The sequence below is a fragment of the Lederbergia panacisoli genome (assembly GCF_024626525.1).
Classification (GTDB): Bacteria; Bacillota; Bacilli; order Bacillales; family Bacillaceae_C; genus Lederbergia; species Lederbergia panacisoli.
Window position 1 is genome coordinate 217,911 of sequence record NZ_JANJGU010000003.1, and the last position, 115,343, is coordinate 333,253.

Here is a 115,343-nt window from a genome sequence, read left to right on the forward strand (position 1 = left end):
CTTGAAGTCGAAAAAACAAGCAAAGAGGTCACAATGAAAGGTTCAATGTGCCCTTGAAGTCGAAAAAACAAGCAAAGAGGTCACAATGAAAGGTTCAATGTGCCCTTGAAGTCGAAAAAACAAGCAAAGAGGTCACAATGAAAGGTTCAATGTGACCTTGAAGTCGAAAAAACAAGCAAGGAGGTCACATTGAAAGGTTCAATGTGCCCTTGAAGTCGAAAAAACAAGCAAGGAGGTCACATTGAAAGTTCCAACGTGCCCTTGTAGTTGAAAAAACAAACTGGGAATTCACATTAAAAACTTATTACAACCGCTATGAACAAACATAGTTTAATGATAAATAACACGAAATTCCTGAGTCTAACTTAAAAAAATCAATTATTTTTATAGGGTGGAAAAACATAATACGAATACCTACCATGATGACGGACCGTTAAATATTTCATCAGAATTCTTCTGACTGCCTTCTTAGAAATTTGTAAATTACACCACTCCTGCACAATCTTTTGCTTCGGAAAAAGAATTCTTAAGTCCCCAACGCTTCGCATAATTGCAGATTCGAGCCCCTCAGTGTATCCGCATACCTTACATATCATTTCCTTATCACCAACATTTTTCATAAATGAGCAGTATGATTTACAAGTGACTCCTTTTTTTAGTTGCTTAAATTCAAAATATGGCAGTTTCTTATATGGATTTACTTTTACATGATCCTTCACTATTTGTTCCGCTAATTTAAAGTGGTGGTCATTCAGTTTTGATGGTATGGATTTTAGTTGATTCATAAAGCGATTGACTTGCGTTGGATGAACAATAGATTGATGGCGAGGGGCTTCGTATAAGGTAAACTCGGGGTTAATAAAGATGAGGAATTCTTTTACCGGAAAATTAATATCTAGATCCTGGAGGTAACGCCTGAATAAGGATATGCATCTCGAAACTTGAGTTAGTGGACTTTGTATTTCTTTACCCGTTGCAACCGAATACCATCTTTGCTCCTTGATAAAATAGTCACCTTCATAATTTTTTACATCGCAGAGGTAAATGTTGTTTTGAAAAAATAGCAGCGTATCAATTTGGAAAAATGTGTTGTTTTTTTCAAGGAGGATGTCGTTCACTACGAGGAAGTTACCAGGCAGATTACATAATAAAGAGTTGAAATTTTTCTCGCCTTCATTGCCTTTTTCGAGGTTTAAATAATGTAGCTTTTCTTTAGGATTCAAAATCATACGGCTATTCAAAATCCTGTATTCCTTTAATTCCAATGGTTCAACAAGATGTTTAATAATAAACATAATCCACATCCTTTATTAAAAAGTGCTTTCAATACAATAATAGGAAAGATTATCTACTTATTCAAGCGGCACAGAAAGTTCTAGGATATTTCCTTTAACTTTTATCATAGTAATCTATTAAGAGGATTTTTTATCTTGACTGAATGCTCATTCACTATATAATTGAAGGTAATAAAAGTTCGGAAAAAGCCAGAAGGGAGTGCGGACTATGGAAATATTATTTTGGATCAATTGGCTTGCGTTTTTACTTGTAACCGCTTACGCCATTTCTCTATTTGTATATGTCGTTAGAACTCGGATTACGTATATTAAACTCGGAAAAAAAGCAGAGTTTGATAATAATGTGAAGGTGCGGCTAAGCAATATTTGGACGAATGTATTTGGCCAGAAAAAACTGTTAAAAGATAAAAAGAGCGGTTTGATTCATGTAATGTTTTTTTATGGATTTATCCTTGTTCAATTTGGTGCGATTGATTTCATTTGGAAAGGTCTTGCACCAGGTTCTCACCTTCCTCTTGGTCCTCTTTACCCAGGTTTTAAATTTTTCCAAGAAATTGTCACTCTCATGATTTTAGTCGCGGTTGTTTGGGCTTTTTACAGGCGTTATATTGAAAAATTATCCCGGTTAAAACGTGGATTTTATGCCGGCATTGTTTTGCTTTTTATCGGCGGTCTTATGCTTTCAGTCTTGCTCGGAAACGGTATGTCGCTTATATGGCATGAAGAATCTCTCACATGGACAGAGCCAGTTGCAGCGAGTATTGCCGCTCTTTTCGCTTGGATGGGACCGGTAACCGCGGCTGTTGTATTTTATATTTCCTGGTGGATCCATTTACTTCTTTTACTCGCCTTTTTGGTGTATGTCCCACAATCAAAGCATGCTCATTTAATTGCGGGTCCCGCCAATGTGTATATGGAACCGCTTGATGGTGGCAAGAAACTAGCGCCGATTGATTTTGAAGACGAAACACAGGAAAGCTACGGTGTTGGGAAGATTAATGAATTTACCAATCTCCAGCTTGTCGATTTATATGCGTGTGTAGAATGTGGTCGCTGTACAAATATGTGCCCTGCTTCAGGAACGGGAAAAATGCTCTCTCCTATGCATATTATGACAAAATTGCGCGATCACCTCACAAACTATGGTGCAGCTGTCACGCAAAAACAACCGTGGGTTCCAACTTTTGCCTTTGCCGGAACGGTCGGGAACCAACTTGCAAAAGCTGCTAAAGGTCAAGGCGTGGAAGAAGCCGCTGCTGCCGTAAACTATGAACCTAGCATGATCGGCGAAATCATCACGGAAGAAGAATTATGGGCTTGTACGACATGCCGCAATTGTGAAGACCAATGCCCGGTTATGAATAAACATGTTAGTCACATTATTGATATGCGTCGTTATCTTGTTCTGACAGAAGGGAAAATGGATCCCGACGCACAGCGCGCGATGCAAAACATAGAAAGACAGGGAAATCCATGGGGGCTCAACCGGAAGGAAAAAGAAAACTGGCGTGATGTGCGCGAGGATGTATTTGTTCCGACTGTAAAAGAATTGAAAAAAGCAAAAGAGGACTTCGAATATTTATTTTGGGTCGGGTCAATGGGTGCATTTGATAATCGCAGTCAAAAAATCGCACTATCCTTTGCGAAGCTGTTAAATGAAGCAGGCGTTTCATTTGCCATTCTCGGTAATAAAGAAAAAAATTCTGGTGATACGCCGCGCCGCCTTGGAAATGAATTTTTATTCCAAGAACTTGCAACTGCTAATATTGCGGAGTTTGAGAAAAATGACGTGAAGAAAATCGTAACGATCGACCCGCACGCATATAATATTTTTAAAAATGAGTATCCCGATTTTGGATTCAAAGCGGAAGTGTATCATCATACCGAGCTTCTTGACCAATTAGTAAAAGAAGGGCGTTTGCAGCCGCGACATGCGGTCAATGAAAAAATAACCTTCCATGACTCATGCTATTTAGGACGGTATAACGAAGTGTATGATCCACCGAGAGAAATCCTGAAATCCATCCCCGGGGTGACGCTTGTGGAAATCGAGCGCAACCGTGAAAATGCGATGTGCTGCGGAGCGGGCGGAGGATTGATGTGGATGGAAGAGGATGCAGATAAGCGTGTGAATGTGGCAAGAACAGAACAAGCCCTTGCCGTTAATCCATCGATCATCAGCTCTGGATGCCCATATTGTTTGACGATGCTTTCTGATGGGACGAAAGCGAAGGAAGTAGAGGACACGATAAAAACGTATGATGTAGCAGAATTACTGGAAAAAGCAATTTTTGGAGAAGAAGCAGAACTAGTTTCATAGCACATAAGCGCTTCAATTTTATTTGAAGCGCTTATGTTAAAAATGTAAATTGAGCGAGCGTTCAGTCGAAAGGATTGTAAGCGTTTACCATTTTTTTTAAAAAGGAGAATGATCCATGCCGAAAACAGTCATTCTAGCTGGTGCACGTACCCCTTTTGGGAAACTTGGAGGAGCTCTTAGTTCATTAACTGCTTCTGAACTTGGGGGTATTGCTGTAAAAGAAGCGTTGATGAGAGCGGATATTCAGCCAGAGGAGGTACAGGAAGTTATATTAGGGACAGTTTTACAAGGTGGACAGGGACAACTGCCATCACGACAGGCTGCCCGAAACGCTGGAATCCCTTGGAATGTCAAAACAGAAACAATCAATAAAGTATGTGCCTCTGGAATGAGGGCAGTTACACTTGCCGACCAAATCATTCGTTTAGGGGACGAAGAGCTAATCGTAGCAGGCGGAATGGAATCAATGTCCAATGCCCCTTATATGTTGCAGAACGCAAGATGGGGCTACAAAATGGGCGATGCGGCATTAGTCGACTTACTTACTCATGATGGTCTCACTTGTTCGTTCGCTGGGGTCCACATGGGAACGTACGGAAATCAAACCGCAAGAGAGTTCGAGATTACGAGAGAAGAACAAGATGAATGGGCTTTTAGAAGCCATGAAAGAGCAGTAAAAGCGATGGAGTCTGGGAAGCTAGCAGAGGAAATCGTCGACATCCTAATTCCACAAAGAAAAGGCGATCCGATCGTTATAAAAGATGACGAGGCACCGCGTAAGGACACGACATTAGAAAAATTAGCAAAGCTAAAACCTGTTTTCGGTAATGATGGAACGATTACTGCAGGGAATGCCCCTGGAGTTAATGACGGTGCGGCTGCACTCGTATTAATGAGTGATGAACGTGCCCAAAAAGAAGGGAAGCAGCCACTTGCCTATATTCTTGGGACTGCGGAAATAGCGGTAGAAGCAAAGGATTTTCCGCAAACACCCGGACTTGTCATCAATGAACTTTTAAAAAGATGCGGAAAAACAATTGCGGAAATTGATCTTTTTGAAATCAATGAAGCCTTTGCAGCTGTTGCCCTTACGAGTAATAAAATCGCAGGTCTCCCCCCTGAAAAGGTGAATGTGAACGGCGGGGCGGTCGCACTTGGGCATCCAATCGGAGCAAGTGGAGCGAGAATTATTTTAACATTAGCATATGAATTGAGAAGACGCGGCGGCGGTCTCGGTATCGCATCGATTTGTTCAGGAGGGGGTCAAGGTGATGCCATCTTAATCGAAGTGCCAAAGGCGGTGGAGTCTTAATATGGATATCAAAACAGTAATGGTCGTTGGTGCGGGGCAAATGGGTTCAGGGATTGCCCATGTATGTGCAGCTGCTGGATATAACGTATTTTTGAATGACTTATCAGTAGCTCTAGTTGAAAAAGGTCTTGACGGAATTGAGAGAAATCTAAATCGGCAAGTAGCGAAAGAAAGGATGACAGAATTAGAGAAAGCTAACTCGATGGAAAGGCTAAGTCCTTCCATTGATTTAAACGATGCGGAAAACATAGATATCGTCATTGAAGCTGCAACCGAAAATATGGAAATAAAAAAGTCCATTTTCACTAAGTTGGACGAAATTGCACCGCAACACGCGATTCTTGCCTCCAATACGTCCTCACTTCCGATTACGGAAATCGCGGCAGCTACAACTCGACCGGAAAAAGTCATTGGCATGCATTTTATGAACCCAGTTCCGGTTATGAAACTAGTAGAAATTATCCGCGGACTTGCGACGGAGGATCATGTATATGAAACGGTTGAAAAAATGGCGAAAACGCTAGGCAAAGTTCCGATCGAAGTCAATGACTTTCCAGGTTTCGTTTCAAATCGTGTCCTCATGCCTATGATCAATGAGGCGATCTATACTCTTTATGAAGGTGTAGCAACAAAAGAAGCGATTGATGAAGTCATGAAGCTCGGGATGAACCATCCGATGGGACCACTTACACTTGCTGATTTTATCGGCTTAGATACTTGCCTCTATATTATGGAAACCTTGCACAAAGGCTTTGGCGACGATAAATATCGTCCGTGTCCACTTTTAAGAAAATACGTAAAGGCAGGTTGGCTTGGTAAAAAAACTGGGCGGGGTTTTTACGAATACGGCTAATTCCTTATTCAAGGAGGTCTACAATGAGATTTCAATTTACTGAAGAGCAGCTAATGATGAGGAATATGGTTCGTGATTTTGCAGAAAAAGAAATTGCTCCTTATGTGGAAAAAATGGAGACAGGTGAATTTCCACGTAAGGTTTTGAAGAAGATGGGGCCTCTTGGATTAATGGGAATCACCATACCTGAAAAATATGGCGGTTCGGAAATGGACTTTACCTCCTATATTATCGCCATTCATGAAATATCAAAGATTAGTGCAACGCTTGGAGTAATTTTATCCGTCCACACGTCAGTCGGTACAAACCCGATCGTTTACTTTGGAACAGAGGAACAAAAACAAAGATATGTAACAAAACTTGCGAGCGGAGAATATTTAGGTGCTTTTTCCCTAACAGAACCTAATGCAGGATCCGATGCCGCGAATATAAAAACGCGTGCAACCCGAGTCGATGAGTACTATAAGTTAAATGGAACAAAAGCCTTTGTTTCGAATGGCGGCGAAGCTGATACTTATATTGTGTTTGCGGTAACAGATCCTGGCGCAGGAAGTAGAGGAATATCGGCGTTTATCGTGGAAAAGAATACACCCGGATTAATAATCGGGAAAGACGAGAAAAAAATGGGTCTCCACGGTTCGAGAACGGTTCAATTAACGTTTGAGGATGCGCTCGTTCCGATTACAAACATACTTGGTAAAGAAGGAGAAGGCTTTAAAATTGCCCTTTCCAATTTAAATATTGGCCGGATTGGCATCGCTGCTCAAGCCCTCGGGATTGCAGAAGCGGCATTTGATGCAGCGGTAAAATATGCTGGCGAACGTAAACAATTCGGAAAGCCGATCCGAGAGCAGCAAGGAATCGCCTTTAAGCTCTCCAATATGGCGACAGCTGTTGAAAGTTCACGCCTACTTGTATACCAGGCAGCCGACTTGTGGGGAAGAGGTGTTCCATGTGGGAAAGAAGCTTCAATGGCCAAACTATTCGCATCAAAAACAGTAGTAGAAGTGGCAACAGAAGCCATACAAGTATTTGGCGGGTACGGCTATACAGAGGACTACTCGGTCGAACGCTATTTCCGCGATGCCAAAATCACCGAAATTTACGAAGGTACAAGCGAAATCCAGCGTATCGTCATCGCTAAACATCTACTAAAATAGCATTTGCTAATGGAAAGAGCAGAATTTCATCAATTAACTAGAAAGTTCCATCAATCCTAATCGGCATTTCACCAATAAACAAGAAAGTCACACCAATTCAGCTCGGAGTTTCACCAATAAACAAGAAAGTCTCATCAATTCAACTTAGAATCCAACCAATAAACAAGAACAGTTCACCAATTCAATTTCCAAGTTTCCAAAATGAAAGTCCTGCAATCGAGGAGGGGAAAAGATGAATTTTCGACTAAGTGAAGAGCATGAAATGATTCGGAAGATGGTTCGGGATTTTGCTGAAAACGAAGTAGCGCCGACCGCAGCGGAAAGAGATGAAGAAGAACGTTTTGATATGGATCTATTTGAAAAAATGGCGGAGCTTGGATTGACGGGGATTCCTTGGCCGGAGGAATATGGGGGAATTGGGAGTGATTATTTGGCATATTGTATCTCAGTTGAAGAGCTTTCAAGAGTCTGCGCATCTACAGGCGTGACACTTTCCGCCCACACATCCCTTGCTGGCTGGCCCTTATATAAATTTGGAACGGAAGAACAGAAACAGAAATACTTGAGGCCAATGGCAGAAGGGACAAAAATTGGAGCTTACGGTCTCACTGAGCCTGGGTCAGGATCTGACGCGGGCGGAATGAAAACAGCAGCCCGCCTTGACGGCAACCATTATATATTAAATGGATCGAAAATCTTCATCACAAATGGCGGTATTGCAGACATTTATATTGTTTTCGCCTTAACGAATCCGAATGATAAACGGAGTACGACTGCCTTTATCATTGAAAAGGATTTCGAAGGCTTCTCTGTCGGAAAAAAAGAGAAGAAGCTAGGCATTCGTTCATCTCCAACTACAGAAATTATTTTCCAAGACTGCAAGGTCCCTGTCCAAAATGTCCTCGGTGAAGTAGGGCAAGGCTTTAAAATGGCAATGATGACACTGGATGGCGGGAGAAATGGAATTGCAGCCCAAGCAGTCGGGATTGCTCAAGGTGCGTTGGATGCAGCGGTCGCCTACGCAAAAGAACGAAAGCAATTCGGAAAACCAATCGTTGAAAATCAAGGAATCGCCTTCAAGCTTGCAGATATGGCTACATCCATTGAGGCATCCCGCCTTCTCACCTATCAAGCAGCATGGCTGGAATCAGCGGGTCTTCCATATGGTAAGGAATCCGCTATGTCAAAGCTAATGGCAGGGGATACAGCAATGAAAGTAACGACAGAAGCAGTCCAAATTTTTGGTGGATACGGATATACGAAGGACTACCCAGTAGAGCGATACATGCGTGATGCAAAAATCACACAAATCTATGAAGGCACTCAAGAAATCCAGCGACTTGTGATTTCTCGGATGCTGACGAGATTGTAAACCGCATTTCTAAAAGAAAGTAGGTGAAAAGGGAAGTGGAGCAAAAACGAGAGGTCCATGCGTCGGTAAAAGATGAAAACCTTATTAAAAAACGCCGTGACCAAATGATTCATGGTGCAGTCTCCCTTTTTAAAGAAAAGGGGTTCCATCGTACAACGACGAGGGAAATTGCGAAAGCGTCCGGGTTTAGTATCGGAACTTTATATGAATATATTAGAACGAAAGAAGATGTTCTCTATCTTGTGTGCGACAGTATTTATGATGAAGTGAGTGAACGTTTAAGCAGCATCGACCTTGAAAAAGGAACGCTCGAGAGCTTAAAACTTGGCATTAGCCATTATTTTAAATTAATTGACGATATGCAGGACGAGGTGCTCGTCATGTACCAAGAGGCGAAGGCATTGTCCCATGAAGCGCTTCCCTATGTTTTGAAGAAAGAGCTGGAAATGGTAACGATGTTTGAGCGGTTAATCAATTGCTGTGTGGAAAATGGTGAGTTGGATATTGGAAAGGACCAGCAACATTTGCTCGCCCATAATATCTTCGTTCAAGGGCAAATGTGGGGCTTCCGCCGCTGGGCTTTTAAAAAAATATATTCGATCGAGGACTATATTTCACTCCAAATTGACTTACTCTTTTCAGGGGTCCAAGGCTACCAAATGAAACAGGAGGGGTAACCGTGACAACGAACGTATACAAACCGAAGAATCATATTCGATTTATAACGGCATCCAGTTTATTTGATGGCCATGACGCTTCCATCAATATTATGAGAAGAATTTTACAGGCGAGTGGAGCCGAAGTAATTCACCTTGGCCACAATCGTTCTGTACGAGAAGTCGTCAATGCGGCTATCCAGGAGGATGTTCAAGGCATCGCGATTTCATCTTATCAAGGTGGTCATGTCGAATATTTTAAATATATGCGTGATTTACTCATAGAAAAAGGTGCCCCACATATTCGAATTTACGGCGGCGGAGGCGGGGTCATCATCCCTAGAGAAATTAAAGAACTCCACGATTATGGAATCGCGAGGATTTTTTCACCGGATGATGGACGAACTCACGGACTGCAAGGCATGATCAATCTAATGCTAGAGGAATGTGACGTGGATATTCCCATCCAATCACTTGAAGATGAAATTGAAAAACTGCTCCAAGGTATTTTACAAGCGGCAGCTAAATTAATTACGATGGCAGAAAACGATCAAGCATCTCTCGCAAGCATTTTACGGAAATTAGACGTAAAAAAAGCTCCGGTCCTCGGCATTACCGGTACGGGTGGTGCAGGTAAAAGCTCGCTCACCGATGAATTGGTCCGCCGGTTTATCAATGAATTTCCCAATAAAAAGGTAGCAATATTATCCGTCGACCCGACTAAGCAAAAAACTGGTGGGGCTCTATTAGGAGATCGGATTAGGATGAATGCTATCTTTTCACCGAATGTGTATATGAGAAGTTTAGCAACGCGCGGTTCGAAAAGTGAGATTTCCGATTGTCTCGAGGATGCCATTCAAATTGTGAAAGCAGCAGGCGTTGATCTCGTTGTTGTAGAAACGAGTGGGATTGGTCAAGGGGATGCCGAAATAAGCCATATTAGTGATCTTTCCATGTATGTCATGACGAGTGAGTTCGGTGCACCTTCCCAGCTTGAGAAGATTGACATGATTGACTATGCCGATCTTATTGTCATTAATAAATTTGAACGAAAAGGCTCAGAGGATGCGAGAAATCAAGTGCGAAAGCAATACCAGCGCAGCCATATGCTCTTCAGTGAACAGCTCGACACGATGCCGGTATACGGTACAATTGCAAGTCAATTTAATGATTCTGGAACGAATGCATTATTCGCAGACCTGATCAAAATGATCAATGAAAAAGCCGGTACAGATTGGACTTTTACAGCGGCAAATACTGAAGCCCCAAAAAAAAGAGATGTCATCATTCCAATCAACCGCCAGCATTACTTACGTGAAATTGTTGAAACCGTCCGCAAGTACCATAAACAAACGGAAAATCAAGTCAAACTTGCCCGCCAGCTTTTTCAGCTTGAAGGGACAATGGCAATTGCAAAAGATAATGAGGCAGAGCCGCCTGTCGTTGCAACGCTCGAAAATTTACGCGAAAAAATAATTACTCAATTAACTCCCGTTTCAAGAAAAATAATAAATGAATGGCAGTCAACAAAGGAAAAATATGCAGCCGACCAATTTACGTCAAACATTCGAAATCGCGAAATCATAACACAATTAAAAGTTAACACATTATCTGGCCTCTCCATCCCGAAAGTAGCCCTCCCAAAGTTTGAAGATTATGGTGAAATTTTAAGATGGGCATATAAGGAAAATGTTCCCGGTTCCTTTCCATTTACAGCTGGCGTTTTTCCTTTTAAACGACAAGGTGAGGACCCGAAGCGTCAATTTGCTGGAGAAGGAACTCCTGAACGAACGAATCGACGTTTTCATTATTTATCAAAGGACGACGAAGCAAAGAGACTGAGTACAGCATTCGATTCAGTCACATTATACGGAGAAGATCCTGATTATCGCCCTGATATTTACGGAAAAATAGGGGAAAGCGGCGTCAGTATTTGCACACTGGATGATATGAAAAAATTGTATGCAGGCTTCGACCTCTGTTCTAAGACAACATCAGTTTCGATGACAATCAATGGACCGGCTCCGATTATTTTAGCGATGTTCCTCAATACTGCCATTGCCCAGCAAATTGGCATGAAAACTACAGAACTAGGAAGGGAATTAACGGAAGAAGAACATACTGAAGTAAAAATGAGAACTTTGGAGACCGTAAGAGGTACAGTTCAGGCAGATATTTTAAAAGAAGACCAAGGGCAAAACACGTGCATTTTTTCAACGGAATTCGCTTTGCGGATGATGGGGGATATTCAGCAATACTTCATCGATCATAAAATCCGAAATTATTACTCCGTTTCGATTTCTGGGTATCATATCGCTGAAGCAGGAGCCAATCCTATTTCCCAGCTAGCATTTACGCTAGCCAATGGATTCACGTATGTCGAGTACTATTTGAGCCGCGGGATGGATATCAATGATTTTGCTCCGAATCTATCGTTCTTTTTCTCAAATGGGCTTGATCCCGAGTATACCGTGATTGGCAGGGTGGCGAGAAGGATATGGGCGACGGTTATGCGGGATAAATATGGTGCTGACGAACGCAGTCAAAAGTTAAAATACCATATTCAAACATCCGGACGCTCTCTTCATGCCCAAGAAATTGATTTCAATGACATCCGCACAACATTGCAAGCATTAATGGCCCTTCAAGACAACTGCAATTCGCTCCATACAAATGCGTATGATGAGGCGATTACAACTCCGACAGAAGAATCGGTTCGCCGGGCAATGGCCATTCAGATGATTATTACGAAGGAGTATGGCTTATCGAAAAATGAAAACCCACTCCAAGGTTCATTCATTATTGAAGAGCTGACAGACCTTGTCGAGGAATCGGTTTTACAAGAATTTGAGCGAATAAACGACCGCGGCGGAGTATTAGGTGCAATGGAAACCCAGTACCAACGAGGAAAGATCCAAGAAGAATCGATGTATTATGAAATGCTGAAGCATTCAGGGAAACTGCCGATCATTGGGGTCAATACGTATGTAAATCCACATCCACCAACTGAAGAAGAAATGAATAATATTCAGCTCGCCCGTGCTGCACAGGAAGAAAAAGAAACTCAAATTCACAACTTAAAGTCTTTCCATCAAAAAAATAAAAATAAGATTGAAAATGCCCTAATAAGCTTAAAAGAAACAGCCGTAAATGGAGGAAATATCTTTTCTGAACTAATGGAAACGACAAAAGTAGCCAGCCTTGGACAAATCACAAATGCCCTTTATGAAGTCGGTGGCAAGTACCGTAGAAATATGTAAAAAAGATTTTTGGAATAAAACATATAATTATTGGCGAAAACAGTGGCATAATAGAAAACAATTTGTTTATAATGGTGAGTATGGATTTTTGATTTATGGGTGAAGGGATGTGCGTTTTTTTGAATTTAATGCAATTGTCCAAAGAAGAGAGAGAAGAACTGTCTTTTATTGAAATAGCTGAACAAATTTTTGATGAGAGAAGAGAAGCGATTTCATTTAAGGATCTTGTAGATGAAATTGCAAACTATCTAGAATTACCAGAACAAGAGAAAACTACGCGAATGCTGCAATTTTATACAGATTTGAATGTGGATGGCCGTTTTTTAACACTTGGCGAAAATCGTTGGGGGTTGCGCGAGTGGTATCCAATTGATCAGATCGATGAAGAAGTGATCGCACCTGTAAAACCGAAGAAGAAGAAAAAAGCTAAAAAGGTTTTAGATGATGAAGATCTAGAGCTTGAAGATGAAGATCTTGACTTCGACCTCGATGAAGAAGAAGATTTTGATGAGACAGATGATTTGGAAGAAGAGGATGAAGAAGAGGAAGAAAGTCTTGAAGTCCTTCGCGAAGAAGAAGAAGAAGAATTTGAAGATGATGAAATAATTGAAGATGATTATGAAATAGAAGAGGAAGAAGAGGAAATTGATTTAGAAGATGAAGATGTCGATCTAGATGAAGAAGAGGAAGAGGAAGAAGAGGAAGAAGAATAATCCCTCTTGACTTACCTTCAGTGAATATGTAGAATTTTATTTGGGCTCCTTGAAAAAGGACGAAGAATAATGATTTCACGCTCCCTTACTTATGTGTGGGGGCTTTTTTTATTTAGTCGAATTCGATACGAAAAAATAACTAAGATATCACCTACAACCGCAATTTTTACAGAACATAGAATATTATCATCAAGAGATGGACTTGAAAATAAGCCACGATTATACAACTATGTTTATGTGATCAAAGCGGATATAATGGGTCATGTATCTTTGCTTTACCAACGCTGGGGTGTTAATCGGATAAAATGAATCCCGAGTATTGCCATCATTGGCTGGGTAATCGTTTTTTACATCTTATTACAACTGTTTTTCAAGAACTTTTGAAAAAGTATATTAAAAATGCAATTAAAATGATTTGACTATCTAAGGTGAAAATGTGGCTTTGATAGCCAATATAGATGTAATGTTAGCTAGTAGGAAAATGAGTTTTCCGATAAAGATACTATTAAAGAGTTCTTTCGTGCAAAGAGGGAACTATAGCGTATCATACAAAGAATAGGGAATTTGTTATTCACATTCGAAAGCGAGCGGAAGAAAGATGAAAAAAGTTGGATTTGATTCAGAGAAATACTTGAAAGAACAATCTTCCTATATCCTTGAACGGGTACAACACTATGATAAGCTTTACTTGGAGTTCGGCGGCAAATTAATCGGCGATAAACATGCCAAGCGTGTTTTACCGGGATTTGATGAAGATGCAAAGATGAAGTTGTTGGCAACACTGAAGGAAAAAGCGGAGATTATTATCTGTGTGTATGCAAGTGACATTGAACGGAACAAAATACGCGAAGATTATGGCATTACTTATGACCAAGATGTTTTGCGCTTGATTGATGAATATCGCGGATACGGCATATCTGTTAACAGTGTCTTGATTACACGTTACCAAGAGCAGCCGAATGCTAAAGTATTCATGGCGAAGCTGGAACGGAACGGTATCAACGTTTACACTCATCGCGCTATTGAAGGTTACCCGACGAATGTGGAAGCGATCTTCGGCGAAGGAGGATTTGCAAAGAACCCCTATATTGAAACGTCAAAGCCGATCATAGTGGTAACAGGGCCAGGTCCGGCAAGCGGAAAACTTGCGACTTGTTTAAATCAAATGTACCACGAACATGAACTAGGAAATAAAATAGGCTACGCAAAGTTTGAAACTTTTCCCGTATGGAACTTACCATTGAAGCATCCGGTGAATATTGCTTATGAAGCCGCTACTGTGGATTTGAAAGACGTGAATATGATCGACAACTACCACTATGAAGCTTATGGAAAAGTGGCGGTCAATTACAATCGCGATATCGAAACGTTCCCAGTCATCAAACGGATTATTGAAAAAATCACGGGTAAAGAATCTGTTTATCAATCGCCGACCGATATGGGTGTCAATCGCCTTAAGTCGGGTATCATAGATGATCAAGTCGTACGAGAAGCTGCAAAGCAAGAAATCATTCGGCGCAGTTTCGCTGTAGAAAACGACTATAAAAAAGGATTGGCAGATGAAGATACTCTTCGTCGTATGCAAGTGATTTTGGAAGAAAGCAACTTGAAAAAAGAAGATCGGGTACCCGTATTGCCAGCACGCAACTATGCAATCACGGTGCAGGATAGGATCGGCAGCACGAATCTCCAAGCAGTGATTGCGATCGAACTGCCAAACGGCGAAATCATTACTGGTCGAACCACAAAACTAATGGATGCTTCGGCAGCGGCGATTCTGAATGGGTTGAAGTTATTGTCTAATATAGCGGATGAAATTGATCTTTTAACACCGATGATTTTGCAAACCATCCAGCATTTAAAAATCGATGATTTAAACAGTAGAGTACCAACATTAAGTGCAAACGAATTGTTGATTGCATTGGCAATCAGTGCCGTCACCAATCCTACTGCTCAGCTTGCTTATCAGCAACTCCCGAATTTAAAAGCCTCACAAGCTCATTCTACGGTCATTTTGAACAGAGAAAACGAACAGACCCTGAAAAAACTTGGCATCGATATCACCAATGACCCGGTATACCCGACAGAGAATCTGTATTATAATTAATAATTGAGGGAACAACAACTTATAACTTCCTCCAGGTTCGTGGAAGCGTCTTTGTATAAACAATAATGAGAAAAGCGGAAGCGCCTTGTTCATCGACGTACAAACTTTAGGGCCGCAGGCGAGATATAGGAAACACGGTGAGGCACTAGCAAGTGAAATTGGTATATCAAATTTCACCTAATGTTGACTTATAGCAAAAGAATAGGACAGGAAGTTGCAGTCTATAAGCGCTGGAGCTAGACATATAAAAAGGACCGGTGAAAGAAAACCGGTCCTTTACTCATTCATATTCCTCTAAAATATCCTCTATCGAAAACTTCAATGAAAAATAAATATACAGTGCTGCCATTAATGACGGAAAGCCGACTCTACTCCCATCTTCTGTTGGAAGCAATGGCTTGACTAAACACGTTTGAATAAAAACATCTGCCAAATTAGCAAGACTGTTGCCTTGAGGCTTATTGTCACCGGCAATAACGACAAACGGAATATTTTTTTCGACAAGATTTTCACTAAGCAGCAGCGCCCCTTCGTCATCTGCGAAACGGGTGACCAACAATACTCTATCTGCGTTTGTTAACTTTTCGGCTGACTCAAATGGAAAAGCGCTTTTTAAAGGTTCTGCTCCTTCAAGTGCTTCTAATACGACACCTTCCATTTCTTTGAACCCTTTTATATAAATGCTGCCCTCTCCTACAGGAGCCTGCGCCAACAACCTTGCACCATCTTCAATATTCAATTCTTCTTTATCAAATATTCGTTTGAATAAACCCGCCAACTGGGTAGTAAACATTTTCTGCACGTTAATACACTCCTCTTGAGAATTGCGAAAGCGCTGTAGTTAGACAAAGAATTGCGAAAAATCCTTGCTCCAGCACTAAGGTGAAACATTCTTAGTAAAACATATTGCCATTTTCAACATATGTCAATTTTGGTCGCATTTTTTTAGGAGGATAAAAGGATAGCCGTGGAGAAAAAGTAAGTATGGTTTATTAATTCAAGTTAAGTAAGAAATAATAATTACAAATCCATCTTAATACCCTATGCATTTTTTTAATTGTTCGTTATAATGAAACAAAGAGGGGGATCAAATGAAGGAGAAAATTTTGATTGTCGATGACCAGTTTGGGATACGCATATTATTGAATGAAATTTTACAAAAAGAAGGCTATCAAGTTTTCCAAGCAGCAAATGGTTTACAAGCTCTTGCAATTGCAAAAAAGCACACTCTTGATCTTGTATTACTCGATATGAAAATACCCGGGATGGATGGATTAGAAATTCTTCAGCAATTGAAAAAAATTAGCCCTGACATACGTGTAATTATTATGACGGCATATGGGGAACTTGAAAAGATTGAAGCTGCAAAAAAATTAGGTGCATTGGCACATTTTTCCAAACCATTCGACATTGTCGAGCTTCGTCAAACAATTAGATCATACATACCAGTGAAATTAGATACATAGATAACGAAATGCGAAAGCGAGCCTGTCCAGCGACGTACAGCTGAACATAATTTCAAATTCCTCTGATAAAAAACATTTTCATTGTTGGTAAACATTTGTTTAATTTGATATGATGAAAATGAAAAATGTCCCTGTCCTATAAGAAAAGCGGAAGCGCCTTGCTCATCGACGTACAGACCCGCAGGATGCGGGTCCGTCGACGAAGACATAAGGACGTGGCGATTTTAGTCGACGTTCTTCTTTCGGCCTTCGACTGAGATAAAGGAAACACGATGAGCCTGTAAGGCGAATCTGGCTTCCTTATCGTAGGGAGAAGGACAGGAAGTTTGCTAGTCGATAGGCGCTAAAGCTAGACATTAAACTAAGGCAGGATCAAACATGCACAACAGTGCGCAGTTTAACTCAGAGGAGGAAGAAGAATGCCTTTAGTTTCCATGACCGAAATGCTTAATAAAGCGAAAGAAGAAAAGTATGCGGTCGGTCAATTTAACTTGAATAACCTTGAGTTTACTCAAGCCATTTTACAAGCGGCAGAAGAAGAAAAGTCCCCTGTTATACTTGGTGTATCAGAAGGTGCAGCACGCTATATGGGCGGCTTCAAATTTGTCGTGAAAATGGTTGAAACCTTAATGGAAGAATACGGTACAACTGTACCTGTAGCTATCCATTTGGATCACGGTTCTAGCTATGAAGCTTGTGCAAAAGCAATTTATGCAGGCTTTACATCTGTTATGATTGACGGATCTCATTACCCACTTGAAGAAAACATCGAGTTGACAAAGAAAGTTGTCGAACTTGCACATTTCTTCGGTGTTTCTGTTGAAGCGGAACTTGGTCGAATTGGCGGTCAAGAAGATGATTTATCTGTAGATGATGCAGATGCAGCTTATGCGATTCCAGAAGAATGTGATCGACTTGTTCGTGAAACAGGTGTAGATTGCTTCGCTCCTGCTCTAGGTTCCGTTCACGGACCTTATAAAGGAGAGCCAAATCTTGGATTCGATCGTATGGAAGAAGTCATGAACTTAACTGGAGTTCCACTCGTGCTCCACGGCGGGACAGGCATTCCAACAAAAGATATCCAACGTGCAATTTCACTAGGAACTGCGAAAATCAACGTGAATACTGAAAACCAAATTTCATCTGCTGCACGTGTGCGTGAAGTATTAGAGGCTGATCCAAATATGTACGATCCACGTAAATATTTAGGACCTGCACGCGACGCCATTAAAGAAACAGTTAGAGGCAAAATGCGTGAATTTGGTTCATCAGAAAAAGCTTAAAAACTATGAGAAACCGTCCAGTAACATTGGGCGGTTTCTATACAATAAATATATATAGATACAGACTAAATAACTGCCCCCAAACATTTTCCGCACTTACAATAAAATCCAATAAAATTCGATATTATTGTTAATATTTTACTTTATTTCTACATGTTTATGTTAAATTCGTATATAATACATGTAATATAACGATTCGCCAAAATTTTTATTTGGAGTATTTACCCAATAGAGCTAGAAAGGAAGACAAAAATGGAAAAGCTAAAAATAGCAGGTGGATATCCGTTAAAAGGGACAATTAAAGTAAGTGGAGCAAAAAATAGTGCCGTTGCTCTAATCCCTGCTACGATATTAGCTGAATCACCTGTGACGATTGAAGGCCTTCCTGATATCTCAGATGTTCATACACTACAAGGACTACTCGAAGAAATAGGCGGTTATGTCACTTTTCAAAATGGAGAGATGACCGTTGATCCGAGTAAAATGATTTCCATGCCGCTTCCGAATGGAAAGGTGAAAAAACTAAGAGCCTCCTATTATTTAATGGGAGCGATGCTTGGCCGATTTAAAAAAGCGGTGATTGGTCTCCCGGGTGGATGCCATCTAGGCCCGCGTCCGATAGACCAGCATATTAAAGGCTTTGAAGCATTAGGCGCAAAGGTAACAAATGAGCAAGGAGCCATCTATCTTCGTGCAGATGAACTTCGAGGTTCGAGGATTTATTTGGACGTTGTCAGTGTTGGTGCGACTATTAATATTATGCTTGCTGCTGTCCGGGCAAAAGGACGTACAATAATCGAAAATGCAGCTAAAGAACCTGAAATTATAGATGTTGCTACCCTGTTAACGAATATGGGGGCAAAAATAAAAGGGGCTGGAACAGACGTTATTCGTATTGACGGAGTTGATAGTTTAAACGGATGCCGCCACACGATTATCCCTGATCGAATTGAAGCAGGTACATTCATGATACTTGGAGCGGCGGTTGGAGAAGGAATCTTGATCGATAACGTCATTCCTCATCATCTTGAATCGCTCACAGCAAAACTTCGTGAAATGGGCGTACCTGTAGAAACCGGTGACGATCAGATTTTTATTGGGAAAAATAAAGAGTATAAACCAATCGATATTAAAACCCTTGTTTATCCCGGATTCCCAACCGATTTACAGCAGCCTTTTACCGTACTTTTGACAAAAGCGGGAGGCTCATCCATCGTGACGGATACCATTTATTCTGCCCGTTTTAAACATATCGATGAATTGCGGAGAATGAATGCCAACATAAAAGTGGAAGGCAGTTCAGCCATCGTAAATGGCCCATCAAATTTACAAGGGGCAAAAGTAAAAGCTTCTGATCTGCGAGCGGGCGCTGCATTAGTAATTGCAGGGCTTTTGGCAGAAGGCATAACGGAAGTAACTGGTATTGAACATATCGATCGAGGATACAGTGATTTAGTTGAGAAATTGAATGGACTTGGAGCAACAATTTGGCGTGAAAAAATGACTGAGGAAGAAATGGAGCAATTAAAGAGTTCTTAATAAGAAAAGCGCAAGCGCCTGCTCATCGACGTATGGATTTCGTAGTTCCTGACGAGATAAAGGAAACACGGCGAGGAACGAGCCGATGTTGACTTATCGTAGGAAGGGACATAGAAATCCACTAGTCGATAGGCGCTGAAGCTGGACAAAGAAAAGCGCAAGCGCCTGCTCATCGACGTATGGATTTCGTAGTTCCTGACGAGATAAAGGAAACACGATGAGCCCGTGGCGAATCGATGTTGACTTATCGAAGGAAGGAACGAAGGAATCCACTAGTCGATAGGCGCTGGAGCTAGTCAGCATGTCTTTCTTTTGGAGAGTCTAAAAAAGCCAGACTCTCCTTTGCAACTATTACCAATTCGATGTAAAATAGGCATATGGATGAGGCCACAATCCTCAACCTCTTCATACTCTTCGAATGTATTACTGTAAATATTGCTTTCCTCCTAATCAATGTTTTTCAACGAGAGTTTTTTCTACCTGAAGCATATTAGATTCCTTTTTCCGGTGAATAACGATCTTGAACTTATTTTATTTATTAATTTTATTTTTTTATTCTTAATTCTTAATTTGAGGTAGACGTGTGCCAGTTTTTCCTCTATTAAGACTAAACTAAAAAAGAGTGGTGTCGAAATGGCTGAGTTAACAATTTCATTATTGGAAGATATGAAACTTAAAGAATTATATGAACTAGCCCGTGAATATAAGGTTTCATATTACAGCAAGCTAACAAAAAAAGAATTAATTTTTGCAATCCTAAAAGTCCGTGCAGAACGAGAAGGGTATTTCTTCATGGAAGGCGTTCTGGAAATCATCCAATCAGAAGGCTTCGGTTTTTTAAGGCCGATTAACTACACGGCAAGCTCTGAGGATATTTATATCTCCGCATCTCAGATTCGTCGTTTCGATTTGCGGAACGGTGATAAAGTATCCGGAAAAGTACGACCTCCGAAAGAAAATGAACGTTATTTTGGCTTATTGCACGTGGAAGCTGTCAATGGTGACGATCCGGAAACAGCAAAAGAGCGGGTGCATTTTCCGGCATTGACGCCGCTATATCCTGATCGCCAAATCAAGCTTGAAACAACTCCAACGAATCTATCAACTAGAATCATGGATTTAATTTCGCCAGTTGGATTCGGGCAGCGTGGATTAATCGTCGCACCTCCAAAAGCGGGAAAGACGATGCTGTTAAAATCAATTGCCAATTCGATTACAACAAATAATCCCGAAGCAGAATTGATTGTTTTATTAATTGACGAGCGTCCCGAGGAAGTAACGGACATCGAGCGGTCGGTTAATGCAGAAGTAGTTAGTTCCACATTTGACGAAGTTCCAGAAAATCATATAAAAGTGGCTGAGCTTGTTTTAGAACGGGCGATGCGTTTAGTGGAGCATAAGCGCGATGTCATCATTTTGATGGACAGTATTACAAGACTTGCTCGCGCATATAACTTAGTGATCCCTCCGAGTGGAAGAACATTGTCAGGTGGTATCGATCCTGCTGCGTTTCACCGTCCGAAGCGATTTTTCGGTGCAGCGAGAAATATTGAAGAAGGCGGCAGCTTAACTATTTTGGCAACAGCTCTTGTCGACACAGGTTCTCGCATGGACGATGTCATTTATGAAGAGTTTAAAGGAACAGGAAACTTGGAACTGCATCTTGATCGTTCACTTGCCGAAAGAAGAATTTTCCCCGCCATCGATATTCGCCGTTCTGGTACAAGAAAAGAAGAGTTGCTCATTCCGAAAGAGCAGCTTGAAAAACTGTGGAAACTGCGCAAAGCCATGTCAGATTCTCCAGATTTCGCAGAGAAATTTTTGCGTAAGCTGCGTCAATCGAAGACGAATGAAGAGTTCTTCAATATGTTGGCAGCAGCGGAAGCAAAAGGAAATACTAACGGTAGAAACGTTCTGTAAGTTTCAATTTTTTATGCTGGAAATATTGCAATTTATGCAAGCCCTTGTTATAATAAAAAATGTGTTTTTGAAGAAAAATATCCTAAAAGCATCACGATAGATAACTCTGTTTCAGCAAATGATTCAGGGCATAAGGAGATGAAAGTAATGAAAGCAGGAATTCATCCAGAATATAAAAAAGTAATGGTTAAATGTGCATGCGGAAATGAATTTGAGAGCGGATCTGTAAAAGAAAACGTACGCGTTGAAATTTGCTCAGAATGCCACCCATTCTACACAGGTCGTCAAAAATTCGCAACTGCAGACGGACGCGTTGACCGCTTCAATAAAAAATACGGTCTTAAGTAAGGTAGGCAGAAACACCTTGCTGCATCTTACACCAAAAAAACGGGCAAGAAATGCTTGCCTGTTTTTTTATTGCCTAAAATGGGGCAAAGCTATACGATGAGGTTTTTACTCTCGTATAAAATGTGCACACTCTCGTATAGTTTTTTTTACTCTCGTATAGAAGTTTTTTACTCCCGTATAAGTAGTGCTAACTCCCGTATAGGGTTTTTTACTCTCGTAAGTAGTCCATACTTCCGTTTAAGAGAAACTTACTCTCGTATAAAATACACCACCTATGAAATCCCAAAAATCGTTCATTCAAAAGTAAAACCTGAAAGGAGCAGTCATCTCATGGATATCATCAAACATACAGGCTGGATTGAAGTCATTTGTGGGAGCATGTTCTCTGGAAAGTCAGAGGAATTGATTCGCCGAGTCAGAAGAACTCAATTCGCAAAACAGACCATTATGGTTTTTAAACCCCAACTCGATAACCGCTATAGCATCAGTGAGGTTGTTTCGCATAATGGAACAGCAGTGAACGCTCAACCTGTGAAAAATTCAGCTGAAATATTAAAGGCTGTACATGCTGATATCGATGTTGTTGCAATCGACGAAGCACAATTTTTTGATAATGGGCTTATCGCCGTAGCACAGCAATTAGCAAATAGTGGCCATCGGGTGATCCTCGCTGGGCTTGATCAAGATTTTCGCGGTGAACCATTTGGTCCTATGCCTCAATTAATGGCGATCGCCGAACATGTAACGAAACTTCAAGCAGTTTGTGCCGTTTGCGGATCACCGGCAAGCAGGACACAGCGCTTAATCAATGGAGAACCGGCATGCTACGACGATCCGATTATTTTAGTCGGGGCAGCTGAAGCGTACGAAGCAAGATGCAGACATCATCATGAAGTACCTGCTGGTATGAATGCGATCTTGCGACAACCGATTGAAAACGGAAAATAGATCTTACATATTGTCAGTCCTTGAACTTTCTCAAGGACTATTTTTTATTTCTATAAAACTTTTTTCATACTACATAGTCTAATACCCTGGAAGGGGGATTTCGGTGATTGAAGAGAAAATTGTCTATCTGCAAAGCAACTATTTTAACGAATCTAACGAACTTTATATAGCGCTTAATAAAATTCAAGCAATAGATAAGGATGAGGCTGAATTAGTGGTAGATATTGAAAAGGAAAGAATCATTAAACAGCCGAAAAGAAACCAAATTATTTCTAAAGTAAATGTTTCAGGAAATGAATTGATTTTTACGATGCGAACAAAAGAGGAATTTTCTTATTTTATGTTTGGCACACCAAGGGATAGCGATGGTAAAGAATAAGAATCAGGTTCTTCATTTTCAAGATTTCACGATGGTGAAGAAAACAAAGTATATGAAGATGGAATCAATATAGAAAATTTACATTCTGTCAAAGGTCGAATTTCACTAGAAATATCTTATTATCCATCATGGATCGTAGGCTCTGAAAAAATAAAAGTTAAATAAGAACGTCTTTTTTACAAGAAATATTTGCTTTGCATAAAGTGAACGTTATACTATAAAATAGTGCACTTATGCAAACAGTATGAGGTGAAAAAGATGTTTGACAAATTACAAGCTGTAGAGGACCGCTATGACAGGTTGAATGAACTTTTAAGCGACCCCGATATTGTCAGCGATTCTACAAAGTTAAGGGATTATTCAAAGGAACAATCGGCGATTGCGGAAACAGTTGAAGTTTATCGTGAATATAAAAATGCTCAAACTCAATATAAAGAAGCGAAAGAAATGCTTGATGACAAGCTTGATCCAGATATGCGCGAAATGGTAAAAGAGGAAATCGGCGAACTCGAAGATCAGCTAGAAGATTTAGAATCTCGACTAAAAATTCTACTCGTACCAAAAGATCCGAATGATGATAAAAACGTCATTATGGAAATCCGCGGTGCGGCAGGTGGCGATGAGGCTGCTTTATTTGCCGGAGATTTATATCGTATGTACAGTCGTTTTGCCGAAGCGCATAATTGGAAGACAGATGTGATCGAAGCGCATTCCACTGGACTTGGCGGTTATAAAGAAATTATTTTTATAATTAATGGGAACGGTGCATACTCCAAGTTGAAGTATGAAAATGGAGCCCATCGCGTTCAACGTGTCCCTGAGACGGAATCAGGCGGCCGGATTCATACATCAACTGCAACAGTTGCTGTTCTTCCCGAGGCAGAGGAAGTAGAAGTGGATATTCATGAAAAAGATATCCGAGTGGATACTTTTGCTTCAAGTGGTCCTGGTGGACAAAGCGTAAACACGACGATGTCAGCCGTTCGGTTAACGCATATCCCGACAGGCGTTGTTGTGTCTTGCCAAGATGAAAAGTCACAGATCAAAAATAAAGAAAAAGCAATGAAGGTATTGCGCGCCCGTGTATATGATATGTTCCGGCAGGAAGCGCAAGCTGAATATGATGCCAACCGTAAGTCTGCCGTTGGAACCGGTGATCGCTCCGAACGAATTCGCACGTACAATTTCCCGCAAAATCGTGTGACGGATCATCGAATTGGATTAACAATTCAAAAGCTTGATCAAATTTTAGAAGGCAAGCTCGATGAAGTGATTGATGCTTTAGTCATTGAAGATCAATCCAAAAAACTTGAGAGCGTGGAAGAATAATGATGCACAAAAAAGTGTATGAAGCCCTCAATTGGGCTTCTTCTTTTTTAAAAGAACATGGCCGTGATGAAAATGCAGGCGAGCTTTTATTAATGTGGATATTGGGGATAAGCAGGGCTCAGCTTTTGGCAGAGTTAAGAATGGAATTGCTTGATGATGAATATAATCGATTCCTTGAGGCGCTTAAGGAGCATGTTTCGGGTCGCCCAATTCAACACATTATTGGGTATGAGGAGTTTTATGGAAGAAAGTTCATCGTGAATGAACATGTACTAATTCCACGTCCAGAAACAGAGGAATTAATTGTTGCCGTTCTCGAAAGATTGGATTCATATTTTGAGCTGTCTTCAGGGCTTAAATGTGTGGATATTGGGACAGGCAGTGGAGCGATTGCTATTACGATGAAACTAGAACGACCTAGTCTGGAAGTTTCTGCCTCGGATATTTCCGAAGAAGCTTTAAAAATCGCCCAGAAAAACGCGGATGGTCTCGGAGCGGAAATCGATTATCGGTATGGAAATTTACTTGAACCATATTTAAACGAAAAATGGGATATCGTTCTCTCAAATCCACCCTATATTCCAAACGAAGAAAAACACATTTTATCAGAAGTCGTTCGAGAGCATGAGCCACATCATGCACTATTTGGTGGCATCGATGGCCTTGATTTTTACCGCAGATTTGCCAGCGACCTGCCAAAGCTCATTAATAAAAAAGCACTCATCGCATTTGAAATTGGTGCCGGTCAAGGAGAGGCAGTTGCGGCCTTAATGAAAAAGGCCTTCCCGCAAGGCAAGACTGAGATTATTCATGATATAAATAGAAAAGACCGAATCGTCCTTACTAGAACCAGTCCCTTTAAAAAATGAATGCCGCATCGTGACCCAGAACAAGCAATATCCAGCTTTAAGGGCACGATGAGCGCTTCAATGTGCCCAATAACAGCACTATTTTTAGATTAGGGTCACGATGATGACCACAATCGGACAGTTTTGACGTTATTCCCATGATCATGGACAGTATGAGCGTTTCAATCGGACAGTTTTGACGTTATTCCCATGATCATAGGCAGTATAAGCGTTCCAATCGGACAGTTTTGACGTTATTCCCATGATCATGGACAGTATGAGCGTTTCAATCGGACAGTTTTGACGTTATTCCCATGATTATGGGCAGTATGAGCGTTTCAATCGGACAGTTTTGACGTTATTCCCATGATCATGGGCAGTATGAGCGTTCCAATCGGACAGTTTTGACGTTATTCCCATGATCATGGGCAGTATGAGCGTTTCAATCGGACAGTTTTGACGTTATTCCCATGATTATGGGCAGTATGAGCGTTTCAATCGGACAGTCCCGCCGCGTATTACAAATTCCCGGGCACCTTGAACCCCAGTAGAAACCAAAACAAATCTCCATGTTTAGAATTCTATCGTTTTGTCCATAATGCCTTTTAGAGGGGGCAGATGGATATGATGTATGAATATAGTAAACATAGATTCTATCAAAAAAATATAGCTTGGATGTATTTATTGATTCTCGTTTTTGCGACGATGGCGAGCTTGATTATTCCAAAACAGGACATGGCAAAGGCGTCGGATCCGCTTGTCATTCCGGGGGAGGCAATTCGCCTTAGAATATTGGCTAATAGTGATGGGGAAAAGGATCAGGAAGTAAAAAGAGCGATTCGTGATGCGGTGAATATGGAAATTACAACATGGGTGCAAGATTTAACATCTATTGATGACGCAAGATTCACGATTACCTCTCAACTTGATCAAGTAGAAGAGATCGCAAAACAAGAGTTGGCTGCACGCAATCTTGATTATTCCGTTAAAGTAGAATTCGGAAATGTTCAGTTTCCAACTAAATTGTATGGCCAATATCTTTATCCTGCAGGCACCTATGAAGCTATTTTAATCACTCTAGGTAAGGGAAAGGGGGCCAATTGGTGGTGTGTTCTGTTTCCACCGCTTTGCTTTCTAGACTTTTCTAATAGTTTGGCAGTGAGTCCCGGCTTCGAGGAAGATGCTTATTCAAACGTTGATCCAGGAATTAAGCCTGAAACTAATTTAAAAAATGATTCCGAAACCGATAAAGACGCTATTGTGGAAAATGTTAATAAAGAGATTGGAACGAATAATGTGGATACAACTGATGTGGATAAACCTGTGGATAATGATCCCGAACATAAAAAGAACCAATCCTTAGAACAACAACCCACATTTGTAAAAGATGAAGAAAATAAAGTTGAAGTTAAATTTTTCATAGTAGAATTATTTAATAAATTATTTTAACACTTTATATGCAGGTTATACACATAAATCACAACAGTTATCCACTGGATAATCTGAATTATCCACATTATGTGTATAACTTGTTCGCTTTTTCACTCTGAAACTCGTGAAAAATAAATAATATCAACAAAGAGGAATGAGGCAATAAAAATGAAAACAGAAAGATGGTCCGTGGATAAAGATGTGGATAAAAATAAAAGTTATCCACAGATTAAGGAAGCTGCTTCTTTTTTACATAAAAACGAAGTAGTCGCTTTTCCGACAGAAACAGTATATGGGCTAGGGGCTAACGCTAAATCGGATGAAGCTGTCGCTAAAATCTTTGCGGCAAAAGGAAGGCCGGCAGACAACCCATTGATTGTCCACATATCATCCACAAGTCAGCTTCAAGACATTGTTGCCTCTATTCCGGAAAAAGCTAGAAAATTGATGGATCATTTTTGGCCAGGTCCATTAACGATCATTTTTCAAAAAAAACAAGGAGCAGTATCAGATTTAGTGACGGCGGGACTTGATACTGTTGCACTCCGCATGCCAGATCACCCAATTGCCCTCGAACTTATTTCGACCTCAGGTCTACCATTAGCGGCACCAAGTGCAAATCGATCCGGGAAACCAAGTCCGACAGCTGCTGAACATGTAGCGAACGATTTGATGGGGAAAATTGCCGGTATATTAGACGGAGGTCCTACGGGTGTTGGTGTTGAATCGACCGTCATTGATTGCACCGGTACGACACCGATAATTCTGAGACCGGGCGGCGTTTCGAAGGAAGAGATTGAATCGATCATATATCAAGTTGAAGTGGATTCTAGCTTAAAAAACCAAGAGCAAAAGCCGAAGTCACCTGGAATGAAATATAAGCATTATGCACCTGCAGCGCCTTTGTTTTTAGCAGATGGTGAACCAGAATGGCTTCAGACCGTCATTAATGAAAAAAGAAATCAAGGTTTAAAAGTAGGCGTAATGGCATCATCTGAAACGGCTTCCGATTATGATGCTGATATGATCCTTGATTGTGGCAGCAAGGCTAACCTAAATGAAGTTGCTCACTCTCTATATCACGTTCTCCGTGCATTTGACGAGGCCCAACTTGACATCATTTTCTCGGAGACATTTCCGGAAACAGGTGTCGGTGCAGCCATTATGAATCGGCTAGACAAAGCGGCTGGCCACAATTGGATTCGTCAAAAGGCAAGGCCATAAAAAAATAGTCTAATATTATTTTTAATCGCATATGTTCCCTATAGGCAAGTCCAATGGTGGAAGGGGAAGATAGACGGTGCTTCCGGAAATCATCACATTATTGATCATGGCATTTGCAGTCGGGATGGACGCCTTCTCTGTCTCCCTCGGCATGGGAATATATGAGCTAAGATTAAAACAAATCTTTTTTATCGGAATTTCTGTAGGTATCTTTCATGTTGTCATGCCATTGATTGGCGTGTTAGCAGGACATTTATTATCAGATACCTTTGGAAAAATAACAGGTAATATCGGAGGAATCCTTCTAGTTTTACTTGGACTGCAAATGATCATATTTTGTTTCAGGAACGACCAGCAGACTTTTATATTGCCGGTTGGCGGGGGAATCATTATTTTTTCGCTCCTTTTAAGCGTGGATAGTTTTTCTGCTGGAATTAGTTTAGGGATGTTTGGAGCGAGAGCAGCGATCGCCGCTTTGTGCTTCGGATTCGTTGCCGTTTTCCTGACGTGGAGCGGATTATTATTAGGGCGTAAAGTGCAAAATTTACTCGGAATCTATGGAGAGATTCTTGGAGGTATAATTTTGATCGCATTTGGTCTTAAGCTATTGGTACAATTTCCTTACTGAACAAAGGCAAGAAAGGCGGCTTTTCTTTTTAGAGGGCTGTCTTTTTTTATTGCTGCATAGGAACAAGCCACTTGCGCTTTTCTAAAACTATGCCATAATTTTCACTATATTCCAGTAGTCCTTTATACTTAAATGTGCGGAAAAGGTGGTAGTAAACGTGAACGTTCTTTTTGTTTGTACGGGAAATACTTGTAGAAGCCCAATGGCGGAAGCAATTTTTAATAATGAATGGACCGGTAAAGGTGAAGCTAAGTCAGTTGGTATGTTTGCATCTGTTGGTGAACATGCGGCTATGAATACGATAAATGTTTTAAAAGAAAACGGAATACATCTTAGTCATCAATCTAAACAACTTACGGAAAAAGATTTGGAATGGGCTTACTTAATTCTTACAATGACAACCTCTCATAAAAATATGTTGCTAAACAATTATCCCGGTTCTGCCGATAAAATATATACATTGAAAGAATACATAAATGGTCCCGGGCGAGATTTGGATGTGATGGATCCTTACGGAGGGGATATAAATGTGTATCGATCAACTTTTATGGAATTAAAGAAATTGATAAACCGCATTTTTGAAAATGAATAACCCCGTAAAAATCTACACAATTAAAGAACTGGACAGGTGAACGAACATGGCAAAAAAACGCAAATACAAATTTGGTTTACAGAAAAAACTAGTCGTCTTTATTACTTCAGTCGCAGCGATTACATTTTCAACTAGTGCCTTCTTTCTTTATTTTATTTATCCTTTCGTAGATGAATATATGAGTGAAATGGTGTTTACGCTTTGTACATTATTGCTAGGAATTATTTGGTCTGGAATATTAACTTATTTTGGGGCGTTTTTTATTACTAAACCACTTCAAAGACTGGAACAGGCAGCGGTTAAAGTTGGAGAAGGGGATATAAGTACGGATGTAAAAATTTATGGTAAAGATGACGAGATTAATTCACTCGGAAAAGCATTTAACGGAATGCTCCATAATTTCAGAGAAATGGTATATCGAATTGAAGAAAATTTTAATAAAACAAATGAAAATGTAATTGCTATTTCTAAAAAATCAGTGAAAGCCGCTGAGGAAGCTGAAAATGCAGCTCATACTATATCGGAAATATCCGCTGGTGCGGAAAGCTCGGCCGCTGCGATTCAAGCAACAGCTGAATCTGTAGATGATATTACGCAAATTGCTCACAAAGTCCAGTCGATGGCGCAAGAATCAGAGAATATTACGAAAACAATGTTGGATGAGTTGTATAAAAGCCAACAAGTTGTTGAGTCACTTGTGAATGGAATTGAGAAATTGGCGATAGGGAATAATCAATCATTGGAAGCAGCACATAGGTTAGAAGAAAATGCAACGAAAGTAGAACAAATCATTCAGCTAGTTGGTGATATAGCAAACCAAACGAACTTGCTTGCGTTAAATGCATCAATAGAAGCGGCGAGGGCGGGCGAACATGGGAAAGGTTTTGCTGTTGTCGCGGAGGAAGTAAGAAAGCTAGCTGACGAAAGTGCAAAAGCAGTCCAAGGAATATCGGAACTTATTCAAAACATCCAAACAGAGGTTGGAAGTGTTGTGAAGCAAATTACTGCACAAGTTGCTTCTGTAAATGAAGAAGTGAAAAAAGGTACACAAACAAATTCAGCGATTACGGCGATGACAAAGACGATTCATGAAACGGCAGAAAGTGTTACAAACATATCGGACCTCGTCGACCGTCAAATGGAAAGTGTTAGTGTCACATCTGCACAGGCTCAAGAAGTAGCAGCAATTGCGGAAGAAACATCTGCTGGTGCAGAAGAAGTGGCGAAACAATCAAAAAAACAAGCAGAAGACATGGAAGAAATTGACCAGCTAGCGGATCAATTACGTGAGCAGGCCAGCAAATTAAAAGACACAATCTCCCGTTTTACTTTATAATACGGGGACAGGTTCAAAAGGGACAGGCTCAAGGAGGTTTTATTATGAAGGTTGCATTGGCATCGGATCACGGTGGCATTCATATTCGTGAAGAGATTAGACAGTTGCTTGAAGAGTTAAGGATAGAGTATGAGGATTTTGGTTGTGACTGTGCGGATTCAGTAGATTATCCAGATTATGCGGTACCTGTAGCAGAAAAAGTGGCAAAAGGTGAATTTGATCGCGGAATATTGATCTGCGGCACCGGTATCGGCATGAGCATTTCTGCGAATAAAGTAAAAGGGATTCGCTGTGCGCTCGTTCATGATGTTTTTAGCGCTAGAATGACCCGCCTACATAATGACAGCAATGTTTTAGCAATGGGAGAGCGTGTCATTGGGGCAGGATTGGCGCGTGAAATTGCCGAGATGTGGCTCAAAACGGAGTTTGAAAGCGGACGTCACCAAACACGTATTGGAAAAATAGCAGAATACGAAGGAAAATAGATTCAAAAGCGGAGGCGCCTGTCCATCGACGTACAGGCCCACAGGATGTGGGTCCGTCGACGTCGCCACAGGACGTGGCGGCTTTTAGTCGACGTTCCTTCTTTGGTCTTAGACTGAGATAAAGGAAACACGACGAGGGACGAGGCGATGTTGACTACGCAAGCGAAAAGGACAAGAAGTTTGCTAGTCGATAGGCGCTGGAGCTGGACGGAGACTCTCCCTCGGAAGTTACTACTCCCAGAGTTCTTCCAAAGTTCCTAATTTATAAACCCAAACAAAAACTAATCCGGATCGTGTCATTCACGTCCGGATTTTATTCAATATTTATTAGTAGAGGAGGATGAGGATTTTGACGTTACCTTTGGACCAATGGCGTGAAGAAATGAAGGCCATCATTCAAGAGAGCAGTAATTCATTGCAGCTAACTGCCGGGAAAATATTAGTCATCGGTTGCTCTACCTCAGAAGTTGCTGGGGAAAATATCGGCACGTCGGGAACGATGGAAGCAGCTGAAGTCATTTTTTCAGAGTTAAAAAAATATGCAGACTACCAGGGATTCAACTTGGCATTCCAATGTTGCGAACATTTAAATCGTGCGCTAGTCATTGAAAAACAAACGGCCATTGAAAAAGATCTTGAACAGGTTTCCGTCATTCCGGCTCCTAATGCAGGAGGTTCAATGGCGACATACGCCTATAATCAGTTTAAGGAACCAGTCGTAGTTGAATTCATTAAAGCAGATGCTGGAATAGACATAGGCGATACGTTTATCGGTATGCATCTAAAACATGTCGCAGTACCCATTCGTGTAAAACAGAAACAATTAGGGAATGCACATGTCACGCTTGCGACTACCCGACCAAAATTAATTGGTGGAGCAAGAGCAATATATGAACAGCAAAAGCTGAACATTCAATGCTGAATATGATAAAAATGTTCAGAAACCGCCCGTAAAAAATGAAAATTCGTTTGGCATGACCACTTTTCCGTGGTAAAATGGAAAAGAATTTATTTACGAGCATTATTTTTAACTTGATAAGGGGGAGCGAAATGAGCACAATTGCACAACAAGATCCGCAAGTGTACAAAGCGATTCAAAATGAATTAAAACGCCAGCGGACAAAAATTGAGTTGATCGCGTCTGAAAACTTTGTGAGCTCAGCAGTAATGGAAGCGCAAGGATCTGTATTGACGAATAAATATGCGGAAGGTTATCCGGGACGTCGTTACTACGGCGGTTGTGAGTATGTGGATGTTGCTGAAGATCTTGCACGTGACCGGGCGAAGGAAATATTTGGTGCGGAGCATGCCAACGTACAGCCTCATTCCGGTGCCCAGGCAAATATGGCTGTTTATTTTACGATTCTTGAACAAGGCGATACTGTTCTTGGGATGAATTTATCCCACGGTGGACATTTGACACATGGCAGCCCTGTTAATTTTAGTGGAGTTCAATACAATTTCGTAGAATATGGAGTCGATGAAAAAGATCATCGCATCGATTACGAGGATGTTCGCCAAAAGGCGCTCGAACATAAGCCGAAGCTCATTGTAGCGGGTGCAAGTGCTTATCCTCGAGTCATTGATTTTAAAAAGTTCCGTGAAATCGCCGATGAAGTTGGAGCGTATTTAATGGTGGATATGGCCCATATCGCTGGCCTAGTAGCTGTCGGTCTCCATCCGAATCCTATTCCTTATGCTGATTTCGTTACGACAACTACTCACAAAACATTGCGCGGTCCTCGTGGTGGAATGGTGCTTTGTAAAGAAGAGTTTGCGAAGAAAATCGATAAATCCGTTTTCCCTGGTCTTCAAGGCGGACCATTAATGCACGTGATTGCTGCAAAAGCAGTCGCATTTGGTGAAGCATTGAGCGAAGACTTTAAAACATATATTCAAACCGTTATCGATAATGCGAAACGTCTTGGTGAGTCATTGAAAAAAGAAGGGCTTGAGCTTGTTTCAGACGGAACAGACAATCATTTATTGCTGCTCGACCTTCGTTCAATTGGACTTACAGGAAAAGTCGCTGAAAAGGTATTGGATGACGTTGGCATCACAGTTAATAAAAACACGATCCCATACGATCCAGAAGGTCCATTTACAACAAGCGGAATCCGCATCGGTACACCGGCTGTAACGTCCAGAGGGTTTGGCTTAGAAGAAATGGATGAAATTGCATCCCTCATCGGATTCGTATTGAAAAATCATGACGACGAAGTCAAACTTGACGAAGCACGTGCACGAGTCGAAGCGTTAACTGCAAAATTCCCACTATATGAATAAAAAAATGATCGCCTTCCATGATGGAGGCGATTTTTTATTTTGCTGCTTATAAAAGTGATTCAAATCTTTCGAAGTACGATGCGAATTCCATCCTTAAAGAACTTGAATCTATTTTCACGGCAATCCTATTAAGAACTAATAGTCTTCTCGAAATAAAATATGTGTTCAAAATGTTTCAACTTTCTCTTTCTCTCAATTATCATCCTTTTAATCCTTGCTGAACATCTTTTAATTCTGTAAAATAATGTAGAAAAAGTTCATTTGCGTAAAAAATCCGCCGTTAAACGAAACGGAATTAGAAAAAGGAGCGAAATCATGGCCAAAGTATATGTATTCGACCATCCTCTTATTCAACACAAAATTACATATATACGTGACAAAAACACAGGTACAAAAGAATTCCGTGAGCTTGTAGATGAAGTTGCTACATTAATGATGTTTGAAATCACTAGAGATATGGCACTTCAGGAAGTAGAAGTAGAAACTCCAGTTGCTTTCGCAAAATCTAAAGTGTTGGCTGGGAAAAAACTAGGAATCGTTCCGATCCTTCGTGCTGGAATAGGAATGGTCGATGGAATTCTGAACTTGCTTCCTGCTGCAAAGGTAGGGCATATCGGATTATATCGTGACCCTGAAACACTAAAGCCAGTTGAATATTACGTAAAACTTCCTAGCGACGTTGAGGAACGTGATTTTATCTTAGTCGATCCGATGCTTGCAACAGGCGGTTCCGCCGTAGCGGCGATTGATTCGCTAAAAAAACGCGGCGCTAAAAGTATCAAATTCATGTGTCTCATCGCAGCTCCAGAAGGAGTAGAAGCGATGCAAAAAGCTCATCCGGATGTTGATATTTACATCGCAGGCTTGGACGAGAAACTTAACGAAAAAGGTTATATCGTTCCTGGTCTTGGTGATGCGGGCGACCGTTTATTTGGAACAAAATAAGTAAACAATTCGATGTCTTTTACAAGTTAAACCCAAAAATAAGAGACGGGATCATAGTCATTCCGTCTCTTTCAAATAGGTTCATTTCGGAAAAAGGTTGTCAAAAATAGTCGCAATTGGAAAAAATTTTTAAAATGATGATTTTGTGAACATTCTTGACATGCTTTATACGAAATTAATTGAAAACTCGTTGACTAATGTTTAGTGCTATTGTATGCTTACAAAGGGTATGACTACTATGGTTATTCCCTCTAATTATAACGATTCCAGGCATGCGTGCACACATGCTTATGGATTAAGTTAGTATTAGTTTAGATCATCGAACTTCCACGATGCTAAACCTCGAATTTTGGCGGATCCTCCAAGTTCGACATTTCTTTTCAAGGGGGATTAAAAAGAATGCCGGAACTCCAACAATTATTCTACAGACATTGCAAATACATATTATATCTTTTGTCGATTTATGTATTGGGATGGGGATTCACTGAATATAAATCAGTTTTCTTGGGGTTAATTCTTGGCACATCAGTAAGTCTTTTCAATCATTGGTACTTAGCAAGGAAAACGAATCGGCTTGGTGAAGCAGTCACATCCGGGAAAAGGGTTTATGGTATCGGAACACTTGCTAGAATGGCTATCGTTATTTTAGCCGTTTATATCGCAGGGAAGTTTCCTCAATATTTTCACCTTGTAAGCGTGATTATAGGTGTAATGACTGTATACGCAGTCGTTATAATAGATTTTTTTTATCAAAAAACAATGAAACCTAGAAATAAGTGAGGTGAACACGTTTGGGTCACGAAGCACCATTAGTAAAAATAGCAGGGCTTTGGTTTAATAAGTCCAATATGTTAATGATTACAGTTGCATGCATCATCGTCATTATTATAGCGGTCCTTTCTACTAGAAACCTAAAAGTAAAACCAACTGGCATGCAGAACTTTATGGAATGGATCATGGACTTTGTAAAAGGGATTATCAAAAGCAATATGGACTGGAAAAATGGTGGGAACTTCCATCTTCTTGGTATCACATTATTAATGTTCATTTTTGTTTCCAATATGCTAGGTTTGCCGTTCTTCTTTCTAGTTGGAGATGATCTTTGGTGGAAATCACCGACTGCCGATCCAGTCGTTACATTAACGCTTTCGGCAATGGTTATTGCTTTATCCCATTATTACGGTGTAAAAATGAAGGGTGCAAAAGAGTATGGTCGTGATTATTTTAGACCGGTAGGATTCATGTTCCCTTTTAAAATTATTGAGGAATTTGCCAACACCATCAGCTTAGGTCTTCGTTTATACGGGAATATCTACGCAGGTGAAGTTTTAATAAGCTTGCTTGCATCAATGGCAGCAACAGGAGCTATAGGATGGATTGGTGGATTTGTTCCACTTATGGTATGGCAAGGATTTAGTATTTTCGTAGGAGCACTACAAGCTTTTATTTTCACAATGTTAACAATGGTCTATATCTCACACAAAGTGAGTTCAGACCATTAATATAAACCTGTTCATAATAGGACAGACCCATATATATTTTATATAAAACAAGGAGGAATTTCTTAATGTATGCATTAGCAGCAGCAATCGCAATTGGTTTATCAGCTCTAGGAGCAGGTCTAGGTAACGGTATGATCGTTTCAAAAACAGTTGAAGGTATGGCACGTCAACCTGAAGCTCGTGGTATGCTTCAAACAACAATGTTCATCGGTGTAGGTATCGTTGAGGCGATTCCTATCATGGGTGCGGTTATTGCGTTCATGCTTCAAGGAAGAGTTTAATTCGTTTTACTCTTTTATAAAAAGTTAAAATGGCGAAGCTCTCTAGTTGGGAATCTTCGCCATTTATTTAGTCTAGAAATGTAAAATGCTGTCAAAGCTAGAATCAGTATCTTCAAACATCTATTCGGCGCGATGATTCCAGTTGCGCCTTCATTTTTGAAGGGAGTGAAGCGAACGTGCTTACCAATAGTCTCACACTTGGAGCTGCTACCGGAACATTTAACGGTGGGGATATCCTATTTACCGTTGCAGCTTTCGCGGTGTTGATGTTTATTTTGAAAAAATTAGCATGGGGCCCGTTAATGGGAATCATGATTCAACGTGAAGAGCATATAGCAAATGAAATCGAAGCAGCAGAAAAGAGCCGCAGCGAATCAAATAAATTGCTCGAAGAACAAAAAGAATTATTAAAAGAAGCCCGCTTAGAAGCACAAGCCATGATTGAAAACTCTAAGAAACATGGGGAGATTCAACGTGAAGACATCATCAAGACTGCCCGCGAGGAAGCAGAGCGCTTGAAAGAATCTGCACGTCTTGAAATCGAAACACAAAAAGAGCAAGCAGTTACGGCTTTACGTGAACAAGTTGCAACTTTATCTGTGTTAATTGCGTCTAAAGTTATTGAGAAAGAACTGAACGCGGAAGATCAACAAAAATTGATCAATGATTATATTCAAAGGGCAGGAGAATAGCGATGAGCCAAAACATTGTCGCAGAACGCTATGCTTTAGCTCTTTTCCAATTGGCTAAAGAACATAATCAAGTTCAAAAAATAGAAGAGGAACTGCGTGTTGTGAGGAAATCCGTTAGTGAAAACCCAGGCTTTATCACATTGCTCACCTCTCCAAACTTATCTCTTCATGAGAAAAAGAATATTTTACAAGGTGTTTTTTCGAATGTTTCTCCATTCGTCGCGCATACTTTACAGCTGCTTATCGACCGTCACCGTCAAAGTGACATCGTGGATGTAGCTAAAGGCTTTATCGATCTAGCCAATAAAGAAAACGGAGTGGCAGAAGCGACTGTATACTCAACACGTCCACTAACTGCAGCAGAAGCTGAAAGCATTTCCGCTTCATTTGCTCCAAAAGTTGGTAGACGTTCCTTGAACATCGAGAATATTGTAGATTCAAATCTTCTTGGTGGTTTAAAAATCCGAATTGAAAACCGCATTTACGACGGAAGCCTTCGTGGAAAACTTGACCGTCTTGAGCGTACATTGATCAGTTAACAAAAAGTTACTATCCGTAGATGTTAAAACGGAAAGACTTGATATGAGGGGTGAATTTCATGAGCATCAAAGCTGAAGAAATCAGTGCGCTGATAAAAAAGCAAATTGAAAACTATCAGTCTGATATGGAAGTAAGTGATGTTGGTACAGTTATCCAAGTTGGGGACGGAATTGCCCGCGCGTATGGACTGGACAATGTCATGTCAGGAGAACTTGTTGAATTCTCCAACGGTGTCATGGGTATGGCACAAAACCTTGAAGAAAGCAACGTTGGTATCATTATCCTTGGACCATATACTGAAATTCGTGAAGGAGACCAGGTACGCCGTACAGGACGTATTATGGAAGTTCCTGTTGGTGAAGAATTAATTGGCCGCGTCGTGAATTCACTTGGACAGCCAATTGATGGTCTTGGTCCTATTAATACATCAAAAACACGTCCAATCGAAAGTCAAGCACCTGGTGTCATGGATCGTAAATCAGTTCATGAGCCTTTACAAACAGGAATTAAAGCGATTGATGCACTTGTACCGATTGGCCGTGGTCAGCGTGAATTAATCATCGGTGACCGTCAAACAGGTAAAACGACAGTCGCTATTGATACAATTTTGAACCAAGCAGACCAAAACATGATTTGTGTATACGTCGCAATTGGTCAAAAAGAATCCACTGTCCGTGCAGCAGTTGAAACACTACGCAGATACGGTGCTCTTGACTACACAATCGTAGTAAGTGCATCTGCATCACAACCTGCACCATTATTATTCCTTGCACCATATACAGGAGTTACAATGGGTGAAGAATTCATGTACAACGGTAAACACGTACTTGTCGTTTATGATGATTTAACAAAACAAGCTGCTGCATACCGTGAGCTATCCTTGTTGCTTCGTCGTCCTCCAGGCCGTGAAGCTTATCCAGGGGATGTTTTCTACTTGCACTCCCGTTTACTGGAGCGTGCTGCGAAACTCAGTGACGCAAAAGGCGGCGGTTCCCTAACAGCACTTCCATTCGTTGAAACTCAAGCAGGAGATATCTCCGCTTACATTCCAACGAACGTTATTTCCATCACGGACGGACAAATCTTCTTGCAATCTGATTTGTTCTTCTCAGGTGTACGTCCAGCGATTAACGCCGGATTATCTGTATCCCGTGTTGGTGGATCAGCACAAATTAAAGCAATGAGAAAAGTTGCCGGTACATTGCGTCTTGACCTTGCATCATTCCGTGAACTTGAATCATTTGCTCAATTCGGTTCCGATCTTGATAAAGCGACACAAGCGAAACTTGCTCGTGGTGCGCGTACAGTTGAAGTGTTGAAGCAGGACTTGAACAAACCAATAAAAGCAGAGAAGCAAGTCATGATTTTATATGCATTGACACAAGGCTTCCTTGACGATATTGAGGTTCACGATATCCTTCGTTTTGAAGACGAGCTTTATTCTTGGCTCGACCATAACCGTGCAGAATTACTTGAAAAAATTCGTACAACAGGTGCTCTTCCAGCAGACGAAGAGATGGCCGATGCATTAAATACATTTAAAAGAACTTTCGCTAAGAGCGAGTAATTAAGAAAAGCGGAAGCGCCTGCTCATCGACGTATGGATTTCGGAATCCCTGACGAGATAAAGGAAACACGATGAGTCCAGCAGGACGAATCGATGTTGACTTATCGTAGGAAGGGAAGTAGAAATCCACTAGTCGATAGGCGCCGAAGCTAGACAAGGAAAGCGGAAGCGCCTGCTCATCGACGTATGGATTTCGGAATCCCTGACGAGATAAAGGAAACACGACGAGGAACGAGTCGATGTTGACTTATCGTAGGAAGGGAAGTAGAAATCCACTAGTCGATAGGCGCTGAAGCTAGACATGGAAAAATACAATAAACAGCAGAGCGGTCCTACCGCTTCTGCTCTACTTTGAAAAAAGGGTGGTGAGAATCAGTGGCATCCTTAAGGGAGATCCAATCTCGCATCAACTCGACGAAGAAAACAAGACAAATCACAAAAGCGATGCAAATGGTATCTGCAGCAAAACTGAGCCGTGCAGAAATGAATGCAAAAGCATTTGTTCCCTACATGGAAAAAATTCAGGAAGTTGCTGCAAGCATAGCTGTGGGCAGCAAGGATGTAAATCATCCAATGCTAGCCACCCGTCCGGTAAAACGAACTGGGTATATTGTTATTACAGCAGACCGTGGACTAAAAGGTGCATATAACAGCAGTGTATTGCGTGCCGTTTATAACAAAATTCGCGAACGTCATCAATCGGATGATGAGTACGCCATTATTGCAATAGGACGTATGGGACGCGACTTTTTCCTAAAAAGAAATATGAATGTTGTACTTGAAATCAACGGACTTCCAGATCAGCCATCTTTTATAGATATAATGGAAATCACGAGCAAAGCGGTTGGAATGTTCTCAGACGAAACGTATGATGAACTGTACATGTACTACAACCACTACGTCAGTGCCATTACTCAGGAAGTGACCGAGAAAAAAGTCTTGCCACTTACTGATATCGCACCAACAACAAAACTCATGTCCTATGAATATGAACCTTCTGCTGAAGCAATTCTCGAAGTCTTGCTTCCTCAATATGCGGAAAGTTTAATTTATGGAGCGCTCCTTGACGCCAAAGCAGCTGAGCATGCGGCAGGGATGACAGCGATGAAGAGTGCGACAGATAATGCAGGAGAACTTATTGACAGCTTAACACTCTCATTCAACCGTGCACGACAAGCGATGATTACTCAAGAAATCACGGAAATTGTAGGTGGAGTTGCAGCTTTAGAATAATTATTTTAATAAAAGTATGACCATAACCCAGCTAGGAGGGGAAATGATGAACAAAGGACAGGTTCTACAAGTAATGGGACCGGTAGTTGATGTGAAATTCGCCAACGGCCAGCTCCCTGAAATTTATAACTCGCTTAAAGTTACGTATGTAGCGCAAACAGCTTCAGAAGTTAACATCGACTTGACATTGGAAGTTGCTCTTCACCTTGGTGATGACACTGTCCGTACGATTGCGATGGCTTCTACAGATGGAGTCCAACGCGGAATGGACGTTCTTGATACAGGTGCACCAATTTCCGTTCCTGTCGGTGATGTTACACTAGGACGTGTATTTAACGTTTTAGGTGAAAATATCGACCTTGATGAAAAATTAGCAGATGATGTTCGCCGTGATTCTATTCACCGTCAAGCACCAAACTTTGAACAGCTTTCCACAGAAGTAGAAATATTAGAAACTGGTATTAAAGTTGTTGACTTGCTTGCACCATATATTAAAGGTGGTAAAATCGGCCTCTTCGGTGGTGCGGGTGTAGGTAAAACCGTTCTAATTCAAGAATTGATCAACAACATCGCTCAAGAGCACGGTGGTATTTCCGTATTCGCTGGTGTTGGTGAGCGTACACGTGAAGGTAACGACCTTTACTACGAGATGAAAGATTCAGGCGTTATTAGTAAAACAGCGATGGTATTCGGACAAATGAACGAGCCGCCAGGTGCACGTATGCGTGTTGCTCTGACTGGTCTTACAATGGCTGAATATTTCCGTGATGAACAAGGTCAAGACGTTCTTTTCTTTATCGATAACATTTTCCGCTTTACACAAGCAGGTTCTGAGGTATCAGCCCTTCTAGGACGTATGCCTTCAGCGGTTGGTTACCAGCCGACACTTGCTACTGAAATGGGTATGCTTCAAGAACGTATTACATCTACAAACGTTGGTTCCGTAACATCGATCCAAGCGATTTACGTTCCTGCGGATGACTATACGGACCCTGCTCCAGCTACAACATTTGCTCACTTGGATGCAACAACAAACCTTGAGCGTAAGCTTTCAGAAATGGGTATTTACCCTGCGGTTGACCCATTAGCCTCTACTTCGAGAGCACTTTCTCCAGAAATCGTTGGAGAAGAGCATTATGAAATTGCACGATCTGTACAGCAAACATTGCAACGTTACCGTGAGTTGCAAGATATTATTGCGATCCTTGGTATGGATGAACTTTCCGATGAAGATAAACTAGTTGTTGCACGTGCCCGTCGCGTTCAGTTCTTCTTATCGCAAAACTTCCACGTTGCAGAACAATTTACAGGCCAACAGGGTTCTTATGTTCCTGTAGCTGAAACGGTTAAAGGATTCAAAGAAATTCTTGAAGGAAAATACGACCATCTTCCAGAGGATGCGTTCCGTCTTGTTGGTCCAATTGAAGATGCAGTGAAAAAAGCTCAAGATATGGGCGTAGAAGTATAAACAGAGACCAGGAGGGTATGAAATGAAGACATTGCATGTAAGTATTGTCACTCCCGACGGTCCAGTCTTTGACTCCGAAGTAGAAATGGTGAGCACGAAAGCAGAATCGGGGGAACTAGGTGTCCTTCCGGGCCATATCCCAATGGTGGCGCCACTTCAAATTGGTGCGGTTCGCTTAAATAACGGCACAGAAACGGAATATGTTGCAGTCAGCGGTGGATTTCTAGAAGTCCGCCCAGAAAAAGTAACGATTCTTGCTCAAACCGCTGAAAGGTCAGAAGGCATCGATATTGCCCGCGCGGAAGAAGCAAAAAAACGCGCCGAGAACCGCCTGCAAGGAAGTCAAGATGACATCGATTTTAGACGAGCCGAACTGGCACTAAAAAGGGCCATGAACCGTATAGATGTTTATAAACATCATTAATAGAAAAGCGAAAGCGCCTGTTAAGCGACGTATGGATTTCGTATTCCACGACGAGATAAAGGAAACACGATGAGTCCGAAAGGACGAAACTGGCTTCCTTATCGTAGGAAGGGAAGTAGAAATCCACTAGTCGCTAGGCGCAGTAGCTGGACAAAGAAAAGCGAAAGCGCCTGTTAAGCGACGTACAAACTTCAGGTACTTCGACTGAGATAAAGGAAACACGGCGAGCCGTAAGGCGAGTCGATGTTGACTTATCGTAGGAAGAAGGGCAAGAAGTTTGCTAGTCGCTAGGCGCTGCAGCTGGACAAAGAAAAAAGCTAGACAATTAAAATCGAACACCTTCTGGTTAAAAAATCAGAAGGTGTTCATATGTATGATTCAGTCATGGGACAGAGGTGATTAAAGATGCTAGAAGATCTAGGTCAGCAGGCTTTGATCAATATAATCTCACATGTATTTTTTATAGGCATCGCGTTTTTCGCATTACAGGCATTAAACTTTGAAAAGCTCCTTAGAGCAAATAGGGTATTCCAAGCACGATTGCTTTATATATTGTTGACCATTGTAATTGGTTCAGTAGCAAGTAACTTTTTTTTAGACTATTTAAATTGGTCTAGACAACTCCAACTTCTATTTTAACTACTTAATATAAGGCACTTTTAGACAAAGGAATTTCCCCAAATTCTAATAATTACTTCAAGTAGAAACTCCAAATTTAATTTTTTTGAAAAAAACTAAGACATATGTAACGAATTTTTAATATAGAATGGGACCTTTTACCTGTTTTCATTGTGTCGACTTTTGTATATTATTTGAAGAGGTAAGGCGAAATTTGTCGACAGAAAAAAGTCTATAAACGTCTGTTGTTGACGTTATTCTTCAAGTATTACTTTCTCCGTAGTGGAAACAATGTTACTAAGGGGGAAGGATCAATGAATAGTAAAATTTTTTCCATTTTATCTCAAATTACAATAGCGTTTGGTTTCATATTTACCTTAATTGGGAATAACACCATAGCAGCACCGGTATCCACTGATATACAAAACTTGGCACAAACGATAGATAAACATCAAGGCAATATCATTGAATGGTCTTTATATGCAAGAGAATCCGTCTATCTTCCCACTGAGGAAGAAAGGTTGTCAAAAAAACATGAGCTAGAAAAACAGTTCCCTGATATGGAGTGGAAAGCTGGAACGGACTCCATTATTGGCAAGAGGGACCATGGAATATTTAGCGAAACGATACAGATTTTATCAACCGACAATAATAGACATTTGTCCTCGTACATAGTGTACGAAGCTAAGGGTGAAAATTGGGACTCAAAACATGTTAATTTCATAAACGATATAGCAGAAAAAACAGTTTTGAACCTTTTCAATGGAAATCCTATTTTATTCTCTTGTATAAAAGGCGAATTCAGTGAGGAACTGAATGAATTTGTTGATCATTCTTTGGATGGATTATTACAATCACTGCATGCATCAGAAGTTGAATCCGTTAAAGAACAGGAATTTTACTCCATGTCAGCATTTTCCTCTCTTTTTGCCCAAACCTTATCTTTTACAAACAAACAAATGAATATGCAAATTGGACTTAGGAAAAATGAAATGGGTCCGGGAACCACCGTTGTGGTCGGCACACCCATCTTAACGATTGAATATTAATATAAAGAATATATGGACGCGGAGGGGAATACTCTTGGAAAAAATCATCGTCCGCGGCGGAAAAAGGCTGAGCGGCACTGTTAAAGTTGAAGGAGCAAAAAATGCCGTATTGCCTGTGATCGCTGCATCATTATTAGCGAGTGAAGGAAAGAGCATCATACGAAATGTACCGATTCTCTCCGATGTATATACAATAGGGGAAGTGCTGCGCCATTTAAACGCCAGTGTTGATTTTGTGGATAAAACCATTATTGTAGATGCATCAGGGGATCTTAATATAGAAGCACCTTTTGAGTATGTGCGTAAAATGAGGGCTTCTGTACTCGTAATGGGCTCTTTGCTAGCTAGACAGGGCAGAGCGCGTGTTGCATTACCAGGAGGCTGTGCAATTGGATCTCGTCCCATTGATTATCATTTAAAAGGCTTCGAAGCAATGGGAGCGAAAGTAAAAGTAGAGAATGGCTTCATTGAAGCAACGGCCGATAAACTTAAGGGAGCAAAAATTTATTTAGACTTCCCAAGTGTCGGTGCAACCCAAAACATTATGATGGCAGCAGTTTTAGCAGAAGGTTCAACAGTAATTGAAAACTGTGCAAAGGAACCAGAAATCGTATGCCTCGCCAATTATTTAAATAGTATGGGTGCGATTGTTAGAGGAGCCGGAACAGGTACAATTCGTATTGAGGGAGTAGAGAAATTGTATGGCGCTGACCATACAATCATTCCAGACCGAATTGAAGCAGGCACATTTATGGTTGCAGCTGCCATTACCGGCGGCAACGTACTTGTCCAGGGGGCAATCCCTGAACATTTGTCGTCTGTTATTGCGAAGCTGGAAGAAATGAATGTAACTGTCATTGAAGAAGCAAATGGAGTTCGTGTCATCGGGCCAGATAAGTTAAAGGCTGTTGACATTAAAACGATGGTCCATCCAGGCTTTCCGACGGATATGCAATCACAAATGATGGCACTCCTCGTTTGTGCAGAAGGAACGAGCCTCATCACTGAAACTGTTTTTGAAAATCGCTATATGCATGTAGAGGAATTTCGCAGAATGAACACTGATATAAAAATTGAAGGCCGCTCTGTCATTATTAACGGACCGAGTCAACTTCAAGGTGCTGAAGTAGCCGCAACCGATTTACGCGCAGCGGCAGCATTGATTATTGCTGGCCTAAAAGCAGACGGATACACTCGCGTTACAGAACTAAAACACCTTGACCGCGGATATTTAGACTTCCACCTCAAACTCCAGTCTCTTGGAGCAGACATCGAACGCGTGAAAGATCTAACCGTGGAAACAGAAACTGTAGAAACTAATTCATAATGTTATTTATAAAAAATCCGCCTGTTTAGTGGCGGATTTTTTATTGTGGAAATAAAGAATAAGTTTTAGAAATTTAACTTTAGTAAATCGGGGGTTCGGACTAAAGACTAATTTTTACTTATGTTTCATTGTGAGTAAGTAATGGTAATGAAGTAATGGTGAAATCCTATTTTGCGGGTATCGGTTTTCGAGTTGGCATTGGTTTCGATCTGAAATTCTAGCTTTTCGTGATTACGAGCCGAATTGTCGTTGGATTCGATCTGAAATTCTTCTTTTTCAAAATTACGAATCGAAACAGTCCTAGATACTGACTAAAATTCAACTTTTTCCAAATTTTATCCCAAATCAGTTATAAAATCAGACGTAACTCAGTGATGATTTCATACCGAGAGAAGATTACCATTTAGACAGCGATAATGGACAACTATCTCGCCCTGAAAGCTAATTTGTCCAATAAGACAGCTATAATGGACAAAATCTCTTATCCCACCGAAAGTTTGTCCAATAGCCATTTAAATTGTACAATTTCTATTTAAACCTCCAAAAACCCCAGTAACTTCCTAACCCATTCTCAATCAATACCCTATAATGCAAACTACAACAATATCACACCAAACCGAGTCATAAATGCTTGTCCATTCCCATATATTTAGAATCAGGTGATGGGGTCATCGCCTTAATTTTGTATTGGGGGATTAGGCATGAAACAATTAAAACCAGCATTCGTCTTGGCAGCCATTTTACTAGCATTATCGTTCACTATTCCAGCTATCCTCGTTCTGCCTTTTACAAATGATAAGACGGAAGGGGCACTGGCTGAGCGGGAGGAGGTTCAGCCGAAGCAAAATATGAATGAGTCATCAACAGAGGTAGCTGTATTCCGATCTAATACGAAAAAAATAGAAAAGCTTCCGCTTGAGGAGTATGTCATCGGTGTAGTCGCTTCGGAAATGCCGGCGGATTTTGAAATGGAGGCTTTAAAGGCTCAAGCTCTAGCAGCGAGGACGTACATTGTAAGTCATTTAATGAATCCACCAGATAAAAACAGCATTCCAGAAGGAGCCAATATTAAAGATACGGTCGATCATCAAGTCTATAAAAATAAATCAGAGTTAAAAAAACAGTGGGGAAAAGATTATGATTGGAAATATAAAAAAGTTGCAGAAGCAGTAAAGGCTACTGCAGGACAAATTTTAACATATAATGAAAAACCAATTACGGCCTCTTTCTTCTCGACAAGCAATGGATACACAGAAAATGCTGAAGATTATTGGACAAATCAAATCCCATATTTAAAAAGTGTAGAGAGTCCTTGGGATAGTAAATCTCCTAAGTTTAATAGTCAGAAAGTCTTATCTATTTCCGATTTTGAAAATAAGTTAGGTGTTAAAATAGGAAGTGAAAAAGATATTGGAACGATAACAGGGAGAACGTCCGGAAAAAAAGTCGCCACCGTCAATATTAACGGCAAGGATTTTACCGGTAGAGAAGTGCGAGAAAAACTTGGTCTTAGATCAACGGATTTCACGTGGATACGAAAAGGAGACTCGATTATCATATCAACAAAAGGCTTTGGTCATGGGGTAGGCATGAGTCAATACGGTGCAAATGGTATGGCAAAAGAGGGAAAAAAATACGATGAAATTGTCACACACTATTATCAAGGTATCGCGATTTCCAATGCAGATCAAATAGATGATCGAAAGTTGGCATCAAAGTAACAATCATTGCTGAATCCTTATTTTACGGGGATTCAGCAATTTTTTTATATATTTTTCAATAAAAGTGTATATTATTTTGCATTTGTCGAAAAAATAAGTGGATAAAATTAATTTTCGAAGTATATTATTCTCGCTTTCTGTTCAGAATGGTGACAGAGGTGATGAAAATGAGAGAGGAAGAAAAGAATCGATCTTCTCAATGGAAAACTTTTTTCAAAAAGCGGTGGGTATTTCCAGCAGTGTACCTTGTAGCTGCAGCCTTGCTCATTTCTACGATTGTTTGGTATCAGGCAAGCAATAACCCTGTAAAAGATCCAGAGGTCGCAGAAAATGGCAAAGACATAACTGGCAAAAATAATGAGGAGCCGGTTATCGAAGTAAACCAGTCTTTTGAAAATGTCGTTATGCCAGTAAAAAATGATGATGAAGTCGTCATTAAAACGCAATTTTTCGATGCAAATGCATCAGCAGAAAAACAGGAAGAAGCACTCATTGTAGATGGTAATAAATATCGTCCAAATATGGGACTTGATATTGCCAACAAAGATGGAAAAGAGTTTGAAGTAGTAGCTGCTCTAAGCGGAAAAGTTGCTTCAGTTCGTCAAGATGCATTGCTCGGAAACGTCATTGAAGTGGAACATGAAAAAGGAGTCGTTACGATTTATCAGTCTGTCAAAGACATTAAAGTTAAAGCAGGCGATTCAGTTCAACAAGGTGACCTACTTGCCACTTCAGGTACAAGCCAATTAAATATGGCTGCAGAAAACCATGTTCATTTTGAAATCAGAAAAGACAACCAGGCACTGAACCCACAAACTTACTTTGGACAATCACTCACTGTATTATCAGAAGCAGAAGTGGATGATTCCAAAATCTCTGGACAAGTTGAATCCGGAGAGGGATCAGATAATGCGAAGAACACTGAAGATTCAGAGTCTGAAGATACTGGGTCTGATACTGAATCGGAACTGGAATAAGCAAATTTATTAAGGCGGGCTGCCTATACGGTCCGTCTTTTTTTGATGGGAAAAATAACGACATTTCTCGGGAAATAATTGCGTTAAAAATCGAAACCTCTGCTTCCCTTATGAACTTGTTATTTTACGCATATATTTGCCCTCATCACAATAAGTATATAATACAAACTGTACAAAAAAGAGAGTGTTTGAGGTGAGGAATCGTTGTAAAGAACCCACATTCAGTTATAGATATGTTTATATTCAGAAAAGAGAGATGGATTTCAAATAGAGATTTCACTAATAAGTCGCAAGCTTTGGAAGGCTGTAAACATTCACTAGCCAGCTTGAGCAGATGAAGTATATATATAAAAACTGACGAGTCTCATTTCACACTCCTCACATCCAATTCGAGGAGGGCGAGCGGTGTGCACGATTACATCAAAGAGAGAACAATCAAGATTGGAAGGTATATCGTGGAGACAAGAAAAACGGTTCGCGTAATTGCGAAGGAGTTTGGAGTATCCAAAAGTACTGTCCATAAAGATTTAACGGAGCGTTTACCGGAAATCAATCCAGATTTAGCAAATGAAGTAAAATTAATTTTGGATTATCATAAATCTATTAGACATTTACGAGGTGGAGAAGCGACAAAGCAAAAGTATAAAAAAGAAGAGATGAAGAGTGGTTTATAAAGGCAATTTTTCCAAAAGGTTGTTGATATTTGATGGAAATCCTAAATAAAATGGGAAAAGAGCTTCCATATTATGTATAAGCTTTTATAAAATCTCTTAGAAAATAGTCTTAATGAAGTAGAGGGAGCGAATTGCTTCCTTTTTATTTTGTCGATTTTTATGTCGAAAAAACCATTATTTCTTACCTATTTACAATTTGAATATGGTAAAATAAACAATTAGGGAAATAAAAAGAAAATGCTTTATTTCTGATCTTTTTTTGCTTTTTTTAAACAAAATAGCTATCATCCAATGAGAAAATCAAATACATAAAATGATAGATAAAAATGTCGAAAGTAGGGATATTGTATGTTTGCGAAAGATATTGGGATTGACTTGGGGACTGCAAATGTTTTGATTCACGTGAAAGGGCAAGGGATCGTTTTAAACGAACCATCGGTTGTAGCCATTGACCGCAATACAAATAAGGTACTCGCGGTTGGTGAGGAAGCGAGAAGAATGGTCGGAAGGACACCAGGAAACATTGTAGCGATTCGTCCTTTACGTGATGGGGTCATTGCTGACTTTGATGTGACGGAAGCAATGCTTAAACATTTCATCAACAAGCTGAATGTAAAAGGCTTTTTATCGAAGCCCCGCATTTTGATCTGCTGCCCAACTAACATCACAAGTGTCGAACAAAAAGCAATTAGAGAAGCAGCTGAAAAAAGCGGCGGAAAGAAAATTTACTTAGAAGAAGAACCAAAAGTAGCTGCCATTGGTGCCGGAATGGATATTTTCCAACCGAGTGGAAATATGGTTGTTGATATCGGCGGAGGTACAACAGATGTAGCTGTTTTATCAATGGGCGATATTGTAACATCCGCTTCCATTAAAATGGCTGGAGATAATTTTGACAACGAAATTTTGAATTACGTAAAAAGAGAGTACAAGCTCTTAATTGGAGAAAGAACATCTGAGAGCATTAAAATAAACATCGGTACGGTTTTCCCTAATGGTCGTTATGAGGAAATGGAAATTCGCGGACGTGACATGGTTTCAGGTCTTCCACGTACCATCTCTGTTAATTCCAAGGAAATTGAAGAGGCACTTCGTGAATCTGTCGATGTCATTGTTCAGGCTGCTAAAAATGTATTAGAAAAAACGCCACCTGAATTATCAGCAGATATTATTGACCGCGGTGTAATTTTAACCGGTGGAGGGGCACTTCTTCATGGTATTGACCAACTTCTTGCAGAGGAGTTGAAAGTTCCAGTTCTCATTGCTGAACATCCAATGGACGCTGTCGCAACTGGAACAGGAATCATGCTTGAAAATATGGACAAAATTTTGCGTCGTACTTTTGTGTAAGTTCTTCAAGATTAATGGACTGAGGTGATTCGATGTTACGTGGGTTTTATACAGCAGCGTCCGGCATGTATGCACAGCAACGGAAGACAGAATTGTTGACGAATAATATGGCGAATATCAATACACCTGGTTTTAAAGAAGATACTTCTGCAATCCGGGCATTTCCAGAGATGCTTCTGCAACGGATAGAGGCAGGGAATCCTACACCTAGGACAATTGGGCCGATCAACACGGGTGTATACATGCAAGAGACCTTACCACGCTTCATACAAGGGGATCTTCGGCAAACAGATATAGGGACGGATTTGGCGCTTACGGATTTAGAAGGCATACCTGTTTTTTTTACAGTGGAAGAAAATGGTCAAACTAAATATACGAGGAACGGAAGATTTACTTTGGATGCGGAAGGCTTGCTTACGACAGCAGAAGGCTTTCCAGTCCTTGATGTAAATGGCAATCAGATCCGATTGAATAGCGATCGATTTAAAGTTGCGAGCAATGGAATGATTGAAGAAGATGGAGTCGAGGTTGCCCGTCTTGGCATTGCGGCGGCTGAAAATCCTGAAGCTCTGATTAAAGAAGGCAATGGCCTTTTTCGTACTGAAAATAATGCCCTGCTTCCCAATGCTGAAGGAAATACGGCCTTCTCAATTTCACAAGGCTTTATAGAAGCGTCTACCGTCGACCCAACTCGGGCAATGGCTGAAATGCTTTCGGCTTATAGAGCATTTGAAGCAAATCAGAAAATTGTACAGGCTTATGATAGAAGCATGGAAAAAGCAGTGAATGAGATTGGAAGAGTGAATGGGTAAGCCTTTTAAAAGGAGACTGAGTCATGAATAGGTCGATGACAACGGCAACCAATACAATGAGTCAATTGCAAAAACAATTTGATATTATAAGCAATAATATCGCAAATTCAGGGACAAATGGCTTTAAAAAAAGAGACGTATCCTTTGCAGATATGATTTTTCAAGAGATCAATAATCAGCCTTCGAGGGAAAGCGAAATTGGCCGGTTATCTCCACATGGAATTCGCCAAGGGGTAGGGGCAAAATTAGCAAAATCAGCTATGGTTTTGACTCAAGGTTCCATTCAAAACACGGGCAGATCCCTAGATTTTGCATTTACCTCTGAAAATCAGTTTCTAAAGGTGCGAGTTCAAGATGACGGTGGAACTCATGTCAGATTCACGCGTAATGGTGCACTATACGTAACTCCCTCGGGAAATAATGAACTAATGCTCGTTACACAAGATGGCCATGCTGTCCTTGATCAACGTAATAATCCGATTACTTTTTCCGACAAATCGACCGATTTTACAATCACGAATCACGGTGAGTTCCGTGCAAATGGTGAAACGGTAGCTAACCTTGGCGTCATTGCTTTGAACAAGCCGCAGTACATGGAACAAAAAGGCGATTCTCTTATTGGAATGCCGGAAAATGCCGGGGTAAATCCTGCGTCGGTTTACACGGACTTAAATTCTACTGCAATCGCGATCCAGCATCAGGCTCTTGAAGCGTCCAATGTGGATTTAAGTAAAGAGCTAACTGATATGATGAATGTACAGCGTGCATTGCAATTTCAGTCGCGAGCGATTACAGTATCAGACCAAATGATGGGGCTTGTGAACGGAATTCGATAAAAACCGCAACAGAATCGATATAATATGTTATGATAAGGTAACATTTATTCATACTTTCAATTAAGAAAAGTGGAAGTGCTGGAGCTAGGCAAGGGTTCATTCTTTCCATTTTCAAAAGGCGGAAAAGGCTGCGCCAGTTGGAGAAAAGGAGTTTATCATATGGCTAAAGATATCAGCCAAGCAGATGTACAATCAAGAGAAGACATAAAAAAGCAAAAACGTGAGCAAAAAGCTGAGCGAAAAGCAGCGAAAAAGAACGAGATCCCAAGGCATATTCGAATTCGTTTAATTCCGATATGGTTGCGGATTTTCCTAGTGATTGCCATGGTGGCAGGCAGCCTTATCGGTGGTCTGATGGTAGGTTACGGGGTCCTAGGCGATGGAAATCCGAAAGATGTTTTGAAAAAAGAAACATGGACTCACATTATGGATCTTGTTGTGGAAAAAAAGTAAGATATGAAGATGTACATGCGGGTTCATCGGCAATGCTGGTGGCCCTTTATTATACATAAAAGGAGGACTTGCCATGCTTGATATCCAACAAATAAAAGAAATCATCCCTCATCGCTACCCATTTCTATTAGTCGATAAAATCATTGAGATTGAAGAGGGACAGAAAGTGGTCGGAATCAAAAATGTTTCCGCCAATGAAGAATTTTTCAACGGACATTTCCCTGATTATCCAGTCATGCCAGGAGTATTGATCGTTGAAGCATTAGCCCAAGTCGGTGCAGTCGCTATGTTGAAAAAGGAAGAAAATCGAGGGAAAATCGGTTTTCTCGCAGGACTTGATAACTGCCGCTTCAAACGCCAAGTAAGACCCGGGGACCAGCTCCGCCTCGAAGTCGAAATCATCCGCGTGAAAGGCCCAATCGGAAAAGGCAAAGGAATCGCAACCGTAGACGGCGAAGTAGCCTGCGAAGCAGAAATTACATTTGCTTTGAAATAATTGTGTGAATTAAGTCCCGTTCCAAACTTTGGAACGGGATTTTACTATGGGTCCTATTTTAACACCAAAGTTTTGTGGAGTTTAGAACAGACAGGCTCGCTTTGAATGATTCAAACGGACAAGCACGATGCTCATACCGTGAAGAGGGGCACTAAGAATGATTCAATCGGCCAAGTACGCCGTCTATTTAGTATGACCGGGTACTAAGAATGATTCAATCAACAATCACGCCGCTTATTTCGTATGACCGGGCACTAAGAATGATTCAATCGGACAAGTACCACGCTTCCTTCGTGAAAACGGGCACTAAGAGCGATTCAATCGGACAAGTACCACGCTTCCTCCGTGAGAACGGGCACTAAGAATGATTCAATCGGACAAACACGCCGTCTATTCCGTATGACCGGGCACTAAGAATGATTCAATCGGCCAAACACGCCGCTTATTTCGTATGACCGGGCACTAAGAATGATTCAATCGGACAAGTACCACGCTTCCTTCGTGAAAACGGGCACTAAGAGCGATTCAATCGGACAAGTACCACGCTTCCTCCGTGAGAACGGGCACTAAGAATGATTCAATCGGACAAGTACCACGCTTCCTTCGTGAAAACGGGCACTAAGGGCAATTCAATCAGACAAACACGCCGCTTATTTCGTATGACCGGGCACTAAGGGCGATTCAATCGGCCAAACACGCCGCTTATTTCGTATGACCGGGCACTAAGAGCGATTCAATCGGACAAGTACCACGCTTCCTCCGTAAGAACGGACACTAAGAACGATTCAGTCGCCAAGTACCATGCTTCCTCCATGAAAACGGGCACTAAGAACAATTCAATCGGACCAGCGCGCCGCTTATTCCAACCGAACATGTACATTACGATCGCTCCCAACCATGCCATTCTCATGAATTTTCCACGCTCAAGGTCACGATGACGGCCCCAACATGCCCACCTCATCATTTTCCCCACAATAAGAGCACTTTTAATTAGATGCAATAGCTTAAGACTCCTTCGCATTCCTTTCCCGAAGCTCCGCCTTAACCAACTCATACGCTTCAAAACTAAACTTTTTATACGGTGTATCTGGTAGGGGCGCAATGATTTTGACCGCATGCTCGGCCAGTTTAAGTGCTTCGTCAAGATTTCCTAATTTCATATGACAAAGGGCTTTGTATGCATCTTTCGCATATAAAATAGATAAGTCAAAGGGGTGATGCACATAGGATGGTATTTGAATTTTATTTAGCCAATGAAGCCCTTCTTCGTATTGTCCAAGTCCACATAAAGCTTTCCCTTTTTCTAGAAAAAAGTATTCCGAGTAGGATTCGGTCAAGTTGGATTTTAAATTTTCATTAATAATTTCAAGGGCAGCTTTATAATCATGATTCACGGAAATAAGATATTCAATATTTAATAAATCACAAAACAATAAGGCATACGGATCGTCAGCGAATTCACCGTACTGTTTTAATTTGCCTAAGTAATAGACTCTTTTTTCCTCATCATGGAACATTAAGGCATATCCGGCAGCAACTCTATATAAATCGTCTATACGATAGAAGATACGGTGTTTTTTAGAAAAATCAATCGCCATTTCCATTATGCGGGTTGCAGCAACGGAATCCCCCACAGCATATTGCAAGATTGCTTCATGAAAATCCAAATCAACTTGTGTCATCGGATCAATGTAGGCATATTTTGATTTAATCTCCTCCCGTTCACGAAGGAGAATTTCTAATGATGCGGCATACTCATGCTTTGAAAACTTTACCATCGCACGAAACAGCCCAATTTCCGCACGCCTTGCTGCAATGTTCATCTGATCGTATAATTTTGCAGCCTTATCTGACGTTTGCTGCCACCCATCCATCCCTTCATGATAAAGACAACGGCTTATGATTTCTAATAAACGCGCCGATTCATATCCTTGGTTAAGCTTATCTAGGATTGGTTCAACAATCGAAATAATTTTTTTATATTCATCTTGTTTTTGCTCAAATTCAATATTATATAAAGTTTCTACTTCCTCAAGTACTTCACTAAAATGATAAGAGGGGATCGCCCCCAATAATACGGCTGTATCAACGTCGAGACGCTCTGCAATATACGTTAAGCTTTCAATCGAAGGTCTTGCTTTATTATTTTCAATCAAACTAAGCATACCCTTCGTAATCTCGGTGCCAGCTAGGCCCTCAAGCGTCATTTTTTTCTGTTTTCGTAATTCTTTTATTCGTTCACCTAATGTTTCGATTGAAAACACCTCTTTAGAAATTGTAGTTTAATTATATTAAACTTTTTCTTGCAATGGAAGTAAATAGGTGTTATATTTTGTTTAATGAAATTAAACTTTACAAATGAACGGAGTGTTTCCATGGAAGAGGCGTTAAAGCTAAGAAAGGCGACATATCACCTTTGGACGTTTACGACAAGTAAGCTTATTTCAACTTTTGGATCTAATGTGTATGCCTTTGCTATTAGCTTTTATATTTTACAGACAACGGGATCTGCTACAAACTTTGCGACAAATCTCATATGTAACATTTTACCAAGGACTCTTGTAGGACCATTTGTCGGGTATCTTGCCGATAATTATTCGCGAAAAGCCATTGTGATCTTGTCACAAATTGCCACAACCTTAGCAATATGCGGGCTATTATTCGTCACCTATACACAAGGTCTTTCACTTATGGCAATCTATGTGACAACGAGTGTTTTATCAGTGACGTCGGCCTGTTCCGGAATCACATTTACTTCATCGATCACTGGACTCGTCGATGAAGAAAGAATACAAAAAGCAATGTCATTGAACCAAATGTCAATTTCATTTGCGGCAATCGGAAGCCCCGCGGTTGGCGGATTATTATATGGAGCCGTTTCGATGCCTGTATTTTTAATTATGTTCATCATCGCTTCCATTATTGCCGTCTTTCTAGAATCAACAATGAACTTTAAATTGTTTGCGAAGCGAAAGGAAAAAGAAGCTGGCGAAGTAAAAGAACCAATGTGGCAAAGCATGAAGGCAGGGTTTGTTTATTTAAAAACAAAGCCAGTCATCATGGCAATCATATGGATCGCATTAATGGTGAATTTCTGCTTTGGGGCTTTCGAAGTAGGATACTCATACGTATTGATTGAAAAATTGAAAATGGCTTCCCAGCACTTTGGCTTCACCGAGGGCGCCTTCGCATTGGGAATGCTATTAATGTCCATCTATTTTTCCGTTCGAAAAGAAGTTAAATATCCACTACTTGTTTCAAAAAGAGGAATCTTTGCATTGGCCTTTTTTATGGGTGCGACCGGATTTCCACTCATAGTGCCAATGTCGTACAATCTTAATATCGTTTACTACCTTGTTTTAATGTTTGGTTTTGGCTCAATGATCATTCTCGTAAATACACCGATTCAAGTAATGATGCAAAAACAAATTGACGATGATTACAAAGGAAGAATTTTCTCCATATTAGAAACGATGGCGATGGCTTTGATGCCGCTTGGAATGGTACTGTATGGCTTTCTTTATGACATTTTTCCGGCGCAGTGGATTTTGCTTGCATCAACAACCTTGCTAGTAGGAGTTGTAATTGTGCTAGCTAGACCATCCATCATCCGAAAAGCACATCCAGAGCTTAATAATAAAAAAGGAGTAAAGGTTGGTACAAAAACAGTTTCACAATAAAGGTTTGTATGAAGGAAAAGCGGATATAGTAATGGTACTGGGACAATTCATCCAGTACCATTTTTTAATTTTTTTTATGCACATTTTTGGTGAATTTGGGAAAGCTAATGTCAGACCATGCGCAGGGTCAATTTTGTCGGCAAATATTGATGGCCAAAATCTGAAAGGAGCTTACCAACATGAAAAAAGCAGTTAAGTTTATTGGAGGAATTGCACTAGCCTCGATGCTACTGGTCGGATGTGCAAATAATGACCAAGAGCCGCCTCCTCCAAATACGAATAATGATGTCAACGATCAGAATGATTTAAACGATAACAATGGTGTGAATGACAACGGCGTGAACGATAATGGAGTCAATGATAATAACGACTTAAACAATGACAATGGCCTTGATAATGATTTAAACGACAATAATGGCGTAGATAATAATAATGATCTAAACAACAACGATAACGATATGAACAACAAATAAGCAGGGATGAACCCCTGCTTTTTACTTTTTCTTCATTCTCTTTCTAAACTCTTCCAAAAGTTGATCTCCGCTTAATCCTTCTTTTATTAAATCGTCCAGCAATATTTCGGGATATTCATTACGCCTTTTGCTTAGACGACCTTGGAATAAAACGCTTATATGATCATCAAGTACTTGAATCGTATGTACTTTTACGGTAAAAGGAGCAGGATCATTTGCCGCATGGGTAATGATAACCCTAATTTCAAATGACTCCTCATTATCAAATCTTTTTTGAAAATGCCCTATATACTGCTTTTCAATATAAGCTTCAATAATCCAAACTCCGTCTTCATTTTCCTTATTAATAATTAACCCATCTTTAAGCGGAATATTTGTCGCTCTTTTCTCTTCATAAATATGCAGAGCAACAATTTTAAACGTTTTCAATTTAGCTCGCCCCCACACCGTTCCTTTTACAAAAATTATACCATCTTTCCAATTGAATTAAAAAAATGCAGAAACATGTTAAAAAACAAAAATGAGCCTAGGATTTTGTTGAAAATGGCACTTTCCATACGAATAATGTCAAATTACGTCATAACAGGCGGAATAAAATGACGCCACACTCATTTTACACTAGGAACAAAGTGCTATAAGATGGGAATACCCTTCAAAAAAGGAGTTGAAAAAGTTGATAAACCAAGTGACCTTAGTCGGCAGACTGACGAAAGATCCCGTTCTGCGTTACACGGTAGAAGGAACACCTGTATTAAATATAACACTTGCTCTAAACCGCCATTACCGGAATGCAAAAGGAGACTTTGATGCAGATTTTGTACTATGTACAGTGTGGAACAAAGCAGCAGAAAATACCGCGAAATACTGCTCAAAAGGATCATTAGTCGGTGTTGTAGGCAGAATCCAAACGAGGAATTATGATGGAACGGATGGGAAAAAGGTCTACGTTACCGAAGTCATCGCTGACACTGTCAAATTTATGGGAGGACGTCCAGCTGAAGTAAAGGCAGATGATAAAGAACTTTTGCCATTTTAAAGTAAGCGCATTCTTTTAAGGAGGTGAATTTTTGATAAAAGGGCACAATGATTCTATTGAAATACTGATTGGAGACCTCATTTTTAAACTCGGCAAAGCCAACCAACAAATTCATCAATTATCACAAAGAGTTGCTCAACTTGAATTCCTTCTCCAAAATCAGCAAACAGAAACGTTCTCAAATGCTCATCATTCGGGCTTCGTAAAAAAGATTATGGCACAATAGAACACTTTCCACGGGTGCCTTTCGTGTTTACACCATCCTCGTTTTATCTGCCTCTCAAATGGAAAGGGGCTGATTACACAGCCCCTATTTTTTAGATTGAATGATTGCTTTCGCTTCTTCAATATCGATATGTTCAAAATCATTGTACCCCAAGAAGCCAATCGCTTCTCTCAGTAAGGAAGGTAGTAAATCTCCCGACTCACGCAGTGTTTCCCAGCGCAATGTTTCGGGGAGCCACAAGGATGGGAAGAGGGAAGGGTCGTCGAGAAGACCGTCCACCTCTGCTTCACATATGCCCCTTAATAAAAAATCAGTCCGCAATTCATCCCGTTCTTGTTGAAACAATTCGTCTCTCTTTTTAAGTGTAGAAAGTAGATTGGAAAGTTTGCCACTCATAAAACCACACCTTCCGAAAAAATTTAAGCAAGTGCCAATAAATTACGCAAATCCTCATTAGAAAGCTCCGTTACCCATTGATCACTACGAATAATTTCTTCATTTAATGCCTGTTTTTTCTCCAGCATCAAATCAATTCGCTCTTCCAATGTTCCGGTAGTAATAAACTTATGCACGTGAACGAAGCGGTTTTGCCCAATTCGATAAGCCCGATCTGTCGCTTGGTTTTCAACTGCTGGATTCCACCAACGATCATAATGGATTACATGATTTGCAGCTGTCAAATTCAGTCCGGTTCCACCGGCTTTTAAGGAAAGAAGGAAAAACGGGAAATCCCCTTCCTGAAAACGCCCGACATAATGATCTCTTTGCGCTTTTGGCATACTGCCATTTAAGAATGGCACCGAAATGTCATAACGGTCTTTCAATATGGTGCGAATCATTTCGCCCATTCCAATATATTGGGTGAAGATAATGCATGCTTCACCTGTCGCCATAATGGAATCGGCCAACTCAACTAAGGTTGCCATTTTGTTGGAGCGGTTAATGATATTTTCAGGAAGCTCCTCTTTTAAAAAGAGAGCGGGATGGTTACAAAGCTGTTTTAACTTACTCAACATTTGTAAAATCAAACCTTTTCTTTCGAACACCGATAAGGACTCAATCTTACTAAAAGTATCCTGTACTAGATCCTCATAAAGGGCAGCTTGCTCAGGCGTAAGTGCACAATATTCTTTTTGCTCAAGCTTATCAGGTAAGTTCAATTCCACTTCTGGATCTTTTTTCGTTCGTCTTAGTAAAAAAGGTCTGATCAGCTTTTGCAGCTCATGAATTTTCTTTTCAGAACCATCTCTCTCAATCGGCAAAATATATTTCTTTTGAAATTGACCGAATGTCCCTAAATAGCCATGGTTGATAAAATCAAAGATGGACCATAACTCAGAAAGGCGGTTTTCCATCGGTGTACCTGTTAAAGCAATATGATGCATCCCTTTAAACTTTCGAATTGCCCGTGACTGCTTCGTTTCTGCATTTTTAATATTTTGTGCTTCATCGAGTGCAATCGTGCTCCATTTTACCGATAAAAGTTCCTCTGAATCTAGATGGGAAAGGCCGTAACTTGTGAGCACGATATCCGCGTTTTTCGTCATTTCAATAAATGTTTCTTCCTTATCTCTATTTGAACCGTAATGTAAAACGACATTCAGGCTTGGTGCAAAACGCTCCAATTCACGTTGCCAGTTTCCGAGAACGGAAGTAGGGCAAATGATTAAAGCAGGCGTATCATTTGTTTCATTCTTTTTGACATGTAATAAATAGCTGATGAGCTGAATGGTTTTTCCAAGCCCCATATCATCGGCAAGGCAGGCACCGAATCCAAATTGCCTTAGGAAAACGAGCCAGTTTAATCCTTGTTGCTGATACGGTCTGAGTTGGCCCAATAATGTATCGGGAACGTCGACAAAAGGAACTTCAGAAAGGGTATTTAGTTGTCTAAGCATCTTTTTTAACGACTGATTCAGTTCGATTTTAATTTGGGCGAAAGCTCGCGGATCAAATTCATCTATATTCATGGAAGCACTTTCATCTTCGTCGCCTAGTGCAAAAATATCTTGAACTCGTAAACCTTCTTTTCTAGCTTGTTCCATTAATACTTGGATGTGTGCAATCATTTTCGGATCAAGCTTCACCCAACTACCTCTAATTTTTACGAGCCTTCTTTGTTCTTGGACTAGCGATTGAAATTCCTCTTCAGAAAGGTCAGCGCCATTCATTGAAAGCCGCCAATCAAAATTTAACATCGAATCAAGACCAACAAAAGAAGGGCGGTAATTGGTGCCGGTTTGTTTTACCCTTGCTCTTACCGTCATATTGGCGGCACGCATCGCTTCCCACCAGGATGGGAGCAAGATTTCCACGCCAAGGGCAAGTAGTTTTTCACTTGCATCCGTAAGGAAATTCCAAGCTAATGGTTCATCAAGTTCACGAAGAATGCCATTTTCACCTTGAAGCCACGGGAATAATTGTAACCAACGGTCTTCTTCGGCGTATACGGAATCTAAAAATGAAAACCACTTTTTGGGAAATCGTTTATGTTCAGATAGTGGGAAAATTCGTTCTGGATTTTTTACATCTCGAAGTACAGTTTCCAGAATCCAAGGCTCTTCGTCTTCATCTGGCTCGGATAAACGAAGGCCGAGTACAAAGGGTCTGGAATTCTCTGTCATTCCAATCCACTCTTGCCAACGGTCTTCATCAAAATAAGCATCGAGCTCCTCGGCAGATAGCGGACTATTTTTAAGAAGCTCTATTTTTTCCGCTATTGTATCGCCTTCATGCCCTTGCTCCAAGTAAATGGACAAAGCATGATGAAAAAAACGGGTGACGAACTGTTCCATCGATTTCTCATGGAAAGTCTGCTCCCAAAAGTCAGCAGAAAATTCTTCCCAAATCATCTCGGGCACCTTCCATTTGAAAATTCCATCATCATCGTCTGTGAACTGTGGAAGCCATTTTCCTGAATGTATCGCCTCGAGAATGACAGATGAAACAGCCAAAAGTGCATCTCCCTGCTCATCCCAATGCCAAGAAATAAGCGAGCTGAACCGTTCATTTCCAAGAAGCGTCAATAATTCATAACTATTAAGCTCAACCCCGGCATGATGGTCGCGGTCGCGCTCTTTCGTTTCGATGAAAGAACCATAGAAGCTTTCCTCATGCCAAAGAAAAAGCTGTTGACTCCATAACGAAGGGTCGACCAAATCTGACCCTTCGTTTAACGCATATATGAAAAATGAACCCGTATCAAGGGGCATTACATGAAGTTGTATGATATCAAGATTCATCATGGAATGATGTCCTTTCATTTTGAGAGTCAATAATAAGCTTTCCTCTCTTACATTCTTCCTGGAAAGCACGCAAGCGTTTCGTATTATTTAGCAATGTTGATAAATAAATCTCCCATTGCTTCATCTTTTTTTCTTTTTTATAAAGCTTTTGCAGTCTCTTCAAATAGCGAACGGCTCGTTTATATGAGTCGCGGCCCCGATTGTTAATGAGGGAAGTGATTGTTTCGTGATACAGCGGTTTTAGAGCTGCAGGGTCGTGCTTAGCAACAACCTCGATTGTATGGCGATCAATAAAATCAATACTATTTTTTGAGTAAACTTGCAGCTCCGCCCATTTTTTATAGTCGTGTTTTGCGAGTAAATACTCATTATATTGAAAGCGGCTATAAGGAAGTAATTTCATATAAACCTTTTCCAACAAGGAAGAATCGAGATTCAATGCGGTATTGCTGTCTAATATTTGAAATAACGCTCTTGTAAATTGTGCTTGTTCATACGTGCGGGTTAATGCGGAAATAAAAGTTGTAATCTGATCGATGAAAACAGGCAAATAATGATTGAGCCGCCCTTTGGAACGATCATTTTGCAGCAACTTCATCCAGCGCAAAGCATAGGGAGCAATAGCTGATCCAAGCTCTTTCATATGGCGGGTAGCTGCGTCATCCTCTTCCAACAGTATCGCAATATGAATATAAGCAATGTCGATTCGCTCATCATGCTCCGCATCCATGCTCACCTTCAGCCGATCCCATTCCTTAAGTAAATCTCGCTTATTTTTAAATAAAGCCGACCACAGCTTCATGTAAATATCAGTAAATTCAGTTGGAAAAACCGTTTCTTCTTCCAAAAAACGATGACTGTTCTCACGTAAAAAATGAAAATATTCATCAAACGCAAATGGAGATGCAGTCGTCGCGAGTTTAGACAAAGCCTCATCCGCTTCTTCAAGCATCTGCTCAGTGAAAGATCGTAAATGTGCCCGTTTTTTAGGTTCGGTCGCTAGTGAATTGATGACTTTCAGCGACTCGCATGCTGCAAATAGCTGAAACAAAGGCTTCCATTCCCGTTCGACTGGCGCAAATCCAAGCAGACGCTTATAACAAACCCTTGCCCATTCCTCAAGCTGATAAAAATTATTAGCGGAGACGTTGGCGTACGCATTTTGAATTCGCAGGATCCATTGCTCCGGACCTTTTTCCATTTGTGGAGGCATCTTTTTTAACAAATCAGAACCGCGTTGCAAAGTGGATAGAACGTCGGCAATCTGATGGTGATTTTTCCATTCTTGCAGCCATAAAAAAACACTTTGCGTCCTGCTTAAAACCGTGAAAAATAACGCGACCTGATGTCGGCAAATCCCTTGTTCAGGGCATGTGCACGTACTGTTTGATGGATGGTCGAAAAACAACTCTACATTTACGGGAGTGACATCCTGAACCTTCGCATCCACTTTTTCATTAGAAAATTTCACATTATAAACAAGCTGCTGACGAAAAAGAATCATCCCTTTTTGAATGAGCTTTTCATGCACCTCAACTCTGGGGTCAAGCAGGTTCTTAAGTTCTTGGCTATAGGATTTTATATTTGTAAGTAGCTGTTGATTATACATAATAATAAACCTCCAAAACCTTATTATACCGCTATTTCTACTCGTTTGTCACTATGACGGGTTGATTTCGGAGGTGTGAGTTGTTGAACAAGAAAAAAACCGCCAAAGTTGACGGTTTTTGATGGATTTGTAATTTTAATAGAACTTTTTAAATCCGTTGAATTTACTTTTATTATAAGGAGTGTTTAGATTACCAATTTCAACGCCTCTATCACTGGCATGAATGAACTCATCATTGCCAATATAAATACCCATATGGGAGATTCCAGCGCGATACGTATTTTCAAAGAATACAAGATCGCCAGGCTCAGGTTTGTTCACATAGTAGGAGCGATCATAATATCCGTCCGTACCATAGCGAGCAATTTTTTTCCCTGCTTGATTGAACACATAGTAAATTAAGCCGCTGCAATCAAATCCTGAAAGGGTTGTCCCACCCCAAACATATTTCGTACCCATGACACTTTTAGCAATTTTGATGACTGCTGCTGCATCATCTGTTACCTTTGGAGCTTCGACTTTTTCAGGTGATTTAGCTTGAGCCGGAGCCTTCCCGTTTACTTTTAAAACTTGTCCAACCCGGATCAAATCGGAAGTTAGACCATTCAATGATTTCAGCTCTTTTACAGTCGTGCCGAATTTAAGGGCAATTTTACTAAGAGAATCCCCGGAAACGACCTTATATGTGTCGGTTGTCTTCGGTGCAGAGTTATTATTTTTTACTGTTTCAGTTTTTGGAGCCGGATCCGCTGAAACAACTTGCTTGGCAGTTGAAACTTTCAACACTTGTCCAGGATGGATCAAGTCGCTTTTAAGATTATTCCATTCGTATAACTGAGCCACTGTAACCTTATAATTAGCGGCAATTTTACTTAAAGTATCTCCAGACTTAATTGTATATGCAGCAGCTTTAGCAGCTTGCTTAGGTTTTGGTTGTGCGGGCTGTTTTGGTTTTGAGGACTGTTTCGGTTGAGCAGTCTGTTTTGGTTGCTCTTTTTTAACATCCTCTGAAGAAACTTGTAAAATTTGTTTTGGGTATATTAAATCACTCTTCAAGCGGTTCAATTCTATTAAGTTATTGACAGTTGTATTGTAGCTCGAGGCAATTTTCCAAAGAGAGTCTCCACTTTTTACTTCATAAGAAGCAGCAGAGGCATTTCCAGTGAACGAGGCAGCCAAAAACACAGCAGTTGCTGTTGTTACCACTTTTTTACGCATTAATCTTAGTCCCCCTAGAACTCTTTTCTTTAGGCAATTTTAGCATAATAACGCATTTCCTTTGTCAAATTTTACAAATTGTAACATGATTTTAATGTTAGTTCCATATATTTACAAACAATAAGATTAAAAGTTCTACAAAACTTTTTATAATCTAGTCAATTATGCTTAGGTGTTACGTGTCAAAAGATGTATAAAATTACAATTGTGTGACAGCGCCGCAAACATATGTTACGTAAATGTAAAATAATCTAATAATTTCTTGTGCTATGATTATCTTAACAAAATTACCAAATATAACTAAAGAGACTTATATAATAGAGATTTTTAAACGGGGGAAAACTAGTAAAATGTCAACTATTAAAAAAGCTTTGTTGTCGTTACTTGCCGTAATTATGTTCACAGTAATCGCTGTTCAACCTGATGCTGCCAGTGCAGCCGCAAAAAAACCATCAGCGAGCGCTATCGTTAAGCAAGGAAAGAAATACCTAGGAGTAAGATATGTTTACGGAGGGTCAAGCCCAAAAGGTTTTGACTGCTCTGGATTTACATCATATACCTTTAAGCAAAAAGGAATGAAATTACCGCGAACAGCTTCCGATCAATACAAAAAAGGAAAAGCAGTAAGCAAAAAGAACTTAAAAGCCGGAGACTTAGTATTCTTCAAAACATCTTCTACTAAGAAAGTCTCGCACGTTGGAATCTACATCGGAGGAAACAAATTCATCCATTCCGCCGGCAGAGGCGTCGCGATCACTAATATAAATGACCCATACTACTGGAAATCCCGCTACGTTGGAGCGCGAAGAGTCCTATAATTATAACCCGCTAGGCATTGTGCCTGGCGGGTTTTTGTTTTTAATAGAGTTTTTATAAAAAGGGGATTCTTGTATATGGGGAAACTGCCTGATAACACGATAGGGAGTTCAACGTGCCCTTCGGGGTGAAAAAATCGCTGTATAGGTCACGATGAGGAGTTCACCGTGCCCGTCCGGGTGAAAAAATCGCTGGGGAGGTCACGATGAGGAGTTCAACGTGCCCTTCGGGGTGAAAAAATCGCTGTAGAGGTCACGATGGGGAGTTCAATGTGCCCTTCAGGATGAAAAAATTGCTGAAGAGGTCACGATGGGGAGTTCACCATGCCCTACTGGGTGAAAAAATTGCTGAAGAGGTCACGATGGGGAGTTCAATGTGCCCTTCGGGATGAAAAAATCGCTGTAGAGGTCACGATAGGGAGTTCAACGTGCCCTTCGGGATGAAAAAATCGCTGTAGAGGTCACGATAGGGAGTTCAACGTGCCCTTCGGGGTGAAAAAATCGCTGGGGAGGTCACGATGAGGAGTTCAACGTGACCTTGCGGATGAAAAAATTGCTGAAGAGGTCACGATGGGGAGTTCAATGTGCCCTTCGGGATGAAAAAATCGCTGTAGAGGTCACGATGGGGAGTTCAATGTGCCCTTCAGAATGAAAAAATTGCTGGAGAGGTCACGATGGGGAGTTCAATGTGCCCTTCGGGATGAAAAAATCGCTGTAGAGGTCACGATGGGGAGTTCAATGTGCCCTTCAGGATGAAAAAATTGCTGAAGAGGTCACGATGAATCATTAAACTTACCTATATTTAAGAAAAAATGCGACGGCTGTTGGATAAAAGGTGCAAAGTGCCTGTGCCCTCCGCCTTTTGGAGTTTGCTGTCCGATTGAAGAGTTCAAAGTGCCCGTCCCCTCGACCATTTGGAGTTTACTGTCCGATTGAAGTGCTCAAAGTGCCTGTTCCCTCGACCTTTTACAGTTTATTGTCCAATTAAAGTGCTCAAAGTGCCCATCACCCTCAAATATTTAACGTTACTGTCCAATTGAAGGGTTTAAATAACATCTATAATCCAATTTTCCCTCGAAGAAAGAATCACTTCATCTATTTTTAAAACGATCAAACTTTTTCCATTCTATGTTTCTACACATTTTTTCAACAAAATTATGTAATATTCTACCTTTACTGTCACTTAAAAGGTAAATATGTGGTAAAATGGTAGTACCAGCATTTTCCCTAACTACATAAGAAAAAGGCAAAATCATTGAAAAATGGTGACGCAAAGCTAAAGGGGCTAATGTGTAGATCTGCACGATGCCAGCCAGTTACCGAACTTAGACTAATGAACTCTTTTTCGGAACAAGAAAATGAGTTTTTTTATTTATTAGAAATGAGGTGATATTGTTGAAAGAACAAAATATTGTTGATTTATTTGATTCCAATGAAAAGTTGGAAACCCTTCTTAACACATTGCCGGACCCGATTATTTTCAAGGATGAACAAGATCGTTGGATACAAGCAAACCAATATGCTATCTCACTCCTAGGGCTAGAAGAGATTGACTATATCGGGAAAACTTCTACAGAACTTGCTTCTATTAAACCACTATTTCGCGAACTTTTCTTATCTAGTTTTAAAGAGGACCAAAAAGCGTGGGTATCAGGAAAAGTAACACGAAGGGAAATAACTTCAACAAGTCAAAATGGACAAAATATAACGTTTGATATTCTTACAAAACCAATTTTTCACCAAGATGGTAGTAAAAAAGCGCTTGTTGTCATAGGTCGAGATGTTACAGAACGAAAACGTGTGGAAATGTATAAAACTCGCTTAGCGTTTTATGACCAATTAACCCAACTTCCTAATAGATTCAAGTATAAAGAAGAATTGGAAAATCAAGTTATTATTTCTAGGACCTTGCAGCAAAAACTTGTTGTCATGTATTTAGGGTTGGATCGATTTAACATTATTAATGATACGTTAGGTCCTGCCATTGGGGACCGGCTGCTCATTCAAATATCTGATCGTTTACAAAAATGCCTGCAGGAAGATTGGTTTTTGGCACGAATCGGCGGGGATGAATTTTCAATCATCATACCTAACGCCAAAGTAGAGGAAAAGCATAGGTTAGCGAATATGATCATTGATTCATTAACTGCCCCTTTTTTTATTAATGAATATGAACTTTTTGCCACTGCCAGCATTGGGCTTTGCAGTTATCCCAATGATGGAGAAGATGCTGAATCATTAATGAAAAGTGCGGGTATTGCCTTACACCTGGCCGAAGAAGAAGGGAAAAATCAGTATAAAACTTATAGCTCAATAAGAGATATCAAGACATTTAAAGCCTTTTCCATTGAAAACAGCTTGCATAAGGCAATGGACATGAAGGAATTTGAATTATATTACCAGCCTAAAATTGACATACATACAAATCGAATCATTGGGGCTGAAGCTCTTATTCGCTGGAATCATCCTGAATGGGACCTTGTATCGCCGAAGGAATTTATTTCTTTAGCTGAAGATACCGGGCTAATCATACCAATCGGACATTGGGTGAAGGAAACGGCTTGTAAGCAGAATAAAGAATGGCGAGATGAAGGCGTAAATATCGTGCCAATCTCTGTCAATATTTCTGCTAAGAGATTTATGCAAAAAGAATTTGTTAAAAGCATTGCAATGATATTAGAAAAGGTGCAATTAGATCCACAATTTTTAGAAATAGAGATTACAGAAACGTCATTAATGGAAAATGAAAAAATGGCGATTGTAGTAATCAATCAATTAAGGGGGCTGGGTTTTAAAGTATCGTTGGATGACTTTGGGACAGGGTACTCGGCGCTATCTTATTTAAAGCAATTCAAAGTTGATACGATTAAGATTGACCGTACATTTATAAAAGAAATTGGTAAGAACACACAAGATGAATTGATCGTAAAAGGAATTATAAATATCATTCAAAGCCTTAATATTAACGTGATTGCTGAAGGAGTAGAAACAGAAGAACAATTAAGGTTTCTGCGCGAGCACAAATGTAATCAAGTTCAAGGCTATCTCTATAGTAGACCTGTAAAGGCTGAAGAATTTAAAGAGTTGCTCAAAAAAGAAAAAATTGAAATTAACGTTCAGGATCAGGAACTTAAGCAAGAATATGAAAATAGACGAAAGTTTTTCCGGCTAAATTTCATTCATCCGCTTTCGGCTGACATGACCATAATCAAATTTATGGATCAGGATATCACATTGGGAAAAACGGAAGTTCTTATTCAAGATCTCAGTTTGGGCGGGTTAAGCTTAATTTCTGACATTAAAATGGCTGTACGACCTGATATGCTTTTAAGCATTGAAACTGAAATATTAGGTGAAACGGTTGCATTAATTGGAAAAATCATGTGGATGAAAGAATTATATGACGATGTATATCAATATGGAATCGAATTTATGATTGAGGAGCCTGAGCGCGATTCACTTGCTAAACTTGTAAATGCGCTGACAGTAAAGATTCGAAAAAATCCAATTGTACCTGATTGTCGATTTATCATAGCAGATATTTATACTTTTTTTAAAAAGGAGTTATCCAACAAAACAAATGCGTAAGTACACAATTTTAGGAATTATTATTTTGACAACTGTTTTACCTATTATTCTTACATTATTCTTTTTTAATGATGAAGCCTATACCTTCTTATGGTCACTGCTCTTTATTCCTGGCTTCCTCATTATTATCACTTACCCGAAACGAATAATAGTATTTATGACCATAATTGGATATATAGGTCTTGAAATCGTTATCCAGTATTACTTCTTAGACCTTGGGGATACACGTGCATTGCAGGTAAAAGTATTAATCATGAACCCAATAGTAAACGCAATTATACTCTTTGCGATGGCTTACTATAGAATAAAAGTAAAAAAAATGACCGATAAACTTCATGATTTAGTCGTACACGATTCGCTTACAGGAATTTATAATCGCAGGTATTTTGATCTTTTCTTAGAAAGCACCGTTTCCGATTATGTAAAGTCGGGAAAGTCATTTCAATTACTCTTCTTTGATATTGATCATTTTAAGATGATTAATGATCAATATGGCCATCCTTGTGGAGATCATGTATTAATAGAATTGACTAAGGCCATAAACAATCAAATAAGAGGTTCAGATACATTTTTTCGAATAGGTGGGGAGGAGTTTGCCATCTTTCTACCTGAAACGACTAGTAAAACGGCAGAAATCGTTGCAAATAGATTGCTAAGGTTGATTGCCGAAACGCCATTTGAGTATAAAAATATACGTATACAAGTAACGATTAGTGTCGGTTTAGCGGAATATAGTGGTGGAGAAATAGCGAAATTAATTGATAGAGCGGACTCCGCCTTATATAAAGCCAAAACAAATGGCCGAAATCAGGTTGTTGCAGTCGAATCATAATTTAACGAAGCGTTCCGCTCACTTTTTCATCGCCACTCAATGTCAAATTAATATTGCGCTTGAAGTATAGACCTCACCTCCATCTTAATTGTCATTACAACCCTGGAGACTTATAATAGAGCTAGCTGATGAAAGCGAATGTCTTAAATGAGAGGTGAATATTTTGGAAACGCAAGTTATTATAAATGCCGCAATATATCCCGGGGATTCCGAACGCCCAATTCAAAACGGATTTATTCGTTTTACGGAGAAAATCATTCAAGTAGGCGAGATGGATTCTTATGAAAAACAAGCAGGGGAAATCGTCACAGATGCAGCTGGAAAAATCATCATCCCAGGAATGATTGATATCCATATTCACGGGGGCTACGGTGTAGACACAATGGATGCCGACCCGGATAAAATGCTTTATTTAAGTGAAAAACTGCTATCTGAAGGGGTTACGTCCTATTTTGCGACGACGATTACGCAAGAACATGGAAAAATATCAGAAGCATTAAAAGCGGTAAAAATGGCGATGGATCAAGGTTCGTCCATTGAGGGTGTGCATTTGGAAGGTCCATTTATAAACGTAAAACGCGCTGGTGCGCAGCCGCCTGAATACATAATCGATCCAGATATTGAGCTATTTTTAAAATGGCATGGAGAATCTGGAGAGCAAATCAAACTTGTTACGTATGCACCTGAATTAAAAGGTGGGGATGAGTTTGAACAAGTTATGGTCGGAAGAGGGATCGTTCCATCTGTTGGACATTCCGATGCGATCAGAGAGGAGCTGCTCGAAAGTGCGGCGACTCATGCGACTCATTTATATAACGGCATGCGCGGGCTTCATCATCGGGAAGCGGGAGTCGCAGGCCACGCATTGCTGAAGGATGACATACAAGTTGAAATCATTGCGGACGGAATCCATATTACACCAGATATGATCGACCTTGCCTACAGAATGAAAGGCGCGACAAAAATATCCTTAATTTCCGATGCAATGATGGCAAAAGGAATGGCTCCGGGGGAATATGATCTCGGGGGTCAGAAAGTTATTGTTCAAGACGGGGAAGCACGCCTTGAAAATGGCTCGCTTGCTGGAAGTGTTCTGCGCATGGACGAAGCGTTTCGAAATATTATAACATTTACAGGATGTTCGATATCAGAAGCTGTACAAATGACGTCCAGCAATCAAGCGCGTGAATTCGGTCTGAAGTCAAAAGGATTATTAGGACCGGAAAAGGACGCTGATTTTGTCATTATGGATGACGAATTGCAGGTTCAGAAAACATACCGACATGGAATCGGCTACAAAATAGGAGGGTAATCATGGAAATTATTGTTGTAAAAAATGATCAAGAAGGCTCGGAAAAGGCATTTGACATTATTAAAGCTGGTCTTGAAAATGGTAAAATTAAAACACTCGGGCTTGCGACTGGTGGAACTCCCCTAAAATTGTATGCAAGAATGCGCGAAGCAAAATTAGATGTATCAGACGTTTCGACTACAAATTTAGATGAGTATGTTGGCTTGCCGGCGGACAGTCCGCAAAGCTATCACTATTATATGGAACAGGAACTTTTTAACAGCCTTAATTTTAAGGAAACATTTTTACCAAACGGCATGGCTGAGGACTTAGACGGCGAGTGTGAGCGTTACGAACAAATTTTGGCGGATCATCCAGTCGATCTTCAAGTACTCGGAATCGGCACAAATGCCCATATTGGTTTCAACGAGCCAGGGACATCATTTGATGCAAAAACCCATGTTGTTGAATTAACACAAGAAACAAAAGACGCTAATAAACGCTATTTTGAAAAAGAAGAGGACGTTCCGACACATGCCGTATCAATGGGAATTGCCTCCATCATGGCTGTGAAAGAAGTCGTCTTGCTAGCATTTGGGGAATCAAAAGCCGATGCCATTCAACAAATGGTAGAAGGACCAGTCACTGAAGATTGTCCAGCGTCTGTACTTCAAAACCATCCAAACGTCACGATCATCGTAGACCAAGCAGCAGCTTCAAAATTGAAATAATTTGATTCAGATAGAGCGTAAAGTCATCATGATTTTACGCTCTATTTTTTTATTCGGAAATACTAGGAAGAGCGCCCGTATAAGCGCTCTTCGGTGTAAGGCAGAGAATGGACTCCTATAGGGAGAATGGAAACTGGTTCGTTCTCGTTACGACTTTAAAGGCAATCTTACTAGCTAAGTTACGGACTAAATAACTTAGTAAACAAACGCTGTACCGACGATAATCAATAGAATGAAAAGTACAACGATTAAAGCAAATGAGTTACCCATACCATAGCCGCCCATACCGTAACCGCCATAGCCGCCACCGCAACAACCGAATCCCATAATACCACCACCTTTCGAATGGTTAATACATTTTATGTAGTTTGTGATGAAACGAACTAGGGATTAGCGGACAATACATGAAATGGTTGATTTCATTAGATAGTTAGGTAGTTTCTTGAGGACCTTTGGTTTAAATCCGTGACGAACAGGTATAGAAAAAGGGATTAACTAAAGGAGGGTTTACTTATGCCATTTGATTCGGGCTACAATTGGGCCTCAATCTATATTTCAAAACTGCCTAATTTATTATGGGCACTAATCGTTTTGCTGATTGGTTGGATCATTGCAAAGGCAATTGGAAAAGCAGTAGAAAAGCTGTTGAAAAAAACAACCTGGGATGAAAAACTGTTTGGAAAACGTCACCCGGAAGGCACGAAACGCATCGATTCTAACGAACTTATTGGAAAAATTGTATACTACATCTTGCTTGTACTCGTCTTCATTTTATTTTTCCAACTGTTGAATCTTGGAGCCATCACATCTCCATTCCTTGGAATGTTCGGTACGATGCTCGCATTTGTTCCTGCCATCTTAAAGGCGGGACTCATTCTTCTATTGGCCTATGTCATCGCCACACTTTTAAAAATGCTAATTATAAAAGGCGGAGAAAAAGCGAATATAACGTCTTTTATGCAAAAAATGAATGTGGCCGAATCTAATGCAGACAGCCATAAATTTCTTCATACCGCTGGAAAAATTGTTTTTTACTTAAGTTTCCTTCTCTTTATTCCAGGAGTATTGGCAGCACTAAATATACACGGCGTTTCGGGACCATTCGGCGGAATGCTCGAAAATATACTTGGATTCATTCCAAAGCTGCTAGCGGCAGTGCTTATTCTTTTAGTAGGCTGGTTTGTAGCAAAAATCATACGCGACCTTGTGACAGGATTGCTAAAAACGGTCGGAACCGAAAAACTTGCCGCACGTCTCGGTCTGCAAAAATTATTAGGGAATACATCCCTTTCTTCCATTATTGGAACAATCGTGTTCGTATTAATTATGATTCCAATCGTCATTTCGGCACTCGATCAACTGGATATTCGGGCCATCACGGACCCGGCAGTTGCCATGCTGAACGATATTATGACGATGATTCCAAACTTGGTTATTGCCGTACTTCTTATTGCAGCGAGTATTTGGATAGGAAAATGGGTGCGACATATTGTGGCTGAACTTTTACAAAGAGTCGGGTTTGACTCATTGACACGCAATCTTGCAGTCGGTAATTGGAAACCAGGAGCAAGCGGGATGCTCATGTCCGAACTGGTCGGCTATATCGCTCAAGTCCTTATCGTCTTTTTCATCACAATCGAAGCATTAAACTTAATCAAACTCGATTTTCTTGTGCTCATGTTAACCGCCATAACCGCCTATTTGCCACAAGTGCTGGCAGCAGTCATCATATTGGCTCTGGGACTCATCATCGCCAATATTGTTGAAAAAGTGCTGTCGAATATTTTAACAGGTCCAAGCTTTAAATTGATCACAGCAGTCGCAAAATATGCAATCATCGCACTTGCCGTTTTCATGGCACTCGATCAGCTCGGCGTCGCCGCCACCATCGTCAACTCAGCATTCATCCTGATACTAGGCGGAATGGCTTTAGCATTTGGCTTATCCTTTGGTTTAGGCGGAAAAGAATTCGCTAAAAATTATTTGGCAAAACTCGATAAAACGATTGAACAGACAGAAGTTGATAAAACGAAGAAAACGAGTGCTGGGAGCGGGGGCACGACCCGGAGCCCGAACCGGAGCGGGAGTACGAACAATAACACAATGGGACAGAATTTAAGAGAACCCAATCGTGAATACACAGAATCCATGGATCTTAACGAGGACAACAACAATGATAACGACAACAACGACTTTAGGGACGACCGAGGTCCGAAAGATTCCTGGCCACCGAAGCAATAAAAAGAAAGCCTGCACCTCTTTATATGAGGAGTGCAGGCTGTTTTCGTGAGTTTTCTTGGATTGCGGTGCCAATCAGGTAATTGCCAGAATTCCGCCTTGAATAAGACTGAATCGCGAAGGTAATCGTGTATTTGTCAAAATTCACTCCCGTGTGATCCCGGTTAATAAATGAAATTTGGTGTTTGTAGCAACTAACGAGTTCTAACGCATATCCTTCTCTTGTGCACTGCAAATATGACAATTTAATCATTTAATCGATTCCGATGCTTATCCGACGCATATGCCGAGCAGATGCTCCAAACTAATTGATTACTCGGCGTATCCGGTGCATACGCCGAGCAAAGTTGAAAAACTCCTAAGTAATTCTGCGTATCCGATGCTCACGCCAAGCAAAGTTGAAAACACCTAAGTTATTCTGCGTATCCGGTGCTTACGGCGAGCAAAAGCGAAAAACGCCCAAGTAATTCTGCGTATCCGATGCATACGCCGAGCAAAAGCGAAAAACGCCTAAGTTATTTTGCGTATCTGATGCATACGGCGAGCAAAAGCGAAAAACGCCTAAGTAATTCTGCGTATCCGACGCATACGCCGAGCAAAGTTGAAAAACGCCTAAGTAATTCGGCGTATCCGGTGCATACGCCGAGCAAAAGCGAAAAACGCCAAAGTTATTCTGCGTATCCGATGCATACGGCGAGCAAAAGCGAAAAACGCCCAAGTTATTCTGCGTATCCGATGCATACGCCGAGCAAAAGTGAAAAACGCCTAAGTAATTCTGCGTATCCGATGCATACGCCGAACAAAAGCGAAAACCGCCAAAGTAATTCTGCGTATCCGACGTATACGCCGAGCAAAAGCGAAAAACGCCTAAGTAATTCTGCGTATCCGATGCATACGCCGAGCAAAAGCGAAAAACGCCCAAGTAATTCTGCGTATCCGGTGCATACGCCGAGCAAAAGTGAAAAACACCTAAGTAATTCTGCGTATCCGACGTATACGCCGAGCAAAGTTGAAAACCGCCTAAGTAATTCTGCGTATCCGATGCATACGGCGAGCAAAAGTAACAAACTAACAAGCTCCGATGCGTATCCGATGCATCCTGTTTAGTTATGGTATCTCGTTATCCTGAATCGGAAATCAAAATGGTATTTATCGTAATTCATTCTAATATTGAATGAGTCAATTGCGGTATAGAGGGATTCTATGACCAAATTGCAAGTTTTAATGACGACAAAATGAAATCAATTCCGTATACATTCAACCTAGTATAAACTATCTTTTATACTAGGTGGGACCCCAAAATCACCTTTGCAAAATCCCGACTAGTACATATTTTAATTTTCTTCTAAAGCTTTCCGATTCCCATTGATTAAAAATGGATTTGTTTCCTTTAAATGGGGTGATGAAAGGGGCAGCATGGTCAATCTCGTTTTCTTGTACAACAAATAGTTCGCCGAGTTCGGCGCCCCCTAAGATTTCCGCCTGTTTTCCGACTTGCAAGCCTAATTCCACTTTTCTTTTTTCAACGATCCCACTACGCCCGAGAACCCATAAATATGAATGTCCGCGTATGCTCTCCCGCTGAACGACAGGAACTTCCAGTGCTTCATCCAGTACAATATCCGCTAGAACGTGGTAGCCTGCATACAATTCCACGTCCGCATTTTCATCCACGTCAACATCCGCGTTTTCACTGATGTCATCGTCTACATCATCATCCACATTTTCACCAACGCCATCATCCACTTCTTCACCGTCATCGTCTTCGCCAACATCATCATCTTCATCCACAGCCTCGTCCACATCCAAAATCACATTAAATGGATAAAAACTTGCCCGTTCAACCGTCGCTTGCTCAAGCGGAAGCTCGCTTACAGATCCAATCTCCCCGGTAAGTTCCCCTACAAATAAGTCAGAATGAACGTCGACTCGCATGCCTTCTTCGACCGTGGCCACTTCCTGCTCATTCAATTGCCCTTCCACAAACAGGTCTTCCGATACAATTGTGATGACCGGGTTATTCAATTCAAATGAAATATCTTCAACGATTCCGTCGACTGAGCTTAAAATGGTTAAACCGCTACGCCCGCTTTCGACGAGGTCACGCTGTTCCTCGTACTTCTGAATTTCCAAATCGACTTTTTCCAAGTCTAATTCTCTTTCTGAAACTAACCGATCTACTGCACGTATCTCAGCGGCATCTTCGCGCACTTGCCTTGCAGCTTCAACCTTCACCATGGTCTCGGATACTGCATCAGATTCAGGATCTCCACCAAAAACAGGCTGCACATTCGACCTTTGTCGTGGTAGTGCACTTTTCGTTCTCTCCATATCACTTACAAATGTTTCAATGCTCTTTTTTTCCTTTTCCAAACGTGCAATTTCCGCATCAAGCAACGCGATTTGTTCATCCAAATCTTCGGTGGCATATTCAAATAAAGGGGTGCCATTTTCCACCCTTTCCCCTTTTTCGACTAAGAACTCCTTGAAGGTTACATTCGGATCGACAAAAACTGGGTGCCTTTCGGATGGAGCTACGACGCCTTCTGTTCGAAGGGTTTTCACTAAATCGCCAGCCTTCACTTCCTCCCAGCTCGAAATGAAGTTCAATCGCTCTACCTTACTCCCTTTTTTCTCAAGTAAAACAAGATTGACCGCTAACACCAAAATAATGACTAGAACGACTAAAACCTGATGCCAACTCGCCTTCAACAAACATCACCACGCCTCATAAATAAGTATTGAAATTGACAGAAGCAAAAAAGGCGGTCAATGACCAGAAAAGTAGATTCATACATATGACGATCAACAAACTTTTCACCCGTGACAACATGGTCAAAGCACGAACCCCTCGGTATTGCATGAACGCAATCCATATTTTAAAAAAGGAAATCGATCCGCATAAGTAAATTAAAAAGCCAGACTTCATTATGTATTGGGCAATCACGCCTAAAGAAAGTGGAGAGGAGAACCAAGGTAAATTAAAAAAGACAACGAGAATGATATATGAAATTTGTTCCACCAATAAAATCGGAAAAATAAACGTTTGAACAACAATAAATTTCCTGTAAAACGTATCGGAAAATACCCAAAATAAAAGCGCGGGCAAAAAAATCACAGCTGCCGCATAGAGCAATCCTAGAAAAAATCGACCTATAATGAAATAACTTTTCAACGTTTCGTAGTGTAAACTCGAAGATCGAACTAGCTCTGGTGAAAGCACGTGCGACCCAATCCCGAACAACCCTGAGACGCAAAAAACAACCGCACTTAAAAAAAACAGCCAAACTAAACGAATTCTCAGTCCATAAATCGCTTCGGTATTATGTAATTGAAATAAACTTCTTTTAAGAAAAAATATTCCTTTATAGATGGATGTTTGATAGATCAATAGGAAATCACCCGCTTATTATGTCTCTTAATCTGTCAAGCTGCAGCGCCTATCGACTAGCAAACTTCTTGTCCCTCTCCCTACGATAAGTCAACATCGGGTGAAATTTGAAGTGCCAATTTCACTAGCTCGTCCCCCGCCATGTTTCCTTTATCTCAGAGGAAGGCTCTGAAGTTTGTACGTCGATGAACAGGCGCTTCCGCTCTTCTTAAGTTTAACCCATTTTTCAACAGAATAGCCAAAAATTATTTAAACATAATCAACAATGATCTATTAAAAAGTCTTCATTAACGACTATTTACCTATGACTTTTAGGACTGTTCTCCTATTATCCATCCTATTACTATTAAAATATCAGAATATTTCGCTACTGGAAATAGTTTGATAGAACTAATCAACAGAATGGGGGAAAATTATGTTGAAACGAAGTGCCATTCTTCTGTTTATCTTTCTTTTGACGTTAGGAAATATGTCGTTTGCGCAAGAGGTAAATCTTCCAAAAAAAGCGCAAAAGAAGATCCAGCCAAGAACAGAAGAGCTAATGCAAACAGTAGACCCGAACGAGGAGCAAAGAGTCATCGTTGAGTTGAAGGATGAAGCCCCAATCGAAATTGCGACTAAAAAGGGCGTTAAATTTGAAAAACTCGACAAAGCACAAAAAAAGCAGCTTGAAAAGAATGCGAAAGCTCAACAAAAAGCTGTAAAAGAAAAAATGAAAGAAAAGAAAGTACAGGCAAAATATTTAAAAGAATTTACGACCGTCGTCAATGGATTTAGCGCAGAAATTAAGCATAAAGACATTGAGGTCATTAAAAATATTCCAGAAGTCAAAACGGTCCATATTGTTAACGAATACGAGCGGCCGATTGCAACACCTGAAATGAAATACAGTAAAGAGTTGGTAGAGGCCCAAAAGGCATGGCGCGACTACGGTTTTAAAGGTGAAGGAATGGTCGTTGGAATCATTGATACAGGGATCGATCCAAGCCACCAAGACATGGTGCTTTCCGACTCTAGCACAGCAAAACTAACTGAACAGAATGTAAACGAGGTCGTTGCTGAAAACGACTTGCCAGGAAAGTTTTACACGGAAAAAGTTCCTTATGGATATAACTATATGGATGAAAATAATGAAATCCGCGAAATTCACGCAGAAGCGTCTATGCACGGAATGCACGTTGCTGGGACGGTTGGTGCAAATGGAGACGAAGACAATGGCGGTATCGCGGGGATCGCTCCTGAAACACAGCTTCTTGCGTTAAAAGTGTTCGGAAATGATCCAGAAATGCAGTCAACATATGGAGACATCTATATTAAAGCAATTGACGATGCGATTAAGCTTGGCGTCGATGTATTGAACATGAGTCTCGGTTCAACTGCAGGATTCGTGGACGCAGAATCACCTGAACAGCAAGCGGTGAAGCGTGCGGTTGAAAATGGTGTGCTTATGTCCATTTCTGCAGGAAACTCCGCATTGTTTGGTGATGGATACTACTATCCACTCGCTTCAAACCCTGACTATGGTGTAAGCGGAGCACCGGGAGTATCATACGATTCATTGCAAGTAGCTTCGTTTGAGAACTCATATATGCAAGTGGATGAACTTCAATACGCAATCGATGGCGCCTTAGGTGCAGCAGCATTCTTATCCGCGAGCAAAACTCATCCGAATGATCTTGAAGAAAACACATATGAAGTAGTGGAAGCGGGCTTAGGCACCCCAGAGGATTTTGCGGGTAAAAATGTTTCTGGTAAATTTGCCTTAGTTCAACGCGGGGATATTGCTTTTACAGAAAAAGCATTGAATGCACAAGCAGCAGGTGCTGCAGGAGTCATTATCTACAATAATACAGATGGTATCGTCAACATGGCGACAGATGATGCCATCAATATTCCGCAGCTATTCATGCTAAAGAGCGACGGAGACAAACTAGCCGCTGCCTTAAAAGACGAACAAGCTGTAACCGTAACATTTAATGGAAATTCTACAAAAATTGATAACCCATCTGCGGGATTAATGAGTGATTTCAGCTCTTGGGGCCTAACACCAGACCTTGATTTTAAACCAGAAATTACTGCACCAGGTGGACAAATACTCTCTACATTAAACGATAACCAATATGGATTAATGAGCGGTACATCCATGGCTGCACCACATGTTTCCGGAGGCGGAGCTCTCATTCTGCAACGTGTGGAAGAAGAATTCGGACTTCAGAACGCCGACCGAATTTTACGTGCTAAAAATTTACTAATGAACACAGCGAAACTACTTGATTTCGATGATGCAAAAGTTTCCCCTCGCCGTCAAGGTGCCGGCTTAATGCAGCTTCATGCCGCACTTTCTACACCTGTTATGGTGACAGAAGCAAAAACGAAAGAAGCTAAAGTTGCGTTAAAACAAGTTACGGAAAATAAAGTTACATTTGAATTAGTAGCGGAGAACTTCTCCGATCAAGCTGTTACGTATGACGTAAAAGCGAATATTCAAACGGATTCGCCTGTTCAAAACGGACCTGACTTATTAGTAGCACCTAACCTTTTCGGAGCATGGGACCTTGATGGAATGGCCACCGCGACTGTAAATGGCAAAAAAGTTAACTCCGTAACGGTTCCAGCAAATGGAACAGCGACTATTTCTGTCACAGTCGATGTAAGTGCTATTAATGCAACACTAAATAGCTATTTCACAAATGGATACTGGCTAGAAGGATTCGTCACATTAACAGATCCAACAGATCAGAATCCAGAGCTATCGGTTCCATACGTAGGGTTTAAAGGCGAATGGGATAAAGCCCCGATTTTTGACAAGCCAATGTGGGATGTTGGCACATACTATGGCTTTACTGGAGTTGTCACGTCGATGGGAAGTAATGACTTCGGATTCCTCGGTGAAGATCTAAACACTGGCGATATCGATCCGAAGAAAATAGCCTTCTCACCAAATGGGGATGGAACACAAGACGATGCAATCATAATTTTGTCGTTCCTTCGAAATGCTAAAGAAGTAAAATTCAATGTGCTTGATTCCAACAAAAAAGTAGTTCGGACGATTAGGACTGAATCGGAAGTTAAAAAGAATTACTATGATGGCGGACTTGCACCAATGTATTCACTATCTTCAGATCGTAAATGGGATGGAAAAATCAACAACCAAATAGCAGCTGATGGCGGGTACTATTTACAAGCTGAAGCTATAATTGATTTTCCAGGCGCGAAATGGCAATCGATCGAAATTCCGATTATTGTTGATACAACAGCACCTGAACTTACTGCAACCTTCGATGCTCAAAATCTAAAGGTAAAGGTCGATGCCAAAGATAGTGGCAGTGGACTTGCTTACTGGGATGTACTCATCGATGGAAAATCAATTCTCGATAAGCCGTACACAGCAGGTGAAAAAGAACACAAACTAGCAACGAAGCCAAGTCCTGAACAGAAACTCACAGTTGTCGCGTTTGATTATGCCGGAAATAAGGTGGAAAAAGAAGCAACAGAAGAAAAAGAAACAACACCGCCTAATCTTCATCTTTTGACTCCTGAATTCTTAAGCGTATCGGAGAAAGGCGAAGTAGTATTCTCCGGTTATGTGAAAGATGAATCAGGCGTGAAAGAAGTAACGATTGACGGTCAAAAAGTAAAACTTACTTATAATAAGGCAAATGATCAATATGAGTTTTCACATAAAGTTAAATACAAAAAAGATGGCTACTACACAGCAAAAATTAAGGCTGTTGACAATGTTGGAAATGAAACAGAAATCGCTCGTCGCTTTTTCGTTGATACATCGAAGCCAAAGGTGAAAGTAAATGCAAAAAACAACGTTGATACTGACACTGTCATTGCAACGGCTGAAATCCAAGACAATTTCGATGAAATCCGTGTATATGTAAACGGCAATGAAGTGTTTAAAAATGAACTATCTGAGCCTTACAGCATGAAAGAATTCAAGCAAACGCTTGACGTCGAGCTAGAGCTGCAAGAAGGCAACAATACGTTTATTTTCGAAGTCGTTGATCTTGGTGGGCACGTAACAAAGGAAACCGTGAAGATCAAGATGAAAGGCAAGAAAAAATAAGCTCTTGCAAAAAGATGTAACGAAAGCTTGTCTACTTTCGTCTAAGTAAGTAAGTAAGCCACATAAAACCGGCCTCCTTGTGCGAGTGCCGGTTTTTATTAAAGACTCTATTATTATTTATTTATTTATTTATTGTTGATTTCGTGTATGTTAGAGAATAAATAGGCGGAGAATTTCCGGTTAATGTATTTAGAGGAAGCTTAAGAAGCTGAAATAAGCGGAAATATTCCGGTTAACTGCTCTAAATATAACAAAATCCGAAGATTTGAACCGCATAAACGGAAAATCTCCCCTTATTTTTAAGGAAATATGGATATTTACCAAAATAAACGGAATTTTTACGACTATTTTTCAAAAGTCTTGAAATCAACATTCAGTTATAACAAAGCCTTATTAAAAAAATGTAATTCCTCTTATATGTATGCTAAAATTCTATCCAAGTACAAAATGGCTTGAAAGAGGTTTTACATAAATGGGTACGAAATATTTAGGTAACATTAAAGTAGATGTTATGACATCAAATGAAGTTCTTAATGAAATTAATAAAAAGTTAGCCAAGCGCGAGAAGTTCAAATTATTCTTTTTAAATGCTCATTGCTACAATATTTCACAGCAAAGTGAAGAATATGCAACCAATTTAAATAATGCAGAGTATGTTTTAAATGATGGAATTGGGGTAGAGATTGGAGCGAAGCTTTTAGGATTTACCTTTAAGGAAAACTTAAATGGAACCGATTTAATACCAAAAATATTGGATCTCGCTGCAAAAAGCAATTCTTCTGTTTATTTACTTGGCGGCAGTCCGGGTGTAGCGGAGCAAGCAGCTGAAAACTTCAAAAAACAATATCCCCAAATATCAATTGTTGGAGTTCAAGATGGATATTTTAAGGATACAGAAAAAGTAATTGAGAATATCAATAATGCAAAACCGGATATATTAATTGTAGCACTGGGTGTTCCGTACCAAGAGAATTGGATATCGGATCACTTTTCAAAGATTAACGCCAATCTTTTTATGGGCGTAGGGGCCTTTTTGGACTTTTCTTCCAATCGAGTAAAACGAGCGCCAGAGTTTTTATTAAAAGCTCGTATGGAATGGGTATACAGACTTGTTAATGAACCTACCAGGCTGTGGAAAAGGACGATTATTGGAGTTCCGCAATTTTTTTACTACATTATAAAAAATAAATTAAAATAACCGAGTGTAATAATGCTTTATTGGTGAAAGTTTAACATTTATTGGTGAAATTATATACTATAATTGACGAAACGTAAAACTTAATTGGTGAAAATCGTCCTCGGATTGGTGATAGTGAAAACTTAATTGGTGAAAATCGTCCTCGGATTGGTGATAGTGTAAGCTTAATTGATGAAAATCGTCCTCGGATTGGTGATAGTGTAAGCTTAATTGATGAAAATCGTCCTCGTATTGGTGATAGTGAAAGCTTAATTGGTGAAAATCGTCCTTGGATTGGTGATAATAAAAGCTTAATTGGTGAGATTCAGCCCCAGATTGATGAAAGGGCCAGCCTAATTGGTGAAATTCGAATCCAGAATTGATGAAAAGTCTTAATTTCTGGAAGTTTTAAAGACTAGTTGAAAACTAGCTTTAAGTCGGATACTATTAGATTGGGATTATATTAAAATTTAATTTGCATTTTTTTAACATAAATGTAACAAAAAGACGTGAGTAAGCACTAATAATTTACGTTATATTAACAGTAAAGGAGGTAGACAAACAAAATGGAATATCTGTATTTAATTATTTGTTTTGTTGCCTCAATTTGCATTACACCTCTTGTAAAAAAACTTGCATTGAGATACAAAGTAACAGATAAACCAAATCATAGAAAAGTCCATAATAAAGTTATGCCAAGACTTGGCGGCTTAGCCATTTACTTGAGTTTTATCATCGGACTCATCATCTCCAGGCAGGATAGTCCTTTTTTATGGCCCATTATCATCGGCAGCACGATTATCGTGATAACGGGAATTTTGGATGACAAATTTAATTTGTCTCCACGGTATAAATTGATAGGTCAATTTTTAGCCGCGATTGTCGCCATTAGAGGTGGATTTGATTTAGAATTCATTAACCTTCCTTTTGGTGGGAAATTGGAATTTGGTTATTTTATCGTACCAATTACAATCCTATGGATCATTGGTATTACAAACGCCATTAATTTAATTGATGGATTAGATGGCCTTGCTGCCGGCGTTTCTGCAATAGCACTTATTACATTGAGTATTATGGCCTTTATTCAACAAGATATCTTTGTTTTAACAATCGCCCTTATTCTTTTAGGAAGTACTCTCGGATTTTTACCATTTAATTTTTATCCAGCAAAGATATTCATGGGCGACTCGGGTGCGTTATTTCTCGGTTATATGATTGCAGTTCTATCATTGTTAGGATTTAAAAATGTAACATTTTTCTCATTCGTTATCCCGATTATTATACTGGGTGTACCAATATCTGATACAATCTTTGCGATTATCCGACGAATCATCAATAACCAACCGATATCGTCTCCTGATAGGTCCCATTTACATCACCGGCTCCTTGGCTCCGGATTTTCACATCGGCAATCAGTTCTAGTTATTTACGGAATTGCAGTCATGTTCAGCCTTGCAGCAGTCGTGTTCTCGATGGCAACGGTTTGGGGATCGCTAATCATTATCGTAGTGTTACTGTTTGCGATTGAATTATTCGTGGAAGTAATGGGCTTAGTTGGAAAAGATTATAAACCTTTATTGAAATTTATGAGACCAAAACCATCTAGTCGATATAATGATCGTATATAAAAAAGCAAGAGCGGACGATAGGGGCTGCTCTTGCTTTTTTGTATAATAAAAAGTCTAGTCCGCTTTGGACTAGACTTATCAGTTACTCTTGTGAGTCAACAACAGGATCGGCTACACTATTTGTTGCCGCCGTTGAAGTAACTCCTAGATGTTGTTTAAGTGTTGTTTTTGTCTGGGCGAGGGCATTTTCATCCAACTGCCAATAATACACGTTCTTGCCACTGCTATTTGGAATATAGCTGTCAAACCCTTCAAGAGTCATTGTGTCAATCGTAAGGTGACTGGCAATACCATAATCAATAAAGGCTTTAATTTCATCAAAGGTCATATCTGTTTTCATATTCGAACCAATCGCATCAATCACTTGACCATATTTTACGACGGAAGTTCCTGAAGCTGCTTTTTTCACGATAGCTTTCATGACTTCTTGTTGTCGCTTCCCGCGTTCAATATCATTGTCTATTTTTCTTGTTCTTGCAAACGCAAGGGCTTCTTCACCATCTAATGTTTGCATTCCAGGTTCTAGACTAATGGCGCCTGCCTTATCCTTCGAGTTTTGCTCGGAAAAAGCAAATGGTACATCGATATCGATTCCCCCAAGTGCATTGACTATTTCCATGAATGCTTCAAAATCCACACGGACATAATAATCGACAGGAATATCTAATAAATTTTCTACTGTATCAATTGTTGCTTTTGGACCGCCATAGCTATGAGCATGGTTGATTTTAGTAGAATATCCGACTTCATCGATGTATACATAGGAATCACGTGGGATAGAGAGCAGCTTTACCGACTTTTCTTTTTCATTTAAAGTGGCCAGTAATAGAGCATCTGAACGAGTGTTATCACCTTGGTTGCGTTTGGCACTCTCGTCAATTCCGATAAAAAGAATAGAGACATTATCGATCTTAGGATCCACTTTTTTCTCGCGTAGATCAGACTTGCCATCACGATCATCATGGAATGACTCTGCCATCATATTTTCAGCTTTAATGTACAAATGGACGCCATAGCTAATTCCTAAAGAAGCAAGCAGTAAAATAGGAAATACCAAAAACCAAAATATCTTTTTTCGGTTTCTCTTCTTTTTATTAACTTTTAATTGCTGTCTTCCCATTAAGGTAAACTCCTTTATTATAAATTCAAAGTAAATGTTTAATTAAGAAAATGTAAATTGCTAACTTATATCATACTATGTTTTAGTGAATCCGTAAAATACAATTTTATGACAAACCTTACTAGTCTAGGAAAAAATAAAAACCCAACATGTGGGTTTTTAATCGGCAGTGACTGCACGCGCTTTGTAAAGCGTCTGTATTAACTTTTCACTGGAATCTCCACGAGAATATTGATTCCATTCATGGGAAAATTCCACAACTTTGTAGAGATCATATTGCGCCGATGCAATGATATCAATTAAGCTGCTAGTATCTTTAACAACGGGACCTGGAACAAGCTGATTATAATCCTCCCAAAACCCCCGTGATTTTTCGTATTCATGTAAATCATAAGCGAAAAAAATCATCGGCCTTTGAAGAAGTGAATATTCAAATGGGATGGAAGAGTAATCAGATATTAACAGATCTGTAACAACTAATAAATGGTTAATATCTTCATATTTTGAAACATCGTACACAAACTCAGGATACTGATTATTAAGTTCCACTTTGACAGCCGGATGAATACGCAAAAATAATACGTATTCATCTTTTAAAGCTTTGTACATGGCCGCAATATCCAAATTTAAACTAGATACATGCAATTCATGATCACGAAACGTTGGAGCATAAAGGATCACCTTCTTCTCCTGGATAACCGGATAACGCTGCGTCAATTTTTCCCTAACTTGCGCTAAAGCAGCTGAATCAAAAAAGAAATCCGTTCTCGGAATCCCACTTCGCAAAATATGTTTGTCTGATAGACCAAAGCTTTGACGGAAAATATCTGCCATTTTTTCACTGCCTACGATTGTATAATCAATTCGGTCATACACCTTCTTAAAACGCTGCAGCGCCCGCTTTGAGCGTCCGCGAATAGATGGATCTTTAAGACCAAACTGCTTAATAGCACCCGCTGCATGCCAAAGTTGAATACACGATACATTTTTCCTAAACGTTGTGACAGCCAAAAATCCAAAATAATTATCGACAAATATATGAGTGGATGTCGCTAAATGGAAGATAGATTTGATCCATTGAAAAAAGTGCCGTGGTTCGAAATCTAATACGATTCTCGAAGCTTCGTCAAAATCCACTTTACATTGGGATGTTTTCAAAACCACAACTTGTCCATCTGTTTGTTTTTCTAATTCCTTCAAAGTAAACAAAACATTATCCCCAAATGAAGCAACGAAGGTTGATTTCTTCTTTTGGGGATAGAGTTTGAAGATATGGAAGAAAAAACTGAATAATAAAAGGTATATACTAATTGCTATTTCTCTAACCATGTTTAGTTTTATTTAAATCATCCTTTATTTTTGTTGTTGAAATTCCTACTGTTCTTGGGAAATAAATGACATCGCAATATTTCTTAAGATAATCAAACTTACCTTCCCAGTCATCCCCCATTACAAAAACATCAATGTTATGCTTCTTGACATCATCAACCTTCTGATCCCAATTTTGTTCAGGAATAACCTCGTCTACATAGCGAATTGCCTCAAGGATAGCTTTGCGCTGTTCGTACGAATAGTATGCTTCTTTTCCTTTTATGGCATTAAATTCATCAGTTGAAACCGCGACAACCAAATAATCACCATATTCTTTTGCTCTACGCAAAATATTAATATGCCCTGTATGGAGCAAATCAAACGTTCCGTAAGTGATGATCTTTTTCACAATTGAAGCCTCCAGTGTAAGGGATTATTTGTATTATATCTATATTTTATTGTTACTTCAAACCCTGAAAAAATATTATTCAATATATATTCTTCGACGTCATACAATATTCATTTATAAAAAAATAGAAAGAAATGCAAAAAGTGTATAAAACATATTAACAATCAGCTAAATTTAATGCATACTGATGAGTAAGAAAAAAATGTAAATAAATGAAAAAAGGAGTAGGATTTTTGAGAAATTTAATAGCTAATGTCAAAAAAATGGGATTAATCATTCCACTATTGTTTATTCTTCCTTTTGCCCAGACAGTTGAGGCTAATAATGAGTTTAATGGATCTGATAACTTTGAGGGTTACATTAGTAATAATGAAACCATAGGTGATGATATAGGAAGGCAAACTCCTGAAATAGAAGATAGCCAAAATGACGGAGAGACTGAAAATATAATAGAATCACAAGATCATCCTATAGACACTGCTGAATCTGGAATGGTAAAAAACATTTCTGAATCAGTTGACGAAGTATCACCAGAAGAGCCAGCGAAGATTGATCAGGAAATTCATATAAAAGAACAAAAAGAGAGCACGGAACATGTTCAACCTAAAAACCAAGTATTAACAACAATCACTGATCCCATTGAAGAAAAAGCGGATGAGGAATTGGAATCTATCACATTGCAGTATGGGGTTTATCATAATAGTGTAATAGATTTAAAGAGGACTTTAGAAAAATTAGGATTTCCTGTTCCAGGCAATACGACCGATTATTTTGGTGCAAATACAAAAAAGCAGGTAATAAATTTTCAACAATACTATGGAGTATCCGAAGAATCGGGTGTAGTGGGAACTCAAACCTTAGATAAAATAGAGGAAATCCTGTCTAGTTCCTATCAAAATGGGAAATACGATTCGAAAATAATTACATTGAAAAAGAATCTGGATATACTTGGCTTTTCTGTTCCTGGTAATCAAACCGATTATTACGGGCCATTAACGGAAAAAAAGATGCGAGAATTTCAAAACAGCAACGGGCTGATTGTGAATGGTATTGGTGACCCTGTTACAATGAATAGGTTAGAAGGAATGTTAAATGTTCTTATGTATAGTGGATTATATAGGGATGATGTGATTGATTTAAAGAAAAACCTTAAACTGATTGGTTTTACTGTATCAAATAAACCGACCAATTATTTTGGACCGGCCACAGATAAAAAGGTAACTGAATTTCAGCAATACTATAATATAAAAAATGATAAATCAGGAGTAGCTGGGTCAGCAACCTTATCCATGATAGATGAAATCCTATCTACTACTTATCAAAAAGGGAAATACGATTCAAGGACAATCACACTGAAAAAAAATCTACAGAGACTAGGCTTTACCGTTCCCGGAAATCAAACAAACTACTTCGGGACCCTGACAGAAAAGGCGGTAATAGATTTTCAAATAAAATATAAGCTAGTTGCCAACGGCATAGGGGATTCAGTTACATTAAAGAAGATAGAAGAATTATTGAATGCGCCTATGCAAAATGGTCTATATAGAACAGATGTGATCGATTTAAAGAAAAATCTTAAGAAGCTAGGGTTTCTGGTTTCCAATAAACCGACCATATTTTACGGACCATCTACCGAGAAGAAGGTAAAGGAATTTCAACAACATTATAAAATAAATGATAAAGTTGGCGTTGCAGGAGCTGCTACTCTTGCTAAAATAGATGACACTTTATCCAGTCCATATCAAAAAGGAAAAAAATATTCAGGAACGATTACTTTAAAAAATAATCTAGAAAAGATCGGTTATTCTGTATCTAAAAAACCGACAACTTACTATGGTCCCATCACTGAACAACAGGTAAAACAATTTCAGAAAATATATGGTTTGCCTATTAGTGGAATTGCTGATGACATCACATTATTAAAGTTAGAAAATGTAGTGAAAAACAATACTGTAAGAATATTTTTAGACCCTGGGCATGGTGGGAAGGACTCGGGCAGCACGGGGTATGGTCTTAAAGAAAAAGATATAGTACTAGACATTGCCTTAAAAGTAGAAAAGATTTTAAAGTCAGAGTACAAAGGGGTAGATGTGAAGCTTTCAAGATCCTCTGATAAGTTCATTGAGCTGGAAGAACGTGCTCGTATGGCGAATGATTGGGATGCAGATTATTTCATAAGCATACATAATAATGCTTTTAATGGAAGTGCTAATGGATTTGAAAGTTATATACACAGTAGGAAAGCAACAAAAACAGAGATAGAAAAACAAAAGCAAATACACCAATATATAATAAAGGAGCTTGGTTTAGCAGATAGAGGCATGAAAGAGGCTGATTTCAGTGTATTGCGCAATACGAATATGCCTGCAATTTTATTAGAGTATTTGTTTATAGACAACGCTTCGGATAATAAAATGTTAAAAGACCCGCGCTTTCGTGAAAAATTAGCAAAGACTACAGCAAAAGCAATTGCGAGTGCTTTTAATTTAAAGAAAAAATAATTTGTAAGAGTGAGCTGCTGTTATGGCTCGCTCTTTTTTTGCACTATAAGTGAAAATATAATATCTGAATATTTCATAAGTAATAAATGAAAAGATTGTAAAATATGACAATATTACCTTGAAAAAAAGCAAATATTGTATAATACTAGAATAATATAGTCAAATTTATTAGGAGAGGACAGGATGTTCAGAGTGAAAAAAAGGAAAATATTAGTTTTACTTGCAGTTTTTCTATTATTTCAACTTAATTTTAGTACTTATATAGCAAATGCTGCGGATAATACATCGGTGGAAGTTTTAGATCAGGAGCATGAAGATACGGATGATAATATTATTTCAAATGATGATGATATTATTAGAAACGACGAAGAAGATGAATCATTGACAATCGAAATTACGGATGAGGAAGAAGACGATAATCCAGATGATTCGCCGGCTAATAATATTACGGAAAGTAATAATGAGGACATCCAAAACGAGAGTTCAGACAGCAGCCCAAATGTAGAACAAGAAACACAGATAGATGAAGAAGAGAAAATTGAGGATTCAGAACAATCTCCCATCGAGGAAACGACTATTACTACCAAAACAATATCACCAAAGGCTGAAGTACGATCACTAGCAACAAATGTCGATATTGTACTTAAAAACGGTATAAGGGATCCGAGAGTAATAGACTTGAAAAAAGATCTGGAACAATTAGGTTTTAAAGTTCCAGGTAATGGAACAAATTTATTTGGCCCTGATACAGAAGAAAAAGTGATAGAATTTCAGCAATATTATAGTGTAGATGACGTCAAAGGCGTTGCAGGTGGTCCAACTTTACTCAAAATAGAGGAAATTCTTAACTCACCTTTGCAATCTGGCAAACGAGATATTCAAACCATAACACTTAAAATTAATTTAGATAAATTGGGTTACACGGTTCCGGGGAATACAACGAACTACTACGGAAAAGAAACACAAGCGCAGGTAATGGCTTTTCAAAAAAGTCATGGTTTAGTTGTAAATGGAATTGCCGACCCAGTTACGTTAAAAATAATTGATGAATTATTAAATTTTGAAATGTCAGTTGGGCTTTATAGTGATGATGTTATTAAACTGAAGAAAGATCTTGATAAATTAGGCTTTCCTGTATCAAAAAAGCCAACTACCTATTATGGACCTACTACTGAAGCGCAAGTTAAAGCATTTCAACAATATTATAACGTTAATGATCCATTAGGAGTGGCAGGAGCAGCTACATTAACAAAAATAAAAGAAATTTTATCGACTCCTTTACAATATGGGAAACGAGATAGCCAAACCATAAACCTTAAAATCAAGTTGAACCGACTTGGTCATCAAGTTCCTGGAAATACAACGAATTATTATGGAAAGGATACAAAGGCAAAAGTTGAAGAATTTCAGCTCAAATATCGTTTAGTTGTGAATGGGATTGTAGATCCAGTAACTTCAAATAAAATCGAAAGTCTGTTAAGCGCACCTTTAGCGAAAGGGCTATATCGAGATGATGTAATTACCTTAAAAAAGGACATGAGCAAAATAGGCTTTACCGTATCTAAAAATCCTACAAATTATTATGGATCAACAACAGAAGCGAAAGTTAAAGAGCTTCAAAAATATTATAAGTTGACGGTCAATGGAATTGCCGACCAAGCAACTCTTAAAAAGATAAATCAAGTTTTATCAAGCCCGCTCCAAATAGGAAAAAAACATAAAAACACAGTAACTTTAAAAGAGAATTTAGCACAACTCGGTTTCAAAGTTCCAGGCAACGGTACAAATCTATATGGAACAGAAACAGAAAAGAAAGTAAAAGAGTTTCAAAAACGATATGGACTTATTGTGAATGGGATCGCTGACGAAATAACGTTAGCAAAAATTGACGAACTGCTAAAAAACTCAAGCACAACATACAACTATACTTTACAAAGTGCGTTGAATATTCAGATGAATACAAATCCACAAACTGATAAATACCGAAATAGCCCGGCATATATCCATAGTTCTTTAGTTGATATCATTACTAAAGCCGTTATTTCTGGGGACCCTGTTAACTTGCGAAAAACGCCAAAATTAAATGGAACAGTTTTTGAACAAGTAAAGAGAGGTACTGAAGTATCATTTATTGAAGAAGTAAAAGGCGATGTATATGCTGGAAGTGATAAGTGGTATAAAGTAACGTATAAAAAAGAAACGGTTTATGTTCATAGTTCTTTAGTGAGTATTACCAGAAATACCGGTAAGGTAAATACTGACAATTCAAATATCCGTGAATCGACTAATACAACGAGTCATAAATACGGATCATTAGCGAAAGATAAAACTGTTACGATTGTAAAAGAAGTTAATGGAACGTCCGTAAGCGGTAGTAAAAAGTGGTACCAAATTAGCTTTAGTGAATGGAGAAATGCGAAAAGCTCCGATGTTCTTCCTTATTTAAACCCTGACAATAACGATAAATATCAACATTTATTATTATCTAGTACTGCCGGTTTATCTGCTGCAGATTTAAAAGTGGTGCTAAATGACAAAGGGATTCTAAAAGGAACTGAATCATCTTACATAAAGGCTAGTAAGGAACATAATGTAAACGAAATATACTTGGTTGCTCATTCTCTATTGGAAACAGGAAATGGAACCTCCACATTAGCGAAAGGGGTCTATGTGGACAAGAACGGGAATACGATTCGGGACAGCAAAGGAAATCTAATATTAGACGAAAAGAAAGTTCCGAAAGATGCGGTTAAAGTCTATAATATGTTTGGAATAGCTGCAGTTGATAGTAATGCCACAAATGGTGGAGCGAAATACGCTTTCCTAAAAAGCTGGACAACTCCTGAAAAGGCAATAAGCGGTGGGGCTGAATGGATTTCGACAAATTACGTTAATCACCCTACTTATAAGCAAAATACATTATATAAGATGCGTTGGAACCCTAATAATCCGGGTACCCATCAATATGCAACTGATATTGGCTGGGCGGTTAAACAACTTGCTAGAATTAAAAATTTGTACGATCAGCTTCCAAACGCGAAACTATCCTACGATATTACAAAATACAAAAAATAAAGAAATGAAAAATACCAACCTGACAAGGAACCGCTTGTTAGGTTGGTATTTTTGCATTAACAAAGGGATCATTATATTCAGGTTTAGAATAATTGGATAATTATTACCCAAGAATAGAACATGAGGATAAGGTATTTTGTTTAGGAGAGTTGACAATGAGCAACATAGTTTCTTTTATCGTTACTTTAATAAAAAATAAGGTTTTAAAAAACATATGTATTGCTATGTTGAAATTGTTTAGTCAACTTCCTGCAGATCATCGCTTGGTTATGTTTGAAAGCTTTTTAGGAAAACAGTACAGTTGCAATCCGAGAGCCATATATGAATATATGGCAAAACATTGTCCTTCTTACAATATGTATTGGAGTTTTGATAAGAAAACTTATAAAACATACAAAGCAACAGAGATAAAATGTGTTAAAAGATTTTCACTGAAATGGATGTTTTTGATGGCAAGAGCGGGGTATTGGGTAGCAAATAGCAGATTGCCATTATGGCTGCCTAAGCCTCGACATGCAATATATTTGCAAACATGGCATGGGACGCCTTTAAAAAAATTAGCGGCAGATATTGAAGAAATTCACCTGCCTGGTACGAATACAACGGAATATAAGAAATGTTTTTTGGAAGAAGCAAGTAAATGGGATTATCTGATTTCCCCTAATAACTATTCAACTAATATATTTCGCCGAGCATTTCAATTTAATAAAACCATCATTGAATCAGGATATCCAAGAAACGATTATCTCCATTATAGAAATAATGATGAGGTAATTAACGAGATAAAGAACAAGCTAGGCATACCTCTTGATAAAAAAGTCATTCTTTATGCACCGACTTGGCGAGATAATCAATATTGCAATAAAGGAACATTTAGGTTTCATTTAAAATTAGATTTAAACAAAATGAAAAAAACATTTGGTGAAAAATATTATATAATTTTAAGGCTGCACTATCTCGTCGCCGAAACATTGAATATCTCACAATTTGAAACTTTTGCGTACGATTTTTCGTCATATGAAGATATACGCGATCTTTATCTTGTATCTGATCTTTTGATTACAGATTATTCATCCGTTTTTTTTGATTTTGCCATATTAAATAGGCCGATATTCTTTTATGTGTATGATATTGAAGAATATCGAGATAAATTAAGAGGATTTTATTTTAATTTGGAGACAGAGGCTCCAGGGCCGCTTTTTAAACACACAGAGGACTTGATTAAAGGTATACAAGACTTTAACATAAATGGTCAATACCCGTATGAAAAGCTACATACTTTTCAAGAAAAATATTGTAAGTTGGAAAATGGCACTTCCTCAAAAAAAGTTGTGAATGAAGTGTTTAAAACCCCTTGCTAAAAAGGTTATAATTGTATTTTAAAGTTGAAATCAGTATTATGTAATAAATAGAGAGACAACAGGAAGGAAAATTTTATGAAGTCCGCACTAGATATTTTGAAAGAGCAGTTTCAACATTTTTACTTAATAAGAAGATTGTCTTTATATGAATTAAAAAGTGCTAATAATAATAATTATCTTGGCATGGCATGGGAAATTATAAACCCATTAATACACGTAGCTATATATTGGTTTGTTTTTGGATTTGGAATTAGACAAAGGGCTCCAATGGAGCTTCAGGATGGATCGGCGGTTCCATTTCTTTATTGGATGCTGGCTGGGATCATTCTCTGGTTTTTCTTTTATCAATCCGTCATTCAAGGATCAAGATCCATTTATACGAGAGTAAAATTATTATCAAAAATGAACTTTCCAATGAGTGTCATACCAAACTTTGTTATATTTTCGAGGTTATATGTACATTTTATTATGGTTATGATAACCTTTATCATCTTTGCATTTTCCGGCTATAAAATTACCATATACTATTTGCAAATTATATATTTTATGTTTTCGACGTTTGCTTTTTTATATGCATTAACACTGATTACATCTACTTTAACCACGATTATTCGTGATATTCAAATGTTTATCCAATCATCATTTCGTATGTTGCTTTATTTATCGCCAATTCTATGGACGATCGACAGATTGCCTGAATCACTGCAAATTATTATGAAAATTAATCCCCTTTATTATTTAATTGAAGGTTATAGGTCCGGATTTTTTGGACTCGGCTGGTACTTTATTGAGCATTGGCAATATACACTTTACTTTTGGGGATTGACAATCGTCCTTTTTTTATTGGGTTCTAGTTTGCATGTCAAATTCAAACGGCATTTCATCGACTATGTTTAAACTTGGATGTGAAAATATGGAAAAATCAATTATCGCCAACAATATTTCAAAAAAATATAGATTATATAATAAATCTTCGGATCGCTTAAAAGATTTGCTTTTCCCTGGTAAGTATGGGGAAGATTTTTATGCCCTATGCAATATTAATTTTGAAGCGGAAAAAGGGGATGTCGTTGGTTTTGTAGGTATTAACGGATCTGGAAAATCAACGCTGTCTAATATCATCGCTGGAATTGTTCCGGAAACTTCAGGGTCTGTAACATTAAACGGCGAAGCCTCTCTTATCGCTGTCTCTTCAGGGCTGCGAGGAGATTTAACAGGCAGGGAAAACATTGAACTAAAATGTTTGATGCTTGGATTTTCAAAAAAGGAAATAAAAGAAATGGAAGATGAAATTATTTCTTTTGCCGAACTTGAACAGTTTATTGACCAGCCGGTAAAAAACTATTCAAGTGGGATGAAATCTAGATTAGGTTTTGCGATTTCCGTTTCAATTGATCCAGACATACTAATTATTGACGAAGCATTGTCTGTCGGGGATAAAGCATTCTCGGAAAAAAGCTTTGATAAAATGATGGAGTTTAAAAAAAGAGGCAAAACGATGATCTTTGTCAGCCATTCTATTAACCAAATGAAGAAGTTTTGTGAAAAAATACTTTGGCTGGAGTTTGGAATGGTAAAGGAATATGGAACAGTTGAAGAAGTGATCCCTAAATATGAAGAGTTTTTAAACTCATACAAAAAAATGTCAAAAGCTAAAAAAGAAAAATATAAAGAATCTGCAATTGAACGCCAAAAGCAAGTTTTGCAAACTTCTTAGAGCTAAATAAAGTTTTATTTCGACAAAACTCTCCTTTCGATATATGATAAGGAGGGTTTTTTTATTTTTTGTAAAATTTAACTATAGTAGACACTTTTAGGATTTTATGATTAATAACTTCTATAAGTGAAAGAAATACCATTTAATTAACAGGACCTTTGTGCTATGATTTGTTTTGTGTTGGTTTACTGCATATCAACATATTTTTATTATGCTCATTCGTCCGTCATGGAAATAACGATAAAATGGATGTGAATAATAATTGGAAAAGGCTATAAAGAATAAAGTTCGTAAAGTAAAAAAAGTAATCAAAAGAATAATCCCCCGAAATATGATGAAAATAGCAATGAAGTGCTATGTGAAGTTTCATAAAAAATTAGCGAGTTATGCTATAAATAAAAAGAAATGGAAGATGGCTGTCAAACATTTTCATTATATCTATAAATCACACCCCAAAAAATTATCTGCTAACGATTTTTTGCACTATTACGAAGCCCTTCAAAAAGAGAATCAAAATAAAAAAGCAATGGCTGTTCTAGAAAAAGCAGTAAAACTGTACCCGAAGAATAAAAAAGTGATTATTTTATTATCGGATCTTTATATCAAAAAGAAGGAATGGAAAAAGGCGGCAGCGTTATTAATTAAACTGCTTGAAATGAACAATAAAAACATTCCTATTAAAGTCTATACTAATTTAGCCACTGCCTACAGACATTTAAAATTAATTGATAGAGCAGTATATGTATTACAGGAAGGGATTCGGCAAAATCCAGAAAGTTTGAAGCTTTTAAATCAATATCTAAATATACTCATCGAACAAAACGAATGGCAATCATCTATTGATATTTTTGAATACATTTTAAAACTGCGGACTGAAAAGCCAACTCTTGATGACCTTTTGCAACTATCGATGTTTTATCAAATAGTTGGCAACCATGAAAAGGGAAATGAAATTTTTGAGGAGTTGCAAAGTAGTTATTCCGATGATATTCAAAAAGATGAATTGGGATATCGAAAATTAGTATTATTAGATAATGGAGAAAGTCGAATAGAGTTTTATAAAAATCTCCAAAAAACTAATAAAGTTATTTTGACGTTTGACTCAATTAGTGTTCTTTGGGATCAACCATCCTTTGGTTTTAAACTACTTCACTCTCAGGGCTATGATATTATAGCGGTTAGGAAAAAAAGAAAAGACTCCTATTATCAAGACTTGTCTCTTGAAAACTATGTGGATGCAGTGAGTTCTTTAGTAGATGGATACAGCGACAAAGTGGCATATGGATATAGCATCGGTGCCTACGCTGTATTATATTACACATCAAAACTTAATTGCCGGATTTTGGCGATATCTCCTCGATTATCTGTACATCCACTGTACGGTAAAAAGGGGAAGATAAAGAAACATAAACTTTTACACTCAGTATCGCATTATTATAACGCCGACATTAACCCTGTAATTCTATATGATCCTCACAATGGCCAAGATAATAAGTATATTCATAAAGGACTATTACCATTTTATCCCAATGCCCAGCTGCTAGAAATTCCTTATGCTGGTCACGGTATTGCACCGTACTTTCTACAAATAGGAATTCTTAAGGATTTTGTCCTTTCTTTTGTAAAAGATGGACAGGTAATGAAATATGACAAGTCACTTAAAGTAAATTCGGGTATATATTATTGGAATCTCGGTAGATGGTGCCTAAGACATAATAAACTTAGATGGGCAAATGATTTGTCTAAAAAAGCACTTTTACTTGGGCCGACAGATAAATATGCAGTAAAACTGCGTATCGACATATTATTCAAATTGGGAAAATATGATGAAGCGATAGAATTTGTTGCGAAAACATCGGAACTTGATCCAAATAATATTGAAATTAGGAAATTTATGATTGATGTTTATATAGAAAAAAAGGATCTTATTTTAGCAGAAAAAGAACTTAAAAATCTGATAGAGATATTTGGCGAAAAACCTGTATTAAAAGGCAGAGGAAAGAACATTGAAAAAGCGAGAAAGTTGCTTATTCAAGACAATGTAAATCCAATAGAAAACATCGGTTGATTTTTACAATTGGAGAAACTATATACAAGTTTACTATTCATTTATCATCGTTTATCCACGATGTCTTATTGCGAATATAGTTGATAAGGTGTATATTTGTTAGAGATGTTTCGTCATATTCCAACAAGTCAAGCTAATAATGAAAATACAAACTTAATATAGTATTAGAATATTATAATAACTTTAAAAGGAGAGTACTCAGATGATATATGCTGAAATTCTTGCTGGTGGTAATGGATCGAGAATGGGAAATATTAATATGCCTAAGCAATTTCTTTCCCTTAACAATAGACCAATCATCATTCATACGATAGAAAAGTTTCTCCTAAATGATCGTTTTGATAAAATTATTGTCGTTTCAAGAAAAGATTGGGTTAATCATACAAATGATATTATTAAAAAATATATTGAGGCAACAGATCGAATTGTAGTCGTTCCTGGTGGAGGAGACCGCAATGAATCAATCATGAGCGGTATAAAATATATTGAAGATAATTTCGGGTTAAATGATGATGACATCATTGTTACCCATGATTCTGTTCGCCCATTTTTGACACATCGAATCATTGAAGAGAATATTGATGCTGCCCTTGAGTATGGTGCAGTTGATACAGTAATAGAAGCAATTGACACAATCATTCAGTCTGAAAACGGGGAAGAAATTTCAGATATTCCTGTAAGGGATACGATGTTTCAAGGTCAAACGCCTCAAAGCTTTAATATTAAAACTCTAGTAAATCATTATAGTTCTTTAAATGATAAAGAGAAAAGCATATTAACAGATGCTTGTAAAATTCTTTCCATAAAAGGTGAGAAAGTAAAACTTGTGCGAGGAGAAGTATTTAATATAAAGGTGACAACACCTTATGACTTGAAGGTAGCTAATGCCATTATACAGGAGCGGATATCAAGATGATTAATCAAGTATATCGTTTAGTATCTCCACGTCAATTTGAAGTTACCTATAAAGATCGTTCTTTACAGTCGGATTATGTTGTCGTACGCCCATCATTCCTTTCCATTTGTGCTGCTGACCAGAGATATTATACTGGCACACGCGGAAAAGAGGCTATGGCCCAAAAGCTACCTATGGCTTTAATCCATGAAGGGATAGGTAAGGTAGTATATGATTGTTCCGGAACATTCAAAAAAGGAACATATGTCGTGATGGTACCTAATACACCTTCAGAAACCGACGAAATTGTTGCTGAAAATTACTTGAGATCAAGTAAATTTAGATCGAGTGGATACGATGGCTTTATGCAAGACTATGTTTTTCTTAAGCCAGATAGACTAGTAGAATTACCAGAATGGCTAAATCCACATGTAGGTGCGTTTATCGAATTAATTACAATTGCCATGCATGCACTAGTCCGCTTTGAAGCAAAAGCTCACACTAGACGAGATGTATTCGGAGTTTGGGGAGACGGAAACCTAGGGTTTATCACATCTTTAATTTTAAAGAAACGTTTTCCTAATAGTAAGGTCATTGTTTTCGGAAAAAACCAGTACAAATTAGATCACTTCTCATTTGCTGATGAGACATATCAAATCGACCAAATCCCGGAAAATTTACAAATCGACCATGCTTTTGAAGCTGTAGGAGGTCGAGGAAGCCAAAGCGCCATCAACCAATCAATCGATTATCTTTCTCCGGAAGGATCGATTTCCATCATGGGTGTTTCCGAATATCCGGTAGAAATTAATACAAGAATGGTTTTAGAAAAAGGAATCACGATTATTGGAAGCAGCCGCAGTGGTCGCAACGATTTTGTAAATACAATAGAATTCATGAAAGAACATCCCGATTTTGTTGATTCTCTTGGTATTTTAGTGGGAGACGTTCATTCTGTTAAAACGATTAATGACATTATTAATGCGTTTGAGAGTGATCTTACACTGTCATGGGGAAAAACAGTAATGGAGTGGAAAATATAAAAATAAAACAATCATTTAAAGGCAGGCTTTTAATTATGAATATAAAATTATTACCAACTATCATAGTTAAATATTTGATTCGTTCTGCCTTTTTTTTGTTTTCTTTACTATTTCCAGTTAATGAAAAAAAAATCACCTTCGCTTCATATCGATCAGTAAAACTTGAAGGTAATCTACAATTTATATATCAGGAAATGGCGAATGAATATAAGGATATTACCTTAAGCATTCTTATGAAGAAATTTAATGGGTCATTTTTTGGTAAACTAGATTATGTATGGCATATGCTGAAAGCTTGTTATGCACTTGCTACTTCTAAATTTTTCATTATTGATGACTTTTATTTTCCTGTTTATGTTATAAAGCCTCGTAAAGGTACAGAGATTATCCAACTCTGGCATGCGCCTGGAGCATTTAAAAAGTTCGGATTAAGCACAATAGGGAAATCGTTTGGGACAAGTAAAGAATATTTAAAGCATGTCCCAATTCATTCGAATTATTCGAGGGTATATGTAAGTTCACAAAAAGTAGTTCCGTATTATGCTGATGCATTTGGGTTGCCGGAGGAAAGTATATTTCCGCTAGGGGTGCCGCGAACAGATTTCTTTTTTGACCATGATAAAATGAACGATAGTGTCAATAAGTTCTATTTAAGGTTTCCTGAACTAATAAATAAAAAACTTATATTATATGCTCCAACTTATCGCGGAGATAGCCATAATCAGGACCATTTTAATTGTCCTATTGATATTCCCCTATTAAGAGAAATTGTAGGAGATGAGTATGCTCTTATAATAAATTTGCATCCGTATATGAAGAAGAGCATCAATATTAATAAAAAAGATGAAAATTTTGCTTTCCTAATGAATGGAGAGTTTAGCATTGAAGATTTATTAGCAGCAACAGACATATTGATAACTGACTATTCTTCAGTAATATTTGATTATAGTATTCTTGAAAAGCCTATGGCGTTTTATGCGACAGAGCTCGAAGACTATAAAGAGGAACGGGATTTTTATTTCGATTACGAATCCTTTATACCTGGACCACTTTTTACTGAAACTCAATCACTCGGAAAGTGGATTTATGAAGGTGTTTTTAATAAAGCGGAAATTTCAAAATTCAAAAATGAATTTTTTGATTTTATAGATGGAAATGCTAGTAAACGAATAGTGGACCATTTACAAGGTAAAGAGGTCGCTGAACAAAAGAAAGAGTTGCTATCAAACGTTTAACAAAAAACAATCGGACTTATGTTAAAAATACTCTTAGATAATAAGGAGACAATATAATGGAAGAAAGTTTTGAGCCAAATCTTTCGCAAGAAGATGAATCCAATGACTTATTTGACTCATTACCTGCAAAAGAGCAAGATAAGTACCTCGGAGACATCCATGCCAAAATTACTTCGTTAACTTGGAATGGAACTATTTTAAAACTTGAAGGATATTCTTATATTGAAGGAATTACCTTGAAAAATTACTCAGATATAAGAAAAAACCTACTACTGATTAACGAAGAGGGGGAACATTTAAGATTCGTCCTTGAAGATATCGTAGTATCAGAAATTAAGTGTGATAAAATCGACAGCAAATACAATTGGGCCGGATTTAAGGGGACAATTAACTTTGCAAAGTCAGCGGAAAGTAAGCCGTTGTTGCCAGGAAAATATCAAACATATATTGAACTTGAATATATAAAAAACAATCAAGTTTTAATTGCACGAAAAACCCCGCTTGGTGATATTCGCAGGTTTTTGAAAAATGATTTTCATAGCTCGCAAATGGAATATTTCTCGGCCAAGAACCAGATTGTAAGCAATTTAATGGTCACATATGATGTGAATTCTAAAAGTATGCTATTGGAATCCATAAAAATAAGAAGCATTAATCCAAGCTTATTATATGGAGATATTAAAAATAAGACGAAACCACCGGGAAGGATATACCGTTTATTTAGATCCATAGTGTTTCAAATCTTATATTTGTTGTTCCATATATTCCCTGTGAATTCCAAAAGAATTTTATTTGCTTCTGACAGCAGGGCTGAAATAGGCGGAAATCAAAAATTTGTATATGAAGAAATGATCAGCAGAAATCTAGATTTTGATTATAAATTCATGTTTAAAGAAAATAGCTTTGTTAAAAAAAGCCCAATTGAGATTATGAAGTTAGCCTATTATTGTGCAACTTCAAGATTCATTCTTTTGGAAGAAAATTACCCGATGATTTCTCCACTTACAATTAGAAAAAATGCAGATTTAGTTCAACTTTGGCATGGGGCCGGGGCATTTAAAAAATTCGGATACTCTCGTATGGGACAACCAGGTGGCCCAAAAATTAATTCTAAAGACCATCGAAATTACACAAAAGCGGTTGTAAGTACAAAAAACGTTGCTACACACTATGCCGAGAGTTTTGACATTGATAAAGATACCATTTATCCATTAGGAGTCCCGCGTACTGATATCTTTTTTGATGAAGAGTATAAAGAGCAAAAAAGAAATGAGTTATATGAGCAATATCCTTTTCTAAAAGGAAAAAAAGTGATTTTATTTGCCCCAACCTTTAGAGGGAGAGGCAGAAAAGAAGCTCACTATCCAATGGAATACCTTAATTTTGAAAAGCTATATGAGAATTTAAAAGATGAATATGTGTTTTTATTTAAATTCCATTTCATCATTTTAAATAAGGTTACTATCCCTTATCAATATTCCGATTTCTTTTATGACTTCACCGATTATAGAGAGGTTAACGATCTATTATTGATTGCTGATTTACTAATAACCGATTATTCTTCGATATGTTTTGAGTATTCTTTACTGGATAGACCGATGCTTTTCTTCGCCTATGATGTCGAAGAGTATATTAGCAAAAGAGGGTTTTACTATGAATACCAATCATTCATCCCAGGAAATCTCGTAAAAACAAACAATGAAATGATTGATAAAATTGTCAATAAAGACTTCGCTGAGGAAAAGATAAAGCCATTTAGGGATTATTTCTTTGATTACCAAGATGGCAAAGCTAGTAAACGTGTAGTGGATCGAATAATTTTAAACGAGAATGATGAAGAATAATTTGTGTTTATTTAAAGGTATTACTATGCTTTCGTGAAGATTGATTGTTAGGATACCTTTATTTTTTTAAGGGGGCTTTTCATATGCAGACACACCAGTGGCTTTCCCATGTCACCCCTGATATCGTGACAGAAGCACGTGGAACAAACCTAGATGCTTATTTACTTGCGGTAGAGGGCTGGAGAAGGGGACTAGAATTAAGATGGTCTTCCAGAAAAGTAAAGAAAAGAGGAGTGCATGCTCCGGGACGTTTATTTACTTTAACGAACGGAAATAAAACACATACCTTTTATAAAACAAGAGGGGACCATTGTACTCAACAAGCTGTAGATATAGGAAATAATAAAAATTTAACAAAAGAATGGTTGTCAGAACGTGGAGTTCAAGTGCCTGAAGGTAAACGATTTTTAGCTGAAAATTCAAATGACGAAATAATCAATTATGCTGCTGACATCGAATATCCTGTTGTATTAAAGCCAACAAAAGGCGATCAAGGTGTTGGGGTAGTTGCCAACATTAAAAACGAGGAGCATTTAATCCAATCCCTTAAGTATGTTCGAGGAGATCTTAAATTTTCTGATGTTCTTCTTGAAAAGTTTATTGAAGGGGAAGAGTACCGTATTTTTGTTGTCGACAATAAGGTTATTGCTGCCATTAAGAGAATTCCAGCAAATGTGGTCGGTGACGGTATTAGCACCATAAGATCTTTAATAGCACAAAAAAATAAAGAGAGAAAAAAGAATCCGCGTTTATATAGCTGTTTAATTAAAATTGACCACGAGGTGGAAAGTTTCACAAAAATGGCTGGGTTCACATTGGACAGTATTCCTAATAAAGGTGAACAAATATTTCTTAGGGCAAATACAAATGTATCAACGGGAGGAGATTCTGTTGATGTATTGGACGAATTGCCAATGGAAATTAAAAACGTGGCCATTAAAACATTGCAAGTAATGCCTGGATTGCCACATGCTGGTGTAGATGTGATTATTAATCAAAACGCGCCAATAGAAAAAGCCGGGGTTGTAATTGAGATAAACCCTGTTCCACAAATTGGTTCTTTAGTTTTTCCTATGATTGGACAAGCTCGTGATGTTCCAGGAGCCATTATTGATTATTATTTCCCTGAAACAAAGGATAAGAAAATATATAATCCGAATGTATATTTTGACTTAAAAGTAGTTCTTGAGCCATTATTAAATAAAACGGCCAGTGAGGTTATTGTCACACCACCGCCATTGGAAGAAGTAGTAGGGAAAAAATACGTTGTTTCCGGTGATATAAAAGGTGATGGCTATGCTAGATGGATTAGAAAGATAGCTCTTGAAGCAGACTTGTTTGGATATATAAAAGCCTTGAAAAATGGCAACTATGAAATTATTGTAGGCGGCACCGAAGAGGCTGCAAATACCTTTAAAAATAAATGCACAAAATGGAAGTCAAAAAATATAAAAGTAGTATCAGAGGAAACTTGGAAGAAGCCGATAAAAGTGGGCTACCAAATATTGAAAGAGCCTGATAAAACGGCTAAACAGAAACCTGCTCCTCCAAAACCTGCTCCAAAACAAAAGAAAAAGTTAACCTGGAAACAAAAAATTAAAATTTTGATTTCGTAAATTGAATGATAACGGGACTCCACTATATGGGTGGGGTCTTTTTTCCTTTTTGCTCTTGGTTTTCGTGTAGGTATGAGAATAAATAGGCGGAGAATTTCCGGTTAATGTATGTAGAGGAAGCTTAAGAAGCAGAAATAAGCGGAGATATTCCGGTTAACCGCTCTAAATATAACTAAATCCCAAGATTTGGACCATATAAACGGAAAATCTCCCCTTATTTTAAAGGAAATAGGGGTATTTCCTAAAATAAACGGAATTTCTCCGTTTACTTTCTGAAATCAACATTCAGTTATAACAGAGCCGACTTTTAAAGAGGGGAAGAGCATATAGCTTTAATAAAAATAATGTCTATCTTCCGGCTCGTCTTTATATGGGTATTCTTTTTCTTCCTTGCGTTTCTCTTTTTTCTTTTTAATTTTCTGAGTCTCTTCTGAATTTGAAACAGTATTTTTAAATAGATTAAAGATCATTTCAAACATTTGAAGCACCTCATCTCTAATATTTGTACAGTTACCATACCATTGAGATATTCGGAAAACGTTAATAATGGGTTAATGTTTTGTGAAATTTCATTGAGGAGGATTTTTACCTTTTTTAAATCTGATTAAATACTAAACTTACATACTTCCCCAAAAAATTGTAATATTGTAGAGTAATAGTATCACCTACCCTTTTTTTATAGCTTCTATTCAGTTTTGGAAAGTTTTATTGGTAGTGGTATTACTAATTTTACCCAATGTGTATGAAGAATAAAATGAAACAAAAGTCCTGTGAATTTGTAATGCTTACTTCACAAATGAAAGATAATTGCCGATATATTAATGTGATAGACAATTTTTTAATAGAAAACCAGGGGGAAAACATGCACAAATTAAGAACAGTCATCATTGTATTTGTATTCTTACTATCTACTTTTTCTTTTAATGGACAGCCGGAAGCGGCGGCTAATATTGTGAACCCAAACAAAGTATATTCCTATGACCAGATGGTGAAGGATATTAAAAAGTTGGGAAAAACATATCCTGATTTAATTACATATAAAGTGATTGGAAAATCTGAGTATGGCAGAGATATTTATGCCGTGTCGCTAGGAAAGGGACCAGCGACTGCTTTTATTAATGGGGCCCACCATGGTCGTGAATGGATCACGACTAATTTAAATATGTATATGATTGAGGAGTATGCAAAAGCGTACAAAAAAAATAGTAAAATAAAAGGCTATAATGCTAGAAATATATTAAATTCGACTACGATTTGGTTTGTGCCAATGGTAAATCCGGATGGTGTGACGCTTCAACAGCAAGGACTAAAAGCATTTCCGAAAAGCAAACATGCGTCCCTTATTAAAATGAATAAAGGAAGTACAAACTTCAAGCGTTGGAAGGCAAATGCTAAAGGAATAGACTTAAACCGTCAATATAATGCTGGGTGGAAGACAATCGTTAACAGTCCAAAAGGTCCAAGTTATGCCCATTTCAAAGGCTATAGTCCAGCAAGTGCTGCTGAAGTAAAGGCTGTTTTAAAGCTGGATGCAGAAATCAATGCTGAAATGGCAGTAGCCTATCATAGCAGTGGGAGAATCCTATACTGGAATTATAAGCAGGACAAGGCAACTTATAAGAGGGACCTTGTATATGCTCGTGCCATCAATAAATTAACCGGGTATCCATTAGTGAATGCTGGTAAAAATCCATCTGGCGGCGGTTATACTGACTGGTTTATCCAAGCGAAAAAACGTCCAGGCTTTACGCCAGAAATCTCCCGGCCTGTTTATGAGTCTAGCCCGCCAATATCAGAGTTTAAGGGCGCATGGAAGGAAAACCAAGCAGTTGGACTTTATGTGGCCCAAGAAAGTGCAAAGCTGTATGATGCGCGAAAGAAAAAAGAAGCGGAAAAGCTAGCATCTTCATTTAAGTCACTTAAGACAAAAGCGAGCAAGCTGAAAAGTTCATATTATACGAATGTGAAAAAGGAATCTGATTTAAAAATAACGAAATCCTTTAATGATCTGTATTCCTCTGTCGTTAAAGAGTCTAAAAAACTGGAAGCAAAAGCAGCTAAAATTCCAAAGAAACATCGGAAACAAATCGATTCCTATATAACATCGATAAATGGATATAAAAATTACGCAAAATCATATATGGATGCGGTTAATGCAGGAAATGCACTCGTAACCTCTACGAAGAGCCTTGATAAATTATTTGTAGATGGCAAGTTGAACTCAACAACAATATCCAAACAAAAACAACTGATTAAATCTACCACGGCTGCAGAGAAAAAAGTAAATAAGATGTACGGGAAAACGCCAAGATCTTTAGCTAAGAAAAAATATATTACGCCTGCAAGCATATTGACTAAGAACGTTCAATATGAAATTGATCGCTACAACTTAACGTTGCAGATTGAAAAAGATGTTAATATGAAAAAGATCGATACAGCAAAAGCAAACCTTGCTAAGCTAACTAAATTAGAAGCGTCTAGTAAAAAAGCAAAAACAGATGGAAATAAAAAATATCCAGGTAAATATAAAACATATAAGAAAACCGAAGATTTACTGAAGAAAATGAAAGCAAAAGTCGAGGCTAGTATTAAAAAATTGGAGAAGGAATTAGAACCGAAGGAAGAGCCGGTTGACGAGGAGACCCCAGTAGAAGAGAATACGAAGTAACTCTAAATTTAAAATCCGAATTTTTCGTATGCGATGGAAATTCGGATTTTTTTTATTGATAGGTTTCGCTAATTGATGAATTTTCCGTAAGAATTGATGAAAATCGGACGGCGATTGGTGAGAATTTTAAGTTGATTGGTGAAATTAGAGTGGAGAATGGTGAGAATTCATTTAGAATTGATGAAATTAATCAACAATTGGTGAATATGAAAAAAGTCACGTGCCAGCGACTTTTCTCCTTTTAAAGAAGGTATAGTTAATTGGTAAGAATTTTTATTTAAGAGAATCCGCTTTTAAAATCCGAATTTCGTATGTGAGCGAAATTCGGATTTTCTTTAATAAATTTGTTACTCTAACTCCAATTCATTTCCATTCACATACCCTACTCGTCCAGAAATATTTACTTTATACCATTCACCCGATTTAGAAAGATAGCTTAATGTTTCACCTTTATGAATAGTTGCTAGACGAAATGCTTCATTATTTGATTTCTTTGAATATATTTGAACCTCGTTGGAAAGTTTTATTTTTCCTATTGGCAAATCCTTATTAGTTGTTTCTGGTATGTTAGCACTTAAAATAGGAGCGGTGGATTGTTTCTTTACATAGGCTTTTGATGCTCCGAATAATACCTCATGCATCGTTGAATTTTCTTTTAATCTAGGAAATACTTGGCCTTTCTATAAAGTTCCCATTTTAATATATTTTCCTTTTGTTTTCTTATAAATGGCTATGTTGGATTTTTTCGTTTCAAAATACTTTATTTCTTTGCTGAACTGCAACACTGCATCGTTTTTATTAATATAGCCGATCCTCTGTCCTACTTGTATTTTATAATAATCACCTTTCAAAGAATCAACGTAGACAGTTTGTCCCTTGAGCAATGAGGCAAATGTTTTTCCTTTCGCAGAAGCTGATTGTTTGATGGCTATATTCTTGCTTGCTTTGGCAACCCCATTCTTTTTAAGTGATGATTTTATCATTGAATCTCCCCCTGTTAGAAAAAGGTAACCTTTATCATATTAGTTCTTTTTGCATAATAGGTATATAGAATTTTGTGTGTTATTTAAGAGGATAATAGAAAAAAGAAATAAAAAATCCGAATTTTAGACCCAGTCCAAAATTCGGATTTTCTTTTATTTCAAACGTTTTTTAATGATGGGTTGACTTTCCTCGGCTGACTGTTTATTACTGTTCATTGAATAACTACTATAATATTCATCAAGCCCATAATGATATTTATTTCCTAATTTATCTTTATATTGAAGAATATAGTATAAATCATCTGTACTAACCTTTTGGTAACTTATTTTATTTGTGCCTTTTGTTAATTTGTAGGTTTTGGTATCTAGCAATGTTTCACTGTAATAACTATCGTAAACAAAAAGGTGTAAATCTACTTCTTCTTTTAGAGTAATTTCAAGAATTAAAGCTGTGTTTTCCCAGTAATATTCATTCGATGGAGTGAATGAAGGAATGTGGGATAATAGCCAAGTTGGGTCTTCATCATTTGTAATCTTACCCTTTACGGTCGTTACCGTACCACCAGCATTAGCGGCTTTAAGGACATATACATAGGAATCGTCATATGTATAATATCCATTATCGTCACGTCCATCCCATTTAAAAGAATTAATTCCTGCTTTTCGGGAAGAGTTTTTCACGATTGTTTTTACTTTATCATCGTAACTATCAAAGATTTCAATCGTGACCGTTGCTGATTGTGACAATTTATAAAATACTTCACTAGCAATTTCTGCATAATAACTATCATTATACTCGACTGTTTTTGGATATTCGATAGAAACCTTCGTTAATGCTACGATTAGATTACCTGTATAAGAGCCTGAAAGCTTGTACTTATCGACTACGGTAATTTTATATTGATATTTTCCATCGGCCAATACTTTTCCGGATGCGTCTTTACCATCAAACACAAATTTCTGTGTACCAGCTGCTTTAGAAACTCCGGATTGTACTGTTCTTACGACTTTTCCATCTTTGAATATTTGCACAGTAACTTTACCGGCTTTACTAATTTTATAATTATAGGTTGCATTTCCGGATGCCTTATAAACGAGATCTTTTGTCGCCTGAATCGTTGGTTTGATCCAATTCTGCAACGTGAATTTTTTCGTCTTGCTTGATAACTTGTTGCCGACAGCATCCTTAACCTCGACTAGAATATAGTACTTTCCTTCCGCAACATAATTCCCTTTATCATTTTTACCATTCCAATTTAAAGTAATGGTTCCTTTGTTGTAGGATTTGTTGCTGGTCAACTTTTTGATTTTGCTGCCTTTTTCGGTAACAACATAAGCCGTCATACTTACCTTTTCTTTTACTGTAACTTTTGAAACTGATTTTGATTTGCCGTCTAGTTTATAAGTTGATGACGATAATGAAATCTTGGCTGTTGGCTTCACGGTATCAACCTTTATGGACATCGTCGAATTTTTCGATTTGACCTTTCCAGAATCAATCGCTGAAACTACGAGCTTGTAAGTTCCGTCCTTCACTAACTTACCTTTGCTATTTTTTCCATCCCAAGTGAGTTTTTTATTGCCAACGCTGGTAGATTTATTGTTTACAAGTGTTTTAACAAGCTTGTTTTTATTGTCGTATATTTTTGCTGTCACTTTCCCAGGCTTATTTAAATTATAAGAAAGTGATAACTTTTTCACTTTAGGTGAAAAGGAAGCGGATGAATTCATTTTTACAGTAATTTTAATTTTATTAGTGATTTTAATTTCTTTAGTTTTACTGACCGTTTTTTTACCATTCGATAATTTGGCTACTACCTTATACTTGCCTGATGGTGCGTAAATGCCACTAGCTAGTTTTCCATCCCAAGATGTGGATACTTTTGTTTTATTCCAAACTTTCGACTTTACTAATGTTTTAACTGTTTTTCCTTTGGAATCTTGAATGTAAAGAGATAGTTTAGCACCCTTATGGACAGAGAAAGAAATGGTATTTTTCTTTTTACTATCAACCGTAAAATTCGTATTTAATTTAATGCTCGAGATCGGGGCAGGCGTTTTTTGCAGTGCTTTGTATGCATCGACACGCCCATAGCCGTAATAATAATCCCAGCCTTTAGAACCTAAATCTTTTGAAGAGGTTGTTAAAATATTTATTACTTGGTCTGCGGTCAATAACGGATTTTTAGATAAAATTAAGGCCGCTACTCCTGAAACTACAGGCGAAGCCATAGATGTTCCATTCATATTTTGATAGGAGCTGCCGTTAATGGTTGAATAGATATCCTGCCCCGGAGCGGCAAGGTCTATATAATATCCGTAATTTGAGAAATTTGTAAATCCGTCATTTTTATCAGTTGCACTGACTCCTAAAACAGATGATAAGGCAGCTGGATACGTGTACCTGGAAGTGCTGCTATTCCCTGCTGCTGCAATAAGGACGACACCTGAACTCTTCGCGTATTCTGCAGCGTAATCCAATATGTAGCTATACGCTTCTCCGCCAAGACTCATATTGACTACGTCGGCGCCTTTATCTGCAGCATATACAAGAGCTACTGCTACGTCATACATATCGGCTCTTTCACCATAGAAAACATTAATCGGCATTATTTTAACATTTGGTGCAATTCCCGCAACACCTGCTTTATTCATGGAAGCGGCGATTATGCCTGCTACATGTGTGCCATGTGGATGAGCGGTAAAGGTTTTTCCGCCTGTGACTGCATTGTACGGTGAGACAATCTTCCCTTTTAAATCGGGATGACTTGTTTGAACACCGGCATCAATGACTGCGACCTTAACTTGGGACGATCCTTTTGTAATATCCCATGCTTTCGGCATTTGGATTTTCTTCAAATACCACTGATTTTTATAGCCAGGATCACTTGGTGTGTATTCTGATTCCACCTTGTAATTTGGTTCAACAAATTCAACTTCTTTATATGTAAGTAAATCTTCCGCAATTTTGATTAAATCGCGGTCATCTTTAAATGTAACGAGCGAAAAAGTTCCTCCCGGAAGAATGGATGTCTCCGTTCCTTTAAACGTTTGAAGGATTTTTTGCTTTTTTGATGGAGTGATTGAAGATTTGAATTTAATCACTAGTTCATCTTTGTTGTACTCCCTATTCTCATCAAAAATACTTTCTGTGCTAAACTTTGAAATTTTTGGTTCAACGTCAAGTTCTTCAGCAGATGCTACTGAAAAGAACATAAAAAAAGCAACGAATACGATTGAAAATATCGAAACTCTTAGCCTCATAAACTACCTTCTCTCTATTTAATCAATACTTCTATTTTAATCTCTTTTCATAAGGAAATATATAGAAAATATCGCAAATATAGACAAGCAAAGATTATAGAGTCATCTTCTGTCGTACGCATGCCAATTTTCGCGCATTTTCTGGTGCTATAATTATTTTATTCTTGGGAACTGAACAGGAGGGGAGTTATGTCAAGTTACAGTTTAATCTTGTTGTCCGGTGGAATCGGAAAACGAATGCAGTTGAATATCCCTAAGCAGTTTTTGCTGCTTGCCGGTAAGCCCATTTTTATTCATGTACTGGAAAAAATAGATTTGATTGATGAAATAAAAGAAATCATTATCCCTTGTCCCAGCGAGTTTATAAGCAAAACACAAGAGATTATTAATGATTATGGATTTTCTACCCCAATCAGTTGTATTGAGGGTGGAAGTTCACGGCAGGAATCTGTTTATAAAGGTTTGTTGGAAGCAGCATTTGAACATGTGATTATTCATGAGGCGGTTCGTCCTTTTGCATCAAAGGATGAATTCAAACAACTTATTCAAGAGGATAGTGAAAACGCTATATTCGGTTTAGATATTCCTTTCACGGTATTAGAAGGCAGAGCGTTTGTTGAAAAAAACTTGGAGCGGGACCGGCTAGTGAATGTCCAGCTGCCACATAAATTTCAGCGGAAAAAGCTTTTATATGCCCACGAATGCGCCCGCGAGGACAAGCTAGAGTTCACGGAGGATGCAAGTCTATTTTTTCATTATTTTAAATCAGACATTACGATATTAAAAGGCAGTGAGGTAAATATAAAAATTACGAAACCTATTGATCGAAAAATTGCAGAAGCGATATACAAAGAATCTATCTTAATGGAGGATTGATCATGTCAAAAACTTGTATTATCACGGGTGCAAGTCGTGGAATAGGGAGAGCCATCGCAATATCTTTGAGTAATCGAGATGACATTACGAATTTTATATTAATGTCGAGAACAGAGACAGGGTTAGAAGAAACAGCAATGTTAATGAATACATCAAAAAATATTGAAGCGTTTGCGCTTGATCTTACACAGTACAAAGAGGTAGCTGGGGTCATACAAGAAATAGGCGATAAATATGGAACGATTGATATGCTGATTAATGTTGCTGGCTATGCCAATCCCAAATCACTTCTTGAAACGTCCATAGAAGATTGGGAGAAAACGTATAGCATTAATGTCCATTCTATTTTTAATATTACGAAGGAAGCCGTTAAGTTTATGAAAAAAACAGGTGGACAAATATTGAATGTTGCTTCGACCGCCGGAAGTTCAGCGCGTCCAGGCTGGTTATCATATGCTTCATCGAAGGCGGCAATTATAAATATGTCGCAAACATTGTCAGCTGAGCTTTCCGAATATGGAATTTTAGTATATTGCATTTCTCCGGGAAGATGTGCTACGGAACTGCGGAAAGTTTTAGCTCCTGATGAGGATCCGAGCACCATTATGCAGCCGGAGCAAGTTGGGGAGGTCGTAAATCAATTGTTATCGGACGATGAAGTTTGCTTGGACGGACAAAATATCGTTGTAAGGAAGCAAGTGAAAGTTGCGAGAAAAAAGGAATCTAGCGTATTGAGGCGGTAATTTATGATAGAGACAGTACAAATCATCCTACTTATTCTTATATTGCTCTCGGTCAATCGACCTTTGCTAAAAAAATCGAAACTTATTGGTAAAAGAACGCTTGTCGTAATGGTCCATCTGTTATCAAAGTTGGTGCCCAAATCTCGTAAACTTGTTATCTTCGGCGGCGAAAATGGACAAGGGTTTAGGGGAAATACGAAATATTTATTTTTAGAGATGACGAAAAATCCAGACATTAAATGTGTATGGATTTCTAAAAATAATAAAGTGATAGCATATTTATTAAGGCAAGGTTTTCATGCACATAAACATCATTCATTAAAAGGGATTTACTATCAATTACGGGCGAAGCTGGTTATCCATTCGCATTCAATCAACGATGACTTTAGTAAATCCTTTTTAGGAGGTGCGATTTCGTATAATACATGGCATGGTGTCGGTTTGAAAAAGGTGTGGGGGGCGAATAAAAATACTTTCTCTTATAAGGTCCTCCATGATCCCAATCCAATTAGGCGTTTTTTTGGGGAATTTGTCGTCAAAACAAATTTAGCTAAAAAGAATTATATGGTGTCTACAAGTGAAACCGTTTCTTCCTACTACCCTGAAACTTTTTTAGTCCCGAAAGCTAATGTCTTGGAACTGGGACAAGTTCGAAATGATGTGTTTTTCAAAGAGACAGAAGAAGATGAGTGGATTCCAGAGTGGATTAGAAATGAAAAAATCATTTTGTATATGCCGACACATCGGAATTTTGGAAAGTTAGAAAGGGATATTAATCTCGTATTTGATTTTCAAATATTGAATGAATTGTGTAGGGAAAAGGGTTATACATTTCTCGTTAAGCGCCATATGTATAGCAGCGGTCAAGTTCCGATGATTTATGAGCGAATCGTTGATATTAGTGAAGCCTCTTATGATCCACAGTTATTGCTGAAGTACACCGATATATTGTTGACGGATTACTCGAGCTGCTACACTGATTTCTTATTATTAGATCGACCGGTATTATTTTATTGCTATGATTTAGAGCTTTATTTACAGAAATCCAATGAAATGTATTTTAACTATTTTGATGTGACGCCAGGCCCAAAAGTATATCATTTTAATGAATTCTTAGGAGAACTTGAAAGGTCGATGGAAACTCCCGCTCTTTACAAGGAAGATCGAAAAAGAGTACTCGATATATTTTATTCTAAAGGAAATCAGCAGGAAGTACTTCAGAAGCAAATCGATTATATATATACGAATATACTAAAAGTGAAAGGTAGGTAATTATGAGGCTAATACCTACTATCATCGTAAAATACATATTAAGAGCTTTCTATGGATTCTTTTGCATAATGTTTAAACTCGATCCATATAAAGTGACGTTTGCTTCGTATCGGTCGAATGTGTTGAAAGATAATTTGGCTTTTATTTATGAAAGAATGATCGAGAAATATCCCGAATATAAAAGGGAGCTGCTATTTAAGAAATTCAATAGTACGGTGATGGGAAAAATCCAATATATATTCCATATGATCCCGGCATGCTATCATTTAGCAACATCGCGCTACTTCATTGTGGACGACTATTATTTTCCGATTTATGCGATTCATCCGCGGAAGGGAATGGATATTATTCAACTGTGGCATAGTGCCGGGGCGTTGAAAAAGTTCGGCTTAAGCACAGTCGGGAAGCCATTCGGACCAAGTGAAGAATATTTAAAGCATATCAAAATCCATGGGAATTATTCGAAGGTGTATGTCAGTTCGTCAGAGGTCATCCCTTATTTTTCAGAGGCTTTTGATATGCCGTCAGAGAATATTTTTCCATTTGGAGTACCGCGTACAGATTACTTTTTTTCAGAGGAAGCAATTGATGATATAAGATCCCGATTTTATATTGCATTTCCTAAGCTTCATAGAAAAAAGATCATTTTATATGCTCCGACATTTCGGGGGAAGAGCCACGATCAAGACGAATTTAAATTGCCGTTTGATTTGGAAAAATTGGCGGGTAACTTGGAAGATGAATATGCGCTGCTCATTCATCTGCACCCGTATATGCAGGCGGATTTGCAATTGGAAGGTAAATTTGCTTACCAAATCAAAGATGCCTTTGTCATTGAAGAACTGTTAGCAATCACAGATATTTTAATTACGGATTATTCAACAGTTTTCTTTGATTTTAGTTTATTAAGCCGTCAAATGATTTTTTATCCATATGATTTGGAGGATTATATTAGGAGCAGGGATTTTTATTATCAATATGAGGATGTGATTCCGGGGCCGATGGCGACAGATACGAATTCCCTTGTGCAATTGATTAATGCAGGTTCTTTTAATGATGAGAGAATTTCTGCCTTTAGGGATCGTTTTTTTGATTATCAGGATGGGAAAGCGACTGAGAGGATTGTTGAACATATATTTAAATAAGAATTTGAAGGGATTGTTACAAAAATTCGGTGGAATTGACTTTTTGTGGCAGTCCTATTATTTTTTTCCAAAAAAACCAACAAAAAGGTCGGAAAATCTAGTAAAATAATAGTTATCAATGTAAGAAAGGAAGATTAGTATAAGAATGACTTTTGACTTATTGAATCCAATCATATTCTGACGATAGATGTAATAAGAAGCTATAAATCTAGTAAACTAATGGAGCGTGAACCGATGAAGCTGATGAAGAAACTATTTTTATTGACAGCAATTTTACTAACATGTGCAACTCTGTCTCCATTTTCAAATATGCCAGCAGAAGCAGCAAGTAAAACGCAAAAAATCACTAAAACCACTTTTCAAACGACAGATAATTTAAATTTACGAAGTGGCACTAAGGCGAATGATCGAGTAATCTTGACGATTCCTAAGGGGAAAAAGGTTACTGCGACAGCAATAAATGGTGATCGTTATAAGGTGTCCTATACGTATAAATCGAATGGGAAAAATGTAACAAAAACTGGCTGGGTCCATAAGAATTACGTAAAAGAATATTATCAATATACGAAAACGAGCAAAACATATTATGAAGCTTCGAAGACTGCGAATCTTCGTTCTACAGCAGATACAAAGAAAAAAGTAGTCAGCAAGATTGCGAAAGGGAATGTTGCATACTCTACGCAAAAAGTTGTGAACAGCATTGGGAAAACATGGTATAGAGTATCTGTCAGCGGAAAGAATTATTATGTTTCAAGTGCTGATGTGAAAAAAGTTACATCTAAAACCTTTTCACAAACGAAGTATTTAGCGAAGAATGACACGAATCTTTATTCTTCATATAGCACTACTTCCACAAAACTTATTAAAATCCCAAAAGGTTCATTAGTTA

The 115,343-nt window shown here is 38.7% G+C and carries 95 protein-coding genes, 1 pseudogene and 1 riboswitch (1 of these 97 only partly in view); of the genes and pseudogenes, 77 read left to right on the forward strand and 19 right to left on the reverse strand.

Annotated elements, in window-relative coordinates:
* Nucleotides 1–374: 374 nt before the first annotated feature.
* Nucleotides 375–1,295: a nuclease-related domain-containing protein gene (locus NQ185_RS06715; RefSeq protein WP_257580831.1), complete on the reverse strand. Its 921-nt coding sequence runs from the start codon at nt 1,293–1,295 to the stop codon at nt 375–377.
* Nucleotides 1,296–1,503: 208 nt separating this feature from the next.
* Here NQ185_RS06715 and NQ185_RS06720 point away from each other — a divergent pair, with 208 nt between their 5' ends.
* The 9 genes from NQ185_RS06720 (at nt 1,504) to NQ185_RS06760 (ending at nt 15,048) form a co-directional block, all read left to right on the forward strand.
* On the forward strand, nt 1,504–3,615 hold the full coding sequence (locus tag NQ185_RS06720; protein ID WP_257580832.1) for a 4Fe-4S dicluster domain-containing protein: 2,112 nt from the start codon (nt 1,504–1,506) through the stop codon (nt 3,613–3,615).
* Between the two features lie 115 nt (nt 3,616–3,730).
* Nucleotides 3,731–4,927, forward strand: coding sequence for an acetyl-CoA C-acetyltransferase (locus NQ185_RS06725; RefSeq protein ID WP_257580833.1), 1,197 nt, complete (start codon nt 3,731–3,733; stop codon nt 4,925–4,927).
* A gap of 1 nt (nt 4,928) precedes the next feature.
* Entirely contained in the window at nt 4,929–5,780 is an 852-nt protein-coding gene (locus NQ185_RS06730; protein WP_257580835.1) for a 3-hydroxybutyryl-CoA dehydrogenase, read from the forward strand.
* Nucleotides 5,781–5,803: 23 nt separating this feature from the next.
* Complete coding sequence (locus NQ185_RS06735; protein ID WP_257580836.1) at nt 5,804–6,940, forward strand: acyl-CoA dehydrogenase; 1,137 nt, start codon at nt 5,804–5,806, stop codon at nt 6,938–6,940.
* Nucleotides 6,941–7,172: 232 nt separating this feature from the next.
* Nucleotides 7,173–8,312: an acyl-CoA dehydrogenase gene (locus NQ185_RS06740; protein ID WP_257580837.1), complete on the forward strand. Its 1,140-nt coding sequence runs from the start codon at nt 7,173–7,175 to the stop codon at nt 8,310–8,312.
* Between the two features lie 35 nt (nt 8,313–8,347).
* Nucleotides 8,348–8,989 (forward strand): TetR/AcrR family transcriptional regulator, encoded by a 642-nt coding sequence (locus NQ185_RS06745; RefSeq protein WP_257580838.1) that lies wholly within the window; start codon nt 8,348–8,350, stop codon nt 8,987–8,989.
* A 2-nt stretch (nt 8,990–8,991) separates the two neighbouring features.
* Nucleotides 8,992–12,228 (forward strand): fused isobutyryl-CoA mutase/GTPase IcmF, encoded by a 3,237-nt coding sequence (gene icmF, locus NQ185_RS06750; protein ID WP_257580839.1) that lies wholly within the window; start codon nt 8,992–8,994, stop codon nt 12,226–12,228.
* Nucleotides 12,229–12,356: 128 nt separating this feature from the next.
* Nucleotides 12,357–12,941, forward strand: a complete 585-nt coding sequence (gene rpoE / locus NQ185_RS06755) for a DNA-directed RNA polymerase subunit delta (protein WP_307000371.1) — start codon at nt 12,357–12,359, stop codon at nt 12,939–12,941.
* Between the two features lie 598 nt (nt 12,942–13,539).
* Nucleotides 13,540–15,048, forward strand: a complete 1,509-nt coding sequence (locus NQ185_RS06760) for a DUF1846 domain-containing protein (RefSeq protein WP_257580841.1) — start codon at nt 13,540–13,542, stop codon at nt 15,046–15,048.
* A 280-nt stretch (nt 15,049–15,328) separates the two neighbouring features.
* On the opposite strand, the gene NQ185_RS06765 is transcribed toward NQ185_RS06760, so the two are convergent.
* Complete coding sequence (locus tag NQ185_RS06765; RefSeq protein WP_307000375.1) at nt 15,329–15,841, reverse strand: DUF2529 domain-containing protein; 513 nt, start codon at nt 15,839–15,841, stop codon at nt 15,329–15,331.
* Nucleotides 15,842–16,139: 298 nt separating this feature from the next.
* On the opposite strand from NQ185_RS06765, the gene NQ185_RS06770 reads away from it, so the two are divergent.
* The 38 genes from NQ185_RS06770 to fabZ all read left to right on the forward strand — a co-directional run bounded on the left by NQ185_RS06770 (nt 16,140) and on the right by fabZ (nt 52,055).
* Entirely contained in the window at nt 16,140–16,514 is a 375-nt protein-coding gene (locus NQ185_RS06770) for a response regulator (protein ID WP_257580843.1), read from the forward strand.
* A 419-nt stretch (nt 16,515–16,933) separates the two neighbouring features.
* A complete protein-coding gene (fba, locus tag NQ185_RS06775) occupies nt 16,934–17,797 on the forward strand; it encodes a class II fructose-1,6-bisphosphate aldolase (protein ID WP_257580844.1) in 864 nt (287 codons plus the stop codon).
* A 252-nt stretch (nt 17,798–18,049) separates the two neighbouring features.
* Nucleotides 18,050–19,336: a UDP-N-acetylglucosamine 1-carboxyvinyltransferase gene (murA, locus tag NQ185_RS06780; protein WP_257580845.1), complete on the forward strand. Its 1,287-nt coding sequence runs from the start codon at nt 18,050–18,052 to the stop codon at nt 19,334–19,336.
* Between the two features lie 633 nt (nt 19,337–19,969).
* Nucleotides 19,970–21,256, forward strand: a complete 1,287-nt coding sequence (gene rho / locus NQ185_RS06785; RefSeq protein WP_257580846.1) for a transcription termination factor Rho — start codon at nt 19,970–19,972, stop codon at nt 21,254–21,256.
* 147 nt (nt 21,257–21,403) lie between these two features.
* Entirely contained in the window at nt 21,404–21,604 is a 201-nt protein-coding gene (gene rpmE / locus NQ185_RS06790) for a 50S ribosomal protein L31 (RefSeq protein WP_213129379.1), read from the forward strand.
* A 330-nt stretch (nt 21,605–21,934) separates the two neighbouring features.
* Nucleotides 21,935–22,552 (forward strand): thymidine kinase, encoded by a 618-nt coding sequence (locus NQ185_RS06795; RefSeq protein ID WP_257580847.1) that lies wholly within the window; start codon nt 21,935–21,937, stop codon nt 22,550–22,552.
* A gap of 103 nt (nt 22,553–22,655) precedes the next feature.
* Nucleotides 22,656–22,931, forward strand: a complete 276-nt coding sequence (locus tag NQ185_RS06800; protein ID WP_257580848.1) for a hypothetical protein — start codon at nt 22,656–22,658, stop codon at nt 22,929–22,931.
* A gap of 258 nt (nt 22,932–23,189) precedes the next feature.
* On the forward strand, nt 23,190–24,260 hold the full coding sequence (gene prfA, locus NQ185_RS06805; protein ID WP_257580849.1) for a peptide chain release factor 1: 1,071 nt from the start codon (nt 23,190–23,192) through the stop codon (nt 24,258–24,260).
* A gap of 2 nt (nt 24,261–24,262) precedes the next feature.
* Nucleotides 24,263–25,129 (forward strand): peptide chain release factor N(5)-glutamine methyltransferase, encoded by an 867-nt coding sequence (prmC, locus tag NQ185_RS06810; protein WP_257580851.1) that lies wholly within the window; start codon nt 24,263–24,265, stop codon nt 25,127–25,129.
* Between the two features lie 603 nt (nt 25,130–25,732).
* On the forward strand, nt 25,733–26,557 hold the full coding sequence (gene spoIIR, locus NQ185_RS06815) for a stage II sporulation protein R (RefSeq protein WP_307000339.1): 825 nt from the start codon (nt 25,733–25,735) through the stop codon (nt 26,555–26,557).
* Nucleotides 26,558–26,707: 150 nt separating this feature from the next.
* Nucleotides 26,708–27,763 carry an L-threonylcarbamoyladenylate synthase gene (locus NQ185_RS06820; protein WP_257580852.1) on the forward strand — a complete coding sequence of 352 codons (1,056 nt, stop codon included), beginning with the start codon at nt 26,708–26,710 and terminating at the stop codon, nt 27,761–27,763.
* Nucleotides 27,764–27,869: 106 nt separating this feature from the next.
* Nucleotides 27,870–28,391, forward strand: a complete 522-nt coding sequence (locus tag NQ185_RS06825) for a manganese efflux pump MntP (protein WP_257580975.1) — start codon at nt 27,870–27,872, stop codon at nt 28,389–28,391.
* Nucleotides 28,392–28,548: 157 nt separating this feature from the next.
* On the forward strand, nt 28,549–28,983 hold the full coding sequence (locus NQ185_RS06830; protein ID WP_257580853.1) for a low molecular weight protein arginine phosphatase: 435 nt from the start codon (nt 28,549–28,551) through the stop codon (nt 28,981–28,983).
* Between the two features lie 46 nt (nt 28,984–29,029).
* The gene (locus tag NQ185_RS06835) at nt 29,030–30,319 is read left to right on the forward strand and encodes a methyl-accepting chemotaxis protein (RefSeq protein ID WP_257580854.1); all 1,290 of its coding nucleotides are present in this window, start codon (nt 29,030–29,032) and stop codon (nt 30,317–30,319) included.
* Between the two features lie 44 nt (nt 30,320–30,363).
* Nucleotides 30,364–30,804 carry a ribose 5-phosphate isomerase B gene (gene rpiB / locus NQ185_RS06840; RefSeq protein WP_257580855.1) on the forward strand — a complete coding sequence of 147 codons (441 nt, stop codon included), beginning with the start codon at nt 30,364–30,366 and terminating at the stop codon, nt 30,802–30,804.
* 349 nt (nt 30,805–31,153) lie between these two features.
* The gene (locus NQ185_RS06845; RefSeq protein ID WP_257580857.1) at nt 31,154–31,726 is read left to right on the forward strand and encodes a TIGR01440 family protein; all 573 of its coding nucleotides are present in this window, start codon (nt 31,154–31,156) and stop codon (nt 31,724–31,726) included.
* Between the two features lie 128 nt (nt 31,727–31,854).
* On the forward strand, nt 31,855–33,090 hold the full coding sequence (glyA, locus tag NQ185_RS06850; RefSeq protein ID WP_257580858.1) for a serine hydroxymethyltransferase: 1,236 nt from the start codon (nt 31,855–31,857) through the stop codon (nt 33,088–33,090).
* A 315-nt stretch (nt 33,091–33,405) separates the two neighbouring features.
* Nucleotides 33,406–34,035, forward strand: coding sequence for a uracil phosphoribosyltransferase (gene upp / locus NQ185_RS06855; RefSeq protein WP_257580860.1), 630 nt, complete (start codon nt 33,406–33,408; stop codon nt 34,033–34,035).
* 399 nt (nt 34,036–34,434) lie between these two features.
* Nucleotides 34,435–34,815: an ATP synthase subunit I gene (locus tag NQ185_RS06860; RefSeq protein ID WP_257580862.1), complete on the forward strand. Its 381-nt coding sequence runs from the start codon at nt 34,435–34,437 to the stop codon at nt 34,813–34,815.
* Nucleotides 34,816–34,826: 11 nt separating this feature from the next.
* Nucleotides 34,827–35,537, forward strand: a complete 711-nt coding sequence (gene atpB, locus NQ185_RS06865) for a F0F1 ATP synthase subunit A (protein ID WP_257580863.1) — start codon at nt 34,827–34,829, stop codon at nt 35,535–35,537.
* A 65-nt stretch (nt 35,538–35,602) separates the two neighbouring features.
* Nucleotides 35,603–35,818 (forward strand): F0F1 ATP synthase subunit C, encoded by a 216-nt coding sequence (gene atpE, locus NQ185_RS06870; RefSeq protein ID WP_213098439.1) that lies wholly within the window; start codon nt 35,603–35,605, stop codon nt 35,816–35,818.
* 176 nt (nt 35,819–35,994) lie between these two features.
* Nucleotides 35,995–36,510: a F0F1 ATP synthase subunit B gene (atpF, locus tag NQ185_RS06875; protein WP_257580866.1), complete on the forward strand. Its 516-nt coding sequence runs from the start codon at nt 35,995–35,997 to the stop codon at nt 36,508–36,510.
* Nucleotides 36,511–36,512: 2 nt separating this feature from the next.
* Nucleotides 36,513–37,049 carry a F0F1 ATP synthase subunit delta gene (locus NQ185_RS06880; protein ID WP_257580867.1) on the forward strand — a complete coding sequence of 179 codons (537 nt, stop codon included), beginning with the start codon at nt 36,513–36,515 and terminating at the stop codon, nt 37,047–37,049.
* Between the two features lie 59 nt (nt 37,050–37,108).
* Nucleotides 37,109–38,617: a F0F1 ATP synthase subunit alpha gene (gene atpA, locus NQ185_RS06885; protein ID WP_257580868.1), complete on the forward strand. Its 1,509-nt coding sequence runs from the start codon at nt 37,109–37,111 to the stop codon at nt 38,615–38,617.
* A gap of 375 nt (nt 38,618–38,992) precedes the next feature.
* Nucleotides 38,993–39,850, forward strand: coding sequence for a F0F1 ATP synthase subunit gamma (locus tag NQ185_RS06890; protein WP_257580870.1), 858 nt, complete (start codon nt 38,993–38,995; stop codon nt 39,848–39,850).
* Between the two features lie 46 nt (nt 39,851–39,896).
* Complete coding sequence (atpD, locus tag NQ185_RS06895; protein WP_257580873.1) at nt 39,897–41,318, forward strand: F0F1 ATP synthase subunit beta; 1,422 nt, start codon at nt 39,897–39,899, stop codon at nt 41,316–41,318.
* Nucleotides 41,319–41,340: 22 nt separating this feature from the next.
* Nucleotides 41,341–41,742, forward strand: a complete 402-nt coding sequence (locus tag NQ185_RS06900) for a F0F1 ATP synthase subunit epsilon (protein ID WP_257580875.1) — start codon at nt 41,341–41,343, stop codon at nt 41,740–41,742.
* 405 nt (nt 41,743–42,147) lie between these two features.
* Nucleotides 42,148–42,381, forward strand: a complete 234-nt coding sequence (locus NQ185_RS06905) for a DUF1146 family protein (RefSeq protein ID WP_257580877.1) — start codon at nt 42,148–42,150, stop codon at nt 42,379–42,381.
* A 293-nt stretch (nt 42,382–42,674) separates the two neighbouring features.
* A complete protein-coding gene (locus NQ185_RS06910) occupies nt 42,675–43,409 on the forward strand; it encodes a YwmB family TATA-box binding protein (protein WP_257580879.1) in 735 nt (244 codons plus the stop codon).
* 34 nt (nt 43,410–43,443) lie between these two features.
* On the forward strand, nt 43,444–44,736 hold the full coding sequence (gene murA / locus NQ185_RS06915; protein WP_257580880.1) for a UDP-N-acetylglucosamine 1-carboxyvinyltransferase: 1,293 nt from the start codon (nt 43,444–43,446) through the stop codon (nt 44,734–44,736).
* 701 nt (nt 44,737–45,437) lie between these two features.
* Entirely contained in the window at nt 45,438–46,457 is a 1,020-nt protein-coding gene (gene spoIID / locus NQ185_RS06920; protein WP_257580881.1) for a stage II sporulation protein D, read from the forward strand.
* Nucleotides 46,458–46,624: 167 nt separating this feature from the next.
* A complete protein-coding gene (gene spoIIQ / locus NQ185_RS06925; RefSeq protein ID WP_257580883.1) occupies nt 46,625–47,434 on the forward strand; it encodes a stage II sporulation protein SpoIIQ in 810 nt (269 codons plus the stop codon).
* A 407-nt stretch (nt 47,435–47,841) separates the two neighbouring features.
* Nucleotides 47,842–48,108, forward strand: a complete 267-nt coding sequence (spoIIID, locus tag NQ185_RS06930) for a sporulation transcriptional regulator SpoIIID (protein WP_257580884.1) — start codon at nt 47,842–47,844, stop codon at nt 48,106–48,108.
* Between the two features lie 348 nt (nt 48,109–48,456).
* Entirely contained in the window at nt 48,457–49,458 is a 1,002-nt protein-coding gene (locus tag NQ185_RS06935; RefSeq protein WP_257580886.1) for a rod shape-determining protein, read from the forward strand.
* 32 nt (nt 49,459–49,490) lie between these two features.
* Entirely contained in the window at nt 49,491–50,270 is a 780-nt protein-coding gene (locus NQ185_RS06940) for a flagellar hook-basal body protein (RefSeq protein WP_257580888.1), read from the forward strand.
* A gap of 23 nt (nt 50,271–50,293) precedes the next feature.
* Entirely contained in the window at nt 50,294–51,106 is an 813-nt protein-coding gene (locus tag NQ185_RS06945) for a flagellar hook-basal body protein (protein ID WP_257580890.1), read from the forward strand.
* Nucleotides 51,107–51,265: 159 nt separating this feature from the next.
* Complete coding sequence (locus NQ185_RS06950; protein ID WP_257580892.1) at nt 51,266–51,559, forward strand: DNA-directed RNA polymerase subunit beta; 294 nt, start codon at nt 51,266–51,268, stop codon at nt 51,557–51,559.
* Between the two features lie 73 nt (nt 51,560–51,632).
* On the forward strand, nt 51,633–52,055 hold the full coding sequence (gene fabZ / locus NQ185_RS06955) for a 3-hydroxyacyl-ACP dehydratase FabZ (RefSeq protein ID WP_257580894.1): 423 nt from the start codon (nt 51,633–51,635) through the stop codon (nt 52,053–52,055).
* 733 nt (nt 52,056–52,788) lie between these two features.
* Here fabZ and NQ185_RS06960 read toward each other — a convergent pair.
* Together NQ185_RS06960 and NQ185_RS06965 are read right to left on the reverse strand one after the other, a co-directional pair.
* Nucleotides 52,789–53,055: a hypothetical protein gene (locus tag NQ185_RS06960; RefSeq protein ID WP_257580896.1), complete on the reverse strand. Its 267-nt coding sequence runs from the start codon at nt 53,053–53,055 to the stop codon at nt 52,789–52,791.
* Between the two features lie 4 nt (nt 53,056–53,059).
* The gene (locus NQ185_RS06965; protein WP_257580898.1) at nt 53,060–54,319 is read right to left on the reverse strand and encodes a helix-turn-helix domain-containing protein; all 1,260 of its coding nucleotides are present in this window, start codon (nt 54,317–54,319) and stop codon (nt 53,060–53,062) included.
* 75 nt (nt 54,320–54,394) lie between these two features.
* Here NQ185_RS06965 and NQ185_RS06970 point away from each other — a divergent pair, with 75 nt between their 5' ends.
* Nucleotides 54,395–55,735, forward strand: a complete 1,341-nt coding sequence (locus NQ185_RS06970; protein WP_257580899.1) for an MFS transporter — start codon at nt 54,395–54,397, stop codon at nt 55,733–55,735.
* 179 nt (nt 55,736–55,914) lie between these two features.
* Nucleotides 55,915–56,208, forward strand: a complete 294-nt coding sequence (locus tag NQ185_RS06975; protein ID WP_257580901.1) for a hypothetical protein — start codon at nt 55,915–55,917, stop codon at nt 56,206–56,208.
* Nucleotides 56,209–56,229: 21 nt separating this feature from the next.
* Here the strand turns inward: NQ185_RS06975 and NQ185_RS06980 are convergent, their stop codons facing one another.
* Complete coding sequence (locus NQ185_RS06980; RefSeq protein ID WP_257580902.1) at nt 56,230–56,637, reverse strand: YwpF-like family protein; 408 nt, start codon at nt 56,635–56,637, stop codon at nt 56,230–56,232.
* 244 nt (nt 56,638–56,881) lie between these two features.
* Between NQ185_RS06980 and NQ185_RS06985 the strand changes: the two genes are divergently transcribed.
* Together NQ185_RS06985 and NQ185_RS06990 are read left to right on the forward strand one after the other, a co-directional pair.
* A complete protein-coding gene (locus NQ185_RS06985; RefSeq protein WP_257580903.1) occupies nt 56,882–57,244 on the forward strand; it encodes a single-stranded DNA-binding protein in 363 nt (120 codons plus the stop codon).
* A gap of 31 nt (nt 57,245–57,275) precedes the next feature.
* Nucleotides 57,276–57,470 (forward strand): hypothetical protein, encoded by a 195-nt coding sequence (locus NQ185_RS06990; protein ID WP_257580905.1) that lies wholly within the window; start codon nt 57,276–57,278, stop codon nt 57,468–57,470.
* A gap of 84 nt (nt 57,471–57,554) precedes the next feature.
* Here the strand turns inward: NQ185_RS06990 and NQ185_RS06995 are convergent, their stop codons facing one another.
* The 4 genes from NQ185_RS06995 to NQ185_RS07010 form a co-directional block, all read right to left on the reverse strand.
* On the reverse strand, nt 57,555–57,866 hold the full coding sequence (locus NQ185_RS06995) for a hypothetical protein (RefSeq protein ID WP_257580907.1): 312 nt from the start codon (nt 57,864–57,866) through the stop codon (nt 57,555–57,557).
* 23 nt (nt 57,867–57,889) lie between these two features.
* A complete protein-coding gene (locus NQ185_RS07000) occupies nt 57,890–60,715 on the reverse strand; it encodes a DEAD/DEAH box helicase (protein WP_257580909.1) in 2,826 nt (941 codons plus the stop codon).
* Nucleotides 60,702–62,324, reverse strand: a complete 1,623-nt coding sequence (locus NQ185_RS07005; protein WP_257580911.1) for an SWIM zinc finger family protein — start codon at nt 62,322–62,324, stop codon at nt 60,702–60,704. Before NQ185_RS07005 ends, NQ185_RS07000 begins: the two co-directional genes overlap by 14 nt.
* Nucleotides 62,325–62,459: 135 nt before the next feature.
* Nucleotides 62,460–63,542 carry a C40 family peptidase gene (locus NQ185_RS07010; protein ID WP_257580912.1) on the reverse strand — a complete coding sequence of 361 codons (1,083 nt, stop codon included), beginning with the start codon at nt 63,540–63,542 and terminating at the stop codon, nt 62,460–62,462.
* Nucleotides 63,543–63,892: 350 nt separating this feature from the next.
* On the opposite strand from NQ185_RS07010, the gene NQ185_RS07015 reads away from it, so the two are divergent.
* The 5 genes from NQ185_RS07015 to nagB all read left to right on the forward strand — a co-directional run bounded on the left by NQ185_RS07015 (nt 63,893) and on the right by nagB (nt 70,799).
* Complete coding sequence (locus NQ185_RS07015) at nt 63,893–64,360, forward strand: C40 family peptidase (RefSeq protein ID WP_257580914.1); 468 nt, start codon at nt 63,893–63,895, stop codon at nt 64,358–64,360.
* Between the two features lie 1,232 nt (nt 64,361–65,592).
* A riboswitch (cyclic di-GMP riboswitch) is annotated at nt 65,593–65,681 on the forward strand.
* A 71-nt stretch (nt 65,682–65,752) separates the two neighbouring features.
* A complete protein-coding gene (locus NQ185_RS07020; RefSeq protein ID WP_257580916.1) occupies nt 65,753–67,945 on the forward strand; it encodes an EAL domain-containing protein in 2,193 nt (730 codons plus the stop codon).
* 25 nt (nt 67,946–67,970) lie between these two features.
* A complete protein-coding gene (locus NQ185_RS07025; RefSeq protein ID WP_257580917.1) occupies nt 67,971–68,777 on the forward strand; it encodes a GGDEF domain-containing protein in 807 nt (268 codons plus the stop codon).
* Between the two features lie 163 nt (nt 68,778–68,940).
* Entirely contained in the window at nt 68,941–70,089 is a 1,149-nt protein-coding gene (nagA, locus tag NQ185_RS07030) for an N-acetylglucosamine-6-phosphate deacetylase (RefSeq protein ID WP_257580918.1), read from the forward strand.
* A gap of 2 nt (nt 70,090–70,091) precedes the next feature.
* The gene (gene nagB / locus NQ185_RS07035; RefSeq protein ID WP_257580919.1) at nt 70,092–70,799 is read left to right on the forward strand and encodes a glucosamine-6-phosphate deaminase; all 708 of its coding nucleotides are present in this window, start codon (nt 70,092–70,094) and stop codon (nt 70,797–70,799) included.
* A gap of 195 nt (nt 70,800–70,994) precedes the next feature.
* Here the strand turns inward: nagB and NQ185_RS20320 are convergent, their stop codons facing one another.
* Nucleotides 70,995–71,069, reverse strand: coding sequence for a YjcZ family sporulation protein (locus tag NQ185_RS20320; protein WP_373370789.1), 75 nt, complete (start codon nt 71,067–71,069; stop codon nt 70,995–70,997).
* A gap of 243 nt (nt 71,070–71,312) precedes the next feature.
* Here NQ185_RS20320 and NQ185_RS07045 point away from each other — a divergent pair, with 243 nt between their 5' ends.
* Complete coding sequence (locus NQ185_RS07045; RefSeq protein ID WP_257580921.1) at nt 71,313–73,040, forward strand: mechanosensitive ion channel; 1,728 nt, start codon at nt 71,313–71,315, stop codon at nt 73,038–73,040.
* Nucleotides 73,041–74,339: 1,299 nt separating this feature from the next.
* Here the strand turns inward: NQ185_RS07045 and NQ185_RS07050 are convergent.
* Together NQ185_RS07050 and NQ185_RS07055 are read right to left on the reverse strand one after the other, a co-directional pair.
* Nucleotides 74,340–75,752: an efflux RND transporter periplasmic adaptor subunit gene (locus NQ185_RS07050; RefSeq protein WP_257580922.1), complete on the reverse strand. Its 1,413-nt coding sequence runs from the start codon at nt 75,750–75,752 to the stop codon at nt 74,340–74,342.
* 13 nt (nt 75,753–75,765) lie between these two features.
* Nucleotides 75,766–76,428 (reverse strand): hypothetical protein, encoded by a 663-nt coding sequence (locus NQ185_RS07055; protein ID WP_257580923.1) that lies wholly within the window; start codon nt 76,426–76,428, stop codon nt 75,766–75,768.
* A gap of 415 nt (nt 76,429–76,843) precedes the next feature.
* Here NQ185_RS07055 and NQ185_RS20140 point away from each other — a divergent pair, with 415 nt between their 5' ends.
* From NQ185_RS20140 to NQ185_RS07080, 3 genes are all read left to right on the forward strand, one after another.
* On the forward strand, nt 76,844–80,503 hold the full coding sequence (locus tag NQ185_RS20140) for a S8 family serine peptidase (RefSeq protein WP_307000349.1): 3,660 nt from the start codon (nt 76,844–76,846) through the stop codon (nt 80,501–80,503).
* A gap of 472 nt (nt 80,504–80,975) precedes the next feature.
* Nucleotides 80,976–81,701, forward strand: coding sequence for a WecB/TagA/CpsF family glycosyltransferase (locus tag NQ185_RS07075; RefSeq protein WP_257580924.1), 726 nt, complete (start codon nt 80,976–80,978; stop codon nt 81,699–81,701).
* Between the two features lie 545 nt (nt 81,702–82,246).
* The gene (locus NQ185_RS07080) at nt 82,247–83,308 is read left to right on the forward strand and encodes a glycosyltransferase family 4 protein (RefSeq protein ID WP_257580925.1); all 1,062 of its coding nucleotides are present in this window, start codon (nt 82,247–82,249) and stop codon (nt 83,306–83,308) included.
* A gap of 82 nt (nt 83,309–83,390) precedes the next feature.
* On the opposite strand, the gene NQ185_RS07085 is transcribed toward NQ185_RS07080, so the two are convergent.
* The 3 genes from NQ185_RS07085 to tagD form a co-directional block, all read right to left on the reverse strand.
* Complete coding sequence (locus NQ185_RS07085) at nt 83,391–84,428, reverse strand: LCP family protein (protein ID WP_257580926.1); 1,038 nt, start codon at nt 84,426–84,428, stop codon at nt 83,391–83,393.
* Nucleotides 84,429–84,587: 159 nt separating this feature from the next.
* Nucleotides 84,588–85,637, reverse strand: coding sequence for a CDP-glycerol glycerophosphotransferase family protein (locus NQ185_RS07090; protein WP_257580927.1), 1,050 nt, complete (start codon nt 85,635–85,637; stop codon nt 84,588–84,590).
* Between the two features lie 112 nt (nt 85,638–85,749).
* Complete coding sequence (tagD, locus tag NQ185_RS07095; protein ID WP_257580928.1) at nt 85,750–86,148, reverse strand: glycerol-3-phosphate cytidylyltransferase; 399 nt, start codon at nt 86,146–86,148, stop codon at nt 85,750–85,752.
* Between the two features lie 212 nt (nt 86,149–86,360).
* Between tagD and NQ185_RS07100 the strand changes: the two genes are divergently transcribed.
* The 11 genes and pseudogenes from NQ185_RS07100 (at nt 86,361) to NQ185_RS07150 (ending at nt 103,503) form a co-directional block, all read left to right on the forward strand.
* Nucleotides 86,361–88,649, forward strand: a complete 2,289-nt coding sequence (locus NQ185_RS07100) for a peptidoglycan-binding protein (RefSeq protein WP_257580929.1) — start codon at nt 86,361–86,363, stop codon at nt 88,647–88,649.
* 183 nt (nt 88,650–88,832) lie between these two features.
* Entirely contained in the window at nt 88,833–91,724 is a 2,892-nt protein-coding gene (locus NQ185_RS07105; protein WP_257580930.1) for a peptidoglycan-binding protein, read from the forward strand.
* Between the two features lie 179 nt (nt 91,725–91,903).
* Nucleotides 91,904–93,085: pseudogene (locus tag NQ185_RS07110) on the forward strand (CDP-glycerol glycerophosphotransferase family protein); the annotation flags it as partial.
* A gap of 75 nt (nt 93,086–93,160) precedes the next feature.
* Nucleotides 93,161–93,982 carry an ABC transporter permease gene (locus NQ185_RS07115; RefSeq protein ID WP_257580931.1) on the forward strand — a complete coding sequence of 274 codons (822 nt, stop codon included), beginning with the start codon at nt 93,161–93,163 and terminating at the stop codon, nt 93,980–93,982.
* Between the two features lie 16 nt (nt 93,983–93,998).
* Complete coding sequence (gene tagH / locus NQ185_RS07120) at nt 93,999–94,802, forward strand: teichoic acids export ABC transporter ATP-binding subunit TagH (RefSeq protein WP_257580932.1); 804 nt, start codon at nt 93,999–94,001, stop codon at nt 94,800–94,802.
* A 262-nt stretch (nt 94,803–95,064) separates the two neighbouring features.
* On the forward strand, nt 95,065–96,870 hold the full coding sequence (locus tag NQ185_RS07125) for a tetratricopeptide repeat protein (protein WP_257580933.1): 1,806 nt from the start codon (nt 95,065–95,067) through the stop codon (nt 96,868–96,870).
* A 202-nt stretch (nt 96,871–97,072) separates the two neighbouring features.
* Entirely contained in the window at nt 97,073–97,786 is a 714-nt protein-coding gene (locus tag NQ185_RS07130) for an IspD/TarI family cytidylyltransferase (protein ID WP_257580934.1), read from the forward strand.
* Nucleotides 97,783–98,808 carry a ribitol-5-phosphate dehydrogenase gene (locus NQ185_RS07135; protein WP_257580936.1) on the forward strand — a complete coding sequence of 342 codons (1,026 nt, stop codon included), beginning with the start codon at nt 97,783–97,785 and terminating at the stop codon, nt 98,806–98,808. The genes NQ185_RS07130 and NQ185_RS07135 overlap by 4 nt, the downstream gene beginning before the upstream one ends.
* A gap of 35 nt (nt 98,809–98,843) precedes the next feature.
* Entirely contained in the window at nt 98,844–100,043 is a 1,200-nt protein-coding gene (locus NQ185_RS07140; RefSeq protein WP_257580937.1) for a CDP-glycerol glycerophosphotransferase family protein, read from the forward strand.
* Between the two features lie 56 nt (nt 100,044–100,099).
* Nucleotides 100,100–101,887, forward strand: coding sequence for a CDP-glycerol glycerophosphotransferase family protein (locus NQ185_RS07145; protein WP_257580938.1), 1,788 nt, complete (start codon nt 100,100–100,102; stop codon nt 101,885–101,887).
* Nucleotides 101,888–101,970: 83 nt separating this feature from the next.
* Complete coding sequence (locus NQ185_RS07150; protein WP_257580939.1) at nt 101,971–103,503, forward strand: ATP-grasp domain-containing protein; 1,533 nt, start codon at nt 101,971–101,973, stop codon at nt 103,501–103,503.
* Nucleotides 103,504–103,835: 332 nt separating this feature from the next.
* Here the strand turns inward: NQ185_RS07150 and NQ185_RS07155 are convergent, their stop codons facing one another.
* Nucleotides 103,836–103,982: a hypothetical protein gene (locus NQ185_RS07155; RefSeq protein WP_257580940.1), complete on the reverse strand. Its 147-nt coding sequence runs from the start codon at nt 103,980–103,982 to the stop codon at nt 103,836–103,838.
* 383 nt (nt 103,983–104,365) lie between these two features.
* On the opposite strand from NQ185_RS07155, the gene NQ185_RS07160 reads away from it, so the two are divergent.
* Nucleotides 104,366–106,171 carry a M14 family zinc carboxypeptidase gene (locus NQ185_RS07160; protein ID WP_257580941.1) on the forward strand — a complete coding sequence of 602 codons (1,806 nt, stop codon included), beginning with the start codon at nt 104,366–104,368 and terminating at the stop codon, nt 106,169–106,171.
* Between the two features lie 347 nt (nt 106,172–106,518).
* On the opposite strand, the gene NQ185_RS07165 is transcribed toward NQ185_RS07160, so the two are convergent.
* The 3 genes from NQ185_RS07165 to NQ185_RS07175 all read right to left on the reverse strand — a co-directional run bounded on the left by NQ185_RS07165 (nt 106,519) and on the right by NQ185_RS07175 (nt 110,418).
* Nucleotides 106,519–106,812, reverse strand: a complete 294-nt coding sequence (locus NQ185_RS07165; RefSeq protein ID WP_257580942.1) for an SH3 domain-containing protein — start codon at nt 106,810–106,812, stop codon at nt 106,519–106,521.
* 39 nt (nt 106,813–106,851) lie between these two features.
* Entirely contained in the window at nt 106,852–107,154 is a 303-nt protein-coding gene (locus tag NQ185_RS07170; RefSeq protein ID WP_257580943.1) for a hypothetical protein, read from the reverse strand.
* A 153-nt stretch (nt 107,155–107,307) separates the two neighbouring features.
* Nucleotides 107,308–110,418, reverse strand: a complete 3,111-nt coding sequence (locus NQ185_RS07175) for a S8 family serine peptidase (protein WP_257580944.1) — start codon at nt 110,416–110,418, stop codon at nt 107,308–107,310.
* 189 nt (nt 110,419–110,607) lie between these two features.
* Between NQ185_RS07175 and NQ185_RS07180 the strand changes: the two genes are divergently transcribed.
* The 5 genes from NQ185_RS07180 to NQ185_RS07200 all read left to right on the forward strand — a co-directional run.
* Nucleotides 110,608–111,294, forward strand: coding sequence for an IspD/TarI family cytidylyltransferase (locus NQ185_RS07180; RefSeq protein ID WP_257580945.1), 687 nt, complete (start codon nt 110,608–110,610; stop codon nt 111,292–111,294).
* A gap of 2 nt (nt 111,295–111,296) precedes the next feature.
* Complete coding sequence (locus NQ185_RS07185; protein WP_257580946.1) at nt 111,297–112,037, forward strand: SDR family oxidoreductase; 741 nt, start codon at nt 111,297–111,299, stop codon at nt 112,035–112,037.
* Nucleotides 112,038–112,040: 3 nt separating this feature from the next.
* Nucleotides 112,041–113,309: a CDP-glycerol glycerophosphotransferase family protein gene (locus NQ185_RS07190; protein ID WP_257580947.1), complete on the forward strand. Its 1,269-nt coding sequence runs from the start codon at nt 112,041–112,043 to the stop codon at nt 113,307–113,309.
* Nucleotides 113,310–113,377: 68 nt separating this feature from the next.
* Nucleotides 113,378–114,454 (forward strand): CDP-glycerol glycerophosphotransferase family protein, encoded by a 1,077-nt coding sequence (locus tag NQ185_RS07195; RefSeq protein WP_257580948.1) that lies wholly within the window; start codon nt 113,378–113,380, stop codon nt 114,452–114,454.
* 234 nt (nt 114,455–114,688) lie between these two features.
* Nucleotides 114,689–115,343 carry the start of an SH3 domain-containing protein gene (locus tag NQ185_RS07200; protein ID WP_257580949.1) on the forward strand. 1,703 nt of this gene lie beyond the right edge of the window, so 655 of the gene's 2,358 nt are visible here — the first part of the coding sequence; it begins with the start codon at nt 114,689–114,691; its stop codon lies beyond the right edge, outside the window.

Coding starts and splice junctions, on each gene's coding strand:
- NQ185_RS06715 (WP_257580831.1), bottom strand. CDS start 1,295: ATGTTTATTATTAAACATCTTGTTGAACCATTGGAATTAAAGGAATAC.
- NQ185_RS06720 (WP_257580832.1), top strand. CDS start 1,504: ATGGAAATATTATTTTGGATCAATTGGCTTGCGTTTTTACTTGTAACC.
- NQ185_RS06725 (WP_257580833.1), top strand. CDS start 3,731: ATGCCGAAAACAGTCATTCTAGCTGGTGCACGTACCCCTTTTGGGAAA.
- NQ185_RS06730 (WP_257580835.1), top strand. CDS start 4,929: ATGGATATCAAAACAGTAATGGTCGTTGGTGCGGGGCAAATGGGTTCA.
- NQ185_RS06735 (WP_257580836.1), top strand. CDS start 5,804: ATGAGATTTCAATTTACTGAAGAGCAGCTAATGATGAGGAATATGGTT.
- NQ185_RS06740 (WP_257580837.1), top strand. CDS start 7,173: ATGAATTTTCGACTAAGTGAAGAGCATGAAATGATTCGGAAGATGGTT.
- rpoE (WP_307000371.1), top strand. CDS start 12,357: ATGCAATTGTCCAAAGAAGAGAGAGAAGAACTGTCTTTTATTGAAATA.
- NQ185_RS06760 (WP_257580841.1), top strand. CDS start 13,540: ATGAAAAAAGTTGGATTTGATTCAGAGAAATACTTGAAAGAACAATCT.
- NQ185_RS06765 (WP_307000375.1), bottom strand. CDS start 15,841: ATGTTTACTACCCAGTTGGCGGGTTTATTCAAACGAATATTTGATAAA.
- NQ185_RS06770 (WP_257580843.1), top strand. CDS start 16,140: ATGAAGGAGAAAATTTTGATTGTCGATGACCAGTTTGGGATACGCATA.
- fba (WP_257580844.1), top strand. CDS start 16,934: ATGCCTTTAGTTTCCATGACCGAAATGCTTAATAAAGCGAAAGAAGAA.
- murA (WP_257580845.1), top strand. CDS start 18,050: ATGGAAAAGCTAAAAATAGCAGGTGGATATCCGTTAAAAGGGACAATT.
- rho (WP_257580846.1), top strand. CDS start 19,970: ATGGCTGAGTTAACAATTTCATTATTGGAAGATATGAAACTTAAAGAA.
- rpmE (WP_213129379.1), top strand. CDS start 21,404: ATGAAAGCAGGAATTCATCCAGAATATAAAAAAGTAATGGTTAAATGT.
- NQ185_RS06795 (WP_257580847.1), top strand. CDS start 21,935: ATGGATATCATCAAACATACAGGCTGGATTGAAGTCATTTGTGGGAGC.
- prfA (WP_257580849.1), top strand. CDS start 23,190: ATGTTTGACAAATTACAAGCTGTAGAGGACCGCTATGACAGGTTGAAT.
- prmC (WP_257580851.1), top strand. CDS start 24,263: ATGCACAAAAAAGTGTATGAAGCCCTCAATTGGGCTTCTTCTTTTTTA.
- spoIIR (WP_307000339.1), top strand. CDS start 25,733: ATGATGTATGAATATAGTAAACATAGATTCTATCAAAAAAATATAGCT.
- NQ185_RS06820 (WP_257580852.1), top strand. CDS start 26,708: ATGAAAACAGAAAGATGGTCCGTGGATAAAGATGTGGATAAAAATAAA.
- NQ185_RS06825 (WP_257580975.1), top strand. CDS start 27,870: ATGGCATTTGCAGTCGGGATGGACGCCTTCTCTGTCTCCCTCGGCATG.
- NQ185_RS06835 (WP_257580854.1), top strand. CDS start 29,030: ATGGCAAAAAAACGCAAATACAAATTTGGTTTACAGAAAAAACTAGTC.
- rpiB (WP_257580855.1), top strand. CDS start 30,364: ATGAAGGTTGCATTGGCATCGGATCACGGTGGCATTCATATTCGTGAA.
- glyA (WP_257580858.1), top strand. CDS start 31,855: ATGAGCACAATTGCACAACAAGATCCGCAAGTGTACAAAGCGATTCAA.
- upp (WP_257580860.1), top strand. CDS start 33,406: ATGGCCAAAGTATATGTATTCGACCATCCTCTTATTCAACACAAAATT.
- NQ185_RS06860 (WP_257580862.1), top strand. CDS start 34,435: ATGCCGGAACTCCAACAATTATTCTACAGACATTGCAAATACATATTA.
- atpE (WP_213098439.1), top strand. CDS start 35,603: ATGTATGCATTAGCAGCAGCAATCGCAATTGGTTTATCAGCTCTAGGA.
- NQ185_RS06880 (WP_257580867.1), top strand. CDS start 36,513: ATGAGCCAAAACATTGTCGCAGAACGCTATGCTTTAGCTCTTTTCCAA.
- atpA (WP_257580868.1), top strand. CDS start 37,109: ATGAGCATCAAAGCTGAAGAAATCAGTGCGCTGATAAAAAAGCAAATT.
- atpD (WP_257580873.1), top strand. CDS start 39,897: ATGAACAAAGGACAGGTTCTACAAGTAATGGGACCGGTAGTTGATGTG.
- NQ185_RS06900 (WP_257580875.1), top strand. CDS start 41,341: ATGAAGACATTGCATGTAAGTATTGTCACTCCCGACGGTCCAGTCTTT.
- NQ185_RS06905 (WP_257580877.1), top strand. CDS start 42,148: ATGCTAGAAGATCTAGGTCAGCAGGCTTTGATCAATATAATCTCACAT.
- NQ185_RS06910 (WP_257580879.1), top strand. CDS start 42,675: ATGAATAGTAAAATTTTTTCCATTTTATCTCAAATTACAATAGCGTTT.
- spoIID (WP_257580881.1), top strand. CDS start 45,438: ATGAAACAATTAAAACCAGCATTCGTCTTGGCAGCCATTTTACTAGCA.
- spoIIQ (WP_257580883.1), top strand. CDS start 46,625: ATGAGAGAGGAAGAAAAGAATCGATCTTCTCAATGGAAAACTTTTTTC.
- NQ185_RS06935 (WP_257580886.1), top strand. CDS start 48,457: ATGTTTGCGAAAGATATTGGGATTGACTTGGGGACTGCAAATGTTTTG.
- NQ185_RS06940 (WP_257580888.1), top strand. CDS start 49,491: ATGTTACGTGGGTTTTATACAGCAGCGTCCGGCATGTATGCACAGCAA.
- NQ185_RS06945 (WP_257580890.1), top strand. CDS start 50,294: ATGAATAGGTCGATGACAACGGCAACCAATACAATGAGTCAATTGCAA.
- NQ185_RS06950 (WP_257580892.1), top strand. CDS start 51,266: ATGGCTAAAGATATCAGCCAAGCAGATGTACAATCAAGAGAAGACATA.
- fabZ (WP_257580894.1), top strand. CDS start 51,633: ATGCTTGATATCCAACAAATAAAAGAAATCATCCCTCATCGCTACCCA.
- NQ185_RS06970 (WP_257580899.1), top strand. CDS start 54,395: ATGAAATTAAACTTTACAAATGAACGGAGTGTTTCCATGGAAGAGGCG.
- NQ185_RS06975 (WP_257580901.1), top strand. CDS start 55,915: ATGAAAAAAGCAGTTAAGTTTATTGGAGGAATTGCACTAGCCTCGATG.
- NQ185_RS06995 (WP_257580907.1), bottom strand. CDS start 57,866: ATGAGTGGCAAACTTTCCAATCTACTTTCTACACTTAAAAAGAGAGAC.
- NQ185_RS07000 (WP_257580909.1), bottom strand. CDS start 60,715: ATGATGAATCTTGATATCATACAACTTCATGTAATGCCCCTTGATACG.
- NQ185_RS07005 (WP_257580911.1), bottom strand. CDS start 62,324: ATGTATAATCAACAGCTACTTACAAATATAAAATCCTATAGCCAAGAA.
- NQ185_RS07010 (WP_257580912.1), bottom strand. CDS start 63,542: ATGCGTAAAAAAGTGGTAACAACAGCAACTGCTGTGTTTTTGGCTGCC.
- NQ185_RS07015 (WP_257580914.1), top strand. CDS start 63,893: ATGTCAACTATTAAAAAAGCTTTGTTGTCGTTACTTGCCGTAATTATG.
- nagB (WP_257580919.1), top strand. CDS start 70,092: ATGGAAATTATTGTTGTAAAAAATGATCAAGAAGGCTCGGAAAAGGCA.
- NQ185_RS07045 (WP_257580921.1), top strand. CDS start 71,313: ATGCCATTTGATTCGGGCTACAATTGGGCCTCAATCTATATTTCAAAA.
- NQ185_RS20140 (WP_307000349.1), top strand. CDS start 76,844: ATGTTGAAACGAAGTGCCATTCTTCTGTTTATCTTTCTTTTGACGTTA.
- NQ185_RS07075 (WP_257580924.1), top strand. CDS start 80,976: ATGGGTACGAAATATTTAGGTAACATTAAAGTAGATGTTATGACATCA.
- NQ185_RS07080 (WP_257580925.1), top strand. CDS start 82,247: ATGGAATATCTGTATTTAATTATTTGTTTTGTTGCCTCAATTTGCATT.
- NQ185_RS07085 (WP_257580926.1), bottom strand. CDS start 84,428: ATGGGAAGACAGCAATTAAAAGTTAATAAAAAGAAGAGAAACCGAAAA.
- NQ185_RS07100 (WP_257580929.1), top strand. CDS start 86,361: ATGAAAAAAGGAGTAGGATTTTTGAGAAATTTAATAGCTAATGTCAAA.
- NQ185_RS07105 (WP_257580930.1), top strand. CDS start 88,833: ATGTTCAGAGTGAAAAAAAGGAAAATATTAGTTTTACTTGCAGTTTTT.
- NQ185_RS07115 (WP_257580931.1), top strand. CDS start 93,161: ATGAAGTCCGCACTAGATATTTTGAAAGAGCAGTTTCAACATTTTTAC.
- tagH (WP_257580932.1), top strand. CDS start 93,999: ATGGAAAAATCAATTATCGCCAACAATATTTCAAAAAAATATAGATTA.
- NQ185_RS07130 (WP_257580934.1), top strand. CDS start 97,073: ATGATATATGCTGAAATTCTTGCTGGTGGTAATGGATCGAGAATGGGA.
- NQ185_RS07135 (WP_257580936.1), top strand. CDS start 97,783: ATGATTAATCAAGTATATCGTTTAGTATCTCCACGTCAATTTGAAGTT.
- NQ185_RS07140 (WP_257580937.1), top strand. CDS start 98,844: ATGAATATAAAATTATTACCAACTATCATAGTTAAATATTTGATTCGT.
- NQ185_RS07145 (WP_257580938.1), top strand. CDS start 100,100: ATGGAAGAAAGTTTTGAGCCAAATCTTTCGCAAGAAGATGAATCCAAT.
- NQ185_RS07150 (WP_257580939.1), top strand. CDS start 101,971: ATGCAGACACACCAGTGGCTTTCCCATGTCACCCCTGATATCGTGACA.
- NQ185_RS07155 (WP_257580940.1), bottom strand. CDS start 103,982: ATGTTTGAAATGATCTTTAATCTATTTAAAAATACTGTTTCAAATTCA.
- NQ185_RS07160 (WP_257580941.1), top strand. CDS start 104,366: ATGCACAAATTAAGAACAGTCATCATTGTATTTGTATTCTTACTATCT.
- NQ185_RS07165 (WP_257580942.1), bottom strand. CDS start 106,812: ATGCATGAGGTATTATTCGGAGCATCAAAAGCCTATGTAAAGAAACAA.
- NQ185_RS07170 (WP_257580943.1), bottom strand. CDS start 107,154: ATGATAAAATCATCACTTAAAAAGAATGGGGTTGCCAAAGCAAGCAAG.
- NQ185_RS07175 (WP_257580944.1), bottom strand. CDS start 110,418: ATGAGGCTAAGAGTTTCGATATTTTCAATCGTATTCGTTGCTTTTTTT.
- NQ185_RS07180 (WP_257580945.1), top strand. CDS start 110,608: ATGTCAAGTTACAGTTTAATCTTGTTGTCCGGTGGAATCGGAAAACGA.
- NQ185_RS07185 (WP_257580946.1), top strand. CDS start 111,297: ATGTCAAAAACTTGTATTATCACGGGTGCAAGTCGTGGAATAGGGAGA.
- NQ185_RS07190 (WP_257580947.1), top strand. CDS start 112,041: ATGATAGAGACAGTACAAATCATCCTACTTATTCTTATATTGCTCTCG.
- NQ185_RS07195 (WP_257580948.1), top strand. CDS start 113,378: ATGTTTAAACTCGATCCATATAAAGTGACGTTTGCTTCGTATCGGTCG.